The following is a 114,998-nucleotide window of genomic DNA, read 5'->3' as shown; positions in this document are numbered from 1 at the left end:
ACTGGGCCCTGTGGGCTCTGCTGTTTGGCTTGCCGCATATTATCGCCAGCGCGCTGACGTTGTCTGATCGAGATTACCTGCGGCATTACCGGTGGCGACTGTTACCCGCCTCGCTGGTATTTCTGCTGGTATGCCTTGCCGGATGGTATGGGCCGCAGCCGCTGAGCTACCAACTGCTGTTTGTGTTTTTTGCCGGCTTTACCGTATTTCATGTCCTCTCCCAGCAGTTGGGCATTGCACTGGTCCTTAGCGGGCGCAGGCCGGGTCGTCTGTTTCGCCTTTGGAAGTGGGCCGCCATATTCGCGGGCATGGCGATCTATCTGATGGTCTACGGTGGGCAATATCTGGGGCGGGTTCAACTGGCTGGCATCGACGGCTACAGGCTGTTTGCCTTGCTGGCTGGCTGTTTCTGCGCGGCTCTGATCTTGTTGACCTGGCAGCTGGCGCGAGACTGTGAAGAGCGACTGGGGCGCTGGTTCATCTGGGCCAACGGGCTGCTGCTGATCAGCGCGTTTGCGATCAACGAACTGGGATACACCTTGCTGGTCATCCTGATGCCGCGGCTGATTCATGATCTGACGGCGTTCAGCGTGTACATCACTCATGACCGCAACCGGCAAGTGCGAACGTCAGCAGGCTGGCTGTATCGCTGGCTGCCATCTAACGGTATGACGCCGTTCGTGGTGCTGCCAGCAGCGTCGATCCTGATTGCCTGGCTTCTTAACAGCTATCAGCAGCATGCCTTCATCGGGATCGCAATCCTGCTGATCTCGTTCATGCATTATTACTGGGAAGGGTTTGTCTGGCGCGGCGAAAGCCCGTTGCGTCAGCACGTTCGCTTTCGCCGCTGACAGGCCTCAGACCTTTTTGACGAACTCGGACTTGAGGTTCATCGCGCCGATACCGTCGATCTTGCAGGCGATATCGTGATCGCCGTCGACCAGGCGAATGTTCTTGACCTTGGTGCCGACCTTCACTACCAACGACGAGCCCTTGACCTTGAGATCCTTGATGACGGTCACGGTGTCGCCATCCTGCAGCGGGTTGCCGTTTGCATCCTTGATACCGGACTCTTGGGTATCGCCACCCTGGTCAGCTGATGACCATTCGTGGGCGCACTCCGGGCAGATATACATCAGGCCGTCCTGGTAAGTGTAGGGGGACTGACAGGCAGGGCATTGGGGCAGATCACTCATGCGGGTACCTCTGGATAACGGGGGTTGACCCTGCGAAACGCAGGGTCATTGGCGCCGGCATAATGCCCGATAGCAGGCGTGCTGTCCACGCTGGAGCGGGTGTTACTGGGCTTTTGCGACGATCTTGCGGCCATCTGTCGCGATCAGATGCAGCTGTCCCTGGTCGCTGATATCGAACCGCGACAGCTGCTGAAGCACGTTAAACAACGCCTGATCCTGTTCCATCAGGCCGCCTTCGCAGGCGCGTTCGGTGGCTGCAATTGTGTGCGTGCTCAGGCCTTCGCCGGTAAGCTCATAGCCGGTAGAAAACGCATTGCAGGCGCCCTGGCCACCCAGTTGGCCATCGATTGTAAAGCTGATGGTTACCGTTTGTTCTGGATCGGCGGCATCGCCATTGATGGTCTGGACCTGCCAGGTTTTGCCGACAAGCAGTGTTTCAGGCGCGCCCCCGCAACCGGACAGGGCGGTTTCCCCCGTCTGCACCTCGACGCTGTAGGGGTAGGGCATGCCGGTCATGCTGTCGTGGCAGAGCTCGGGTGTGATCTCGACAACCATGTTGTGTTGCGCCGCTGCATCAAAGCGCAGGCTGTTGCCCTGTTGGGTGGCAGTGGGGGTCGGGGTAAGCTGGGTAGCAGTGCTGTTCTGGCGATTCAGCCGCATGCGTTCGCTGTCGATTGCCAGTATCCAGCCCGGCTCATTGCCGCGTGCTTCCAGCGGCAGCATGGTGCTCACGTCGACCACTTGCGAATCCTGGGGAACGCGGCCGCTGACCTTCACCATGTTCAATAATCCCATGTCGTTGACCTCCTGGCTGAGGTCAATCGAGTGGCGAGTGTCGGTGGTCCAGAGCAGTTGCCCCTCCGCGCTGAAGATTTGGCCGGAGACGGCGTAGCTCATGCTTGGCAGGAACATTCTCGGTTCCACGTTCAGCTCGAACGGCACCGGAATCTGCGTACCGATCAGGGTGGTTTTCTGTTCTGCCAGTACGGTAGACGGTGCGTCCGCACGCGAGACGTCCTGCAGCTTCACGTGGGCGACGCTCCCCGAAGGCAGGGCGATGCGCTCGCGGTAGCCGATAGAGCCGGTTACCAGCCGTGTTTTGGGTGGCATCTGCTCTTCAGCCTGAGTGGCGGATGTGGGGGTATCGGCGCCGCCGTTGTGGGCACAGCCAGTCAGCAGGCTGCCAAGTGCGATTGCGAAGAAAAGGCGTGAAGGCGTTTTCAGCATAAGGGGTCCCTCCGACTGAGCCTGCATGGGCTGACGCTGTCCATTGATGGTGAGTTGAGTGTAAACCAAAATCCACCAATGGCCGCCGCCCTTGCCTATCGGGACGGCGGAGTAGAGCGGTTACAGATTCTGGTATCGATTGATGTCGAATAGACCCGCTTGTGTCGGGTCCGTTTCCTCAACGTAATGACGGAAGTCGGCCATCACCTCCCAGAACGCCGGATTGGTGCGACGTACGCCCCATTTTTCCGCTACCTGCGACAGGCCCTCTGAACTGCTTACCGCGCGTAGCGCAGTGATGAAGTCGGGCAGTGCGTCCAGGCTGACATCGAAGCTGAAGTTCGGATAACTGCCCAGCGTGCCGCGCATGACCGTCAGGGTGTCGCGCTCGGGTTGCAGGCGGGTATCTTCGCCGAACATGAAGGCGACGTTGGTGTGCGAGCGGTTGTGGACCAGGCTGTAGACCCAGCGATTTTCGCCGTCAGTAACGCGCAGGAAGCTCACTTCAGGCATCAGCGGTATCACCGGCAGTGTTTTGCCAGTCTCCCTGCTGAATGTGTGCAGGGCTCGGTCTATCTGCACCTCGCTGGCGCTCAGCTCACGGCGCAGGCAGTTGCCCTGCGGGCAACGGTTGAGCGTATCGGGGCCACTGCTGACGCCGGCGGTGCGGGTCATCAGTTGGCTGGCGAATTGGGCCATGATACTGGCGTTGTCCTGATGGTCTGCTGTTCGATAGTCGATCGCTACCGGAACGTCGAGGTTGACGTCGGTATAGGCAATCTTGTCCTTGAGCTGGGCATGCCCCTGGTACCACTGGGCATACAGGGCAGAACGGGTGTCCTGCGGCACAAAGCGTAGGAAGTTAAGCTCCGAGCCGTTGCGAATCAGATCAAAGTACAGCCGGGTCTGGGCCTGATGGGAGAGGCTGCCAAATACGTTGAAGTTGACCACCAGTTCGTAATAGGTGCGTTCCAGCAGGGGATAGTCCATCACCCAGATGGTGTCGGGCACCTGACCCCACAGACCGCGGCGTACCGAGGCGCTGTCATGGTGGCGGAAAATGCTCAGCAGGGCGTCCTGGTTATAACCGTCGCCGTCCCAAATCTCGCTTATGTCGGCGCCGCCGGGTTTGCGTTCGGCGTAATAGTCGTGGCGTAGCTGCAGGTACTGATTGCGCTTGCTGCTGTACTCCAGCCATTCGCTACCAAGAGCAGAGAGGTCGCTATCCTGACCGGGCAAACCGAGCAGCGGTGTGGTAATGCTACGGTAAATGGCATCATTGACGTAGGCTTCCTGTTCCGGGTCTTCGAACACTGCCCAGAACTGGTCGCGGATGACGTCGGTCGCCACCTGACCACGGCAGACCGGGCCACGGATGAAGGTGCGCACGAAATACTCGGCCGAGTCCAGCATGAACTGGTAGCGGGCCTTGGCGGGTATGGCGGTGAAGGTGAGGAACGGGTTGGAGCGCTCGGCGTAGTCGTAGCCGGGTGGGGTGGCAACGGCCCAGTCGTTCTGGAAGAACAGCTGCTGCCAGCGGCGCATCCGCAAGTCGTCCAGGCCGTAAGTGATATGGGTTTTCTCGACCAGTGTTTCGCGCAGTGGGCGCAGACGGTAATAGAACCGTTCGCCCGGATCGTCGTTGGGGCGAACGGTGCGCAGCGGCCTGACCGGCAATCCAGGGGGCGTACTGGAGCGCACCAACTCATAAAAACTGCTCCCCGATATGGTTGGGAAGTGCAGGTGAGCGACGAACAGGTGCTCGAACAGGTAGCGGGAAACCAGTTGCTCGCGCGCTCCGCTCTGGTTGAAGAACGACTCCCAGCGGTCGATGCTTGCCTTTTCGGCGTCAGAGGGCTGCCAGGCTTGCGGCGCGGTGTTGGCACCTTCGCCGATCCAACGGCTCAGAGTGGCAAATTCCTGCTCACTCAGGCCGGTGACGGCATAGGGCATACCGCCATGCGGATTGTCTTTCGCGTAGCCCTTAAAGTCATCGATGGTTGGGCAACTGAAGGCGTGTGCGGTGCCGATCTTGATGTCTTCCGGTAGAACCGCATTGGCTGGCAGCGGGTTGTTTTGCCCCAGCTCGATCATGCGGTAAAGCAGCGAGCCGTCGAGCCGCTGCACCTTGCCCTCATCGGCTGCGTGCAATACAGAGAAAAAGTCCATTTCCCGCCATGCCTCGGTACTGCTGGCATCGATGCCAAGGCGGGTCGGCTCCGCGTCATCTAGGCGGGTGGCATCGTAGACCTGCTGTGCCGATGCGCCGCGCTCTACCCCATCTGCGCTGGTCAGTTTCAGCTGGCAGGGGGCGTCGTAGCAGCCGTGGCAGGCCATGCACTTGTTTTCGAGAATCGGTTTGATGTCGCGCTGGTAGTCGAGTGACCGCTGGGGGGCGGTGGTTATCGGTTCTGCGTGGAGGTTGTTTGACAGGGAACTGAAGGTCATTACCAGCAGGGCAGCGAGCATGGCAATAGAGGTAAGGCGCAGGGGCGCGCGCCATGAGCGTTGGTGCATGGATTCCTTCCTTAAAGACAGACCACAGACTGCGTGGCTCGCGCTCATCATGCCTCAAGCCAGAGCGGATTGGCCAGATATTGCGACTGCCTCGGCCGTGGAAGGTTCAGCCGGTCTTGCGTGGCCGGGTCAGCACCAGCGCTATGCCGCCAAGGATCATCGCAGACGTCAGCGACAGCCTCAGTGTGAGAGGCTCGGCCAGCAGCAAGGCGCCTCCCAGCGTGGTAATCACCGGTACGCTGAGCTGCACGGTGGCCGCCACGCTGGCGCGCAGCAGCGGCAGCGCTGCGTACCAGATGGCGTAGCCAAGCCCAGAGGTAATGGCGCCCGAGGCCAGCGCATAGAGCACGCCCTCGGTGTCCAGGCTTTGGTTCTGCAGCATCACCAAACTGAGGATGATTGCCAGTGGTGCTGTGCGCAGGAAATTGCCGGCGGTCACGGCGGTAGGGTTGGTCGCGCCACGTCCGCGAAGTGAGTAAACGCCCCAGGCAATACCTGCAGCCAACATGCTCAGTGCGGCTGGCAATGGCGGGGCGCTGGTCCCTGGCAGCAGCAGCGCAATAAGCCCAAGTGTTGCCAGCGCCATACCCGCCTGCTGCGGCAGCGTCAGCCGTTCACCGCGAACGATGCCTGTACCGATCATGGTGACCTGTACCGCAGCGAACAACAGCAAGGCGCCCATACCTGCATCGAGGTGGATATACGCCCAGGAAAACCCTGCAGCGTAGGCAAACAGTGCGATTGCCGACGGCCAGCTGCCTTGGCTGGTTACGCTGCCGCCACGCAGGGTAACCAACAACCAGAGCGTCGCTGCACCGGAGATCAGTCGCAGACTGGTAAAACTGGCCGGGTCAATTCCGGTGGTGTCCAGTGCCAGGCGGCAAAGCACGGAATTGCCGGCGAAAGCCAGCATGGCCAATACAGTCAGCAGCATTGCCTTGGGCATGGTTCAACTCCGGCGAAGCAGGGCTGACCATCAAACCCTGAATTGTCGCCAGTCGCAATGCTACTTTCGCGCGCCCTCAGCCTGCTGTCTTGTCCGCAGCGGTATGCCCAGTCGCTGCATGCGATAGAGTAGAGTGCGGCGCGGGAGGCCGAGCACCTGAGCGGTTTGTGTCTGGTTACCGTTGTGCTTCTGCAGGGTTTCGTTCAACAGGTTTCGTTCGACCTTGTCCAGTTGTTCGCGCAGGGTCAGACGGTGTGCGTGGGTTGGTGTATTGGGCAGTTGCAGATGCTCTGGGAGCAGCAGGTTGCCGTCACAGAGCAATAGCGCGCGGGCAATGAGCCCCTTCAGTTCGCGCACGTTGCCGGGAAAGCGGTGGCTTGCCAGGTAGGCCAGCGCGCTGTCTGACCAGCGGCAGTTGGAGCGCTGCAGGAAAGTACAGGTTTCACGGGTGAAGTGCAGCGCCAGTTCGCGGATATCGGCGCCGCGCTCACGCAGCGGTGGTAACGTGATCGGAAAGTGGCTTAGGCGGTAGTACAAGTCTTCACGGAAGCGCCCCTGCTCAACCTGGCCATACAGATTCTGGTGCGTCGCAGCGACGATGCGTACGTCGACACGATGGCTCTGGTTGCTGCCCAGTGGGCGTACTTCGCCTTCCTGCAGCACCCGTAAGAGCTTGGCTTGCAGCGCCAGCGGCATGTCGCCGATTTCGTCCAGAAATAGGGTGCCGCCGTTGGCTGCGTCAAACAGCCCCTCCCGGTCCTGGTTGGCGCCGGTAAATGCCCCCTTGCGATAGCCGAACAATTCGCTTTCGAGCAGGTGCTCGGGCAGAGCGCTGCAGTTCTGGGCGATAAAGGGCTGGGTACGGCGTGACCCGTAGTCATGAATCGCCCGTGCCACCAGCTCTTTGCCGGTACCCGTTTCCCCTCCAAGCAGAACGGTGACCGGGTTGTGCAGCACCTTGCTGACTAATCGATAGACCTGCTGCATGGCAGGGCTCTCGCCAATCAGACCGAAACAGCCGTGCTCACTGTCCGAGGCCGGTTCCGTTAGCGCGGGAGTGGGGGCTTGATGCACCAAGCCTGCCTGCTTCAATGCCTGCAGCTGTGCCAGCGCGATAGTGCCGATCAGTGCCAGTGATGCAGTAAGGTCCTCGTTTATACTGCGGCTTCGGCTGGCCAGCACCAGCAGGCCTGATATCTGCTGTTGGCGGTCGAGCAGCGGCTGGCAAAGCAGGCTACGCCAGGGGGGCTGGCCTGTCGGCAGAAATGGCGTGGCGTGCAGGCTTCGATCCAGTTCGTTCAGCTGCAGCGGGGTGTTCTGACTGAGACTGTATGCGAGCAGTGACTCGCCCAGCCCATCCTGACCAGTGCCGGCTTCCGTGTGGCCGTCCAGCCACTGACAGCACAGCGGCAGCTGGCTGTGGCTGGCATCGAGCAGGTAGAGCTGAACCAATGCACAGTTGCTCAGCTCGGCCAGCCAACTGACCAGTGCTTGCTCCAGCTCAAACGGGCGCTGGCAGCGTGCCAGCGCTGCCAATCCTTCCAGTACCTGAGTAACGTCGGGCGTTGACTCCGCCGGAACCTTTACGGGCAGTACTTCACGCGAGCTCACAGCGAACCATCCTTTCTGTATCGACGCTAACGTACAGCTTCGTCGCTGCTGGGGTTGCCTGGTCCGTTTGTAGCAGCCGGTCGGCGATGCAACTGATCACTTGGTCCTCAATCCAACGTTCAACCCCTCGAGCTCCGCCGTTCTGCATGCACCTCTCAGCGATTAGCGGCGGTAATTGCGAGTCAAACCGGCAGTGAACGGCGCAGTTCTGCAGGCGCTGGATTAGTGCGTCCAGCCGTTGGCTGGCAATAGCTTGCAGGTTGTCTGTGGTTATGGGGTAGTAAGGCAGAACGCGCATTCGGGCGAGCAGAGCGGGCTTGAAATGGGCTTCCAGGCTAGGCCGAATGGCATCGGTTAGTTGGCCGGGAGTGGGCCGCGCGTCGTCCCGGCAGAGGTGGTCTATTTGTTCACTGCCCAGATTGGCTGTGAGCAGAATGACGGTATTGCGAAAGTCGATTTCACGGCCTTCGCCGTCGGTGGCCAGCCCCTTGTCGAATATCTGGTAGAACAGATTGAGCAATTGCGGGTCCGCCTTCTCGACTTCGTCCAGCAGAACGACCGAGTACGGCTTGCGTCGCACGGCTTCGGTCAGCAGGCCGCCCTCACCGTAGCCCACATAGCCGGGTGGAGCACCGATAAGGCGAGCCAGACTATGACGCTCCTGATATTCGCCCATGTTAATGGTTGTAAGGAAGGCCTCGCCGCCGTACAGCAGGTCGGCAATGGCTTCGGCCGTTGCGGTCTTGCCGACACCGCTGGGGCCGGTTAGCAGGAATACTCCGGCCGGGCGGTCCGGCCTCGCCAAACCCAGCGTGCTGGCCCGCAAACAGAGGTCGAGTTGCTTGATAGCTTCTGGTTGACCATGCAGGCGGCCGGTCAGGTTTTCGGCGAAACGGGTGATGCGTTCGTGGTAGTGCGCGCGTAGCTGCGCCAACGGAATGCCGGTCCACTCGCTGACTACCTCAGCGATGGCATTGCGGTCCACCTCCGCCGAGACCAGCGCCTGCTCCTGCTGCAGCTGCCGCAACGCCTGACGGTGTTCGGTGTGAGGGACATCGGTCTGGTGGCGCTGGCTGACTAACTGCAGTGCCAGCTCCCGTTGCGCGCTCCACTGTTGCTGCAGACTGCGTAGCGCGTTGCTGTCTTTCTGGTGTCGGTTGTGCAATTGATCGAGCAGTTCACCGTCAGTGGGCAGGCCAAACTGTTGATCGCGTTCGATGGCCTCTCGCTGGCGCGTGCCGTCAGCCAGTGCTGCGTGTAACTGGTCCAGCGTGGCAGGCGCCGCGGCCAGGTTTACCCGGGCCCGGGCACAGGCTGTGTCGAGCAGGTCGATTGCCTTGTCGGGCAACTGGCGGTCTGGCAGGTAACGGGCTGCCAGCTCGACGGCAGCAACCACGGCGTCGTCGCACACGTGCAGTCCATGGCTGTCGGCGTAGCGGGGGGCCAAGCCGCGAAGTAACGTGATGGCCTGGGAGGAGCTTGGCGCGCGCAGCTGCAATGGCTGAAAGCGACGGGCCAGTGCTGGGTCCTTTTCTATATGACGGCGATACTCGCTCCAGGTGGTCGCGGCGATTGCCTTGAGGGCGCCGCGGGCGAGGGCGGGCTTGAGCAGGTTGGCGGTATCGCTCGTGCCGGCCTCACCGCCGTGCCCGATCAGGGTATGCGCTTCGTCGATAAACAGAATGATGCGGTTGGCCGGATCACTGGCCGCGCTGAGCACGCCCTGCAGGCGACGCTCCAGCTCGCCACGCACGCCCGCGCCAGCTTGCAGGAGCCCGAGGTCGAGGCTCAAAAGGCGCCAGCCGCGCAAACTATCCGGGACGCTGCCGGCGACAAGGCGCTGGGCCAGCCCCTCAACCAGTGCGCTCTTGCCAACCCCTGCGTCGCCGATAATCACCGGGTTGCTTTTGCGGCGGCGGCAAAGGATGTCGACCAACTGGCGGATTTCGCGCTCACGTCCCAGGACCGGATCGAGTTTGCCGTCAGCGGCCTGTCTGGTGAGGTCATGCGTGAACGATTCAAGCAGCGAGGGGGTGTCGTTTTTGCTGGCCGGGCTGCCGTCAGCCAGTTGTTGTATCTGCTCGGCGTTGATGCCGGCCAGCGGATCGGGGTGCAGCAGCGGGTTGCGCAGCCAGCCAAGTAACAGCGCGGGCTGGTCGACCTGCTGCTGTTGCAATTCGGTGCTGGCGATCAACAGCGCCTGTTGTAGCCAGGTGACCAGCGTGACAGACAGGCCGGGGTTGCGACTGGTTGAAGCAGACTCTGTGGCCAGCTGACAGCGTGACAGGATTGCGTCTACTGGTTGGCCGCTGGCAGCCAGTAGCTGAGCGAGCAGGTTGTTTGTCCGCTGCAGCAGTGCCCAGAGCAGGTCCTCCGGTTGCACGCTGGCACCACCGCGTTGCAGGCAGTGCTCTGCTGCTTGTTCCAGATCACTGCGCAGGTCGTCGCTGAGTAGGTTGATGAGCTGGTGAAGATCAATCGGAATCATGCAGGCCATCCTTGGTCCGGTGCATTTAAAAGGATGCTCGGATCGCCGTTGGGGCGGCCGAGCCAGGTTGTCCAGCCGAGCAGACAGGGGTTACGTTTGCCCAACTGCAGGGCACGCACTTCACTGCCTTGCAGCTGCAGGCGAACGTCGTACTGCAGTGGGCTGCGAAGCAGGAAGGCGATTAGTTCGCGCAGGGACCGATGGTCCCGGCCCGGTGGCAAAAACCGATGAAAGTCGTTCCAGTCGAGCTGCAGCAGGTGAACCCGGAAACGGCCACCGACATCTCTGATCTGCCTGCCGAGCACCAGTTCGCTGCCAATCGTGCTATTTGCCAGTCCCAGTGCAGAGCGCTGTTCGCTGGGTATGGACACCCAGCGTGGCAAGCATTGTTCCAGCTCTATTCGCCGGTAACGGAAGTAGTGGCGCAACACCGCGGTGACACTGTCAGCCGACTGGGCGCGGCGGCTGATCAGGCCCAGACTGGGGAGCAGGCGACGGGGTTGCAGCGTTGCTGAGCCGGGTTCCCCGTGCAGGCCGGCGAGGGCCAGTAGGCGGGTGGACAGCACATCGCTGGCGCCGCAGCGAAAGCGGCTGTAGTAGCGGTATTTCTGCCAGATCGGCAGCAGCAGACGCTGCAGACGGTCATTGAACAGGTCAAGCAGGGCGCGCACGCTGTTGCTGGCCTGATCATCTCCCAGTGCCTGCTCTACCTGATGGGCAGGCAGCGGTGAGCTGGCGCCGCTGAGCGCAATCAGGTTCAGCTGCAGGATAAACTGCAACCCACTTTCGTTCTCCTCAATGCGCAGTTGCTCTATATCACGGGCGGCGAATCCCAGCGCGGGATTGGCGCAGAAGCGGATACGGCGATAAAGCGCCTCGGGCGTATCACTCGGGTGCATCTGTTGCAGTTGATCAAGCAGGCACAGCAGCGCCTGATACAGGCTGTAGTGCTGGATGTCCCGTTGTAGTCGAATTAAAACAGGGGCTGTTGACCCATGCGCGGTACCCATTGATAGCGCTCTCCCTGCAGGCTGGTGATGGACAGTTCGTGAAAGGTATTGATGCCCGCGTGCTGGGCCAGAAATTCATTCAATACCGAGCCGAACAGAAACAGGGCGCCCGGGCCATTGCAGCCATCGGCATCGACCTCCAGCTCTGATTGCACACCGCGAACCGGAAGCCCGCGGAACAGACGATCGGTTGGGTGGTGACGCACCGCGCGCAAGGCGGTCAAGCGACGCTGGCTGACCTTGGCCGCGGTCTGATCAAAGTGCCGCGGCAGGTCGTGACAGTTGATAGCTTCGCGCAGGGCATTGATGTCTTCGAGCGTCTGGTAGTTGAGCGCCATGCTGCTGATCAGCTGCCATAGCCCCTGTTTGTGCAGGGCAGGTGCGTAGCTCGGGGTTATGCGACCGATATTGCGAAACTGCACAAACTCGGGTGTGCCTTCACCAGGGTGGCAGATGTCGCCCTGGGCCAGCTTGCTCGGCCATTGCTGATTGGTGCAGGTGAGCTCAATCGACAGTGTTTCCTGCTGGTCCTGTTGTTGATGGCCAAAGCACAGGTGGGTTTCCAGAGCATCACCTTGCAGCGCAGGAATTTGGCGCAGGCTGTAGTGGGGGGGCGCATCCGGACTGCCCAACTGGTGATCATGCTCGAAGGATTCGAATGGAACGTAGTTTCGATAGCCCATCCCGCCCGGCTTCCAGCCGGTTACCCGATCAACCGAGAATACTCCGCATTGGCTGGCCGATAGCCCGGCCGGGCGCAACAGATAGCGATCCTGCCGGCCATCCAGACGGATCGGGCTGGCATCGTGGCTGAACAGGTTAACGGCCGGGGAGCAGTACAGCTGGACCATATTGGCGTCGGGTGTCAGCTGACGGCAGTCCGGGTGACGTAAATCGAACTCGATACGCAGGCCGCGAGCCTGCTGGAGCACCTGATCGCCCAGTTCGCCGAGTTGCTCGAGCCCGGATAGTTCAACAAACAGAAACTTCTCTGCGAAGGCGAAGTAGTCGCGCAGATGATGATACCCGCTGAAACCCTGGTCGCTGTCCGGCAGCAGTACCTCATCGCTGGCAAAGCCGCTCGCCTGCAGCCGGCTGGGCGGCAGGCGACAGACCGCGGTGTCGCCGAGCGCCTGTCCGGCGGCGTCGAGCGGCTGCAAGGTAATGCTGTGCAAGTGGCGACACAGGTGCAGATACAACTGATGACTCGAATATGAGTTGCCTCCCAGATGCAGGCGCAGGCGATGCAGACTTAGATCCGCCAGGCTGCCTTCACAGGCCATCTGCAGCGGTAGAGTCAGTCGGGCGCCAGTCGCGTGGCTATGGTATTGGGACCCGGTCAGCTCAAGGGGGAGCAGAGCGACGTCGCTTGTGGTTCGAAAGCGGCAGCGAATGCCATCAACTGGGCGAGACTCGACCGCGGTGCCACGCGCGACAGTCAGCTCACTCAGTGGGCGCTTGAGAGGCTCGAACTGCAGCATGGCAACCGCCGGCATGGGGCGCAGGCAGTTGGGCCACAGCAGCTGCATTAGCGAGTGGGTCAGCTCGGGGAGTTCATCGTCGAGCTTTTGCCGCAGGCGTCCGGTCAGGAAGGCGACCCCTTCGAGTAGTCGCTCGACATCGGGGTCGGTGCTGGTACCAGCGAGATAGGGAGCCAGCGCCGGGTTGTGTTCGGCAAAACGTCGGCCCTGATCGCGAAGGGCGCTCAGTTCGCTCTGAAAGTAGTGATTGAAAGTCATGGTGGGGTCAGGTGTCGGGGCGCTCGGTTAGCAGGGTCACTGCGGCGTGTCCCCGGCCGTCAAGTTGCACGTTAAAGGTCACCGGCCGCCGCAGTTCAGGAAGGTTGAGCCGGGCGCTGATGGTGAACGCCAGGCGAAGCGGGTCGCTGGCGTCGTGCTGGCTGGCAACCCGTACATCGCACAGCCTGGGTTCATAGCGGTCGATGAAGCGCTCTATCGCTGCTCGCGCCTGTTGCCGGGTGTCGTGTAGCGTAAGGCGCATATCGTTCAGCTCAGGCAACCCGTAGTCGGGCAGCATCTGCACGCTGCCCGCCCGGGTGCTGAGCATGCGCGCCAGCTGCGCGGTCACCGATGCGCTGACGGCATCGGCGGTTGCCATGCCCGCGCGCGACTGGGCAATGCCGCTTAATCGCTCCAGCAGAGAGCCATATCCGGACTTGGCCATCAATCCTTGTCCAGCTTGCCAACCAGCGACAGGGTGAAATCGGCACCCATGTATTTGAAGTGGGGACGCACGCTCAGGCTGACCCGATACCAGCCGGGTTGCCCGGCGACATCCTCAACCCCAATGGCAGCAGCTCGCAGCGGTCGACGACCGCGTACTTCGGCACTCGGGTTATCCTGGTCGGCTACGTACTGGCGAATCCAGCGGTTAAGCTCCAACTCCAGGTCGGTGCGTTCCTTCCAGGCGCCGATCTGCTCGCGCTGCAGTACCTTCAGGTAATGGGCAAGCCGGTTGATAATGAACAGGTAGGGCAGCTGTGTCCCAAGCCTGAAGTTAAGCTCCGCGGCCTTGCCCTCGGCACTGTTGCCGAAAAACTTGGGTTTCTGGGCCGAGTTGGCGGAGAAGAAGGCGGCGTTGTCGCTGCCCTTGCGCATGGTCAGGGCAATAAAGCCCGCCTCGGCCAACTCGTACTCTCGCCGATCCGAGACCAGCACTTCGGTGGGTATCTTGGTTTCGATTTCACCCATACTGGAAAAGTGGTGCAGCGGCAGGTCGTCAACGGCGCCGCCGCTCTGCGGGCCGATGATGTTGGGGCACCAGCGATAGCGGGCGAAACTGTCGGTCAAGCGACTGGCGAACGCGAATGCAGTATTGCCCCAGAGGTAGTCTTCATGACTGTCGCTGACGGTTTCTCGGTAGCTGAAGCTGCGAACCGGATTATCCTCCGGATCATAGGGCGTACGCAGCAGGAAGCGCGGTAATGTCAGGCCCACATAGCGGGCGTCCTCATTTTCCCGAAAGCCTTGCCATTTGCTGAACAGTGGGCCGTCGAAGTGATCCTTCAAGTCCTTCATATCGGGTAGGCCGCTGAAGCTGGATAGTCCAAAGAATGCAGGGCCTGCGGCGGCGATAAAAGGCGCGTGGGCCATGCTCGCAACCCCAGCGACCTGTTGCAGCAGGCGAATATCCTGGGTGCCCGGGCCGAACTGGTAGTTGGCGATCATGGCGCCGACCGGTTGGCCGCCGAACTGACCGTATTCGGCGGTGTATACGTGTTTGTACAGGCCGGACTGCACTAGCTCCGGGCTGTCTTCAAAGTCGTCGAGCAGGTCCTGCTTTGAGACATTGATCAGCTCGATGCGGATGTTCTCTCGGAAGTCAGTGCGTTCGACCAGCAGGTGCAGGCCGCGCCAGGCTGACTCCAGTTGCTGGAAGTCGGGGTGGTGCAAAATGCTGTCGACTTGCTGACTCAGCTTGCTGTCGATCTCGGCGATCATGCGGTCGACCAGAGCTTTTTTTACCGGCTCCTGATCGTTTTGAGGTTTGAGCAGTTCAGCGATAAAGGCACCTACGCCACGGCGGGCGATCGCGTAGGAGTCGTCCTCTGGCGTTAGCTGGGTTTCAGCGATCACGCGATCAAGCAGGCTGCTGGTGGCGACTGGGCTGCTCGCCGTTGCGGCGGGTTGGCTGTTCATAAGGTGGGCTCCTGTTGGCTCATCACGGGGTTGGCGCCAGGCCAAGTTCGGTCAGCACCTGCTCGCGCGACTGGTCATCGCGCAGCAGGGCTTCAATCGCCTGACGAAAAGCCGGGGTGTTGCCGAGCGGGCCTTTGAGTGAAACCAGCGCCTCACGCAGCTCCATGAGTTGGCGCAGTTCTGGAACCTGCTCCACGATGCTGGCCGGGTTAAAATCACGCATTGAGCCGATGTTGAGTTCGACCGCGAGCGCGCTGTCCGAATCGTCATCCTGCAACCGGTTGGCGACGTTGAAGTTAAGGTGCAGGTCTTGTTTCGCCAGCACGTCTTCGAAGCTGGTTTTGTCGATCAAGATGGGTTTGCGTTGCTCAACGCTACGTTCGTCCTGTCGCAGAGTGAAGTCGCCAAGGACCATCAGTTTGAGCGGCAGCTCAACGTCTTCCTGCTGATCCCCGGTATTCGGGGTAAAGGTCACGTTGATGCGTTCGCGGGGGGCCACGGTGCTGTCTTTGGCCATCAGGTTTCTCCGTGCTGGGCAGGCCGGGCGGCCTGGTCAAGGGTGTGTTCAAGGTTCAGCCAGCGCAGTTGCTGTTGCAGCGTGCGGCGCCGCTGCCGACTGCTCTCGTCGCGTTGATCGGCGAGGCTTTGTTGCAAAAGGTCCAGAGTGTCGCTGAGTAGCTGCTGGTCCCACAGGGCCAGCGGCATGCTGTGTTGTAGCTGCGACAGTTGCGGCTCCAGCAGATCGCGGGCCTGGTCGCTCTGACCGTCAGCCAGCAATAGCTTGGCGAGTTGCAAGCGACCTACGGCGCGCTGACGTTCGCCATTTTGCGTCTGCATCCGCTGCGCCAGTGTTTTGGCCGCAACGTCAAAGCCGTCGTTGTGCAGCAGTGTCAACAGGTCCTTGGTGTCAGTGCTCTTTGGCGCTGTGGAGTCGGGGTTGGGTGTCGCTGCGGCAGTCAGCCAACGTCGCGTGGCCTGCGTGGCGAAGGGGGTGCCGTCATCAAAGCAAAGCTGTTCCAGCATGGGCAGCCGTTGCAGCAGCAAACGGGTTTGTCCGCGGATGCTGGCGGCGGCCTGTGAGTCTGCCAGCGCGTCGCAGCAGCGCGCGGCAAGAAAGTGACCATCAAGCCAGAACGGTGCCTTGCGCAGGCTCGTTTCGAGGTCTTGCAACAATGCGGAGTGTGCTGACTGTTGCCACAGGGACTCGCAGTGGCTCAGGCGCTCGGCCGGTGGTGGCCGCAGGTTGGTGTGTTGTTTGTTGTCGTGCTGCGGTACCTGATAAATACCCGCCCAGGTCAGGGACCGGCTCAGCGCTACGGCGCAGGCGCGGCGCTCGGGCTGGGTCAGCCACCAGTCCAGAAGTGGCGCGGCGGCTTCCTGCAGGCGGCGCAGCTGCTGCTGGGCCTGGCGGTCTGTGTCGACCGGCCCGGAGAATGTCGGATCTGAAACTGGTTTACTCGGCGCGCGGACTACCGGCGTTGGATTGGTCGGCGGCTCGCTGGGACCGGCTTGCAGCCTGCTTGCCAGTTGCTTCCAGTCGTGGCTTCGTTCTGCCGAATATGCTTGCAGGGCCGTACTGATCTGGCAGGCAGCCGCTTGCAATGTGGCAAGTTCGTCTGCCATTTGGGGGGAGGCGTCCAGCTCCCGGCTAAGCGCCGAATACAGCCACTGAAGTGCCGCAAACTTGCCTCGTTCACGTGTCGGCAGGCAGTTGTGCCAGGCACTGTTGATGAAGACGGCAAGTTGCCCCATGGCCAGTACCAACGGCTCCGGCCGGCGCAGCCGCAGCAAGGCGAAGGCTCGCCAGCAGGCGACGCGCAGGTCGGTGCTCCGGGTCAGCAGTTGTTCTGCACTGTCGGCCAGTTGTTGCCAGTCTGGCGCGGCTTGTTGCTGGGGGGAGTCCAGCTGCGAGAACACCTGCTCGAGTTGAAAGTAGGTGTCACTATCGCGCAGGTCGGCCGCATTTGCGGCTGAGCTGGTGGTGTCTGCGGTTAACGACATGCGAGCGTCCTTTGCATGGTGCGGGCGGACGTCCTGTCCGCCCCGTCGGCCGACTTGGCCCTGGCTGACGCATGCTAGAGAGTGGACACCTGTGCGACAAATGGCAGGGTTGTGACCAGGTTCGCGTCTACGCTGGACATTGAGCTGTTTGTTCTGGCTGGTTTGTTTTTTTAAAAATATTTAAATCAAGGGGTTATGGGGCTTTCTTGGGCCGTTTTATCGTGTTTTTTTGCAGCCTCTGGTGCAGTGTGAAATCTGTGATCCAGGCAGCATGAGCTGACATAAAGAGAATGTAGTAACCGGCTGTTACCCGTTGTCATCCGCATGGGCGCATGATGAAAGCTCAAACACCCGCAAGGAGGTACCGTGATGTCCACCAAGAAAATTCTGCTGCTGGCTGGCGACTTTACCGAAGACTACGAAACCATGGTGCCGTTTCAGGCGCTGAGCATGCTGGGCTATGAGGTGCATGCGGTGTGTCCGGACAAGACGGCTGGTCAGACCGTGAAGACGGCAATCCATGATTTTGAGGGTGATCAGACCTACACCGAGAAGCCGGGCCACCTGTTTGCCCTGACTCACGACTTCGCTGGCGTAAAGGTCGATGACTATGTGGGGTTAGTGATTCCGGGCGGTCGAGCACCGGAGTATCTGCGGCTGAACGCCGATGTAATTGCGCTGGTGCAGGCGTTCAATGCGGCCAACAAGCCGATTGCTGCGGTGTGTCATGGTGCGCAGCTGCTGGCTGCTGCTGGCGTGCTGGAAGGGCGTGAGTGCAGTGCGTATCCTGCATGCGGGCCGGATGTGCGTCTGGCGGGCGGTACCTATATCGATATCGCTGCCGATCAGGCCTATGTTCAGGGTAATCTGGTGACTGCGCCGGCCTGGCCGTCGCATCCGCGCTGGCTGGCGGCATTCGTCAAGCTGTTGGGTGCCCGAATCGAGCTCTGATTGCTGCCGGGGGCTGGCTGCGGTCAGCCCCTGTACAGGAGATCTGTATGTGTGAACTCTACGTAAAAGCGGACCCGATTCTGTATGAGTCGCGCTCGCGTTCGCTGCGTATTCGCGGTGTGGTTACCACCCTGCGACTGGAGAATCAGTTCTGGGACATCCTGCAGGAGATCGCCGAGGTGGATGACATGACCACCAATCAACTGATCACCAAGTTGTACGACGAGGTGATGGAGCTGCGCGGCGAAGTAGTCAACTTCGCATCCTTTCTGCGGGTGAGTTGTACCCGCTATCTGGCCCAGCGCGAGGCGCGGGTGGTTCCTCTGGCGGTAGTGGGGCGCAGTACAGCGCAGGGCTGAATGCGCTGCCAGCTGTATCGCTCCGGCCGTCGATGGTTTTGCTAGCATTAGTGCTTCCCTGAAATTTTCTGGAGCCGTTCGATGTCGATCGAAACCTGGCTGGCCTTTTTTGTTGCCTGTTGGATCATCAGCCTGTCGCCGGGTGCCGGTGCCATTGCGTCGATGTCCAGCGGCCTGAATTACGGTTTTGCTCGTGGTTACTGGACGGCCTTGGGCCTGCAGCTGGGGCTGGTGATTCAGATTGCGGTGGTCGCGGCAGGTGTCGGCGCGCTGCTGGCAACCTCGGCGCTGGCGTTCAGCCTGATCAAGTGGTTCGGCGTGCTCTATCTGCTGTATCTGGCGTTGCGCCAATGGCGGGCGCCGACCATGCAGGTGGATGAGACACATGCGCCACGTGCACTGGGTCAGCCACTGACGCTGGTGTTTCGTGGTTTGCTGATCAATGCGAGCAACCCCAAGGCGGTGGTGTTCATGCTGGCGGTGCTGCCGCAGTTTCTGGATGTCTCTCAGCCATTGCTGAGCCAGTACCTGATCATGGGGCTGACCATGATTACCGTCGATCTGATCGTTATGGCGGGTTACACCGGGCTGGCAGCGCGGGTGCTTCGCCTGTTGCGCTCGCCACGCCAGCAGCGCCTGCTCAATCGTACTTTTGCCGGGCTGTTCGCCGCTGCGGCGGGGATGTTGACGCTGGTGCGTCGTACGGCCTGATGGTGGCGGGGCTCAGCGTCCCTGCTGCCACCGGTTGCGGTACTGCGACGGGCTGACACCGGTGTGCTGGCGGAAGCGGTTGCTGAAGTGGGCCGCAGAGCTGAAGCCACAGGCGAGCGCGACCTGCAACAGATTGGCGGTGCTGTGGCGCAGCAGCTGTTGGGCTTTCATCAGGCGCTGTTGCTGTACGTAGCGGTGCGGTGGTACGCCAAGACTCTGTTTGAACATCCGTGCGAAGTGGTATTCGCTCAGTTGGCACTGGGCGGCCAGATCGGCCAGTTGCAGCGGCAGGTCCAGATGGCTGTCGATGTAGTCGCGGATATGCCGTATCTGCGCTGGTGCCAGCCCGCCCTTGATCGTCGGGTCCTGCCAGCTGACCTGGGTGTAGTGTTTGAGGACGTGATTGAGCAACAGATTGCTGGCGCTGCTGAGCGTCAGGCTGTCGCTACGGTCGTGCCAGTTGCTGGTCAGCAGAAAATGGCGGTAGAGCAGGGCGATCTGCGGGTCGTCGGCAAACAGCTGTTCGTTGACGCTCAGCGCCAGCGGGCTGCGATCCCAGGTCTGTTCCGCCAGCTGACGCAGATGGGCGTCGGTGAAATACAGGTGAACGAACGACAGCGGGCCGCGGATATTCCAGGTGGAGGCGTACTGCCGGGGCATCAGGCACAGCCGATCCGGGCCGCCGCCGTTGTGCCAACCGTCGGTGCCCTTGAAGTAGGACTGATAGCCATCGGCGATATACAGGCTGAGGGTGTGATGATCGGCGTTCTCCAGGTCGATCAGGTCCTGCTCGTTGTACCAGGAGGCTAGCCCGACGCCGTTGCCAAGCCGGGTGCTGTCCTGCAGTCGGGTGTTGTGCCGACGCAGGCTGTCAAATACCTGAAAGCGTTCGTCTGACATTGTGTCCCCGCATGCTCTGACCTGCCGCCTATGGTATGCGGGCTGCGGTGCTGCGCCAAGCCGGTAACGAGCCACTGGGCAGAAATGCGCAGGATCGTGCAAGCGGGCAGCAAGGCTGTGCAAGCCGTTGTGCCGCACAGGGCGGATACTCGGCTGTCATTACCAGAGACTGCATCATGAACGCATTGCTGTACGCCGCTACCGTCCTGATCTGGGGCACTACCTGGATCGCCATTTCCATGCAGACCGGCGCGGTTGCGCCGCTGGTCTCGGTGTTCTATCGCTTTGCGCTGGCGGCGGCGCTGATGCTGGTGGTGCTGTCGCTGTTGGGCCGATTGCGGCGGATCGGCGGGCGTGATCATCTGTTCTGCATGCTGCAGGGCGTATGCGTGTTCGGGCTGAATTTTTACTGTTTCTATTCAGCCAACGCCTATATCAACAGTGGTCTGGAGTCGGTGCTGTTCTCGCTGGCAACCCTGTTCAACGCGGCCAACAGTGCGCTGTTTTTCGGCTTGCGTCCGGGCCGGCGCCTGCTCTGGGCCAATTTGCTGGGTCTGGTCGGCATCGTTTGCCTGTTCTGGCATGACCTGCAGTCGGCGCACCTCAGCGGTCAAGTGCTGACTGGCATTGGTCTCAGCCTGCTGGGTACCTATGGCTTCTCGCTCGGCAACATGATCAGCGTGCGCCATCAGCGCCGGGGGCTGGACGTGCTTTCGACCAACGCCTACGCGATGGGGTACGGCGCGTTGGCGATGCTGTTGCTGGCGCTGGTGCGAGGTGATGCCTTTGTGGTCGATTGGAGCGTGACCTACGTTGGCTCGTTGCTGTATCTGGCCGTGATTGGTTCGATCATCGGCTTTGCTGCCTATTTTGCGCTGGTCGGGCGGATTGGGGCTGGAGCTGCGGCCTACGCTACCGTGCTGTTTCCGCTGATTGCGCTGGGCCTGTCGACGCTGTACGAGGGCTATGAGTGGCGTGGTATGGCGGTGGTCGGGCTGGTGCTGATTCTGTTCGGCAATCTGGTGATGTTCTACCGCCCGCGACCCAGCGCCGCAGCGGTACCTGTCGGAGAGTGACTGTGCCATGCTTGGCCTGAGCAATAGACAAGAGCAGGATTCATGGATTATCTGATTATTGCGATCGCGACCCTGAGTGGTCTGTATTTTCACTGGTGGTTGTTTGTACGCATTCGCCGCTGGACCGATCGTGATCTCGCGCTGTCGATGGCCGGTGACGACCCAGCCTGGCGCGACTATATGCTGGCCAGCCTGGCCGAGGCGAAGCGGCAAAAGGTTCGTCGCAAGGATCTGGAAGCCTGGCTGCAGGCCGCTGCTGATCGCTATGATCCAGCTCCCCAGCAAGGAACTTGAGCCAAGCGGGCTACTCTGTGTAAACAGGATATGAGTTCAACCCCAGCAGGGAGAAACACGATGGAACTGCACCAGAAAGACCTCGGTACCTTGTTTGAACAGCTTGGTTTGGCGTCGGACGCAGAGAGCATTGATGCCTTTTTTGCCAGCCATTCGCTGGCACACGACACCCGCCTGGTGGATGCACCGTTCTGGACACCATCGCAGTCGGCCTTTCTCAGCGAGCAGATGCGAGAGGATGCCGAGTGGGCGCCTTTGGTTGATGAGCTGAACGCGCGTCTGCACGAGGCCTGAGCGGCGCGCAGCGATTGTCCCAGCGTGACGGGGCAGTCTGTGATAGCGACACAGCAGGGCAGTGGGCGGCATATTCTGGCATGATGAAAGCCTGCTGAATCACGCCGACTGTTTCTGCAACGGCTCGTGCGCGCTGTTGCACGGCAATTGCTATCACGGACACCCGTTACATGCCTTTTTACATTCTGCTCATTCTGGGTGGCTTGAGTGCCTTTGGTCCGCTTGCCATCGACATGTATCTGCCTGCCTTCCCGGCAATCGGGGCGGCGCTTGCGGCGGATACCGATCAGGTCCAGCTGAGCCTGTCTGTTTATTTTCTCGGTCTGGCCAGCGGCCAACTGATATATGGACCTTTGGCTGACCTTTATGGTCGCCGCGGGCCTCTGCTTTTTGGCATTGGTCTGTTTTGCCTCGCTTCGCTGGGTTGCGCGCTGGCGCCGTCTCTGGAGTGGCTGCTGGCTGCTCGCTTTGCCCAAGCGCTGGGTGGCTGTGCGGGCATGGTCGTTAACCGGGCGGTAGTGCGTGACCTGTGCGCGCCGATTGATGCAGCCAAGGCGTTTTCCCAGTTAATGCTGATCATGGGCGTGGCGCCGATTTTGGCGCCGTTGCTGGGTAGTACGTTATTGCTGATTGGCGGCTGGGAAAGCATCTTCCTGTTTCTGGCGCTGTTCTCGGCGATCTTCGCCTTGGCGGTCTATTTCTTCCTGCCGGAAACACTGCCGCAACACTTGACGCCACCGCCGCTGAAAACCTCCATCGGACGCTACCTTGAGTTGATACGGGAGCCACTGTTCATGCTCCATGCGCTGACCGGCGGGGTCGCGATGGCAGGCATGTTTGCCTACATCGCCGGCTCTCCCTATGTCTTCATGGAGTTGTATGAGGTGCCGGCGGATCAATATGCCTGGCTGTTCGGCAGTGTTGCCACCTGTTTTATTCTGACTGCACAGCTCAACAGCCGCCTGCTGCGGCGCTGGACCCAGTTGCAGCTGATCAAACGCATGACCGCCGTTTACTTGCTGGCAACCTGGGCGCTGCTGCTGATTGCCTGGTTACGGCTGGACAGTCTGTGGTTGTTCATGCCGCCGCTGTACGTCAGCGTTGGTGTCATCGCCTTGGTATTACCCAATGCCTCTGCCTGTGCGCTGGCGGGGCATGGTCATCAGGCCGGTGTGGCCTCCGCCCTGATGGGTACCATGCAGTTCATTATCGCCGGGATTACCTCGGCACTGGTTGGCGTGCTGCACAACGACAGCGCTATGCCTATGGCGGGTGTTATGGCCGTATGTGGGGGGCTGACGGTGTTGATGGCGCTACTGGCACGACGGGTTAGCCTGCGTCAGCTCGCCGATACCGTCTGACCATCTCGCTGCTGCCGCGAGGGCGCAGCAAACATCCCCTGCGGTTCCGTGTCTCTTGCTGTATCTCTGCGCGCCGCCGCCCGTTTTCGGTGAGGCTGGTTTCCCCCATTAATCGCTTCTGTCACCTGGCGCTCGCACAGCGCGGTCGAGCCTTGTCGCTGCGCCGTATCCGTTGTCTGCGCCCAGGGTTTTACGGGCGAGCGACGCGCTATCGGAATATCCTTAAACACCTATCTAATTAACAATGCTTATCATTTTGGTTTATATGGCGCCCGAGATTTGCCTGGTCTGCACCTCTGGGCTTGGCAATTCAGCGTTCTCCGGGAGGGGAGAGTCCATTTCTGTAATAGGATCCGCTATGAAAACAACACCGCTCTTTACGCGCCATCTCGTGGCGATTGCCGTAGCTACCGCAGCACTGCCTGCTGCTGCGCTCGCAGACTCTGCAGCTACGCTGACCCTGCCTGCAATTGACGTTGTCGGTTATGGTGACGATGACCGTTCGCGCCAGACCGGTGCTGTCGTGGTTATCACCCGGGAAGAAATCGAGCGCCTGCAACCAAGTTCGACCGAAGATGTGCTGCGCCGTATCCCGGGCATTAACGTCAAGACCGAGGAAGAGTCTGCGGTGGTCAGCAACATTGGCATTCGTGGATTGTCGGCGAGTGAATCCAAGTCATTGGTGCTGGAAGACGGTGTTCCGGTAGCCCCTGGCCTGTTCATCGGAAATGACCGTTACTACAACCCCCGTATCCAGCGGATGGAAGGTATTGAGGTGCTCAAGGGGTCGTCTTCGCTGCGTTATGGCCCCTCGACTATTGGTGGGGTGATCAACTACAAGACCAAGACGCCTGAGGGGGTTGCAGTGTCGACCCGGATTGGCTCGTTCAACACCCGAGAGGCGACGCTTGAAGCCGGTGGCCGCAGCTCCTCCGGTGATGCCTATGCAGGTCTGGTTGCTACCAAGGCGCGCAGCGACGGTTTTCTTGATCGCGACTACGATATGACCGACTTGATGCTGAAGGCGGGCAGCACCATCGGAGAGAACCAGAACCTCGGCGTCAAATTTTCCTGGTACGAGAACGACGCGAATATCTCGTATCGCGGCATGTTTCTGCAGGACTACCGGGATGGTCGTACCTACAATCCCGCGCCCGACGATTACTTCCTGACTGATCGCCGCGCATTTGATATCAATCACGAGTGGTTCCTGTCCGACCAGGCGACTTTGCAGACCTTGGTGTACTGGAGTGAGATGACGCGCGATTATTGGCGTTACTCGGTCGATACGGCCGCGTCCAACGCCGCAGGTCGCTGGGTGTATACAGATGATCTGACCGGTAACAATCGCAGCTTTGAGCGACTGGGGGCGGAAACGCGGTTGATGCTGGACCATAGCCTGTTCGGTTTGACCAACCAGGCCGAGTTTGGTCTGCGCTTCATGCAGGAAGAATCGGACGACAAGCGTATTCGGGCCACGCGCGCCCAGGATCGTACCGGTATCAACGACCGCCATCGTGAGGACAGCGCAGAGAGCGTTGCAGCCTATGTGCAAAATCGCTTCGTGATCAGCGAGCGGCTGGCGATTACCCCCGGCCTGCGTGTTGAGTCCTACGAGCAAAAGCGCAAAGTGCTCACTCAGAATGGGGAGTCTGAAACCACCTCTAATACCGAGTGGCTGCCTGGGATCGGCTTTACCTATCAGCTGATGCCTGCTGCTCAGCTTTATGGTGGTGCGTACAGAGCGTTTTCGCCTGCATCCAACGGCGTTGCGCTGGACGGTCTGGTAGATCAGAAACTCGATGGTGAGCGTTCGGACAACTACGAGTTCGGCCTGCGTGGCAGCAACGGACCCTACACCTACGACGTCACTGCCTTCTACATGAACTTCGATAATCAGGTGGTTACGGGTGACAGTGATCCGAATCTGTCACAGTCCAACGCCGGTAAGACGCTGCACTACGGTCTAGAGGCGGCGTTGAGCGTAGAGCTGGGTGGTGGCTTCAGCATCGATACCAACATGACCTGGGTGTCTGAGTCCGAATTCCGCTCTGGTGACAACAAGGGCAACCGTCTGCCATACGCGCCGGAGTACTTGGCCAACGCAGGGCTGAACTACACAGACGGCCGTTTCAGCAGTGCGCTGAATGTGCACTATCGAGGCGAGCAATTTGGTGACGCGAGTAACCGCAAGGACATCCCGGCTGGTGCCGAAGGTGGTATCTGGGGAGGTCAGATGCGCTCCTACACGCTGTATGATCTGCTGGCCCAGTACCAGGTGAACGATCATCTGCGCGTGCAGGGTGCGGTAAAGAATCTGACTGACAAGCGCTACATTACCGGCTTGCGTCAGGGGATTTATGTCGGCCCAGAGCGCTCGTTTGAAGTGGGTATGAACTACCGCTTCTGAGTGCAGGCCGGGCAGCCTTATTTGGGCTGCCCGGCTATGTCTGATCGGTTTTTACGCCCAGGCCGGATGCGCTCTGGGCGTGCTCACGCTGCCATGCGACTGCTGCGTGTGTCCTTCCTGGAGCAAAGCAGAAAGTCGGATGTCAGCACCCAGGACGTATCGCAGCTGACCGCGTTCATCCAGCACCGGGGCAGATAGGGTGAAGCAGAATCCGTCGGTTGCGGCGGAGCGATAGACATCACTGATGAACGGCGAGAGCGTGTCGCGTACGTTCGAGAACCACGGGCGATTTGACCAGTTTTTGCCTCGCGCACTGCTGCCACTACCATCTTTCAGGTCGGCGCTGAGAATATTCTCGCTGACCTGCACACCGTCGGCACCGACCAGGTAGAGCAGTTCAAAGCGTCCATCCTGCTCGATCCAGCGTTGCATAGCCTGTTCGGCGCTGGCACCACCGCGCGCCAGCTCATCGCTTGCGGCCATCTCGGTTACCCGCTGGCGAATGACTTGATGCACGCCCAACCTGAAGCCACCAAGGCCCTCGAGCAGGCGGTCTCCTTCACTGCGCACCGCCTCGCTGTGTTCCAGCACAGAGGAGGCCTTTTGCATCATTGAGCTCGCCACGCCGGCGACGCTCTGAACGTCCTGGCTAACCGAACGCACCGCAGCACCAATCTGTTCGGCACCGCTGGCGATGCTAGCGATGCGCTGATCCAGCTGGCCCATGGCGGAGGTTGCTTCGCTCAGGCTGCGGTCCATGCTGACGATGCGCTCGCGGCCGGTGGCGACGGCGGCCTGCATCTGTGTACTGGCAGTGTTCAGGCTGTGCATGCCGCTGCGAAAGTTGTCGATGATCTCGGCGACCTTGTCGGTCGCCGCAGTGGTCTTGCCGGCCAGTGTCCGAACCTCATCGGCCACCACAGCAAAACCGCGACCCTGTTCGCCGGCTCGGGCCGCCTCAATGGCGGCATTGAGGGCGAGCAGATTGGTCTGCTGGGAAATGTTGGCAATCATGCCGATGACTTGAGTAATTTCTTCCAGCTGCTTGCCGATTTCGCCAATTTGGGCGGACAGTTCGGTCTCGCAGTTGTTGATGGTGTCGACCTGTCCAAGTACGTTGCTGCTGTCTTGCTCGCACTGGCGTAGCTGGGTGCTGACATCGCTGGATAGCTGGGAAACCGCTGTTGCTCCGGGCACCAGTTCGGAGTCAAGGGTGGTGCTGACCTGTTCGGTGGCGCTGGCAATTTCCTCGGATGACTGGGCCAGTTGCTCGCCGTGTGCGCGACTGTCGGCGGCTATGCGTGCCAGCTCGGGGGCATGCGCGGCAATGCCGACGGCGGCATGCAGGCTCAGGGTAATGCGTTGCTGAAGGGAACGGGCAAACGCATTCAGGTGAGAAAACGCGCCGGAGTGTTGTGGCAAATCCGCCGCCAGATTCAGGTCCTTGAACAGTGCATCGGTGGTGCTGCCCGACTCTCGACTGTAGCGGGCGATATTGAAGATCCCCATATAGGCTCCTTGCAGGCGGTTTGTGTCACTCTGCCATCATTTACAAGGAAGCAATAAGCACGCCATTTCGTGATGCCGGGAGGCTGAGGTATTTGGCGGGGTTGGCTCGGAGGGGGGGATGTTTATGGTGCAAGGGTAGAGGAAATCGCGCCTCTGTGGTGCGCAAAAAAAAGCCGCAGCGTGTCGCTGCGGCTTTTTTCAGCGGATCAGGATCACGCGTCGTTCCAGCGCTTCAGGATCAGGGTGGCGTTGGTGCCACCGAAACCAAAGCTGTTGGACATGATCAGATCGACGGCCTGGTCCAGACGCTCACGCAGAATCGGCAGATCGCCCGCGTTTTCGTCCAGCTCCTCGATGTTAGCCGAGGCGGTCAGGAAGTTGTCACGCAGCATCAGCATGCAGTAGATCGCTTCCTGTACGCCAGCAGCGCCCAGCGAGTGACCTGACAGGCTCTTGGTGGAGCTGATCTTCGGTGCCTGGTCGCCGAACACTTCACGAATCGCCTTCAGCTCAGCAACATCACCTACCGGAGTGGAGGTGCCGTGGGTGTTCAGGTACTCGATGGTGCCGTCGACGGTGGCCAGAGCCTGTTGCATGCAACGGACGGCGCCTTCACCGCTGGGTGCGACCATGTCGTAGCCATCGGAGGTGGCACCGTAGCCGACCACTTCGGCGTAGATCTTGGCGCCGCGGGCCAGCGCGTGCTCCAGCTCTTCAACCACGACCATGCCACCGCCGCCAGCGATGACAAAACCGTCACGCTTGGCATCGTAGGCACGGGAAGCCTTTTCAGGCGTTTCGTTGTATTGGGTAGAGAGGGCGCCCATGGCGTCGAACAGCATGGTCTGCGACCAGTGTTCCTCTTCACCACCGCCAGCGAAGACGATGTCCTGCTTGCCCAGCTGGATCAGTTCGGCAGCGTGGCCGATACAGTGCGCGCTGGTGGCACAGGCAGAGGAGATGGAGTAGTTCACGCCCTTGATCTTGAATGGGGTCGCCAGACAGGCGGACACGGTGCTGCCCATGGTGCGCGGCACGCGGTATGGCCCGATCTTCTTGACACCTTTCTCACGCAGAATGTCGATCGCTTCCATCTGGTTCAGGGTGGACGCGCCGCCACTGCCGGCAACCAGGCCGGTGCGCACGTTGCTGACCTGATCCTCGGCCAGGCCTGCATCGGCGATGGCCTGTTGCATGGATAGGTAAGCGTAGGCCGCTGCATCACCCATGAAGCGCTTGACCTTACGATCAATGGCGGCTTCGAGGTCGATGTCTACGGAGCCGGAAACATGGCTGCGAAGACCCATTTCGGCGTACGAGGGATTGAAGCGGATGCCGGATTTGCCTGCTTTCAGACTGGCAGCAACGGATTCCAGGTCCTGGCCCAGGCAAGAAACAATGCCCATGCCGGTAATCACGACGCGACGCATAGTGATGATCCTCAGAAACTATCGGTAGAAGTGAACAGACCCACACGCAGACCTTCAGCGCTGTAGATCTCGCGACCATCGACAGCCACGCTGCCATCGGCGATGCCGAGGGTCAGGGCGCGGTTCATGGTGCGTTTGATATGGATGGTGTAAGTCACCTTCTTGGCGATCGGCAGAACCTGACCGAAGAACTTGACCTCGCCGGAGCCGAGTGCACGACCGCGACCCTGGTAACCCAGCCAGCCCAAGTGGAAGCCAACCAATTGCCACATGGCGTCCAGGCCCAGACAACCTGGCATGACGGGGTCACCTTCGAAATGGCAGCCGAAGAACCAGAGGTCAGGGGTGATATCCAGCTCGGCAACGATCTCGCCCTTGCCGTACTTGCCGCCGGTCTCGCTGATATGAGTAATACGGTCGATCATCAGCATGTTGGGGGCGGGAAGTTGTGCGTTTCCGGGGCCAAACATTTCGCCACGGCTGCATTTGAGCAGCTCTTCCCGGGTGTACGCATTCTGTTGTGTCATAGAGGCTCCTGCTCGTCCCCATCCTCGGGGCACTATTGATTCGGCTTGTTCTGTGTCAGCAAGCATCCGAAAGGGCGCGCGGCCAGTCATGATAGATGAGCTGGAGGGCGTTGGCTGTGCCATTGGCATGACCTAGGTCAAGCTTGTGCACTGTGTACGCCTGCCTGCACTGCGCTTTCGGTTGGCTGCTGAGCGTTTTTTGCTCGCGTAAGCTCAGACTCAGCGCCTGCCGAGAAAGTCACAACATCCACGTTTTGCGTGCGATGAGGCGTTGAGGATACCCGCGAAGGCGAGTCAGGACAAAGTTTCTGTGTCCTGACTCGCCTTCGCGGGAGGGGGCAGATCAGTCCAGCACGCCGTGCTCGGCGAGGAACTGGTCGCGCAGTTCTCGCTTGAGCACCTTGCCGATGGCGCTGCGCGGCAGCTCGTCGGCTATGATCACGCGGGTCAGACGCTGGGTCTTGCCGACGCGATCGTTAAACCAGGCTTGTACCTGCGCTGTGTCTACGGTGCGACCAGAAGAGGGAACGATATAGGCGACCGGCGTTTCTCCCCAACTGGTGGATGCTACGCCTACCACGGTTACGTCTTGCAGGTCCGGGTGTTGGCGCAGCTCGGCTTCCAGATCACTCGGGTAAATGTTGAAGCCGCCGCTGATGATCATGTCCTTGCGGCGATCCATCAGGGTTAGGAAGCCCTCCTCATCGAAGCGGCCAACGTCGCCGGTGCGAATGAAGCGCTTGCCGGTGCTGTCGTACCACTCGGCTTCAGCGGTTTTTTCCGGCTTGTTCAGGTAACCGGCCATCATGGCGGGGGAGTGGCCGACTACCTCGCCGATCTCGCCGTGTGGCAGTTCGACGCCGTCTTCGTCGATCACGCGCATGTCGTGGCCGTCCAGCGGCATGCCTACGGTAGCCAGCTTGTCCGGATAGGTATGTGCAGCCAGCATGCAGGAGCCACCGCCCTCGGTCATGCCGTAGAACTCGATCAGGCCGCCCGGCCAGCGCTTGAGAATGTCGGCCTTGAGCTCGGCGTGGAAGGGTGCGCTGGTACTGAACTTCATGATGTAGCTGTTCAGGTCATAGCTGTCGAAGTCAGGGCGGGCCATGATGCGCTGATATTGCACCGGTACCAGCATGGTGTGGGTGATGCGGTGTTGCTCGGCCAGCTTCAGGTAGCGCTCGGCATCGAACTTGGCCATCAGCACCACGGTGCCGCCCAGACCGATGCTCGGCAGGAAGGAGACCAGGGTGGTGTTGGAATAGAGCGGGGTGGAGATCAGGGTCCGGCAGTCCGGTCCGTAGCCGAACGGCAGGCCGCGCTGAATGTGCGACCAGCGCATGCCATGGGACTGGACGATGCCTTTCGGTTCGCCGGTGGTGCCCGAGGAGTAGATGACGTTGAAGGTCATCTCCGGGGCAATGTCTACTGGGGCTGGCTTGGCGCCATCTTCGGCCAGCCAGTCGTTGTAATGCCGCTCGACGCCGGTGTTGTCCATGCTGATCAATGGCATGCTCAGACGATCCCGGACACCAGCCATGGCGCTCTGTACGCTGGCGTCGGCAAAATACAGTTTGGCGGCGGAGTCGGCCAGCATGCCGAGCAGGCTTTCCGGTGTGGACGACGGCGCCAGCGGGGCAACCGTCACACCCGCGCGCAGGGCCCCGACAAACAGGACCGCGTAGTTGATCGAGTTGCTGCCACAGATTGCAATAGCGTCGCCTGCCAGCAGCCCATCTCGCTGCAGGGCCGCGGCAACGCGGTTGGCCTCGGCATCCAGCTGTCGGTAAGTCATCCGTTGCTCGCCTTCGATCAGCGCCGGGTGCTCGGCGCGCTCCTTGCCGTGGATGGCAATCAGGGCGGGTAGGGTTGTGTAGGGCGATTCAAGGGTAACGGTCGACATGATCTGGAAGCTCGAGATTATTAGGGTTGTGGGAGCAGGTTGCCTGTGTCGTCATGAGACAACCTTTACGGAGCGCACTAGTCTCCGCATTTGGTCAAGTTGAATCCAGCTCTCCAGAGCGCTTAATTGTTGATGAAATGTTAAGCGATCAGCCTGGTTGATGGTCCGTTGCGTGCATCCAGCGAGCGAGAGCATGTAGCAGGGCCTGGCGGTTTACGGGCTTGCTGAGGAAGTCCTGCATGCCCGCAGCTTCACAGTCTCGGCGGTCAACATCAAACGCGCTGGCCGTCAGTGCGACACAGGGCGTAGCTGTCCAGCTCTGCTCATTGCAATGCGCATGATAGCGGCGACAGGCTTCTAGACCGTCCATATCCGGTAGCTGAATATCCATCAAAATAGCGGCATAGCGATCTGCGCGCTCGCACAGCAGTTGCAGGGCCTGCTCGCCAGTGGCAGCAATGTCCACGCGGATATCCGCCTGTTTGAGCATGCCTTCGATGACCATCTGGTTAACCGGGTTGTCCTCGACCAGCAGCACCGGCTGCGGTGCGCCGTGCGTCTGCACTGGTTGCTCATGCGGCTGGCTGCTGTTTGATGCTGTTTTTGCCCGCAGCGGAATGCTGAACACGAAGGTGGAGCCCTGGCCCTCATGGCTGCGTGCGGTAAGGTCACCACCCATCTTGCGGGCGAAGGTGCGGGCGATGGAGAGGCCAAGCCCGGTGCCACCGAATCGCCGCGAGGTGCTGCTGTCGGCCTGTTGAAATGCGTCGAACATGCTCTCCAGTCGGTCGGGGGCTATCCCGATACCGGTATCGGACACTTCGCACTCAAGACTCAGCTCGTCGGTACTGGTTAGCTGCCAGCTGGCGTTGACCGCAATCTGCCCCTGCTCGGTGAACTTCAGCGCATTGCCGACCAGGTTGACCAGAATCTGGCGAATCCGTGTCGGGTCGCCCACCACTTCCTCGCAGACCTCCCGGCCGGTCAGATTGCAGACCAGTTTCAGGCCTTTCTGCTGGGCGGTATGCTCGAAGACGTTGATCGAGGAACTGATCAGTTGTGGCAGGTTGAACGGGATTTCCTCTATTTCCAGCGCTCCGCGCTCAATGCGCGAGAAGTCGAGAATGTCATTGATGACCTTGAGCAGGTGGTCGGTTGACTCCCCGGCAATATGGACGTACTCACTCTGCTCGTGATTCAGCTCGGTGGTTTCCAGCAGTTGCAGCATGCCTAGCACACCGTTCATCGGGGTTCTCAGCTCATGGCTCATCATGGCAAGAAACTCCGACTTGGCGCGGTTGGCAGACTCCGCACCTTCTCGGGCTGCAACCAGCTCCTGCATGGCACGCTGTTGCTGACTTTCTGCGCGCTCAAGGGTCGTCGCCAGGCTGTTGATGTTGTGCATCAGATGGCCGATCTCGTGCTCGTCCCTGACCTCGAGCCGAGTATCCAGCTGGCCTTGCTGCAACTGCGAAATGGCCTGGCCCATACGCTCCATTGGATCGGCCAGCGCTTTGGCCAGACGGATAGCCAGCACCAGCGTTGCGACCAATACCAGGGCGGCCAGCACCAGCGTCTTCAGCAGAATGCCCTGCTGGCGTTCGATGAAGGCCGCATTGCTTAAGCCAACGTGTACCTGGCCCAGGTATCGCTGTTCATCATCCTGCGCTGCCGTTGGCACATCGAGCAGGAACAGGTCGCTCTGCAAGGGGATACGTTGACGCATGATGTCTGCCATAAATACTAGCAGTTCGTCTTTCTCGTCGTTGCTGCGATCCAGCCGGAGCAGCGGATTGCCCGCCCGGTCGTAGACTTGTACATAACGCACGTGAGGGACATTGAGCGCACCTTTGACGAGATTTTCCAGGGTGCTCAGATTACCGCTGATGACCCCGTATTCGGCCGCGGGTGCCAACTGGTCGGCGATCAACTGGCCGGTTACCTGCAGCTCTCGGTTGACGTCGTCGAGCCGGGCAGTGGTGAAGAAGGTAAACCCGACCACGCCCATCAGCAGGGCAGGTAATGTCGCTATCAGGATCAAGCGACTGTAAATGGTTCCACGTTGCAGAAAGCTCATTGCGCTTGCTCCAGCTCGGCCAGACGGCTGGCGAGGGTGGCCTCATCCGGTAGCGGAATGCCTAGGGATCGTGCGACCTGGGCGTTACTCAGGACGGAAAAATATTGCGGGTAGGTGGTGCCGCTGTCCGGCAGACCCCGGCTCAACAGTGCAGCCGCGCTGCGGGCCATATCGTCGGGGGTGCTGTAGGTTGTGCTGAGACTGCCCGCCTGGATAAACGGCGCGCTCGGACCAATTAGGACCTTGTTGCGCGAATAGCTCGTCAGCAGGATGCTCTTGAGGTTATCGGCGTTGTAAATTTGCGAGTCGTCTGTGCCCAGCAATATATCGCTATCGGTAATGATGTCGACTAACTGACGGGTGAGGTTGTCTTCGGGGGTTACGTCGACACTGACCAGCTTTGCCGCGCTGCGTTCGACTGCCAACTGCCATTCGGGCAACTGGTTACGGGTACCGGCACTGATCAGTATGCCCATCCGGCGCGCACCCGGGACCAGTAGCCGGGCAAGGGCAACCTGGCGAGCGGGCTTAGGGTTGGCCAGCAGGCTGTGAAAACGCCGGCCTGCTTGTGGATAGTCCTGCAGGCTCTCACCAGTGATGTAGGTCGCCAGCGTTGGCAGGGCGTCGGACCGTCTCAACCTGTCATCCAGGCTACTGCGGCCCATAGTGATCACAGCATCGGTGCCGACCGGGATTGCCTCGCCCAGCGACAGGGTCACCAGGGTTGCATTTGGCAGGGCTGTGCCCAAGGTGTCAACGAACCGCTGGGTCAGTGCTGAATTGCCCGGGACAATGACCGCGTACTGGGCTGCACTGGCCATGGGGGCCAGCAACCAGCAGAGCAGCACGACCGGAAGCCGTGCTGTCAGCCAGTGCTTCACGTGCTTGCTCCTGCGTCGGCAAAGGGGCATGTTGACAATCCGTGTCTGTGAAATGCGGGTACGCTCCGAGCGCTCACTCAGAACCTCAGGTCAGCCGTAAAATAGAACTGACTGGGGCTGTCATAGCGATTCTCTGACCAGGTCAAAGGTTCATCATCCAGCCGATATTGCCAGTTTGCTGCCAGCTCCAGGCTGGTATTGCCGCCGATATCAAAACGTTTGCCAATGCGGCCATCAAGACGCTCGAAGCGCCGCTCGTTGAGCAGGTCTGAACCATAGTAGATGAGACTGGTTTCGATGCCGCCCGTCCAGCTGCGCAGCCAAGCTGCGGAGCCACTGTTGCGGGCCGTCAGGCGCTGATCAAGGCTGTTGCTGGCGTAAAAGTCGACGTAAGAGTAGGTAAGGCGCAGGCGGTCGCTGGCGTTGACCCGCCAGTCTGTCTGAGCCTCAATGCCGCTGAATCGGGCGAAGCTGCTGTTATCTGGTTCGAAGTTCACGACTTGCAGCGGCTGGCTGATCATGTTGTCGATTTCGTCGTAGAACGCCTTGATGTCGACGCTCAGGCCAAGCTTGTGGAACGAGCCGTTGTAGCCCAGCTCCCAAGAGTGCATTTCTTCCTGCTTGAGATTGCCCGGACCTTCTGCCAGTGCGTAGTAGGTATTACCCGTGGTTGGAGCACCCGTCAGGTTGCTTGGGCGATAGGTCCAGTGGGCATTGTTTTCATACATGTCTGGCGAGCGGACAGCCTCGGAGTAGACGGCGCGCAGGCTGTGGGTCGGGGCGATAAAGTACTGCGCCGCCAGACGTGGCGAGAAAGAGAACCCGCTTAGCCTGTCCTGCTCCGCCATGGCGCCGGCGTGCAGCAGCCAGCGTTCACCCAGCCGGTATTCCAGATTGCCAAAGAGCTGGCCTACCGAATTTTCCACCTTGCCGCCGAAGTAGGTTTGTGATTTGGCCTGATCGTAGCGCACGTTCAGGCCAAAGACAGTACGCAGCGCGTCGGTGACCTGGAGGGTATTCTGGAGCTCGGCTTCGTAACGGGTTTCACGCAGGTTTTCGTTCAGGTTAAAGCAGGTCGGTGGTCCATTGCGGATGGCATTGTGCTGGGCGACGATGCTATCCACCAGCGGCAGGTAGGCGGGGTCGAGGCCGTCCTGGTTGACCAGCCAGACACTGTAAAACGCCCGATCGCCCCAGTAACCGCGGCGGTTGCGCAAAATGTAGTTCATACGGCGCGTGTACACATTGCCGAGCAGATACAACTCTCGCATCTCGGGCGAAAATACAATGGGTGAATCACAGGCCAGCATCTGGCTCAACCGTTCCATATGCTGGGCGTAGGTTTTGAGCTCGATCTGGTGGTTGGGGCTGATGTCGTTCTTCCAGTTGAGCTGGACGAAATAGTCGCGGGCGGTGATGTCTGAGTCCGAGTTCTGTTGCTGCTCCATCACCCGGTCAAACTCGTAGCTGGTATCGGTCGGCTCCGCCATCACCGAGTAGTCATTGTCCCGTTGCTTGCTGCCTTCCTTGGCACCGAGCTGCCAGGTCACCGTCTGGGTGGCGGTCAGGTCAGTGGTGCCTAACAAATTGAAGGCATCGAGCCGGCGGCCATCGCGGTAGTCCTCGTTGTCGTCATCATGATCAAACCCGTCGTCCTGCTTTCCAAACAGGCTCAGACGCGCTTGTGAACTGCCAAAGCTGAAGCCCTGGCTGGCGTAGATGTCACTGACGCCGCGGTTGCCCCGGGTGATCCTGATGCGGCTACCCTGACTGAACTCCGGACGGGTGGAGACGATGTTGATGACCCCCATCAGCGCGTTGGCACCATAGGCCGCAGTGTTGGGGCCGCGGAAGACTTCAATGCGCTCGATATCTTCAACGGCCAGAGGAATGTCGGTCCAGTCAACGGTCGCCAGACCCGGGCGGTATACCGAGCGGCCATCGACCAGCACCTGCATGCGGCGCGCCTCGGTGATGTTGGTGCCATGGTAGTTGACGTTCACCACGTTGCCCGCGTTGTAGCCGACCATCATGCCTGGAACCAGGCGCATCAGCTCGGGCACGTCGCGCGCACCGGAGGCGCGAATCAGCTGACGGTCGATCACCGTCATACTGCCCGGAACCTCTGCTGGGCTCTGCTTCAAACGTGTCGCGCTAAGTACTGTCGGCAGCTTCATATCCCCCAGCAACAGCTCGTCATCGAACGGTTGGGCCTGAAGCGGAAGGGCAAGCCCTAGCAGGGCGATTGATAGCGTTTGGCGTGAAGCTGGCATAGGTGCTGGCACTTTGGTTTTGTTAGTTAAGCTAGTTCATTATTAACCAGCGAATGGGCTTTTTATACAGCCAAATCGCCCGATCTTGCGCGCTCGGCTTATACTGGCGCCAGATTCATTACTCAAGGATGTTGCATGACCGATCGCAAAGCTCCTGTCTGTGTTCTGGGTGGCGGCAGTTTCGGTACCACGCTTGCTAACCTTATGGCGGCTGAAGGCGTACCGGTGACGCTCTGGCTGCGTGATGCCAAGGTTGCCAGGCAGATTGCCGACAATCACGAGAACCCACGTTATCTTCCGGGTTTCCGGCTGGATGAAAGGCTGCAGGTGACCACCGATATCGAAGCTGCCATTGCCTCCGCAGGGCTGATTTTTCTGGCGATCCCCTCAAGCGCCTTTCGCAGTGTCCTGCAGAGTGTCGGGCCGCTGCTGGCTGGCAAACAGGTCGTCAGCACCACCAAGGGCATTGAACAGCCGGGCTTTCTGATGATGAGTCAGATTGTTGAACAGGAGGCACCGGCCGCCCGGGTTGCCGTGCTGTCGGGGCCGAATCTGGCCAAGGAAATGGCGGCTGGCGAACTCACGGCCACCGTGGTTGCCAGCGAAGACGAGCAACTGTGCCACGCAGTACAGGCCGTTCTGGGCGGCCCCAATCTGCGGGTCTATGCCAGTCAGGATCGCTATGGCGTGGAACTGGGCGGGGCGCTGAAGAACGTCTACGCCATCATTGCCGGCATGGCCTCTGCACTGGGCATGGGCGAAAACACCAAGGCCATGTTGATCACCCGGGCGCTGGCCGAAATGACCCGCTTTGCCGTGCACATGGGGGCTAACCCTCTGACCTTCCTCGGCCTGGCCGGGGTTGGTGATCTGATTGTGACCTGTACCTCTGCGCAATCACGCAACTTCCAGGTCGGCTACGCGCTGGGTAAAGGTGAAACGCTGGAGGAAGGGGTTGCCCGACTCGGGCAGGTCGCTGAAGGGGTCAACACCCTCAAGGTGTTAAAGCAGAAGTCGGAAGAAGAGGGGGTCTATATGCCGCTGGTGACAGGCCTCCATGCCATTGTTTTTGACAAGCAGCCGCTGCCGGTTGTTATCGGCAAGTTGATGTCGGCTGAACAGAAAACGGATGTCGAGTTTGCGGCGGTTATGTCCGCTGGTCCAATCAAGTCCTGAGGTGTTTTTGTGAACGCATTTATCGATAACCTCTGCAGTGCTGATTTCTGGCTGCGCCTGGTATACGTCGTGGTCTTTGCTATCGCCTGGCAAGTGGCCGAAGTCGCCATCGCCGTGATCACGCTGATTCAGATCGGCTATCGCCTGTTTACTGGTGCGCCGGATGCCGACTGCGCCGGTTGGGGTAACAGCTTTTCCCAGTACGCTTGGCAGACCGGCCGCTATCTGACCGGCGTTACCGAGCAGAAGCCTTGGCCGTTCAGTGAATGGCCGGCTCCGACTGCACGTTGGACTTTGCGCTCGGAGGATGAATCGGCGTGAAGATATGGGTTTTGCGCCACGGCCAGGCGGCGGCGCAGGCCGCCACCGATGCGGAGCGGCCGCTGACTGCAGCGGGGCAGCAGGAGGTGCGACTGATGGCCTCCTTGCTGCAGGGACAGCCGTTAGACGCGATCCTCGCCAGCCCGTATCTGCGTGCCCAGCAGACGGCGGCGCTGGTCTGTACCGAGTTGGGTTACGAGCGGGGCGTTGCGACCGCGCCCTGGCTGACCCCCGACGATGATCCGTGCGAGGTGCTGCGTTATCTCGCTGAGCGGCAGGAGCGCAACTTGTTGTTGGTCAGCCATCAGCCGCTGGTCAGCCAGTTGCTCAGCATGCTGTGCGAAGGTCATCGGGGTGCCCACGTGCCGATGCCCACTGCGGCTCTGGCCTGTGTGGATACCGATTTTGTTGCTGCGGGCTTGGGCTCGCTGGTCCTGCACCGGACGCCAGCCGACCTGAGCGCCTGACTCAGGTGCTTGTCGGCCATCCCGGGCTGGGATAGTGTTCAGGTATTCGGGTGACGAGCTGTTACCGGAAACATGACTATCGATAACAATAACAATCCTAAAGGGGCACGGCATGGGCGCATTGACAACGCAACCAGAGACCGCGCTGGAGTCTTTTTTCCGGCAAGAAACCCTGCGCCCGCGCAGTCACTATCTCATTGAGCCAGGGCCGGACGGCAAACTGGTCAAATACAGCTGGGCAGAGGTAGGCAGTCAGGCCCGCCGCGTTGCCCAGTATCTGTTGTCACTTGATCTCCCGACCGGCAGCCATATCGGACTGTTATCGAAAAGCTGCGCACACTGGATTATTGCCGATCTGGCCATCTGGATGGCCGGGCACGTATCGGTGCCGCTGCACCCCAGCCTGACGCCTGACTCGATACACAAGTTGATCGCACATGCCGATATATGCGCGCTGTTGGTCGGGCCGATAGAGTCTTGGCCGAAGGTCGCTGAGGGCATACCGGCCAGTCTGGCCTGTGTGGGTCTGCCGCGGGGCCCTTCAGGCGAACAGGTGGTTGGCTGGGCACAAATACTGGCGGAGCATGAGCCGCTGGCGGAGCCGGTCAGGCCGCAACCGGAGCAATTGGCGACCATCATCTACACTTCCGGCACTACTGGCATGCCCAAAGGCGTGATGCTCAGCTTTGCCAGCATGTTTCTGGCTGCAAGCAACTATCAGCGCCTGTTCAATATCTCTGCCACTGATCGGATGCTGTCGTTTCAGTCGCTCAGTCACATCGCCGAGCGGCAGTTTATCGAGGTCTCTTCGCTGCTTGGCGGGCAGCAGATCTATTTTGTCGAGTCGGGCGATACCTTTATCCGTGATGCTCGTCGCGCCCAGCCGACGCTGATGTTTGGCTCCCCCCATGTTTGGCAGCAATGCGTGCAAGGCTACGAGCAGGCCCGGTCGCCGCGCTGGACGCGTCTTTTGCTTGGTTTGCCCGTGATTGGACCGTGGCAGGCTCGACGTATTCTGGCCAGGCTTGGGCTCGACCAGATTCGCTACGCTGTCAGCGGTGCAGCCAGGCTGGCGCCGGCGGTGCAGCAGTGGTTTGCTCGCCTCGGACTGGTGGTGGTCGAAGGCTATGGTATGACGGAGAACTGCGGCTACTCGCATCTGGGCCGTCCGAGTCGGCCCAAGGAAGGGTACATTGGCTTGCCGAACCCTGGAGTAGAGTGCCGGCTGGGTGAGCACGGTGAGATTCTAGTGCGTAGCAAAGCGGTGATGATGGGGTACTACAAAGACCAGGCCCGCACCGACGAAGTTCTTGATGAAAATGGCTTCTTGCATACAGGTGATGTTGGTGAAATCGATCAGGAAGGGTTTCTACGCCTGACCGGACGGGTCAAGGACATATTCAAAACCTCAAAAGGGCGCTATATCGCGCCTGGGCCCATCGAGCAGTTGTTGATGGACTTGCCTGAGGTTGACGAGGCCTGTGTGGTCGGCCAGGAGCTGCCGCAACCGCTGGCACTGGTTCGCCTGGTTGCCGGTGCCAATGAGCGCTCCGATCTGACGCAGCGGGCGCTTGGCGAGGCCCTTAAGCGCGTGAATGCGACATTGCCCAGTAGCGAGCGGCTGGGCTGCTTGGTGGTGGTCGACACACCATGGGATGTGAGCGGAGGTTTCCGCACGCCAACGCAAAAGCTGCGCCGCAATGTAGTTGAGGCAACCTGGCAGGCGTATTTTCATGACTGGCTGGTGGGTGGGCAGAGCGTCGTCTGGCACCAGTCGACGGAACAACCGCAGGAGAGTGCATGAGCAGTATCTGGAAGACCCCGATAGACCTTGAACGCCTCAACACGCCAACCCCAACTCTCAATAGCCTGCTCGACATCCGCATCGAAGCCGCCGGCGATGATTGGCTCAGCGCAAGCATGCCGGTCGACGAACGTACTCATCAGCCCTACGGTATTCTGCACGGCGGTGCCTCGGTGGTATTGGCTGAAACCGTTGGCAGCATCGCGTCCTATCAGTGCATTGATACCAGCCGCTACTACTGCGTTGGTCTGGACATCAATGCCAACCACCTCCGCGCAGTGCGCGCAGGCCGCGTGACTGCGGTTGCCAAGGCGGTGCATCTGGGCCGCACCACTCACGTCTGGGACATCCGCTTGCACGATGATGCCGGAAATCAGACCTGCATTTCGCGTCTGACTATGGCCATTGTGCCGCTGAAAGCGGAATAAAATAGGGCAAAAGCGCCAAATATAGACACGCATTCACGGATGTAGGGGCGCTTGTCTGGCGCTGGACGGGCCGTTAGATTGCCTGCTGCATTTTTCCGTTACGGTCTCGGAGGCCTCATGCCAATCAGTAGTCACGAAATCCGTTTTTCCCTGCCGCACATCGAAATCGCCGGCAAGGTCTGGGGTGAACCGGGTGGCTTGCCCGTTATCGGGCTGCACGGCTGGCTGGACAATGCGGCGACCTTTGATCGCATCGCGCCAGCGCTGGAGGGCGTGCATCTGGTGGCGCTGGATTTGCCCGGTCACGGCCTGTCCGGCCACATGCCGGCTACCGGTTACAGCCTCTGGCAGCAGGCAGCCACGGTATTGCAGGTGGCCGAAGATCTGGGTTGGGAGCGCTTTGCACTGCTCGGGCATTCGATGGGAGCAATCATCAGTGGGGTATTGGCCGGCAGCTTGCCGGAGCGAATTATTGGTGCAGCGATGATTGACGGGCTAATGCCGTTTACCTCGGAGGCTGATGATGCGCCGCGACAGATGGCGCGTTTTTTCAATTCCACCTTGCAGCTTGGCAGTAAGCGCAAGCCAGTCTATGACAGTGTCGAGAAGGCTGTATCGGCGCGCGTCCTGGGTGGTACCACGCCAATTTCACGTGATGCTGCAGCGGCGTTGGTGGAGCGTGGCCTGATGCCGCACGATGGTGGCTGGACCTGGCGGACTGATCCCCAACTGATGCTGCCGTCACCCTTACGCTTTACTCAGCGGCATGCAACCTCATTTATCGAGAACATTAGTGCGCCGACCTGTGTCGTGCTGGCCAATCAGGGCGTGATGCACAAGCATCCCGAGGTGCTGGCGCGGATAGACGCCTTTGAGCACTTGCAGCGGCACCGGGTGGACGGTGGTCACCATCTGCACTTGGAGGAGTCGGCAGGTGAAGTTGCGGCCATTCTGAAAGACTTCTATACAAGCTTGAGCTGACCGAGAGGTCGCCACGCGCTATTCTCTGGGCAGGTTCATTGCGCTGCCGATGCCTCGGTAGCCAATTCTGTGCGCGCTGACTGTTGCTCGGCGCGCTACTAGGGAGACGCATGGGTTTATCGGTTCGTACTCTGCCGCTGCTGTTAGGTGGCTTCATGCTCGCGGGCGGCACTACCGTTCATGCAGCGCAGGCGCTGGATCAACTGGTGGTCAGCGCTTTTCCCCACTCTCAGGTTACCAGTGAAGAGCTGTCGGCCCAGGTCGACCATCCGGTAGTCATCGGTAGCGTTCGTCGTATCAACAATCAGCTGCGCGCCGAGCGCGAGATTCGGGTAAACGGTGAACTGGCACAGGTGACTTGGGAGATCATCGACGGTTATACGCCCGAAGATGCGTTCCGCCATGTGCTGGCGCAGCTGATCGAACAGCCGCATACGCTACTGTATGCCTGTGATGGCCGTGAATGTGGCAGCAGCAGTCTGTGGGCTAATCAGGTCCTGCACAATGCGCAGCTGTATGGGCCAGAGGAGGGTCAGCGCTATATTGCTTTGCGACTTGACGGCGAGCCCCAGCGCTTTGTCTCACTCTACTCGATTACCCGTGGCAACCGTCGCAGTTATCTGAATATCGAGCAGACCACGCCCGCCGAAACGGTCGAGCAGGCGCTCTATCCTACGCCGTCGACGCTGCTCAAGGTGCTGCGTAGTGAAGAGAAGCTGGCCTTGCCGGCACTCGGTGACGATCCTGCACTCCTCGACAGCTGGAGCCGATTGCTGGTACGCATGATGCGGTTGGACTCGTTGCTGCGGGTGCAGCTTGATGGAGCAGATGCTCCATTGCTGGTAGGGGCACTGAAGGAGGCCGGCGTTGCTGCCCAGCGGCTGACGCTGGGCAGCCCAGAGCCGGCTTTGGGCGTCATTATCCGGCGGATTCGCTGATCGGGTTTAGCGCCGCCTGCTGTCCGGCTGCAGCTCCAGTCGGTCTGGCAGCGCCTGGATCGAGAGCCAGTCAAACAGCTGCGTGCGGTAGCGGCCCTCGTTGAACATTTCTGCCTGGTCGTACGCATGGCCGTCCAGCGGGTTGCCGGACTGCCCCAGCGGGTTGATGCCGAGCGTTGCGTTCAGGTCAGACAGATCTATCAGTCTGCGGGTAGAGGGGCCGGCCTTGATCTTGTATCTCGCTTCCCCTCGATCAAACACCATGTTGTTCAGCGTCTCGTTACCGCCGCTGACGGCGACTGGCTTACTGTTCAGATACTCACCAAAAGGGATGCGTTCAGCCAGCGCGTGAGCATGCTGCAGGCTCGTCAGGCGTGACCACTGCCATTGCGCCGGGTCGTCACCCAGGTCGGCGACCAGCCCGGCAATCGCATTCTGCCAGGCGTGTTGAATTGCTGAATGGCGACCGTCCAGACTCGGCTGCTGACGGTTGTCCCACCAGGGAGAGGTCGGTTTCCAGTAAAGACTGGCGAGGGTCTTTTCGGCCATAAAGGTGTTGCGGAAAAAACTGTAGCGCGGGCCCAGTTCGTCGGCAAACAGGGCCTCTGACAGCGCGTCCTGCCAGCGCTGGAAGATGCTTGCAGCAGCACTGTTCTGATCGTAGCGCCCGTCCCAGCTCGCAAGCAGGCCAGCGGCCCTGGCGGCAGGCTCGCGCAGCTCATCCGGCAACTGCTCAAGGTCAAATAACGGCAATGCGTCGGCAATCATGCTGAGCGCGACCGGACGCTGGTCGTCGAGCTGGAACGCTTTGAAATCGGACAGATCAAATTGCTCCTTGCTCGCCAGCAGCTGTTCCAGCCGCAGAGCACGGTCGGTTGGTGCGTAATAGCCTGGCAGCTTGCGCCGTGGGTTGCGCTCCGGGTAGGGGTTGTTGGTGGAGAACAGGATCCCTTCGCGCGGATTGATGATGCGAGGGTTGCTCTCGAATGGCTGATAGCCGAGGAAGTCGTCGCGCCCTGAGCTGCCGTTGAGCAGTGAAAAACCGTTGCTGCTTTGCGGCCAGCGCTTGAGCTTGCCGATCGCCCACATTGCAATATTGTTGTCGGCGTCAGCGTACAGCAGGTTGAGGCCGGGGGCGCCGTGCAGCGCTGCAGCGGCTTCAAACTCGGCCATGCTGGTGGCGCGGGTGAAGCCGTAAAACGCTTGCGTGGAGTCGCTGTCGGGGTCGAGGAAGCTCCAGAACAGGCTGACCGGTTGGCGCTCCATACTACCCGGCAGATCATTGATGATCGGTCCGTGGCGACTGCTGCGAGTGCGGATCAGGCGGTCTTCCTGGCCGCGAATCTTGATGACCTCCTCGTGCACCTGCAGCGGTTCCCAATGATCGACTGCCCAGACCTGTTCCGGATCGTCCGGGTTGGTGCGCTCGCGGTAAAAGTCGACATCGTCGTTCATCAGCATGGTCAAGCCCCAGGCATGATGTCGAGTCTGGCCGAGCAGCGGGAAGGGGATGCCCGCCAGGAAATGGCCATAGACCTCGCTATCCGGAGTGCGGATATGGGCTTCGTACCAGACTGCTGGAGCGGCAAAACCGATGTGAGGGTCGTTGGCCAACAGCGGTGCACCGCTGGCGCTGTGGTCCGCATTGACGACCCACGCGTTGCTGCCAAGGAATTGGCCGGTGGGGATATTTTTCTCCACCTGGCCTATTTGCTCAAGCATCGGTGTCAGCAGCTCAATGTAAGGCTGGCCGGAGGAACGCAGCGGCGGCAGCTGATCTGGCCAGCTTGGCACCAGATCCCGATAATGCCGCTCGCTCAGGGTGCCTCGGATGCTGTCGACTAGAGCATCCGTCTTGAAGGCTTCGGCAAAGGAATAGGCCATGTAGCCCATGGCGTTGGCAATGTCTTCGCTGGTGAAGTAATCCGGCCGGGTCATCAGTAGCCGGTACTCCAGCGGCATGCCACCGTGATCAATGTACTGGTTGATACCGTCCTGATACGCGTGCATCAGCTTTACATGAGGGCTGTCCGGTTGTGCCTCCAGCCGCTCGGCGTAGGCCCGGGCGTAGCGGCTGATGCCGAGAGTACGGAAAAAACGGTCGGTTGCGAAAGACTCGGCGCCAAACAGCTCCGAAAGTCTGCCGCCACCAATGCGGCGTAACAGGTCCATCTGAAACAGACGATCCTGGGCATGCACATAGCCCAGTGCGCGGTAGGCGTCTTCCTCGTTGCTCGCATCGATATGAGGGACGCCCCAGCCGTCGTAATACACCTCGACAGGTGCCTTAAGGCCCTCTAGCTTCAGTTCTCCTTCACGCCGCGCCTGTGCAGAATGGACTATCCACAGCACGGTCAGTGCGGCTATGGTCAACAGCAAGACAAAACAAAGCAGCAGTTTGAGGGAGCGGTTGATGCGAGCGTTCACGATGAGCCTTGTGCAGCAAAAAAAGGTTTCGGCATCATGAGCACGCCGGTGGGCTGCGTCAATCCGGTTCACCCTGGTTTGTGAAGGAGCAACAGCAAGATGGCACAGAGAGTCGCCCTGGTTTTGGGCAGTGGAGGTGCGCGGGGGTACGCGCATATTGGCGTGATCGAAGAGATCGAACGCCGGGGTTATGAAATTGCCTGTATCGCAGGCTGCTCCATGGGGGCCGTGGTTGGGGGGATTCACGCAGCTGGCCGGTTGGCCGATTACCGCGACTGGGTGTCCGGGCTGGATTATCTGGATGTCATTCGACTGCTGGATATTGGTTTTGGCAATCTTGGTGCCATTCGCGGCGAGCGGGTGTTCGGGCGAATCCGTGAAATGCTGGGCGAGATGGAAATCGAAGACCTGAATATCCCGTTCACGGCCGTTGCCACTGACCTGACCAACCAGCAGGAAGTCTGGTTCCAAAGTGGCTGCCTGCATCAAGCCATGCGCGCGTCGGCGGCAATTCCCAGTCTGTTCTCGCCGGTCAAGCAGGGGCACCGGGTGCTGGTGGATGGCGGCCTGCTCAATCCCTTGCCGATTGTGCCGGTTGTCTCTGCTCACTGTGATCTGATCATGGCGGTAAACCTTAACTCGACCGAAAGCACGCACTACCAGATGCCGGTGATCGAACGGCCGGCACCCATCCGTCAGCAATGGGATCAGTGGTTGGCGGCGATCAAGCCGTCCTGGCTGGGCCGTCGAGTGGATGAGGCTGACGGCGAACAGGATGATCTGGCGCTGATTGCGGCGGAGGCCGACGCCTCGATGGAGGTGATGCGTTCGCGTGATGAGGATCTGCATGCACCGGTTGAGGTGGAGCCCCCACCCGGGCCGGCCAGCATGCTGGAGTTGGTCAACCTGTCGTTTGAGGCCATGCAGTCTTCGCTGACCCAGTACAAGATTGCAGGCTACCCGCCGGACGTTATCTTCAATGTGCCCAAGCGGTTATGCCGGTTCTTTGAGTTTTACCGTGCTCCGGAATTGATCGAGCTGGGGCGCATGGTGGCCAGCGACACGCTGGACCGTTTTGAGCGTCGCAATCACTAGGGCGCTGAAAATAGGCGTCGGGCCGCGTCACTGCTAGAATTCGCCGATTGATTTTGATGTCCAGTCGGTGGAGAGCAGCATGACCCAGAACATTCGTTTGACCGAGTACAGCCACGGCGCGGGTTGTGGCTGCAAAATTTCGCCCAAAGTGCTGGATGAGATGCTCTCGGTCGGGCAGCCCGGCCCTACCTTCGAGGGCCTTTGGGTCGGCAACGACAGTCGCGACGATGCCGCCGTGTTTGGCCTGGATGACCAGCAGGGCATCGTCAGCACTACCGACTTTTTCATGCCGATTGTTGATGATCCCTTCGATTTTGGTCGTATCGCGGCCACCAATGCCATCAGCGATATTTACGCCATGGGCGGCACCCCAATGATGGCCATTGCGATTCTGGGCTGGCCGGTCAACCTGTTGCCGGCTGCGGTTGCTGGCCAAGTGCTGGCTGGTGCGCGCCAGGTATGCGCCGAGGCGGGTATGCCGCTGGCAGGTGGTCACTCCATCGATGCCCCCGAGCCGATCTTTGGTCTTGCCGTCACCGGTCGAGTGTTGCGTAGCCAGCTCAAACGCAACGATCAGGCCAGGGCAGGGGCGCGACTGTTCCTGACCAAGCCGCTGGGTATTGGCATTCTCACCACCGCTGAGAAGCAGAAAAAACTGCGTCCCGAAGACGCGGGCGTAGCCCGTGACCTGATGTGCCGGCTGAACAGTCCGGGCCAGCGTTTTGCCTTGCTTGAAGGTGTGCAGGCCATGACCGACGTTACCGGTTTCGGCTTGCTTGGCCACCTGACCGAAATGGCCGAAGGGGCAAACCTCAAGGCGCGACTGCAGTTTGCGGCTGTACCCAGACTGCCGGCGGTCGACTACTACCTTGAGCAGGGCTGCGTGCCGGGCGGGACACTGCGCAACTTCGACAGCTATGGTCACAAAATCGGCGCGCTCAGCGAGCCCCAGAAGCAACTGCTCTGCGACCCGCAAACCAGTGGTGGGTTGCTGGTGGCCGTTGCGCCGGAGGGTGAAGCCGAGTTTCTCACGCTGGCTGCCGAACTCGGGCTGGAGCTGGGCTGCATCGGCGAGCTGGTCGACTACGATCAGGGTCCGCGTGTCGAGGTGTTCTGATGCGTGACAATACCGATGACTTTCGCTCGCTGTTTCTCAATGATGTGCCGTTGATCGATGTGCGCGCCCCGGTCGAATACAGCAAAGGGGCCTTCCCGCAGTCGGTCAACCTACCGCTCATGCAGGATGTGGAGCGGCAGAAGGTTGGCACCATGTACAAGCAGCAGGGGCAGGAAGCGGCCATTGCGTTAGGCCACAGTCTGGTCGGCGGTAAAGTCAAGGCGGCGCGGGTTGATGCCTGGCTGGAACACGTCAAGGCGCATCCTGATGGCTACCTCTATTGCTTCCGCGGTGGCCTCCGCTCACAGCTGGTGCAGCAGTGGTTGGCCGAGGCGGGCGTGCAGTACCCACGGGTCGTTGGCGGCTACAAGGCCATGCGGCGCTTTCTGATCGACACCCTGGACGCTGCCGCACTGGAGTGCTCGCCGATACTGGTGGCGGGCATGACGGGCACCGGCAAAACTGAAGTGATCACCGCGCTGGAAAACAGTCTGGACCTGGAAGGCCGTGCCAACCATCGTGGCTCCAGCTTTGGCCGGCACGCCACGCCGCAGCCAGCGCAGATCGACTTTGAAAATCGGCTGGCGATTGATGCACTCAAGCTGCGTGCCGCCGGCGTAACACAGATTGTGCTGGAAGACGAAGGCCGCATCGTCGGCAGTTGCTCGTTACCGCTGACGCTTTACCGGCAGATGCAGGAAGCGCCGCTGGTCTGGCTTGAGGATAGCTTCGAGAATCGCGTTACCCGCATTCTTGGCGATTACGTTGTCGACATGCTGGCCGAGTACAGCGCCCAGAACCCGGACGACGCGGAGGCGGCTTTTTCTGCATTTGAAACCTACTTGCTGGGCAGCTTGCAGCGTATTTACAAACGGCTTGGCGGTGATCGTTATAGCGAGCTGAACGCGCTGATGGAAACGGCGCTGGTCGAGCAGAAGCGCACTGGTGACGTGCACGCCCATCGCGGCTGGATCGAAGGACTGCTGACCCATTATTACGATCCGATGTACATCTATCAGCGCGAGAACAAGCGCGCACGTGTGGTGTTCAGCGGCGAACAGGCGGCGATCATCGGCTGGCTGCGTGACCAGCATCAGCGCCAGGCATGATGTGTGAACAACAGACCTGACTTTGGTCGAGCCATGACTCAATGCGTTGCTAATATCCCGATCGTCCGGGCGCCGCAGGCGCTCTTGTAGAGTCAGGAGTTAACGTATGAGCATGGAATTTTCCGGCAAAGTGGTACTTGTCACAGGTGCTGCTGCCGGTATCGGCAAGGCTACCGCTATCGCCTTCGCCGCTGCAGGCGCACGGGTTATCGTCTCCGATATCGATGCCAAACAAGGTGAAGCGACTGCGCAAGGCATTCGCGACGCTGGCGGCGATGCGCGCTTCGCCGCTTGCAATGTCGCTGATGCTGAGCAGGTCAAAGCGTTGATTGCCGGTATTGAAGCCAATTACGGCCGGCTCGACTGTGCGTTCAATAATGCCGGTATCGAGATTGAGCAGGGCAAACTGGCCGATGGCGATGAGGACGTTTTTGATCGCATCATGGACGTCAACGTCAAGGGCGTCTGGCAGTGCATGCGCTTCCAGATTCCGCTGATGCTGAAGAACGGTGGTGGCTCCATCGTCAACACCGCCTCTGTCGCCGCCCTGGGCGCCGCACCGAAGATGAGCATCTACGCTGCCAGCAAGCACGCAGTGCTGGGGCTGACCCGCTCTGTGGCTGTTGAATACGCCAAGCAGGGTATTCGTGTCAACGCGGTCTGCCCCGCGGTAATTGACACCGACATGTTCCGCCGCGCCGCTGCCATTGAACCGCGCAAGGCTGAGTTTGCTGCTGCCATGCACCCGGTTGGTCGCATTGGCCGCGCCGAGGAAATCGCGGCTGCCGTGATGTATCTCTGCGGCGAAAATTCCGGCTTTACCACCGGTATTGCGCTGCCGGTGGATGGCGGTAGTACCTGCATCTGAGCCTTTCCTGCGGGCCTGACGGTAACAGCTTAGGCTGTTGCCGTCGTATGCCTCGCTCGTCACATTCCATATAATTGGTGGCCGCGTTCGCGCAGAGCCCATGATGCTCTGGCGTTCGTGACGTCGTTGTAGTATTTGAAATGGCTCTAATGGGAAAGGTGTAAAGAATATGAAAGGGACTGTACTGGATTTCAATTCCATCAGCGGGGGCGGTGTCATCAGTTGTGAGGCGGGCAATCGCTATACCTTTACGCGGCCGCAGTGGAAGAGCGCAACTGCGCCGGTGGCTGGTGCATCGGTAGATTTCGTCCCGGTCGGCAACGAGGCCACCGACGTTTACGGTGTTGCCAGTGTCACGCCGCAAGCTACTCCCCAGGCTGCTCAGCAACCTCAAGTTGCCACGACGTCTTCGCTGGCGATCATCAGCCTGGTATCGGGTATTGTTGGCTTGTTTATCTTTGGTTCTCTCATCGCAATCGTGTGCGGACACATTGCCAGATCGCAGATCAAGAACAGCGGCGGGACCCAGTCGGGTGACGGCATGGCGCTCACCGGTCTGATCCTTGGTTATATCGGTATTGCATTGTGGCTGCTGTGGTTTGTCGCTGTCGGAATGATCGCCGCTACGTCGTGATGTGCCAGGCGGCGAGGGTGATAGGGCGGCAAACGGCTCAGCACCCGATCAGGAATAAATAACAACAAAGGGACAGGGAAAGGGAATGACCAAGTTTTGCTCTGAGTGCGGCGTGGAAATGGCCGACAAAACCCCTCAATGCCGTAGTTGCGGAGCTATCCAAAGCGATTTTGTCTACAAGAGTCGGGTAGCTGCAGGCGCACTGGCGTTGTTTACCGGCATGTTTGGCATACATCGCTTCTATCTCGGTCAATGGTGGGGCGTGTTTTACCTGCTGTTTTTCTGGACCTACATCCCGTCTTTGGTTGGATTCATAGAGGGTATTGTGTTCCTCGCAACCCCTCAGAAGAGTTGGAACGCAAAATACAATCAGGGGCTCTCGCTCGGTACGGAGAAGGGCGGCGTGGTCATTATTGCGCCGCTTGTTTTTCTGGTTATCGCCGGTATCGGCATACTTGCTGCCATCGCCTTGCCAGCCTATCAGGACTACACCTATCGTACGAAACTGCAAGACTCGCATAGTGTCGCGACGCAGTTGATGCCGATTGTCGAAGAGTACGTTCAGCAACATGATGCCTGGCCGACCAGTCTCAACCAGCTCCCCGTCGCTGATCTTGTCACTTCCGAATCGGTGGGCACCGTTGCGGTAAATTCCGGGGTAATCGTTGTGACGCCAGCCAAGGGTGTTGGTCTTAGCGGTTCCCTTATCTATGTGCCGTCGTTCTCGGGCTCCGGTATCTCCTGGAGTTGTACTGAATCCACGGTAGAAAGCCGTTATCTGCCGGCCAAGTGTCGCTGACATCATTGTTCTTTGCGCTGTGGCTTGTGCGACTTTTCCGCCGCTGAGTCCAAGTGCTTTCATGCTGAAATTTGACAGGTAATTTATGGACGAATTGAAACACTCCGGCATTGGTATCGCCTCATTTGTGCTTAGCATCGTTTCGGCGATTCTGATCTTTTTGCTCATCATTTTTGCCGGTGTGCTGGAGACCACCACGCCCGGCGGAATGGATGAGGAATCCGCGGTAGCAATTGTTGTCGGCCTGCTGTTGTTCCTTTTCATGGGGATGTCGCTGGTCGGCTTTGGCCTGGGTATTGGCGGCCTGGTTCAGAAGGGGCGCAACAAGATATTCGCGATCCTGGGGACCGTGTTCTCCGGGCTCACCATCGTTGGTGCCGTAATGCTGTTGTTGCTTGGCATGTCAATGGCCTAATGGCCATGGCCACTGTGAGCGCGGGCAGGTCAGGGCGGCAGCTGTACCCTCGGCAGGATTGAAAGCAACAACAAGGAAGGAACACCATGAGCGACTACCAATCCCGTGGCGACAAGGCTTATGCCAAGCAACTAATGCAGGCCGCCAACAAGGAAGCGACAGCCTTCCTTAATCTCAAAGCCAGCGCCGAGCGCAAAGACGGTGCCATCCCGGAGAAGTATCGCGAGCTGATGTCCATCGCCGTCGCGCTATCGACGCAGTGTTCCTACTGCATCGATGCTCACGTCGAAAACGCAGTCAAGGCCGGCGCTACCAAGGAAGAACTGGCTGAAACTGTATTTATCGCTTCTGCGCTGCGTGCGGGGGCTGCGGTGGGGCATGGCCTGCTTGCGATGAAACTGTTTGAAGAGCACGCCGGTTGAGAGATGGGTAGCACGCATTACAAAACCACGTTCCTGGAAATGCGCTTACCGAGTGCACAGAAGCCTGTTCCGCTACCCGCTGAATTAACGGTGGTTGAGTGCGAGGAGCCGCAGTATCAGTTCAACAGGTTTCTCTACAACCTCGTTGGCGCTGAGTGGCAGTGGGGCGACCTGGACGACTGGAGCGATGAGCAGTGGCGTGAAGTCGTGGAAAGCAACTCACTGCGGACCTGGGTGGCTTACTACAGGGGAAGTATTGCGGGGTACTATGAGCTGTTCAAGCATGCAGACAACGCCACTGAGATCCGCTACTTCGGGTTGGTGAGAACCTGTATTGGCAAAGGCTTTGGCGGCCCGTTGCTAAGCCATGCCATTCAGTCCGCCTGGGACTGGAACACAACAGAACGTGTCTGGGTGCATACCTGTACGTTTGATCACCCCAACGCGCTGGCCAACTACATCGCGCGTGGGCTGTCGGTCTATCGCGAAGAAACGACGCCGCTATAGGTGCGCTACTAGCCAGGCAATCACCGCCAAATAGACGCCTGCTGCCTACGTCGGAAAATAGTATTGCTTGTGGTCCCGGAGGTTTGCTGTCTGCATGGCTATCGTTGAACTCGAACGTATCGTACACGCTCCGGTTGCCCGCGTTTATGAGGCATCGCAGGATTACGCTATTCGTTATCAATGGGATCCGTTCCCTGAAAAAATCGAATTGCTTGGCAGTGCTGTCGACGTTGCGGTTGGTGTTAGAACGCTGGTGATAGCCCGGTCTGGCCTGCGGATGGAAGTCGAGTTTGTGCAGGTGTCGCCACCACACCGTGCCGCAATCGTGATGGTCAGAGGCCCTCTTTTCCTTAAGACATTTGCCGGAAGTTGGGTGTTCAAGGAGGTGGATCCTGCTACAACACAGGTGACCTTTCGCTATTCCATTCAGATGAAGCCCTGGACTTTACCTAAACTGTCGGAACGGTTGGCGTGCGGCTATTTCCGGCGGGTCGTTAAAGCCCGAGTGGAAGGCCTCAAGGCGTATTGCGAGGGTCTGCAGGGAGGGGAGTAATGCGAAACCGACTATATGCTACGGTGCTGTTTTTTTTCATATTAATAGTTGCGAAACCTGCGAGTGCATGCCGGAGCATGGCTGAGCTTAAGCTCGAAGACATTACGTACGCTAGTGTTGTCGTCGTTGGCAGGATCACGAATTATGAAATCATTTTGGACCAAGAAGCCCGGATGCATAGGGAGCGCACCCTTGCAAATCCCGAGTTGAGCCCGGAATACCGAGAACTCATATCAGGTCAAAAAAAATGGTTGACCGATTACGCACGCTTTAACGTCTTAGTGGATGAGGTTTTGCTCGGACAGGCGCCTGATGTCATTACCGTTACTTGGAATAACTCAACATTCGGCGAGCCGGAGAAAATGGGAGAAGGCCCCATTTTTGATCGCATTGCGTGATCCTCATGCTGAAAGCCCTCCGCTTCGAGGCCCAAGCGCAACTATCGTGCAACCTCAAGAGCAAACATTGACCGTATTGCAGGCTCCCTGCGCAAAGGCTTTCATATTCTATACATTCAGTCCTGAGGCGTTGAAGGCGCGGGAGATTCTCTCCGGTTCCGAGGAGTGAGACTCGCTAAGTTATTATGGGGTAACCCGTATTTTAATTATTAGGAAAAACTAATTTTCTGGTGGAGCATGAAGCGATAGCGCAAATAAATTTGGCACAAATCAGATTTTTATGTCTGCTTCTTTGTGCGTGTATCGAGACGCTGGTGCGCGTGCCGCCCTCTGTTGGAATAATGTTGCTGAGACCTTCTAATAAAGGTATTTTTTTGGGCGTAGTGAGTATATCCAAGTCTGTCACTTTGCTTGATTAAATGAAAAACGCTTTGGGTGTTGAATCGGTTGGTAATGGGGGCAGGTTATGAATGCGATGGTGTTGAATATAACAGGCCGTTTGAGCGGGGCTGCGCTTGTGGTGAGCCTCGCGACAGGTCGATATAAATGAACGACAAAACGCGAGATTTAATTGTACAAAAAAGTGCGTATGGATTCATGGGCTGTGTTTTTTTGCTCCTGGCTGTTTCGATAATATATGGGAAGGGCATGGGGCGGATGGTTCTCTTTGCTATTGTGCCGATGTATTCACTATATTATGTGGTCATGTATAACCTGGTTTGCAGGGGGTATGACAGTGAAGTCAAGCGAATTTCAGCGTTCGGAACCATAGGTAGAGGTAAGTTTTTTGGGGTGATTTATTACCTTTCACTATTCATTGTTTCGGTTTTTTTATTTCTGGCTCTGGATGTTTTTTATAGTCTTCTATGAAATGACTCGCTGGCGCGACAGCAGCGTTACCTTTTGGGTCGCCGAGTTTCGCTACACTAGGTCGATGATTATGGCCTGCATTGGGGCCGTTGCTTCGATACACAGGTGCAGGTTGATTCATTATGCAGCCCCGTTGGCCGCATCCAAAAGATTACTGGATTGAAATAACAGGAACTTTGTCAGTGAAGCTGACTGTGAATGCGAATAATGGGGTGCTGGCGATGCTCGAAAGTCAGTCTCTTTGGGATGAAGACGTTAAGTAAGTCTTCTGGCCGGTATCATTTTTGGTACTGCTTCACACTAAAAAAACGCGCAAGCTGATGCGGTCGGCGCTAGAGTCTAATATCACGGGCTTGGTTGATTGACGCCCTTGCAGTCGCAAGCCAAATATCGATTGCAAACAGGTCGACATGCTCCATAAAAGCCAGCGTTGAGCTTTACGTCTTTCCAAGTAAAAAAATGAGGACTTACCTATGAAGTACCTGCTCTGCATCGTCGCCTTGTGCGCAGTGAGTCAGGCGCATGCTGAGGACGTGATTCGCGTCCTGAACTGGAATGACTACATTGAGCCGACGCTGCTGGAAAAATTTGAGCAGCAGTCAGGGGTTAGGGTCGATTACCAGACGTTTGAAGAGGGGCAGGAGCTCATGGAGGCGATGGGTAGTGGCGATGCTTACGACATCGTTGTGCCCTCTCATTACATGCTGAAGCAGTTGATCGCGGACGAGGCCCTGATGCCTATCGACAGCAGTCAACTGAAAAACCATGACAACCTGGATCTGTGGCTGGTATCTGTCCTCGCCAGTATTCCACGCGCCAGCGAACACGCAATACCCTACCTTTGGGGCTCCAACGGTCTGGCCGTTAACGTGCCCATGGCCGAAGCCGCGTTAGGCGAGAGCGTGCCGCACAGTTGGGGGCTTTTGTTCTCAGAATCCTATGCTTCCCGCCTTGCGTCCTGTGGTCTAGGCATGCTGGCAGCGCCAGAAGAAGTTGCCTCGGTACTCCTCAACTTCCATGGACGGCGTCTATCAGGCAGCACCGGCCGAAGAATTGCTCATGCCTTTGAGTCGATTGACTATCTGCGCAAAGACATGAGTGAGATTAATAACTGGGAACACGTTGAGGCACTGGCTAAGAATGAAATTTGTGTCGCGCTGACCTGGGGGGGCAACGCTCTGTTTGCGATGGAGGAGAACCCGGATGTGCAGTTCTGGATTCCGGAGGCCGGTTCAAGCATTTTCATTGATACTCTGGCGATCCCCAGCAACGCCTCACGCCCAGACCTTGCCTACCAATTCATCGACTTTTTGATGGAGCCGGAAAACGCCATTCTCAATGCAAGCGCGTCTAACTTCTATCCGCCAATATCTGGCGATTCTCCGGAGATGCAGGCGTTCGAAGCAGCCAACCCATATCAGGTTATGACCGTTGAACAACGTCGCCGGAGTTACTTGCTTGAATCGCTGACTGAAGAACAGCAGTCCGCCGTTGAGCAGGCTTGGCAGCGTTTCCTTGAGGTGTCGGAGACGGCAGAGCCTGAAGCCTGAGAGTGGCATCCCACGCTGGCAACTATGGCAACACGCGCCAGCGTTTCTTAATATCGCCAGTTTATCCGCCGGGTTGACCATCGGCTTTAGCTCAGGAGCCTGTTGCATACCGGCGCATCGACGAGATGGGCGCTAAAGGTCTTTTGGGGCAGGCCCTGCTAGATGGCGCAACCAGCGGGGCGGGGCGGTTGCGCTGCAACCTCTCAGCTAATCATGAGTGGTTTCTGTCCTTTACCAAAGCAGCAGGCGACGTTACTTTTTGCTCATGGCATGCCGCTGTGTCGCGACAGCCAAGGGATGACATCAATATCATTCATCTTCCATTGGCATATAGATAACGTCAGCCTTCGTGCTATTTGTACGTCTGGTGAATGCCGTATCAGCGCATACTTCCGTGGCGTGCGAAATTTGCGAGCGCCATTAACACAGCGTTAAGAGACCAATCCATGTTTTCGTTCTTCAAGAAGAAGCCAAAGCCCGTCGACCCAACACCAGTGGTAGTTCCTCGAATTAAGCACAAGAACTTCCTTGTTGCCATTGACAGTATTCCTGGTATGACCGATGAATCTCGACCGGTGACTGAGGCGCTTGTTGGGGACTTGTATCTGTCCTATGCCATTGATATTGGCCCGAGTTACATATCGGTAACCCCCGCCAATCTGAGAGACCATAATCTGGCGCAAGCTGATTTACGCCGACTGGCTGAGACAAATGGGCTTGCGGCTATGCGCAAGATTCACGTCGGGACGGACGGCACCATCCATGAGCTGGCTGCTCCTGAGAACATGGCTGCATGCACCATTCTTTATCCAGCGCTGTGGCAGCAAATCGAAAAGGAGATGGGCTGTCCGGTTGCAGTTGCCTTCCCACATCGAGATATCGTTCTATACGCACCGGCGGACTCCAAAGGTATTACGGCGCTCACTGAGGTGATTGGGCAAATGAATTTTGAAGATACTCATGCATTGTCCCGGTTGCTCTATCGCCCATCTCCGGCTGGCTGGAGTGTGGTTGCAGCCTGACAGTCCGCTCAACTTGACGGTGCCTTGCAGTTGGGCTCTATGCAGCGCCCTGGCTAAATAGGTACCGGAGGTTTCTGATCCTGTAGTGAGCTTCTGGTATCTCGGCGCATGTTGTTCTCTCGTTTTTTCGCCGAACGGCTCGTAGGCGACTATCTCGGCACGTCTGAGTGCATCCGCCTGTCATGCTCTTCTACCTGATACGTCGGTCGCAGGGGCAGCCAACCAGCCGCTGAGGTAGCAGGCGCCTGGGGGGGGGGGCAAATGCGTTCCTGTTTGTTTTTTATTGCTAAGTACTTGACTGATCAATTATATAGGCGTTAAATTTGCGTGCTCAAGCATTTTGCAAGGAATTTGCTGTGTCCGATAAAAAAGAAAGCCGTCTGGTGAGCAGTGTCATTGGCCTCAACAGCAATATCCAGAAGAGGGTGGGCCGTGCGCTCTCCGTGCATGGTATTGGTGTCACCGAGTACCTCGTACTGAATCAACTGTATGTGGCACCAACGCAGACGATGCGCCGTAGCGACCTTGCGGAAGAGGTCGGTTTGAGTCCGTCGGGTATAACCCGCCTGATTAACCCTATGGAAAAAATAGGCCTGGTTAAAAAAGAAGAAAGCCCCCGCGATGCGAGGGTCAGCTTGGTGCGGTTATCAGCTGCGGGAAAGCAAGTCTACGAAGATGCCCAGGTTTCATTTGAGCAAGCCTCAGTCGCTCTGTTTGAGCCGTTGGACGATAAACAGATAGATGCGTTTATTGAACTGCTGAGTACGGTATCGAAAGGGTCTTGATAAACATGCGCAAGCTGGATTACAGGCAAGCTCTGATCGACCGTATTGGTGCTTCAGTTACTCAGGCAAACGTGATGGCCGGCTCGGTGAACACTGCCTATTTATCTGCTGGTGCTGGATTTCCGGTTATCTGCCTGCACGGCGGTGGGGCAGGGGCTGTTACCTGGTATCCATCCATTGGCCCACTGGCACAACATTTTCGTGTTGTTACACCGGACATTGTAGGTTACGGGGAGTCTGACAAGCCCGATGCGAGCTATGACAGAGCCTACTTCGCTAGTTGGTTGAAGCAGTTTCTGGATGCCCTTGGCATCACTAGGGCTCATATCGTCGGGTTATCTCAAGGTGGCGCCATTGCCCTGCAATTTACCCTCGACAACCCGGAAATGGTGGACAAGCTTGTTCTCATCGATTCTGGTGGGCTAGGGGCAAAGTCGCCCTTGATGTCTATTGTCGGCATGCTGTGGCTGAATACCTTGCCATCGTCATGGGCAAATCGCTTTTATTCCCGTTATATCCTGTTTAACCCCGATAACCGTGATCCGAATCACGGACGCTATTCGGTTGAGGTGCTCAAGGCTGCGGGCGGCAAAAAGGCTTTTTCCCAAGGGCGAGGTGCAGCGGTCTCGGCCCTTACAGAAGAAGCACTACGCAAAATACAAAACAAGACTTTAATGATCTGGGGCGAAAATGACCGATTATTCCCCATTGAGTTTGCTGCCAAAGCCGTCGCGATAATGCCTGATGCTGAGCTGTATAGCATTAAAGATGCCGGGCACTTGCCTATGATGGATCAACCCGCGGTTTTCAATCGAGCTGTTGCGAAATTCTTGTTGGACAAAGCAGGCGTTTGATCCCGTTTCTATAAATTAATCGGTACGTGGCGGCAAGGAGCTAGCGTAATGCGACTTAAAGGAAAAAGAGTATTGGTAACCGGGGCTGCCAGAGGGATCGGTGAGTCGATCGCTGAGCTTTTTGCAGCAGAAGGTGCGATGGTTATTGTTTCAGACATCCAGGATGAACTGGGCCAGAAAGTCGCCGCCAAGCTCGGAGAATGTGCCAGATATATCCATCTTGATGTAAGCAAGGAAGATGACTGGATTGAAGCAAGTCGACAGATCAGCGCCGAGTATGGCGGTCTGGACGTCTTGGTGAATAATGCGGGCATCGCCGGAATCCTGGAAACGTCTGGTCCACACGACCCGGAAAACTTGGATATTGATAGCTGGCACGCAGTCCATCAGGTCAATTTGGACGGTGTAGCACTTGGCTGCAAATACGGCATTCGGCTTATGAAGGCCTCGTTATCTGCAAGCATTGTTAATATCTCTTCAAGGTCAGGGATAATCGGCATCCCCTTTGCGACGGCCTATGCATCGAGCAAGGCCGCTGTCCGTAACCACACAAAATCTGTTGCGCTTTATTGTGCTGAAAAGCACTACCCTATCCGGTGTAACTCTATCCACCCCGGCGCCATTTATACGCCAATATGGGATGCTATGTTGGGCGAAGGTGAGCAGCGAGAGCGGGCAATAGAGGTTATCGCTTCTGAGATCCCTCTCGGCACCATGGGAGAGCCAAAGGATGTTGCCTATGCGGCGCTATACCTGGCATCGGACGAAGCAAAATATGTCACTGGGATTGAAATGAATATCGATGGTGGAATACTGGCAGGCAGCTCTGCTTCTCCGCCCAGTGATGATGTCTGACAACTCGTTTCGGTCTATTACAGGCCTGCGGCACGACGCCGGGGATAGCAATTCGCGGCTTTTATCCTAGTGTTATGAATTCAGTTGAGGGCAATGTGCTTTCTCAAGGTTTTGCGCATGATTACCGGCGTCAATCACATCACCTTCGCGGTTCGGGATCTGCAATCGTCGATCGCGTTCTACCGTGACCTATTGGGGATGAAGCTGCATGTTGTCTGGGACGCAGGCGCTTACCTAACGGCTGGCGATACGTGGCTATGTTTGAGCTTAGGTCAACCTCATCCGGCGAAGGACTACACGCATGTTGCCTTCAGCGTTAACGGGGAAGAACTCCGAAGGTTGCGCACAGCACTGAAGCAGGCCGGTGTCGTGGAGTGGAGTGGAAGGAGAATGCCAGCGAGGGTGAGTCTATCTATGTACTCGACCCGAACGGCCATCGCCTCGAACTGCATTGCGGCACACTGGCGACGCGTTTGGCTGAGCTGCAGAGCGTGCCTTACAACGGGTTGGTCTGGTTCTGAGGTGTGCAAGTCTACCCGACAACAGGGTATGAGCTAATCAGGGAGGAAATATGCGAATTGATGAATTACTTAAATGGCAGTGGGATGGGTATTCAAAATTTCACCAATCAAGGAGCAATTTATTGATTCATATTATATTTGTTCCTTTGTTTGTGATTGGCTTCATTCTGTTCTTGGTCTCGCTGGTTTTTTTAAAATGGCCACTAATGCTGTCGGCACTGCTATTGATGGTTGTGTCATTTGCTTTGCAAGGTGTGGGCCATGGCAAGGAGCAGTATTCTGCGGTGCCATTCTCCGGTTTCAAAAATGCAGTTTTGCGGATAATTTTTGAGCAATTATATACCTTCCCGAAATTTGTTCTTACCGGTGAGTGGTATAAGGCGTTTGTTAAGTCGAGTGCCTAGCGGTGCGCTTGATTTGGATGGCTAGATAAATCGGATTGGTTTTTGTGAGTTTGGGAAGGTTGGCTGTTATGTTGTGTCAATTTTTCGATTCTGTAGTTATGTGTGCAGTGTCTATTAGGTGAAAAATGGACTATTTGAGTTTGAACAAAAGTGCGTGGGATAAACGCACGAAAGTTCATGTTAAATCGGCGTTTTATGATGTCGACGCTTTTAAAAAAGGCAAGTGTTCGCTCAATCCCGTAGAGCTGGAGCAAGTAGGGGATGTTGAGGGCAAAACGCTGTTGCATCTGCAGTGCCACTTTGGTCAGGATACCTTGTCCTGGGCTCGGCTGGGTGCTGATGTTACTGGTGTTGATTTGTCGGCTGATGCGATAGCCGAAGCAAATTTGCTGAAACAATCGTTAGGCCTGCGCGCCACCTTTATTGAAGGTGATGTTGTGCGATTTGGTGCGGAAAATAGGCAGCAGTTTGACATCGTGTTTACGTCATATGGTGTGCTGTCATGGTTGCCGGATCTGGCCGGGTGGGCGGCGACCATTTCTGCTGCGTTGAAACACGGTGGTGAGTTTCATCTTGTTGAGTTCCACCCATTTAATGAGTTGCTGTCTGGGTACTCGTATTTCTCGACAGGCGAGCCCGATATCGAAGAAGAGGGCACATACACAGAAAACTGTGATGGAGCGACGTCTACAACGGTGACCTGGTCTCATTCAATCAGTGATGTTCTAAGTGCTCTAATCGATGCGGGCTTGAGTGTTGAGTCCTTTACCGAATATCCATATAGCCCCTATAACTGCTTTGAGGGGCTGGATTTTGTTCCGGGCCAGGGGTGCCAGATGTTGCATAAGGGTAATCAGGTCCCATTGTTATATGCGATTAAAGCGCGGAAAACTGCTTGATTATGTTGGTTTTTCGGCATGGGTATCTTATCTGCAGGCCAAACAAGGAGGCGGGGCATGGCTGATTATTTAGGTTCTTGTCTGTGTGGCGCGGTGACGTTTGAGATGACCGGCGCGTTTGAAAGCTTTTATCTGTGTCATTGCCAGCATTGTCAAAAAGATACCGGGTCGGCCCACGCAGCCAATCTATTTTCAACATCCGCTAGCTTATCTTGGCTGTCTGGTGCAGATGCTGTCGTGTCCTTTACCCTTGCTGGTACTCAGCATCACAAGAGTTTTTGCTCGTTGTGTGGTTCAGCATTGCCAAACACTCAGATTGCAGGGCTGCTCGTTGTTCCTGCCGGGTGTTTGGACACGGAGATTACTATGCTGCCGACGGCGCATATCTTTTGTTCCAGTAAGGCAGAGTGGGATGACGCTTTAGAAGCGGTGCCAGCCTTTGCGCGGTTACCAGGCTGAACCACGATCCTGGGACAGGCAATTGGTGGGGCTGTATGTCGATCCTGCCGGACGCTCGGCGGCAGAGTGGCTTGGTGGCCTTTGTCGCTAACTCAGTGCGGCACCGGACTGGTCGCCGCGTTGGGCGGTAGCAAGCGCATCATCTAATGCGCCCACTGACCTAGGCTCAGTTGCTGCTGGTACGCGATAAGGCCAGCGGGCATCCAGCGAAAGGCAATTGGATCTCCATGATTAGCTAAATCGATTAGACGCAGGCGCTGATATGACTGCCGCCAACCGGTATGATTAGGTGTAATGAGCCGCTCTAGGACGGGTGTTTCTTGTAACGACCTCAATTGCCGAGACGTTGTAGTCTGACCTCACCAGATACAAGGGAAGTCGGATCACTCAGGCTTTTTTGCTCATTCATATTTTGCCCTTGGCCGAGATCGTTCGATGCGAAATGCTCTGCGGCCTATCGCTCTGCTCCTTCGTGTTGGCATCCGCGACCTGCGTGTACGGATGCCTTTCCGCTAGATATCAGGTACTCAATCATGAAAAGCGTTAAAACATTTTCAATACTTGCGTTATGGCTGGCCTCAGGTGCGGCGTTGGCTGCCTGTGACGAAACTGACAGTGATCGTAGGCCATCGTCGCGGTTTGTCCTCAATGGCGGCGAAGCCTATGACCAGCAGACCGGATTAACGTGGAGCCGCTGCACTGCAGGTAGCACCTGGTCGAGTGATGCTGGCTGTACCGGTGACGCGAAGCTCATGCGATTGGATGAAGCGAAACAGTTTGCGCAGGAGATGGGCGGCGGCTGGAGACTTCCAACGATTGCTGAGCTTCATAGCATCTCGAACCGCAATGTGCCAATCCTGCGATCAACTCCACCGTGTTTCCAGCGGTGACCGATTTCGGAGAGGGGGCACCCTACTGGAGTGAAACCCACTTTGAGGAAATGCCCCAACTCATTTACTTCATCGATTTTCTTGATGGTGCGGTAGATGCGCACAGTGAAGGGTTTGCACTGGCTGTGCGTCTGGTACGTAGTGAATGACGGGTTTTGGATCTGACGCAGGTCTATCGGCCGTTGGGCAGGCCTGTGTATATAGTAGACAAAGGCAAGGATGGGTTACGGAGAGCCGGTGTGGTGATGGCGATCGCCAATAGGCGCTGTGAGATGGAGAGCGTGATGGACGTCAGGAAGTGCGCACGATTACTGATCGTAAATGAACTGGATCAGTTGCTTTTATTTGAATACAAAGATGAGCATTGCGCAGAGCCTTTCTGGGCGACTGCAGGTGGAGAGCTCAAAGAGGGCGAAACGTACCTGGACGCAGCCAAGAGAGAGCTTTACGAGGAAACGGGGCTTGAGTGCGCGATAGGGGAATTGGTACTGGAGCGTGAGGATGTTTTTGCTGTGGCATTGTCGGTTCCCGCTATATGGCAAGAGCAGTATTTTCTTGTTCAGTGCGAGTCGGATAATGAGGTTTTCGCGGCCTCGTGGACCGAAGAAGAGAAGGCCACCATACAACGATGGGCCTGGTGGTCCCTTGAAGATATGCGCAGAAATAGGGCGCTTTTCAAGCCGCTTATATTGACTGAATTGCTGGAAACCGTTTTAGCAAGCAGGGGTAGTGCGTAACAACCTTCTGTGTATGTCTACTTGGGTTGGCTGCTTTTTTCTGGAGAGGCGATAGATGTGTCACAAGACGCCCGGTGACGTACTGAGTTCTGCACCGGGCGCAAAGACGCCAGGCTCTGCTTATCGTGGCGAGCGTAATGTTATACAAATAAAAGATTATTCCTCAGATAAGGCAAGGGATATAGCGGACTTATTTTACCAGTCTGTTCATGCGATTGACTCGTCGTTGTATTCGTCTGCGCAAAAAGCGGCCTGGGCTCCTGCGCCTGTTGACTATGAAATGTGGCTTGAGCGGCTGAATATAAAAAAGCCCTTTTTCGCGCTAATTGAAGGTCGCGTTGCTGGCTTTATCGAATTGGATGCTGATGGTCATATCGACTGTACCTATACTCATCCGGATTTTCAGGGGCGAGGTGTTGCCTCCGCGCTGTATGAGCATCTGCTTGCGCGTGCAAAGGCTAACAATATGGAACGCTTATACGTTGAAGCTTCGCTCATTGCCAAGCCTTTCTTCGAGCGCCGTGGGTTTTCGGTGATCAAGGAAAATGAAGTTAAGCGAAATGAGATATCACTGGTAAATTTTTCAATGGAAAGGCTGCTGTAAAGAATATTGGGTTGAGTGTTAACACATTTTTTCAGATATCAAATGGCAAGGTTATGAAAGAAATAGCTCTATTTTCTGTTGCGTTGCTGCTGGGTGGTTGTGCATACGGCATTGTCGACCGCAGCAATGAGGTGCGTAATGCTGAGACGCTGGCAACCTGTTATGTCACAGTAAAGCCCGCCTTTCTGTATGAGGCTCGATGCGCAGATTTGGACGCGAGTGGTTTTGGAGACAGCACGTTTTGTACTGGCATCCAGGGGTTTGATCCGGCGCCCTACGAGGTTGACAACCACACCTATCATTATGAGTATCCCAAGTCGTGGGCGGCGTACCTTGATGCAAAAAACACATGGGACGAAACGTTATTTAAAAAGCTCTTATTTGAAAAGCAACGAAGTATTATTGCCCCGGTTAACGTCGGTACAACATTAGAAATTACCGGTGTCTATGAGTACCCGCGTGGCGAAACCGGACGGGTTCTTATCCTGAAGACCAGATTGACTAGCGGTGAGTTCAACGGTACTGAAGTTGAGCTTCCATCGCGTGGTGGCTTTTCTGATGCAGGGCCGGATTGGGTGCGGCAATGGACTTATCGGCCAGATCAAGGCATCGAGCTCTCTTCTGAGTATCTTGAGCCGTGTGACAATCAATCTGTCGTCAATCGCGTCAAGTAACAGGCTGCAGCCAGTCTGGTTACAGCGCGGATGTCAGATACTAAGAGGTAGGTGATGAAATCAGGGGTATTAATATTTTTCTGCGGCAAAATGGGGGCAGGGAAGTCCACACGATCGCGCGAACTCTCCCGGGAACGAAATGCGGTACTGCTGTCGGAAGACGAGTGGCTTGCAGCCATTTACCCGGATCGCATTAAAACCTTGAACGATTACATAACGTATTCCGAGCTGCTAAAGCCCCAAATTAAGAAGTTGGTTCAGTCGATCCTGTCAACCGGAACTAACGTGGTGATGGACTTCCCGGCAAATACGGTTTCACAGCGGGCGTGGTTTAAGAGCATTTTTTCTGAAATTCAGGCTGCACATGAATTGATTTACATTGATCAGTCTGATGAGACCTGCTTGAAGCAAATCGCCAAACGGCGAATGGAGCAGCCTCAGCGGGCGGCAACGGACACTGAGGAAATGTTTGAGGTGGTTACCAGGCACTTTGTGGCACCCGCGCCAGAGGAAGGCTTCAACACCATCGTAGTTGCAGCCGAGCGCTAAGGAGCGTAGACCGTGCGCGAACAGGCACGTTTGTCTGATCTCGCGCTGAGACTGAAAGGGGCGGGGCTGCTGAGTTGTGCGCAAAGCCTTTTAGACGATCGGCCTGAAAATTCGCCGGTTGGACATCACAAGAAATACAAGTTTAAAGGAGGTACGTGGCATTTTTCTTGCTTTCTGGTTTAACCTCCGGGTTCGCAGGACGAGCTCAGTTTCTTCCTCTGGTTTGGCAATCAGTATAAAAGGGGCTGTTGATGAAAGGAGCATGTCTCTGTGGCAGTGTAACGTTCAAAATTGAAGAGCCAATACGAAACCTCTATCAATGTCACTGCTCGTTGTGCCGTAAAGCGACTGGAGCAGCGGCCAACGCTGCCACCTTTGTGCAACGTGCCGCTTTTCATTGGCTTTCAGGTGAAGGGCTTATAACGTCCTATAAAAGAAAAAGCGGTTTCCGAAGTGACTTTTGCTCTATCTGCGGAAGTCCGGTTCCCAATAATGTGTCGAATAGCTCAATGGTCTGGATCCCGGCAGGTTTGCTCGAAGAGCCTGTCGCGTCGCAGGTTTCTGTTCACCTGCATACTCGTTCTGCTGCGCCTTGGGAGCGGGAGTCTGCCGAGTGCATTCGGCTTGAAGGTGGTGCTAACAGCCTGGCGTCACTTAATAACTTGTTGTAGCCATTCTGGCGGCCGCCCAAGGCAGTGGCAGCGCCATAATTTTGCTGCCGGATTATGGTATGGATCGCATGGAAAATTATTTTGATAGCCCATTCAAAGGGAAATTACTCACGGAGCAGGTCAAGAACCCTAATATCCAGGTAGGTCGTTATAGTTATTATTCAGGCTACTACCATGGACACTCATTTGATGATTGCGCCCGCTATCTTCTGCCGGATCGTGATGATGTCGATAAATTGATTATTGGCAGTTTCTGCTCCATCGGAACTGGCGCCGCCTTTATCATGGCGGGCAATCAAGGCCACCGATACGACTGGGTTACGTCGTTTCCTTTTTTTTATATGAGTGAGGAGCCTGCTTTTTCTGAAGCCGTTGATGCCTTCCAGCCTGCGGGTGATACCGTCATAGGAAGCGATGTGTGGATTGGCTCTGAGGCAATGATCATGCCTGGCGTTAAGGTCGGGCATGGCTCAGTCATTGGCAGCCGCTCTCTGGTGGCTAGGGATGTTGAACCTTATACGATCGTGGGAGGGAACCCGGCCAAAGCCATAAGAAAACGTTTTTCAGAGCAGGAGATTGCCCTGTTGCTGGAAATGCAGTGGTGGGATTGGCCGCTGGACGACATCAAAGGGGCGATGCCTTTTTTGTGTTCATCGGACATTGCAGGCCTTTATCGGGCCTGGAAAAACTCAAGTGCTTGACAAGCGGCTGCTGGCGTTCGCTCTAGGTTTGGTCGATATTTTCGGCGCCTAGCGATTAAAAGTCCGTCCCCCAACTGGGCGTCAGACCTGGAAAGAGACATCGATGTGGACACCTTAACGAATCATCAGTTACAGGCAAGTATTGTTGAGCTTGATCATGCCATTTATCTTCACGATCAGTGGTACAGGAATTTGTTGAGAACATTGGTTTCTCGCGTGCCACCAGATCAAGCAGATTTGCGTCTTGATGCGCACCTGCAGTGCCCTTTTGGAAAATGGCTTGAAGACCGTTCAGCTATCGTTTTTGACGAGGGCTTTGACTGTACGTCACTAAAAGGTGCGCACGAGACGGTACATAGCGTTGCGCGCGAATTCCTCCGATTGATTTCAGCTGGTTCGGTCATTCCGGTTGAAGAGTGGGATTACTTTGAGCGCTGTCGGGAAAAAATGCGGCTGGACATAATGGCAGCACGGCACAAGTTTGCCGAGGCTGTTAAAAATCGAGACCCACTTACTGAAATTGAAACCAGAGCTGGCCTGCTTGCAGAGCTTCGAAAACAGCAGGCTTTGGTGCAAAGGGGGGAGCAAGCCTGCGCCCTGGCTATGCTCGATGTTGACCATTTCAAGAAAATAAACGACTCGTATGGTCATGCTGCTGGCGACCTGGTACTCGTTTCAATCGTGCAGTGTGTAAAGTCCTGTTTGCGCCCCTACGACCTGATCTACCGGTATGGCGGAGAAGAGTTCATCATTTGCATGCCGGGCACAACCATTACTCAGGCAGGGGAGGTAATGGAGCGCTTGCGTTCAGCCATCTCCAAGTTGCGTTTTGGTTTTGGTCAGGCTCAAGTGACGGCCTCTTTTGGTGTCACCGTTCTTGGCGCATCTCTATCCGTGGAAGAGTCAATAAGTTGTTCTGATCAGGCGATGTATGAAGCGAAGGCTGCGGGTCGTAACCGTGTGGTGCTGCACCCTGAAGGTTGAGAGGCAAGACCCCGGGGCAGCATGCTTGATGGTGGTTAGATAACCTGGTGGGGCTGCTCAGTCTGCACCGCAGTCGGCAAGGTAGAGGTGTTGCTTCGTCGAAGAGCGTTACCGACCGCAGCGGCCAGAGGGAGAATGGCCGCTGCGGGTCGGGCGTTTAAAGCCCCAGATATTCGGCAATCAGAAACGCCTCGCCACGACCTTCGTGCTTGCCAAAGTAGCTGACGGCTTCGCGCACGTCGTCTTCGATATAGCCCACCTCACAGTCGATGTCGTATTGCTGGGCCAGACTGTTGAACAGGTTCACTGGCGGGTTGAGGTGAACTGGCTTCTTGATCGGTTGACTGATGCCCAGTTGCCAGTCTTCACAGTCGTCGCTTTCACAGTCGTTGATCAGGGTTACCGTGGTTGCTACGTTCTCATCGGCATATACCTGCAAGGCGGCTTGCAGCTCGGGCAGATTCTGTTTGAGCTTTTTTTCCTGCTTTTCATCAAGACGGTCGCAGGCGATGAGAATGTACACGAGCATGGTGGTTACCCAGGTTGGAGTCAGGTGGCACTCTAGCACAGGACGATTCAGCCTTTCCCTGCACACCGTCAGATAGTGCCTTATCCGCTGCTGGATGCACCTCTTCGCAGTGTCCGTGCCGGCGTTTCCCCGAAGCGTGCTCGGTAGGCGCGAGAGAAGTTGCTGACGTGGCTGTAGCCAACTCGCTCGGCAACCTCACGCACGGGCAATTCGCCTGTTTCCAGCCAGCGGTTGGCTGTACTCATGCGTTCATTGCGCACGTACTCAGCGCAGCTCAGCTGGAATTTTTGCCGAAACAGTTGATCGAGGCGGTTCTCGGACAGACCTGCCATATCGGCCAGATTGGCCAGAGCCAGGGCGCCATCTAGGTTGTTTTCGATGTGCGCGATGATGTCGCTCAGGGCCTGCTTTTCCCAAACGATAATGCGATCTTCTGTATCGTTTTCCTCGCAGAACAGCTCGATGATTTCGGCAAGGAACAGGTTTGCAATACCTTCGAGCTTCAGTAGTCGGGTGCTGCCTCTGGCGTGGTTGTCGAACAGGTTGCTTGCCAATTGACGCAGGCGCGGGCTGGGCGAGAATGATTGGCCCAGCTGGAAGTCGCCAAACGCGCTGTCATGGAACAGCGACAGACGCTCCGGCAGTTGGCCGTTGAAGCGCGCTTGCAGTGGTGCCAGGGTCGACGCTACGCCCACATGGCGAATGAGCTGCCCCTTGAACAGATGAAAGCGGCTGCCTGATGGGTCAACCCGCATCAACAGTGCCGAATCCGGTGTCAGCGTAAAGGTTTTGCCGTCGGGGTAGGCCAGTTCGGAGCGGCCCTGCAGATGCAGCGCAGAGCCGATCCACGGCTCGCTGAAACTGTTCTGTACCTGCACGGAACAGTCTTCCAGCGCCTCATATTCCATCCGGTAGAGCACTATGCCACTGGCGAATTCCAGACGTTCCATACGACCGCGAATGCCCGGCAGGTCGATTGCCTGACCACCGCTCATGTCTGCCTTAACTAGTGGCACCTCCGTGCCGCTTCCGTGTTTTTTTATCATGGCTGAATACTACCGGAATTCACCGGTTTGGCAGCCAATACGGGGGAAATGATAAGAACTCGGAAAATGATGTATCCGCCAAGTGGTTCCTAACCGCACTGATCTCTACCCTACATCCCAAACGGAAATCATCACGCAGGGGAGCTGTCATTGCCCAATCCGGGCCGGACATCCCCCGGGGAAGGGAGCGCCATGAATCACATCTTCAAAACCGTTTTCAATGCTGCGCTGGGCGTTTGGCAGGCCGTATCCGAGTTGGCTCGTGGCTGCGGCAAGGGGCGAGGTAAGCAGGGCAGCGGCACACTACGCAACGGGCAATGGCGGGGCGCTTCAGGCATGTTGCTGTTGTTGTACGCGGCACCTGGGTCTGTTCTGGCTGCGACCCTGCCGCAAAATGGTCAGGTGATCGCTGGCGATGTATCCATCAGCCAGCCCAGTGACCACACGCTCACCATCGAGCAGGGCTCAAACAAGGCCATTATCGACTGGCAGTCGTTCAGCATCGGTGAAGGCAACACCGTCAACTTCGACCAGAACAGCAGCTCCGCCGTGGCGCTCAATCGCGTTATCGGCAACGATCCCTCGGCGATTTACGGCAACCTCAATGCCACCGGCAAGGTGTTTCTGGTCAACCAGAACGGGGTGCTGTTTGCCGAAGGGGCCAGCGTCAATGTGGGTGGCTTGGTGGCTTCCACGCTGGATATCGACAATCAGGACTTTGTCGACGGCAACTACCGTTTTGAGGGCAGCGGCAATCAGGCGGTGATCAACCGTGGCACCATCCATGCCGATGGTGGCGCTGTGGTGATGCTCGGCGGCCAGGTGAGTAACGAAGGAGTGATCCGCGCAAACCTGGGCAGCGTTGCCATGGCGGCCGGGGAGAAAATCCAGCTGGATTTTGCCGGCGACGGTTTGATCAACCTCACCATTGAGCAGGGCAAACTCAATGCTCTGGTGGAAAACCACGGCGCGATCCAGGCCGATGGCGGCAGTGTTTACCTCACCACCCACGCCGCTGATCAGGTGCTCGATTCGGTGGTCAACAACAGTGGGCAGATTCGTGCGCAGACCGTGGCCGAACGCGACGGCAAAATCGTGCTGCTGGCGGATATGCAAAGCGGCACCGCCACTATCGACGGCACGCTGGACGCCTCAGCGCCCACCAGCGGCGATGGCGGTTTTATTGAAACCAGCGGTGCTCACGTCACGATTGCCGACAGCACACAGATCACCACGCAGGCTGAGCATGGCGAGACCGGCCGCTGGCTGATCGACCCCAACGACTTCACCGTCGCCGCCAGCGGCGGTGACATCACCGGCGCCACGCTGAGCAACCAGCTTGCCAGCACCGACGTCGAGATCCAGAGCGTCAATGGCGCCACCGACGGCAACGGCGATGTTTTCGTTAATGACAGCGTCAGCTGGAACGACAACACCCTCACACTCAGCGCCGAGCGTGATATCCACGTCAATGAGTCCCTTAACGCCAGCGGCACCGCCGGTCTGGCGCTGAAATACGGCCAGGGCAGCAGCGATGGGGTGATTAACGGCACCGAAGCCCAATACCGGGTCACGGCGCCCATCAACCTGGCTTCAACCGGCAGCTTCAGTACCCAGTTGGGTGGTGCTGGCCCTGTCGTCGACTACACCATCATTACCGACGTAGACGCTTTGCAAGGCATCAACAGCGGGCTCACAGGCAACTACGTGCTGGGCGCGGATATTGATGCCAGCGCCACGGCAGGCTGGAACAGCGGTGCGGGGTTTAATCCGATTGGTAGTACTTACAGCAATAGTTTCCAGGGCGTGTTTGATGGGTTGGGGCATGTGATCAGTGATCTGTTTATTGATCGGGAGACCACAGATTGGGTCGGCCTGTTTGGCTACACCGATGGCGCAACGCTGCGTCAGGTGGGTTTGGAAAACATTGATATTACGGGCCGGGATTACGTTGGGGGGCTGGTGGGTGGGCTGCGTGGCAGCAGTGTCAGCCACTCCTATGCCACCGGCGCGGTGACGGGGACGCGTTATGTTGGGGGCCTGGTCGGTGACAGCTTCAATGGCCGCGTCAATAGCAGCATCAGCCAGTCCTATGCCACCGCTGCGGTGACGGGGACGAACCGGGTTGGCGGTCTGGTCGGGTATCAGTACGGCAGCATCAGCCAGTCCTATGCCACCGGTGCGGTGACGGGGAGTAATCAGTACGTTGGTGGTCTGGTCGGGTATCAGAACGGCAGCATCAGCCAGTCCTATGCCACCGGTACGGTAACAGGGGGGATTGATGTTGGCGGTCTGGTCGGGGGTCAGGATAGTGGCAGCACCACCAATAGCTACTGGAACACCGAAACAACCGGCCAGGCAACGAGCGCCGGCGGCACGGGCCTGACCACCGCCCAAATGTTCTCCGCCGACAGCTTCACCGGTTTCGAGTTTGGCGAGGTGTGGGGCAATGCTGGTGATCAGACCACGCCTTATCTACTGGGGCTGTCGGGCAATCAGGTCTTTAACCGCCATGACCTTCCCAGCGGCACCATCACCGCAAGCAATCGCCCCGACGCCTATAACGTCATCCTCACTCTGCAACAGCTGCAAGCTATCAACAGCGGTCTGACCAGCAACTATGTGCTGGCGGCGGATATTGATGCCAGCGCGACGGCAGGCTGGAACGGCGGTGCGGGGTTTGTGCCGATTGGGGATGACGCCAATCGATTTAGTGGCGTGTTCGATGGGCTGGGGCATGTGATCAGTGGTTTGTTTATTGATCGGAATGCGTCCGACCACACAGGTCTGTTTGGCTTCACCAACGGCGCAACCCTGCGCCAGGTGGGGTTGGACGGTGTTGATGTTAGGGGGGGTAGCTTTGTTGGCGGCCTGGTTGGGTATAGCAGGTACAGCAACATCACCCAATCCTATGTCAGCGGCGTGGTTCAGGGCCTGGACAATGTCGGCGGTCTGATTGGTTATCAGGAGAATGGCGATACGAGCCAATCCTATGCCGCCAGTAGCGTGCAAGGAAGTAGATACGTTGGCGGTCTGCTGGGCTGGTCGGAACGTGCCCTCATCCGCGAGTCATATGCTGTTGGCTCAGTTGCTGGCGATGATTGGATTGGCGGTCTGGTCGGTTTAAACCGTGGCGGCATACGGAATTCCTACGCGACAGGCGCAGTGGCAGGGGGCACTTACGTAGGTGGGCTGGTTGGCCAAACCTTCTTCGCGATTGTTGACAGCCACTGGGATAGCGCCTCCACCGGGCAGATTGGGAGTGGGGCATCTGGCGGCGTGGCTGAGGTGACAGCCTCTAACCGCTACAACCACAGCGCCTATCAAAATCTCGGCACCTGGGAGCAGCTATACGGCGACGTGTATATAGCCAAAGACGGCAGCGGCAATCCCACCTGGGCCATGATCGAAGGCTCCACCCGGCCGTTTTTGTACAGCGAATACAGCACCACCATCCGCAACGCGCACCAGCTGCAACTGGCCGCGCTGGATCTGACCGCAGACTACACCCTTGCAGCTGATATTGATGCCGGCATTGCCAATGGCAGCAATGACTCGGGCATGTGGAGCACTGCGGGGTTTGATCCCATTGGTGATTTAGCCAATCGATTCGGCGGCGGCCTAGATGGTCTTGGGCATGTGATTGGTGATCTGTTTATTGATCGGCGAGCCACAGACTATGTTGGATTGTTTGGCTACACCGATGGCGCAACGCTCCGCCATGTAGGGCTGGAAAATATCGATATTACCGGGCGGAGCTATGTTGCGGGTTTGGTTGGTAATAAATTTGATGGTGATGTCAGCAATGCCTATGTGACAGGGAGGGTGACTGGCGCGGAGAAACTTGTGGGCGGCCTGGTCGGTATGCAGTGGGGCAGCAACGCCAGCATCAGCGATGCCTATGCGACAAGCACGGTGACTGGTGGGGGAGATTTTGTTGGCGGCCTGATAGGTTTTCAGGAGGTAGGCAGCCATGTCAGCCACTCCTATGCGACAGGCGCGGTGACTGGGGGTAGAGCGGTTGGTGGCCTGATTGGAGCCCAAAGGAACAGCAGCGTCAGCCAGTCCTATGCCACGGGCGCGGTGACAGGCGCTGATAGGGTCGGCGGCCTAGTCGGTTTTCAGGCGAGTAGCACCATCAGTAACAGCCACTACCTGCTCACGGATGACCGCACCATCGAAGCGACGGCGGGGTTGGTCAATACCCTGGGTGGCGTCAAGGTGGCAGATAACGTTTCGGGAGCCACCCTGAGCCTGAAGGCCAGCGGCGATGTTAACGTCAGCGACAGTGTTGCACTGGAAGACAATGCACTGCTGGTCGAGGCCGAAGGCGATGTTCACCTCGCGGCGGGCGCTGTGCTTTCCTCTGATGCGGCGGGCGATGCTCTGGTGCTGAGCAGTAGCGCGTTTATTAACGAGGCCGGGAGTGCTGCTGTACAGACCAGCCATGCAGATGGTCGCTGGCTGATCTACAGCGATAACCCCGATGACAACACCTTTGGTGGTCTGGCCAGCGGTAATCAGGCGCTCTGGAATACCAGCTGGAGTGGCTCGCCAGCTGTCACGGCACCGGGCAACCGCTATGTGTTTGCCATGCAGCCCACCCTCACGGTCACCGACAATGTTAACTACACCAAAACCTACGGTGACATATTCCCCACGCCGGTTGCCGGCACCGATTACACGCTGAGCGGGTTTGTGGACGCTGCCGCTTACGGCAATGTGTTCACTCAGGACGACGCCAGCAACATCGGTGCACCCACACTTGTCTCGGCAGGCACTGCTGCAAGCGCGAATGCGGGTAGCTACGGGCTGACCTGGCAGGTCGGCGATCTGGACGCCACGGGTTATAACGTCGACCTGACCGCTACCGGTGGTACGCTCACGGTGACACCGAAAATCATTGATCTGATTAACGCCATTGCGCAGAACAAAGTTTACGACGGCGCCACCGATGCGGATGTGACTGCCGATCTTAGTGGTGTCATCAGCGGCGATGATCTGCAACTGGCCCTCACCGGGGCGTTTGATAACAAAAACGCTGGTACCGGCAAAACCGTGACCGTCAGCGGCTTGCTGTCGGGCGCGGATGCCGGTAACTACGCCCTGTCGGCGAACAGCGTCACGACCACCGCCAGCATCAGCGCCAAGGTGATCGATCTGATCAATGTACTGGTGCAACACAAAGTCTACGACGGCACGAGCGATGCGGACGTGACGGCGGCTCTGGACGGGGTGGTCAGTGGGGATGACCTGCGGGTGAATCTGAGCGCCTGGTTTGCTGATGCCGAGATTGGCCAGGGCAAGACCGTGACCGTCAGCGGGGTGCTGGATGGCGCTGATAGCCATAACTATCAGCTCAATAGTCCAATTCAGATTCTGGCCAGCATCTTGGCTTATCTGCCGCCGCAGGGATACCAGGAGGCGATCAACTATCACCCCCCGCAACAGGGCGGAGGGCAATCGTTGCCGACGCCGGAGCAACAGGCGCTGCAGCTTGAGGTGCAGGGCGATGGTCTCAATCTGTCAGGGTTGGGCGGGGCGGTAACGTTGACTGTTCCAGCTGCTCCGGAGCGTCCGCTCGCGTTGCGGCTTAACGCGTTGCAACTGCAAGCGGCGGGCCTTTCAGGTCGCGAGCTCGGCAGGACGGATGCCGCCACTCAGGGCCTGCTGGGGGCGCTGGCGGCGTTCCTGAAAGCCAACCCCGAGGCGCGGGTTCAGTTGATGGAACAGGCCGGCGAGGCGGGGGCGAGGGCAATCGATCCGCCGCGTTTTATCGCCCATGCGCAGTCTGTTGCCAAGCTGCTGCAGCGCTTTGGGGTGTCGGCCGAGCAGCTGCAGGCCGGCGCAGCGGATAAGCCGCAGCCGTTCGGCACTGACACTCTGCAGTTGGCCATGGCGGTTAATCGCCGCGCTGACGCTCAAGCCGAATAGATCAGACCGATCAGAGGGATAACGCCAGGTCCAGTGTGGCCTGGCGGTTGTTGTCATGGAATAAATCGAGGGAATCGCAGTGAGTACAAAAGGGTTGGGGTTGTTGGCTGTCTGCTGTTGGCTGCCGTCCACTGCCGCGATGGCGCAACAGCCGCCGCAGGCTGGCGACAGTTTACGCATACTTGAGGATCATGCCCCGGCGTTGCCTGCCCCGGCGGACCCTGTATTACAGGCACCCACAGAGGTGCCTGCAACGGCGCCGCAATCCGATGTTCGAATTCCGGTGCAGCAGTTCCGGATTGAAGGCAATCGCACACTGCCGACGGATGCGCTGCTGGCGCAGTTGGCCGATCTGGAGGGGCAGACGCTGACGTTGGCCGAGCTGTATCAGGCTGCGGAGCGCCTTACGCTTTACTACCGTCAACAAGGCTATCTGGTGAGTCGCGCCTATGTGCCTGCACAGGAAATAGGTGAAGACGGTGTGATTACGCTGGCGATAGCTGAAGGGGAGTATGGCCGGGTAACGCTGGACAACGCGAGTCGCCTGCGCGACGCGCTGCCTGCCGCGACGCTGAGCGGGCTCGAGGCCGGCGATGCGGTAAAGCTCAAACCGTTGGAGCGGCGTCTGCTGTTGCTCAATGACGTGCCGGGTGTACGCGCGACATCATCGCTCGCTGCAGGAGCCAAGCCGGGGCAGTCTGATCTGGTGGTGGCGCTGGAAGATGAGCCGCTGGTCAGTGGTGCGGTGACGCTCGACAACTACGGCAATCGCCACACCGGGGCGTATCGTCTGGGCGGAGAGCTGTACTTGGCCAACCCGTTGGGGTTTGGTGATGCTTTCGCGCTGTCTCTGTTGGGCTCCGATGAACAGCAACTGTACTATCAGGCACGCTACGATGTGCCGGTCAGCCCGTGGGGGACGCGGGCGGGTATTGTGGCCTCAAAAATGGATTACGAACTGGGTGGCGATTTTGACGACCTGGACGCGACCGGGACCGCGGACACCGTGGGTGTGTTTGTCAGTCACCCTTGGGTTCGCAGTCGTACGCTGAACTTGCGCAGCACCTTGCAGGTGGACCGCAAGGACCTGACTGACGAACTGTTCGATGGCTTGATCGTTACCGACAAGACGTCTGAAAGTGTCTCGCTGGGATTGTCCGGTGATTGGCGCGACAGTCTCGGTGGCGGTGGGGTAAATGCGTTCAGCCTGAACTGGGTGCATGGGCATCTGCGTGGCGACAGTTCCGACCTTGGCAGCTATGACAAGCTGCAGTACTCGCTGCTGCGCCTGCAGCGGCTCGCGGGGCCATTCAGTCTGTACACGGCGATTCAGGGGCAGGTGACCGATGGCAACCTTGATAGCTCAGAGCATTTGTCGCTTGGCGGGCCCTATGCCGTTCGCGGTTATCCCGCGGGTGAGGCCAGCGCGGATGAGGGGGTTATCGGTACTGTTGAGCTGCGTTATCAGTGGCGGCCGCAGTGGCAGTTCACGGCGTTTGTGGATGGCGGCTATGCTCGCCTGGAACGTCACCCTCAGCAAGACGGCGACTACCATCGCAATCTGAGCAGTGTGGGGGTGGGGGCGCAGTGGCAACCTCACCCGCAACTGACGCTCAGTGCTACCAGCGCATGGCGCAGCGGCGAGCATCCCACCAGTGACACGGAGCGAACACCACAGGTGTGGGGGCGTATGCAGTGGTCGTTCTGACCTGATACGTGACCAGCTGATTGGGGAGTTCTGTTGTTACTGCAGAACTTTCCTCTCGTCGGCGCAAGAGCAGAAGGCGTCATTTGGTCGATCCTCAACGTTCTAAGTAGTCAACTTAGCAATCCGATGAAAAGCGCCAGCCTTTTACGGCTTGTGCTCATGACATGTTCACCGAATGCCAGGCTGGTTTGTGAGTCTTCAAACTTCCCGATTGATGGCTGTTGACGGAGTGGGGAGGCTATATGAGTACTGCGACTCAATTGGCTGCGTGCGTGGTTACTCCCTTTGTTCGCTCTGCGGTGTGTGCTTGTAGCGGCTCGCCTTACGTTATCCATCTATTTGATATTCATCCATTTCAACTGGCTGACCCGCGCCAGCTGCATGCTGTGCTGTGCTAACGTCCGCTGCCAATGGCCCCGACGCATGCACGTCGGGCGGGACCTGTCGTGGGAGAACAACAATGAATTACGATGATGTGGTGCTGGGTCGGCGCAGTATCCGGGCGTTTAAATCCGAGCCGGTTCCGCGCAAGGTGCTGGAAGAGGTGATTGGCTTGGCGACACGGGCGCCATCATCGATGAACTCCCAGCCCTGGCATCTGCATGTGCTGACCGGTGAGCCACTTGATTGCATTCGGGCCGAGAATACCGAACGGATGATTACCGGCGTGAAGCCCTCAAAGGAAACCCGCGATTCGGGTAGCTATGAAGGCCAGCACCGTCACCGTCAGGTCGAGATTGCCGTGCAGTTGTTCGAAGCCATGGGGATCGCTCGCGATGACAAGGAGAAGCGTCAGGACTGGGTGCTGCGTGGCTTTCGCCAGTTTGATGCGCCGGTATCCATCGTCGTGACCTACGACCGTCAACTGCGCGAGGGTGATATCGCTCAGTTTGATTGCGGCGCGCTGGTGAACGGCCTGGTCAACGCGGCCTGGTCGCGTGGTCTTGGATGTGTGGTGAACAGTCAGGGCATCATGCACTCGCCGGTGGTGCGCGAGCATGCAGGCATTCCGGATGATCAGGTGATCATCATCTGTGTGGCGATGGGTTATCCGGATGAGAGTTTTCCGGCCAATGCAGTGGTGTCGCGTCGGCGCGAAGTGACGGATGTAGCGCGTTTTGTCGGCTTTGTAGAGTAGTCTTGGTGTGAACGATGACGGTGGACACCTTCTGAGGGCGTGTCCACCCTGCAACGCGGTCAGCTGCCAAGGAAACGCTTGCCAGGCTAAACCCCACCGCACCTTTGCTTGCAGCTTGCAGCTGCTTGTCAGTCGTCCCTTCCTTCAAGCATGGTTCGGCGCAGCAATACATAGACCGAGCCTGTGCCGCCGTGGCGTGGGATGCACGAGGTGAATGCGAGGACGCTGTCGTGCTGGCGTAGCCAGGTGTTCACGTGGCTTTTCATCATGGGCTTGCGCCCGTCCAGGCGGCGGGCCTTGCCGTGGGTCACGCGTACACAACGAATTTCATGTTTAACCGCTTCGGCGAGAAACGCCCAAAGCTGTTCGCGTGCGCGCTCGATGGTCAGGCCGTGTAGATCGATTGAGCCATCGAAAGGGATATGCGCCTGTTTCAGCTTGCGCAGCTGGGATTCCTGAACACCGTTTGCAGCCCAGGCCAGTTCCTGTTCGGGGTCCACGTCGATGACAAACTGATCGGACAAGCCGTCGACCACCACCTCGTTCTGCTTGACGGTAGCGCGCTGGCGACTGGCGGCGATGTTTGCTCGGTCACGACGCGCCTTGCCGACATCGGCCTGCTGATGCTTGATGGGCCTGGCGCCCTTGACGGCCTGACGGAACAGGTCGAGATCGTCGTCGGAGAAAGAGTCCTGTGTCATGCTGCTATTCGTTAGGCAAAGAACGGAGTTTAACAGCAGCTGACCGGTGAAATACCAACTGCGTTGTGATCCCGGCAAAAAACGACGCCAGTGCGGCGCCGATCATCCATCTCTGCTGTATTTGGCGCGGTGTCATCCTCCTGCGTTTTTCGCTGGTAGGTTAAGGTTTTTTTATAGCCTGCTGGTCGCTGGCGCAGGGCAGGGTAGAATGGCGGCTTGAACAGAACAAGGATTGACCCATGAGCGAACACGCTGCGTTGCAGAGCATTCAGGATCTCGTCCGCTGGGGCGTGAGCCGCTTCCATCAGGCTGAGCTGTTTTTTGGCCACGGCACCGACAACGCCTGGGATGAGTCGCGGCTGCTGGTCTTGCACGCACTCTACCTGCCCTGGGAAACCCCGCTGGATTACATGCAGTGCCGGGTGACTCATGAGGAGCGCGATGCCGTAGTTGCGTTGCTTGAGGAGCGTATCCGTCTGCGAATGCCGGCGGCCTATCTGACAGGCCATGCACGCTTTGCCGGGCTCGACTTTGTGGTAGATGATCGAGTGCTGGTGCCACGCTCGCCGATCGCGGAGCTGATTGAAGGGCGCTTTGAACCCTGGCTGGAGCGCGATCCGGAGCGCATTCTTGACCTGTGTACCGGCAGCGGATGTATTGGCATTGCCTGTGCTTACACCTTCCCGGAGGCTGAGGTAGTGCTGGCGGACCTGTCGTCTGATGCGCTGGCGGTAGCTGAGCAGAATATCGAGATGCACGACTTGGGCGAGCGGGTAGAAGCGCGCTGGTCTGACGGCTTTGATGGGTTGGCTGGTGAGCGCTTTGATCTGATCGTCAGCAATCCGCCCTATGTGGATGCCGAGGATATGGACTCGCTGCCGGACGAATACCGCCACGAGCCGGAAATGGGCTTGGCCGCCGGTGAAGACGGGCTGGACCTGGTGCGCAGGATGCTGGCGGAAGCGGCGGACTACCTGACTGAGGACGGTGTGCTGGTTATTGAGGTTGGTAACAGCATGGTGCACGTGATGGCCGAGTGGCCCGAGGTGGACTTTGAGTGGGTCAAGTTCCGTCACGGAGGGCACGGTGTGTTTGTGCTGAGTGCGGAACAGTGCCGCCACTTTCAGTCACTGTTTGCCGAGAGTCTCTAAGGTTTTGGCTATCTCTGCGCGGCGCTCGCTGCGCAGATCTTCATCTGCGTTTCCGCTCAGCGCAGGACCACCCACAGCAGCATCAGCGCCTGAAAAATCGAAAAGGCAATCAGGCAGCCGATGGCAAAACGGTTGCCCAGGTCCGAACGCTTGTAGCTGGCGATGGCCGCTTGTAGCTGATTGATGCGGGTTTCCTGCTTCTGGTTCAGGGTTTCGTTTTCGCGTAGCTGAGCCAGTAGGGTGTTGATTTGCAGCGGCTGAATGCGCTCAGTATTCCAGCTGCCGATCAGGTCGTTTACCCGATTGGCCTGGGCCAGGGCAGCACCCGCCTCGCCGTCAATGGGAGTGATGTTGAAGCCGGCACGGTTGAGAATGGCATCGCGTGCGGTACGGGCGTCCTCAGTTGGGGAGGCGCTGCTGTGCAGGGTGATGGGCGTGACGGCATAGTCTCCGCAGTAGCGCTGACACCAGTGAATTAGCTGGGCCAGCATGAAGGTGCCAAGGCCACGCTGGGCAGGCACGATCTGCACGCCATCCACCGGGCCGAAGCGCACACGCTTGCGCTTGTGATCGACCAGTACTTCCACGCGGTTGCCTGCCTCCGGCAGTGGCTCACCCTCAAAACGCACTTGCAGGCGCAGCAATTCCAGTGAAGCGATGCTTTCCTGGGTTACGGCGATCTGGGCAAGGCGCTCGGGATGCACCAGCACGCGGGCCTTGAAGATCGGTTTCAACTGGACCCAGTAAGAGTCCGATGGCTTGGCGCGGGCGAACGGATCCTTCGGGGCGGTCTGCTCCGTCTCTGGGATGTCGTCCAGCGTGTCGGTCGGGCTCATTCGATGGTCCTGGATACTGCGGATACAAGGTGATGCATGACTCCTCTGTTTTATCGGCTATTTGCGTTTTTTCTGCAATGCAATCGCGCTTTTCGTTTGGTCATGCTAGCCAGTTGCGCACGGCCTCCCAGGCCAGTCGAGCGGCGAGCAGTGTAAGCACGATGTTAAAAAGGCGGCTGAAGTGGTGATCGCTCATGCGCTTGAGCAGGTGCAGGCCGAGCCAGGTGCCTACTGCTCCGGCGGCAATCATTGCTGCAATCAGGGCTAGCCATTCACGAAAGATGAACCCAGCAGCGCTGAAGGCGAATGCCTTGGGCAAGTGCTGCAAGGTCATTGCGGCGGCAAAGTTGGCAACGGTCTGTAGCCGCTGGTGCGCCTGTTGCTGCTTGATAAAGGCTGCTACCAGCGGACCGGTTGCGCCAACAAACAGGCTGAGAAAACTGGTGGCAGTTGAGGCTAGCAGGGTGCCAATCGGGCCGGTGGCGACCTTTGGGATCGCTGGGCCCCAGCACAGAACAATGATGAATAGCGCAATGCTGAGCTGCACCACGGCCAGTGGCAAACGTACCAGCAGCAGGCTGGCAGCAAAGGCGCCGAGAATGACGCCGGGAGCGAACCAGGCGATTACCCGCCAGTTGATGTGGCGCCAGGTCATCAGGGCGCGGTTCGCGTTGGAGCCTAGCTGGACCATACCGTGCACCGGAATAATCGCGGCTGCCGGCATGACCAGCGCCATGATTGCCAGCAACATCACGCCACCACCGGCGCCCATTGCCGCAGTGATGGCTGAGGTGAGGGCGGCTGCCAGAATCAGCAGCAACGCCCAGTGCGGGGCAAGGTTCTCGGGCAGCAGCAGCGGCAACAGCTCGCTCATCGGGTGGCTCCGGTGAAAAATGGGAGGATGTCGCTCATCTGGAATGACCACGTTTCTCCCTCCGTGATTGGCGGCTTTACAGCAGCAACAGGCGGGCGAACCAGACGGCAACAGGCCCTAAGCCTAACGGGCAGACTTCAGACTGTCACCGCTATCGGCCAGCGGGTATACTGCCGCACTGCCCATGTTCAGCTCAGGTTCTTGGTATGTCTGGAAACACGCTTGGTACTCTTTTCACTGTTACCACGGCTGGCGAAAGCCACGGTCCGGCGCTGGTCGCCATTGTGGATGGTTGCCCTCCAGGCCTGCCATTGTCGAGCGAAGACCTGCAGCGCGATCTGGACCGCCGCAAGCCTGGCACCAGTCGTCACACCACCCAGCGTCAGGAGCCCGATGAGGTCGAGATCCTGTCCGGTGTGTTTGAGGGCGTGACCACCGGCTGCCCGATTGGTCTGTTGATTCGCAACACCGATCAGAAGTCCAAGGACTACTCGGCGATTAAGGACCTGTTCCGTCCGGCCCACGCTGATTACACCTATCACCACAAATACGGTCTGCGCGATTACCGTGGCGGTGGCCGTTCTTCCGCCCGCGAAACGGCGATGCGTGTCGCCGCCGGTGCGATTGCCAAGAAGTATCTGGCGACTCTGGGGATTCAGATTCGCGGTTACATGAGCCAGTTGGGCCCGATCGAGATTCCATTCAAGAGCTGGGACGGCGTTAACGACAACGCATTCTTCAGCGCTGACCCGGACAAGATTCCCGAACTGGAAGCCTACATGGATCAGTTGCGCCGTGATCAGGATTCGGTCGGTGCCAAGATTACTGTCGTAGCCGAAGGCGTGCCGCCGGGGCTGGGCGAGCCGATCTTCGACCGTCTGGACGCGGAGCTGGCCTATGCGTTGATGAGCATCAATGCGGTCAAGGGCGTCGAAATTGGCGCCGGTTTTGCCTCGGTGGCCCAGCGCGGCACCGAGCACCGCGATGAGCTGACCCCGGAAGGCTTCCTCAGCAATCAGGCGGGCGGCGTGCTCGGCGGTATCTCTTCCGGTCAGCCGATTGTCGCGAGCCTGGCACTGAAACCGACCTCCAGCATCACCACGCCTGGCCGCTCGATCGACGTAAATGGTCAGCCGGTGGACGTGATTACCAAGGGCCGTCATGACCCCTGCGTTGGCATCCGCGCGACTCCCATCGCCGAGGCGATGATGGCGCTGGTGCTGATGGATCACCTGCTGCGCCACCGAGCTCAGAACGCCGATGTGAAGGTGACGACCCCGGTACTGGGTCAGCTTTGAGTCGGCACGGTCAGCCGTGAGCGCGGTTGCAGGTTCACCTCTGCCGTACTGGCGGCTGTCCGGCTTCTACTTCGCCTATTTCGCCCTGCTGGGCGGAGTAGCGCCCTTTCTCTCGCTGTATTTCGAATCCCTAGGCTTTGAACCCGCGCGTATTGGCGAGCTGGTCGCGATCCCGATGCTGATGCGCTGCGTTGCACCCAACCTCTGGGGTTGGCTGGGCGATGCGACCGGCCAGCGATTGCTGATTGTGCGGGTGGGCGCGCTGCTCACTGCGCTGACCTTTGCCGGTATCTTCTGGCGCCAGGACTACTGGTGGCTGGCGGCGATCATGGCACTGCACAGTTTCTTCTGGCATGCCGTGCTGCCGCAGTTCGAAGCCATTACGCTGGCCCACCTGGGCAGCCAATCTTCCCGCTACAGCCAGCTTCGTCTTTGGGGGTCGGTTGGCTTCATTCTCACCGTGGTGCTGCTGGGCTTGCTGCTGCAGCGCGAGGGGATGGGTGTTTACCCGATGGCCATGCTCGGCATCATGTTGCTGATCAGTCTGTGCAGCGCCTTGGTGCCGTCGCCACCGCAGCACGTCGCTGCCACGCAGGAGCACGCCGACGGTTTCCTGCAACGGCTGTGGCGGCCGGGCGTGCCGGCGTTCTTCCTTTGTGTGGCGCTGATGCAGCTGTCGCATGGGCCGTACTACACCTTCCTGAGTATTCATCTGGAAGCGCTGGGTTATGGGCGCGGGCTCATCGGTGCGCTCTGGGCGCTTGGGGTGGTGGCAGAGATAGTGCTGTTTCTGGTCATGCGCAGGGTGCTAGCCGTATTCAGTTTGCGCAGGCTACTGGTTGCGAGTTTTCTGATTGCGTCGTTGCGCTGGCTGCTGCTCGGCACGTTGGCTGATTATTTGTCTGTGCTGATATTTGCGCAGGTGCTGCACGCGGCTACCTTTGGCGCCTTCCATGTGGCCGCCATTCACTTTGTTCAGCAGCGATTTGGCGAAAAGTATCAGGGACAGGGGCAGGCGCTTTATGCGACGCTTGCCGGGGTTGGCGGTGCTCTAGGTGCGCTCTATTCCGGCTATGTCTGGCAGGAGCTCGGACCGGCGCTGACCTTCGCTGTGGCGGCAGCGTCGGCATTTTCCGCTGCGCTGATTCTTGCTTTGCGACTGCGCGAAGACGACTGAACACGGGGGATTGATGAGCATACTGGCGGTCTATGAGAGCAGCGATCTGCGTTGCCCGCGACGGGTCCTGACCCATGTCGAGGACATTCGGCGCGCGTTGGACGCGCTGGGGTTATCGTTAGCCACAGATGCTGTCGAGGCCTCCGCTGCCGTTGCCAGTCGTACTCATGACGCGCACGGATTGCCTGCCTATCAGCAGGTCGAAGAGCAACTGACTGAAGACAATATTTTCAGTTGTGGTGCTGTTGAACGGCAGGTGCTGGCCGGGCAGCTGCGGCTATGTCTTGGCAGAGCTGACTGGGCGCTGGTGGTTGCGTTGCGCGCAGGCGATTGCATCCGGCTACCCCACGGACTGGAACAGTGCATTTTGCCTGCTGCTGGAGTTGCCTGCTGCTGGAAAGACAGCGCCGCCGATGAGTCTGCCCTGATCTATCATCCACTGGAGGCGCCAGCGCTGGCTGGTTTGCTACCGTTGGATATCTGATTTTCCTGTATGTTCTATAGTGTGTTGGACACACCAACGCCAAGGGGGAAGGCAATGAATATGGGAACAGGTGGCGGTCTGCTGGGGCTGCTGATTTTGATTGGGGATATCTGGGCCATCATCAATATTTTGCAGAGTCGGTCCGAGATGGGGATGAAGCTGTTGTGGGTATTGCTGGTGGTGTTCCTGCCGTTGCTCGGGTTGATTATCTGGTTCTTTGCCGGCCCGCGCGGTAGCAGGGCTTAGACAAAGGCCCCGATGCGCAAGCATCGGGGCCTTTTGGTTACGCCAGTCCGTTTTATTTCTCGACGAAGGCGCGCTCAATAACGTAGTGCCCTTGGTCGCCGTGGCGTGCTTCCTTGAAACCGTTGGCGTCGAGAATCTCGCAGCAGTCCTTGAGCATGCTCGGGCTGCCGCACAGCATGAAGCGGTCCTGTTCCAGATCAAACTGTGGCAGGCCGATGTCGGAGAACAGCTTACCGTTGCTCATTAGGTCGGTCAGGCGACCCTGATTGCGGAAGGGCTCGCGGGTCACCGTCGGGTAGTAGATCAGCTTCTCGCGTACCAGATCACCGAAGTATTCATTGTTCGGCAGGATGTCGTTGATCAGCTCCTGATAGGCCAGATCGCTGACGTTACGGCAGCCGTGGGTCAGGATCACCTTGTCATACTGCTCGTAGGTTTCCGGATCCTGGATGATGCTGATAAACGGCGCGAGGCCAGTGCCGGTGCTGAGCAAATACAGGTTACGGCCGGGGATCAGATGATCCAGTACCAACGTGCCGGTCGGCTTGCGGCTGATCATGATTTGATCGCCTTCGTTAATGTTCTGCAGGCGCGAGGTCAGTGGGCCGTCGGGCACTTTGATGCTGAAAAACTCCAGCGTGTCTTCGTGGTTCGGGCTGGCGATGCTGTAGGCGCGCATCAGCGGGCGACCTTCGACTTCCAGACCGATCATGATGAAGTGCCCGTTCTTGAAACGGAAACCAGGATCACGGGTGGTCTTGAAGCTGAACAGGGTATCTGTCCAGTGGTGCACGCTGAGTACTTTTTCGGTGTTGAAGCCTGACATGACGCCTCCAGAAGTGAATATCTCTTGGCCGGCGAGTCTACGCAGGGTTAATCTATCGGTGAAACGAATAATTCATATATGGCTATTCGGAAAAATCGATTATGAAGTACACCCTGCGCCAGCTTGAAGTCTTTCTCGCCACTGCCTTCCATGAAAATCTCACCCGCGCGGCGGCCAGTCTGTCGATGTCGCAGTCGGCGGCGAGCAGCGCGTTGAAGGATTTGGAGAGCCAGTTTGATGTACAGCTGTTTGACCGGGTGGGCAAGCGCCTGCAGCTGAACGAGTTGGGCGAGAGCATTCGACCCCGAGCCGAGGCGCTATTGGAGCAGGCACGTGGCCTGGAGAGCGCGCTGGCGCGGCATCAGGAGCTTGGCCATTTGCGGGTTGGTGCGACGCTCAGTATCGGTAACTATCTGGCGGTTGAAATCATGGCTCGTTACATGGGCGAGCAGGCGGGTGCGCGGGTCGAACTGGAGGTCGCCAACACCGAAGCGATTGTGCGCAAGGTGGCAAACTTCGAGCTGGATCTCGGGCTGATCGAAGGGGAGAGTCGTCATCCGGATCTGGAGATGATTCACTGGCGGGATGACGAACTGGTGGTGTTCTGCGCGCCGGATCACCCGCTGGCCGGCAAGCCCTGGCTGACCGACGACGATTTGCTGAGCGTTGCCTGGATTGTCCGTGAACAGGGCTCTGGCACCCGGCAGCACTTCGAGTGGGCGATGCACGGTCTGTTGCCCGAGTTGAACATCAAGCTGGAGTTGCAGCACACAGAGGCGATCAAGCGGGCGGTCGAAGCAGGGCTGGGTGTGGGCTGCCTGTCAGAGATTACCCTGGTCGATGCGTTTGAACGCGGCCGGCTGGTGCCGCTGCCCGTTCCCCATCGCGACTTTCATCGGCGTTTTTACTTCGCCCTGCACCGGCAGAAGTTCCGCAGTGCAGGGGTAGAGCGCTGGCTGGAGTTGTGTCGTGAGAGTACAGAGGGGTTGGCGTAGGGCCGCGGCATGCCGTGGCCGGTCTTTCTGGTGTGCGTTGGGGCGGCGGGCGCGACATGTCGCGCCCCTAAAGCTTTCGTGGAAGGCAGAAAAAAGCCGCAACGCTTGCGCGCTACGGCTTCGTTTACCGCCAGCAATGATCAGTTGCTGCTCAGCACCAACTCTCCGTCTTTCAGCGGAATGGTGTCACCGGGCTTGTGGTCCATACGAACGGTACCGGTTTCGTCGCCGATGCGGTATTTGACGTTGTAGCCCACCACTTCATCGTGGCTGTCGTAGACTGTTTCACAGCGGCGCTCTGTGGTGGTGTACGTGCTGTTGTTCTGCATGTTTTCCTGGATGCGGTTACCGGCGTAACCACCAGCGGCAGCGCCAGCGACCGTGGCGATTTTCTTGCCGTTACCGCCGCCGACCTGATTACCGAGGGCACCGCCGACGACCGCGCCGGCTAGGGTGCCGAGAATGCGGTTTTGGTCCTGTACCGGCTTTTGCCGGGTGACAGCGACATCGTTGCAGACTTCACGAGGGGTGCGCTGGGTCTGAGTGATCTCGGCAACATCGAGAACGTCAGCCTCGGTGGGTGTTCTGTCTGCGAACGCGGTATAGCCTGCAATAGCGCCGCCGGCAGTTGCCACTGCAGCGCCGACCAGAATGCCCGTCAACATAGACTTGTTCATCGTAAATACTCCTTGTTGCCTATGATTGTTACTCCGCAAACGCACGCGGTTCATGCAGATATCGACTGCTCACCATGAGGCCGGGTTCCCTGTGACCCCCGCCATGCGTCGGGTTTGTGACGGAATTGGCGCTTCAGTGTTGTTGTTCGAAGCCGCCAGTTAAAAGCAGGGTGCGAAAGCTGTGTTCGTCGATCGGGGGGCTGAACAGGTAGCCCTGGAACTGATTGCAGCCCTGGGCGTGGAGGAAGTTGAGCTGTTCACGGGTTTCTACACCTTCGGCAATCAGGTCCATGTGCAGGCTGGATGCAATGGCGATGATGGCTCGAATGATCTCGGCGTCGTTGACGTTGTTGGTGGAGTCGCGCACGAAGGACTGGTCGATCTTCAGCAGATCAACCGGCAGTCGCTTGAGGTAGCTGAGTGACGAGTAGCCGGTGCCGAAGTCATCGATCGAGAAGTGCACGCCGTGGCTGCGTAGCTCGTTCATCTTGTCGATCGTATCGCTGATGTTCTCGATGACGATACCTTCGGTGATTTCCAGGCTCAGGCAGCGAGTCGGGATGGCATGCTGGTGTATGGCGCCCATGACGTCATCAACGAAGGTGGAGTGACGGAACTGGCGAGGGCTGATGTTGACGCTGAGACAGAACGTCTCCGGGTCGATCAGTTGATCAGCCAGTAGTCCGGCGATGCATTGGCAGGCCTTGTTAAGAATCCAGCGTCCAGCATCAAAGATCAGGCTGCTCTGTTCCAATACGTCGATAAAGGTCGCCGGTGCGATGACGCCGCGCCGTGGGTGGTGCCAGCGCAACAGTGCTTCGGCGCCAAGGATCTTTTGGCTGCCGTAGATCACCTGTGGCTGGTAGTACAGCCTGAACTGGTCGGTGCCAAAGGCCTTGCGCAGTTCCGACTCGATAGCCAGGCGCTCGCTGGCGACGGTCTGCATGGACTGCTCAAAAAAGGCAATACCATCACGGCCATCTTCCTTGACCCGGTACAAGGCAATGTCGGCGCGTTTGAGCAGGTCTTCTGCGCTGTCGCCGTGCTCGGGGATCAGGGCAATACCGATACTGGCACTCAGCTGCAGTGCGTGGCCTTCGACCTGCATTGGCTCGGAGATGGCATCCAGCAGCTCCCGTGCAGTCTGCTGTACTTCCTGGCGCAAGAGGGTTCCCGTGCTGTTGAGCCCGCTGAGCAGGACAACAAACTCATCCCCACCGAGTCGCGCTACGGTGTCCTCGGCGCGCACTCGGCCGAGCAGTCTGTGGGTGACTTCCTGCAGAACGGCATCGCCGCAGGAGTGTCCGAGCGAGTCGTTGATATGCTTGAAGTGATCCAGGTCGAAGAACAGCAGGGCGCCGCGCAGGGCATGGCGCTGGTACAGTGCGTTCAGCTGGCTAAGGCGATCACTGAGCAATAATCGGTTGGGCAGATTGGTAAGGGCGTCGTGGTAGGCCAGGTGCTTTACCTTGGCTTCAATGCGTTTTTGCTCGGTGACATCGCGGGCCGTCAGTAGTACGCAGTCCTGTCCCTCGACCTTCAGTGGCTGGGCGGAAACAGCTACCGTCCGTTCGGCGGCGTCCCGGGTGCGCAGCCCCAACTCCTGGTGGTAGACACCGCCGTGCAGCTCCATCTGGAGTATCAGCTCGTCAAGTTGGTCCGGTTCTACCCACAGGCCCAGTTCAGCGGCACTGCGTCCAACGGCATCCTGTTCATGGTAGCCGGTCAGGCGGCAGAAGCCTTCATTGACTTCCAGGTAGCGGCCGGACATTCGCTCGCTGATGGTGATGGCATCAGGGCTGCCTTTGAAAGCCCGGGCGAACTTGTCTTCAGAGGCGCGCAAGGCCGCTTCCGCTTGGGTGCGTGCGGTAATGTCGCGGAAGCTGAACAGCACGCATCTCTGGCGGTTGATACGCAGGCGGGTGGTGGAGGTTTCGCAGAGCAGTACGTGCCCGTCGCGGGTGGCGAAGGTGCAAACCCTTTCCGATAAGTCCTCGCTGCCTCGGGCCGCTTCGTTCAGCCCGGCGTCGGCTGGCTGATTGCTCCACAGGCCAGCCTGTTGGGGGGTATTTCCGACCAGATCGAGCAAGGGATAACCGAAGGTACGGGAAAAGCTCTGGTTGACCTCGATAATGCGCTGACTGTCGCAGTGGATCAGGCAGTAGGCGTCAGGCGCGCTTTGAAACAGCATAGAGAACTTGGCTTCGCTTTCGACCAGCGCAGTCTGGCTTTTGCGCTGATCGGTGATATCCATCACTGTGCCGATGATACGGGCAGGTTGTCCGAGCGAGTCCAGATGCAGAGTGGCTGTTGCCTGCAGCCAGCGCACGCTCTTGCCGTGCGGCACTCGGTAGGTCAGGCGGTAATGGGTTTGATGGCCCCGACAGATGGTGACCAGTGCGCGCCGGATAGCTCGTTTGTCCTCACTGATGATTTGTCGCATAAACGCACGCGCAGAGCCCTGCCAATCGTTTGCCGCGAGACCGTGCAGTTCGGCTGCGCGGGCGGAGCAGTGGAGGGTGTCGCTGCCCAGCTTCCAGTCCCAGATACCCATCTGCGCAGCGTCGAGCGCCAGGCGCAGGCGTTCCTGGCTGTCTCGGAGCGCTCGATCCCTACTTTGCTGTTGGCCAGAAAGGAGGATGGTCACAATCAGGTTGTGTCTATTTCGCAGCAGCACGGTTTCGGCGTGCAGAAACACGTCAGCGCTCTGGCCACCGGGCAGACGGATTCTCAGTTCCTCTTCCTGCAGAATGTCGCCATTGGCGAGCCTGGTGTGCAGGCGGTCGCTGACCGATTGCGGCAGTAATCCGAGTTCTGCAACGGTACGTCCCTGACATGCGCTATTACTCATGCCGCTGAGACGTTCGAAGGGCGGGTTGACCTGGAGAATGCGGCGGCTGGACAGGTCGATCATCATCTGTGCGGCGCTGTTGTCGGAGAATTCACTGCTATAAGTCGGGTCGCTGGGGACAAGGGGTAACAAGCTGATCAGCAATTGCTGTCCGCCGTTGTAGTCGACCCTGTCCATGCTCAGGCGGCAGCGCTGTAACCCGCCGTTGCGGCCGAGCAGGCTGACAGAGCGGTTGCGCAGGCAGTTGTTGCGGTCAAGCTCGCTGAGCAGGGCGCGCCATTGTGCCGGGCGGCCCCAGAGCGGAAAGCTGGCAGCGTCCTGGCCGAGAATGTGATCGCTATGCCACTGGAACTGCTGAACGAAGGCGTTGTTGAGGTCGATGATTCGATTGGTTCGCTGCTCGATCATCAGGGCAGGACAGGGCATGCCATGGAACAGCACGTTAAAGGGAAGCCCTGATGCGAAAAGTGCATCCGGTGGGGAAGTGCCTGTGTTGCCTGGCATGGTTTTCTGATCCATTCAGTGGGGCCTGCTTGCCCCGATGCCGCTGCAGGCCCGCGTGTTGCTGAGCTGTTCGGCTAATTCCTTCTTGCTTGAAGATAGTCCTGCTCCTGCGGTTGGACAAGTAACCGAAAGTCGGAATCAGCTTGATTGCCGACGGGCGTCGCGCAGCAGGTCGATCAGCGCGCGGGCAGCGTTGGACTGGGTGCGTCCGCTGTGCCAGATGCAACCGAGTTCGCGTTGCAGGTGCACGCCCGGCAGTGGCAACACACTGACTTGGCTGTCGAGCATGCTGCGCGGTAACACGCTCCAGGCCAGGCCGATGGAGACCATCATCTTGATGGTCTCCATGTAGTTGGTGCTCATGCTGATCTGCGGCTGCACGTGATGGCGCTCGAACAGGTCGCTGACGACCTTGTGGGTGAAGGTGTTGGTGCCGGGAAAGACCGCCGGGTAGTCGGCCAGTTGTGCCAGGTCGAGCGATTTCTGGCGCGCCAACGGGTGCTCGGGGGCGATGACAAAGTCGAGCGGATCATGCCAGATCAGCTCGCTCATCACCGGCGGCTCGATCTCGGGGGCCAGGGTGATCACAGCCAGCTCGATCTCGCCGTGTAAAACCTTGTCGTAGGCGACCTCGGAGTCAAGAAACTGAATGTCGAAGGAGACTTGCGGATGGCGTCGGGTGAACTCGCGCAGCACCGGCGGCAGGCGATGCAGGCCGATGTGGTGGCTGGTGGCGATGCTCAGACGGCCGGAGACTTCGCTCGATAGATTGCTCAGCGCACGGCGCGTATCATTTAGCAGGCTGAGCACCTGTTCGGCGCGTGGCTTGAGGGCCAGTCCTGCCTCGGTCAGCGATACATGACGGGCAATGCGATCAAACAATCGTGCATCGAGTTGCTGCTCAAGAATGGCTATGCGTTTGCTGACCGCAGGTTGGGTCAGATGTAGCTGCTCGGCAGCGCGAGAGAACGAGCCAGTCTCGGCGACGGCAAGAAAGGCCTGCAGGTTCGCGGTGTCCATGTCGTATTCCAGTTGGCTATCCGTTTTATAAATAATATTCCTTTGTTTTATCTCTGGGTAAAATTTATTCTGTACCCAGTGAAAGAGTCGCCGCAGGGCCTGCAGTTGCAGGGGACGGTGGCCACAGTCTGATGCCCAGGAGTAACCCATGTCTGCGAAAACGCTTTACGACAAGTTGTGGGATAACCATCTTGTCAAACAACGGGATGATGGTTCTGCATTGATCTATATCGATCGTCACATTCTCCACGAAGTGACCTCGCCACAGGCGTTTGAAGGGCTGCGACTGGCTGGCCGCAAACCCTGGCGCATCGACGCCAACATCGCCACCCCGGATCACAACGTGCCGACCACCAAGGCTGAGCGTCAGGGTGGTCTGGAAGCCATCGCGGATGAAGTCTCGCGCATCCAGGTCAAAACCCTGGACGAGAACTGCGACGACTTCGGTATCCTCGAATTCAAGATGAACGACGTGCGCCAGGGCATCGTCCACGTGGTTGGTCCGGAGCAGGGCGCAACCCTGCCGGGCATGACGGTGGTCTGTGGTGACTCGCACACCTCTACCCACGGCGCCTTTGGTGCGTTGGCACACGGTATTGGCACCTCCGAGGTCGAGCACGTGCTGGCAACCCAGTGTCTGGTCGCCAAGAAAATGAAGAACATGCAGGTACGCGTTGAAGGACAGTTGCCCTTTGGCGTGACCGCCAAGGACATCGTGCTGGCTGTGATCGGCAAGATAGGTACCGCGGGTGGCAACGGTCACGCGCTGGAGTTTGCCGGCAGTGCGATTCGCGATCTGTCGGTCGAAGGCCGTATGACCCTGTGCAACATGGCCATCGAAGCCGGTGCCCGTGTAGGCATGGTGGCGGTTGATGAAAAAACTATCGAATACGTCAAGGGTCGTCCGTTTGCGCCGCAGGGTGCCGAGTGGGATCGTGCGGTCGAGGCCTGGAAAGATCTGGTCTCTGACGCTGATGCGCACTTCGACACCATCATTGAACTGCGCGCTGAAGACATTAAGCCTCAGGTCAGTTGGGGTACCTCGCCGGAAATGGTGCTGGCGGTTGATCAGAACGTGCCGGACCCGGCCGCCGAGAGTGATGCCGTCAAGCGTGACTCCATCGTGCGTGCGCTCAAGTACATGGGCCTGACTGCCAGCCAGCCGATCACCGACATCAAGCTGGATCGCGTGTTTATCGGCTCCTGCACCAACTCGCGGATCGAAGACCTGCGCGCAGCAGCGGCCGTGGCCAAGGGTCGTAAGGTGGCAGCCACCGTCAAGCAGGCGCTGGTCGTTCCGGGTTCTGGCCTGGTCAAGGCGCAGGCCGAGAAGGAAGGGCTGGATAAGATCTTTATCGAAGCCGGTTTTGAATGGCGTGAGCCCGGTTGCTCCATGTGCCTGGCGATGAACCCGGATCGGCTGGAAAGTGGCGAGCATTGTGCGTCCACCTCCAATCGCAACTTCGAGGGACGTCAGGGCAACGGTGGGCGTACCCACCTGGTGAGCCCGGCAATGGCTGCGGCCGCTGCGGTGACCGGTCGTTTTATTGATGTTCGCGAATTGATGCAGGCCTGAGGAGTGCCCCGATGAGAGCTTTTACCCAACATACCGGCCTGGTCTGTCCGCTTGATCGTGCCAACGTCGATACCGATCAGATCATTCCGAAGCAGTTTTTGAAGTCGATCAAACGCACTGGGTTCGGTCCGAACCTGTTTGACGAGTGGCGCTACCTGGATGTCGGTCAGCCGAATCAGGACAACTCCAAGCGCCCGATCAACGAAGATTTCGTGCTGAACTTTCCGCGTTACAAGGGCGCCAGTGTGCTGCTGGCGCGTGAGAACTTCGGCTGTGGTTCGTCTCGTGAGCATGCGCCCTGGGCGCTGGACGAGTACGGTTTCCGCACGGTCATCGCACCGAGCTTCGCCGATATTTTCTACAACAACAGCTTCAAGAACGGCCTGTTGCCGATCATTCTGCCGGATGAGGTGCTTGATGAGCTGTTCGAGCAGTGTGAAGCCACTGAAGGCTATCAACTGACGGTGGATCTGGAAGCGCAGACGGTGACCCGTCCTGACGGAAAACAGTACGCCTTCGAAGTCGATGCCTTTCGTAAGCATTGTCTGCTCAACGGCCTGGATGATATCGGCCTGACCCTGCGCGATGCCCATGCGATCAGCGCCTTTGAAGCCGGTCACAAACAGCGTCAACCCTGGCTGTTTCGCAACGGCTGACAGGTTCCGCACCTGAACAACGGGTGCACAGCGGGCTGCGCTGTGCACCATGAATGATTATGAGGATACACATGAGCAAACAGATTCTGATCCTGCCGGGCGATGGTATTGGTCCGGAGATCATGGCCGAAGCGGTCAAGGTGCTGGAAGTGGCCAACAGCAAGTTCAATCTCGGCTTCGAGCTGAGTTTCGACGACCTGGGTGGGGCCGCCTACGACCGCTATGGTGTGCCGTTGGCCGACGAAACCCTCGACCGCGCTCGCGCCGCTGACGCGGTGTTGCTGGGTGCCGTTGGCGGCCCGAAGTGGGACACTATTGATCCGGCGCTGCGCCCTGAACGCGGTCTGCTGAAGATCCGTTCTGAACTGGGGCTGTTCGGCAATCTGCGTCCGGCCATCCTGTATCCGCAACTGGCGCAAGCCTCGACCCTGAAGCCTGAAGTGGTTTCCGGCCTGGATATTCTGATCGTGCGCGAGCTGACCGGCGGTATCTACTTCGGCAAGCCACGGGAGCGCACCACGCTGGAAAATGGCGAGCGTATGGCCTACGACACGCTGCCTTACAGCGAAAGCGAAGTGCGCCGCATTGCCAAGGTCGGTTTCGATATGGCAATGGTGCGTAACAAGAAGCTCTGCTCGGTCGACAAGGCCAACGTACTGGCGTCCAGTCAGCTGTGGCGTGAGGTAGTCGAAGAAGTGGCGAAGGATTACCCGGAAGTCGAGCTGTCGCACATGTACGTCGACAACGCGGCGATGCAGCTGGTCCGTGCGCCCAAGCAGTTTGACGTAATCGTTACCGACAACATGTTTGGCGACATCCTCTCCGATCAGGCGTCCATGCTCACCGGCTCCATTGGCATGCTGCCGTCGGCGTCGCTGGATGTGAACAACAAGGGCATGTACGAGCCGTGTCACGGCAGTGCGCCGGATATCGCCGGCCAAGGCATTGCCAACCCGTTGGCGACCATCCTGTCGGTCTCCATGATGCTGCGTTACAGCTTTGCGCAGGTAGCGGCAGCTGATGCCATTGAGCAGGCGGTCAGCCAGGTGCTTGATCAGGGCCTGCGCACCGGTGACATTCAGTCCGAAGGCTGCCGCAAGGTCGGCACCGTGGAAATGGGTGATGCCGTAGTAGCAGCACTGAAAAACCTGTAATCTGTTTGACTATCCATTTACGCCCGGCTTCGGCCGGGCGTATGTGTCTTTGAATCTGTTACCCCACGGGGGTTGTTGTTATGAAACAAGTTGGTTTGGTTGGTTGGCGTGGCATGGTCGGCTCTGTGCTGATGCAACGCATGCGCGACGAGAATGATTTTGCTGACATTGATCCGGTGTTTTTCACCACGTCCAACGTGGGCGGTAAGGGCCCGGATATTGGTAAAGACATTCCCGCGCTCAAGGACGCTTTTGACCTTGAAGCACTCAAGCCGATGGACGTCATCATTACCTGCCAGGGCGGTGACTACACCAGTGAGGTGTATCCCAAGCTGCGTGCTGAGGGCTGGAAAGGTTACTGGATCGACGCTGCGTCCACTCTGCGCATGGAGGACGAGGCGGTTATCGTGCTGGATCCGGTCAACCGTCGTAACATCGATCAGGCGCTGCGTGACGGGGCCAAGACGTTCGTTGGTGGCAATTGCACCGTCAGTCTGATGCTGATGGGGCTCGGCGGCCTGTTCGATCAGGGACTGGTCGAGTGGATGAGCGCGATGACCTATCAGGCCGCCAGTGGTGCTGGCGCACAGAACATGCGTGAGCTGATCAGCCAGATGGGCGCGATCAACGCGTCGGTTGCCGATCAGTTGGCTGACCCGGCCAGTGCGATTCTGGAAATCGACCGTACTGTTGCCTCGACCCTGCGCAGTGAGTCCTTTCCCGCTGACAACTTTGGCGTGCCGCTGGCTGGCAGCCTGATCCCGTGGATCGACAAGCAACTGCCCAACGGCCAGAGCCGTGAAGAGTGGAAGGCGCAGGCTGAGACCAACAAGATCATCGGTCGCAGCGGTCGCCCGATCCCGGTTGATGGCATCTGCGTGCGTATCGGCGCCATGCGTTGCCACAGCCAGGCGCTGACTATCAAGCTGAACAAAGATGTGCCGCTGGCGGACATCGAGTCCATGCTGGCTGAGCACAACCCGTGGTCCAAGGTGATTCCCAATACCAAGGAAGATACTCTGGTTGGCCTGACCCCGACTGCTGTTACCGGCACGTTGAGTGTACCGGTTGGCCGTCTGCGCAAGCTGAACATGGGCTCGCAGTATCTGTCGGCCTTTACTGTAGGTGACCAGCTGCTGTGGGGCGCCGCCGAGCCGCTGCGCCGCATGCTGCGAATTCTGCAGGAAGGTTGATCGCGGCGCGTCTGGCGCGTTTGCGGTAACGATCAGGGCATCCCGTTTCGTCGGGATGCCCTTTGTGTTTATGTAATGCATGAAATAGATGAAGGGCAGGGTATGAGCAAAGCATCAGGTGTGGCGATTGTCGGTGTCAGCAGTCTAGCGGGTGACATGCTGGTCAACATGCTGGACGAGCATGAGTACACGTTCTCCTCCGTCGCGCTGGTCGATGTTGACGACGAGGCGGGTGAGCGCCGCATGATCAAGGGCCAGAGCGTCCGGGTCGAAGCGCTCTCAAGCTTTGATTTCTCATCGGTTGCGGTTGCCATTGTGGCAGGTGACCGCGAATTCGGTCTGCAATGCATCGGCAATATCCGTGATGCCGGAGCGCTGGTTGTGGATACGACCGGACTGCTGGCCGGGCAGGGTGCCAGCGTTGTCGCCGGGGTCAATACGGCTGCTCTGGCCGATGCGGTCGGCCGCCGAGCGGTGTCCTGTCCTGATGCCCAGGTCGTGCAGAGCGCGCTGGTGCTGCAAGCGCTGGCGGGGATGTCGACGCTGCAGCGCGTGAGTGTTTCTACCTACCAATCGATGTCCACCCACAGCAAAGCGGCGGTGGAAGCACTGGCCATGCAGACCGGTCGACTGCTCAATGGTCAGCCGATTGAGAAGGGTGGTGCGCTCGACAAGCAGGCGGCGTTCAATTTGCTGCCGTGCACCAGCGATATTGACGCATCCGGTGCCAGCCGCGAGGAGCGTGATCTGGTAAATGGTGTTGTTGACGTCCTCGGGCTGAAGGATGTGCCAGTGCTGGCAAGCTGCGTCATGGTGCCGCTATTTTACGGTACCGCCCAGATGATGCAGGTCACCACGGCTGAGCCGCTGGACAGTAAAAAGGTGGGTAACATCCTGCGGCGGGTCAAGGGAATCAAGGTATTGGACAAGGAAGGGGCAGGTGGTTTTCCAACGCCGATAACGGACGCGACCGGGTCTGACGAAGTCTGGGTGGGACGTATTCGTCAGGATGCGGCCGAGCCGAACACTACTCATTTGTGGATTGTGTCTGATAATCTGCGAAAAGGTGTCGCACTTAACAGTCTGGCGATAGCCGACTTATTGATAAAAGACTATTTGTAATCGATACTTGCTAGTGTTTTTGTATCAAGCAGGTTAGGTTTTGCAGGACAAAGACCGTTTGGGCGTTACGTTGCAGCTGCAACATGCTCGGGCCGGGTGGGGAGCCTTTGGCGTAGGCCAGTCTGAGCAACAGGGTGCGTTGAGACGTGAAAAAACGATAAGAGCAAAGGATTTTCGCTATGGTTCGTAAATTGGTTATCGCTGTCGCCGCAGCAAGTGCCGTGATGTCATCCGGAATGGTTCACGCGTTGGGGGTAGGCGATATCCATCTGAACTCCGCGCTGAATCAGCCGCTGGATGCCGAGATTGATCTTACGCAGGTTCGTGACCTGTCCGGTGATGAAATCCGGACGATGCTGGCATCGCCTGATGACTTCGGGCGGGCTGGCATTGACCGAACTTTTTTCCTGACCGACCTGAAGTTCCAGCCAGTCGTAAAGCCTAATGGGCGCTCGGTCATTCGCGTCACATCAAATCGCCCCGTCAATGAGCCGTTCCTCAACTTCTTGATGGAAGTGCGCTGGCCCTCCGGGCGCGTGCTGCGTGAGTTCACCATCCTGCTTGATCCACCGATGTATCAGCCTGCGCCGGTTGTCAGCAGCTCCAGCGTCAGCGCACCAGTCTCTTCTTCTATCGCGCCTCAGGTGGCACCGGCCCGTCCGAGCCCGGAAGGACTTGCTTCTGCCGCTGCGGTATCGGCGCCGGCCTCGGCAGCGCCTTCATCGTCTTCTTCCACGCGCCCAGCCGCAGCGGCTCGCGATGGACAGTTGACAACTACGCGTTCTGACACGCTGTGGGAGCTTGCGCTACGTAACCGTCCGCAGGGTGCAAGCGTTCACCAGACCATGCTGGCGATTCAGGATCTGAATCCGAGCGCCTTCGTTAACGGTAATATCAACCAGTTAAAGGCCGGGCAGACGTTGACGCTGCCGAGCGCTGAACAGGCGACTGGTCGTACTAACGCCGAAGCCATTGCCGAGGTCGCTGCACAGAATAGCGCCTGGCGTGATCGGCGCCGTGCGCCAACGGCTGCCCAGGCGCAGGCACCGCAGCTGGATGCCCGCGAGCGTCAGTCAGCTGGTGCTGCTCCCGAGGCGGTAGACGGACAGGATTCGTTGCGTCTCGTGTCGGGCACCGAAGGTGCAGCCGCTGAAGCGGCTGGCGACCAGAGTGCGGAGGAAGGCGGTCAGCAACTGCGTGACGCACTGGACCGGACCAAGGAACAGTTGGATGCTGCTGAGCGCGAAAAGGCAGAGATGACCGATCGCCTGGGCGACGTACAAGGCCAGCTCGAAAAACTGCAGCGTCTGCTGGAACTGAAAGATGCGCAGTTGGCCGCGTTGCAGCAACAGGTTGCTGAAGCCGGTGGCGATGCGGCTGTGACTGCTGACGCTGGTGAGCCGGAGGTCGTCGCTGAGGCCGAGCAGGAAGTGGCGACAGAGGGTGATGCTGCGACTGAGGCGGACGTTGCGACCGAGGCAGAGCCGGTCGACGAAACCGTCGCCGTTGAGCCTGCTGCAGAAGAAATGGATGCGGCTGAAGAGCCAGCGAGCGAAGAGTCCACTGAGCCAGCTGTCGAGCCAGCGCCGGTTGAAGCTGCTGCTGAGGCGGAGCCGACCCCAGAGCCGGCGCCTGTTGCGCCGGTTGAGCCAGCCCCGGCCGCGGAGCCGGCGAGTGATCCGATGTCGGTCATCAAGGGCCTGATGCAGAATCAGATGTTGATGATCGGTGGTGGTGTTGTCGCTGTCCTGCTGTTGTTGCTGGTGCTGATGTCGATATCGCGCCGTAACGCCCGTCGTGAAGAAGCTATGGCTGATAACTTTATTGCCGATGCCGCTGGACAGGATGCGGACCTCAACGAGGATAGTGACGATTTCAATGTGGCCTTGGCCGACGCGGAAGGTCTGGATGCTGGTGATGAGCTGGATTTGGCTGCTGATCCGTTGGTCGAGGCCGATGCGCTGCTCGCGTACGGCAAGCCCCAGGAAGCACGAGACGTGTTGGTGGCGGCTGTTGCAGCCGATCCTCAGCGGGAAGAGTTGCGCCTGAAGTTGATGGAGGTCGAGGGGCTGCTGGATCACAGCGAAGGCTACCTTGAGCAGCGTGCTGTCGTTGTTGCCGCTGATCCCCAGTCAGCCCGGGTTGCTGAGCTTGATGCACGTTTCCCCTTGATGGCTGCCGCAGCGGCCGGTGCTGCGGCTGCTGCCGCGCAGTGGGATGAAGGTGGTTTGTCAGAGCCCGATTCGCTGACTGCAGGTGCCGATGGTGAGGCAAGCGAAGCGGATGACGACATGGACTTCGATTTCAGTGAGTTTGATCTCGGTGGTGACTCTGCTGCGCCTGCGGCCGATATTCCATTCGAAGCGGTTGCTGAAGAGCCGGCTGCCGAAGCCGAGGCCGATGGCTTTGATCTCGACTTCGACCTGGAAGACAGCACGCTCGAAGCCGCGGCTGAGAATGGCGAGCCGGCCAGTCCTCCAGCCTTTGAGCCCGAGCTGCCGAGTGACGAAGTAAAGAGCATTGAGTTGGACGATTTTGAGCTCGATGTTGATGGATTGGAACTGCCGGACGAGGAAGGTCAGTCGGCACAGGATTCAGCCGCACCGTCGCTGGAACCTGATTTTGACTTGGCGATGACAGATGAGCTGCAAGCAGATGACCTGATGGCTGACTTCGCTGCGCTGAGTGATGAAGCGCCTGAGGCCGGTGACGCTGAGCTTGGTGAGGTCTCGCTTGAGTTGTCTGACGAGGCGAGTGCACTGTCGGATGAGAGCGCTACCGAGTTCGACCTGCCTGAGGATCTTGTGTTGCCTGAAGATGTTGAGTTGCCAGCTGAGGCAGAGTTGCCGCTTGAGGATTTTGAATTGCCGGAGCTGGATGAAGGTACGCTGACTGGTGATGACGCTTCGCCAAACCCGCCGGCTGTTGATGCGCTCGACGACGAAGATGACGAGTTTGACTTCCTGTCTGGTACTGATGAGTGCGCGACTAAGCTGGACCTGGCCCGCGCCTATATTGATATGGGCGATCAGGAAGGGGCTCGGGATATCCTCAACGAGGTGATCGAAGAGGGCAATGACCAGCAGAAGCAGGAAGCTCAGAGCATGATGGAGCGTCTGGCTGATTGATGAGTGAAAACGAAGTAGCAACTGCGGCCGCCCCTGAGGCGGCCGCAGTTGTTTCAAGGGTGGCGGCCTGTGTTGAATACAAGGGCACGGCTTATCGTGGATGGCAGCGTCAGCAGCCGGGTGTTCCGAGCGTCCAGGAAGCTGTTGAGAAGGCGCTTAGCCGTGTAGCCAATCATCCGGTACAGATATTCTGCGCCGGGCGCACTGATGCGGGCGTCCATGCGTCTTGTCAGGTCATTCATTTTGACAGCGACGCGGTCCGTTCGCCGCGAAACTGGATTCACGGTGCCAATGCCAATTTGCCGGCGGATATTTCACTTAGTTGGGTAACGCCGATTGGCCTGGACTTTCATGCGCGTTTCTCTGCTGTTGCCCGGCGTTATCGCTATGTGATCTATAACGATCCGATTCGCCCGGCTCACCTTGCTCACGAAGTAACCTGGAATTATCGCCCGCTGGATGTCGCGCGTATGCGCGCTGCCGCCACGGCGCTGGTAGGCACTCATGATTTTACGTCGTATCGCGCGGTGGGCTGTCAGGCCAAATCGCCGATCAAGACTATCCACCACCTCGAATTGCTGGAGTTCGGCCGTTTTATCGTGCTGGATATTCGTGCGAATGCATTCCTGCATCACATGGTGCGCAATATTGCCGGGGTCTTGATGCAGATTGGCTGCGGTGAGCAACCGGTGGAGTGGGCACAGCAGGTGCTCGACGTGCGTGATCGGGCGCAGGGTGGTCTGACTGCGCCAGCCTACGGCTTATATCTGGTCGATGTGACCTACCCTGATTCCTTTGCTTTGCCGGGGCGTTATCTCGGGCCGCATTTCCTGTCAGCACTGCCTGATGTGGCGAACTGACGCCCATGCCTCGATCTGCTAACATCGAGCCCCTTATCGGCAGAGCTTAGGTCCATGGCACGCATAAAAATTTGCGGAATTACCCGGGTCGAGGACGCACTGGCGGCGGCTGAGGCCGGTGCTGATGCGATCGGGCTGGTGTTTTACGCGCCTAGTCCTCGAGCCGTTGATGCCCGTCAGGCTGCTCACATTGTGGCCGCGTTGCCACCGTTTGTGACGACTGTCGGGCTGTTTGTGGATGCTGAACCGGATGCTGTGCGTGAAGTGCTCTCTCAGGTTCCACTCGATGTGCTGCAGTTTCATGGCGACGAAACTGACGAGTATTGCCGCCAGTTTGGGAGACCGTTCCTGAAAGCCGTCCGGGTGCAGAATGCCGAGCAACTGACCGACGTTGCGGCCCGTTGGCCCGGTGCCAGCGGCATCTTGCTTGACAGCTACAAGCCGGGCGTACCGGGTGGTACCGGCGAGGTATTTGACTGGCGCCTGGTGCCGGTCAAGCGTGACTGGAACCTGGTATTGGCCGGGGGCCTAACAGCAGACAATGTGCATCAGGCGATCCGTGAAATGTGCCCTTGGGCCGTTGACGTCAGTGGTGGCGTTGAGGCGAGCAAGGGCATCAAGGATGTGGCAAAAATTAACGCGTTTGTACAAGAGGTGAAGCGTGTCTGACTCCAACCCCATCGATTATTCCGCGGTCCCTGACGCGCGCGGCCACTTTGGCCCCTATGGCGGTCGTTTTGTCTCCGAGACGTTGATGGAGGCGCTGGACGAGCTGGAAAATGTGTACCGCAAGCTGTCTGCCGATCCCGAGTTTCAGGCCGAATTTGATCGTGATCTGGCCCACTACGTTGGTCGCCCGTCGCCGCTGTACTTTGCTGAGCATCTGACCGAGAAGGTTGGCGGAGCAAAGATCTATTTGAAGCGCGAGGACCTTAATCACACCGGCGCGCACAAGGTGAATAACACCATTGGTCAGGCACTGCTGGCCAAGTTTATGGGCAAGCCACGAGTGATTGCCGAAACCGGTGCCGGTCAGCACGGCGTCGCTACTGCCACCGTCGCGGCGCGTCTGGGCCTGAAGTGTCAGGTTTATATGGGCGCCGAGGATGTGCGTCGCCAGGCGCTGAACGTTTACCGTATGAAACTGCTTGGAGCGGAAGTCATCCCCGTCACCTCCGGCTCCCGCACGCTGAAAGACGCGATGAACGAAGCTATGCGTGATTGGGTGACCAATATCGACGACACCTTCTACATTATCGGCACGGTTGCCGGGCCGCATCCGTATCCGGAACTGGTGCGTGATTTTCAGTGCGTGATTGGTCGCGAAGCGCGTCAGCAGTGCCTGGAGCAGGCCGGCCGCTTGCCCGATGCACTGGTCGCCTGTGTTGGCGGTGGCTCCAACGCTATTGGCCTGTTTCATCCGTTCCTTAACGATGAGAGTGTCCGTATGTACGGCGTCGAGGCGGGTGGTCACGGTATCGAAACCGGAGAACACGCAGCGCCACTGAGCGCCGGCAAGCCCGGTGTTCTGCACGGCAATCGGACGTACCTGATGTCCGACGAGGCGGGGCAGATCATCGAGACGCATTCCGTGTCCGCGGGCCTGGACTACCCGGGTGTTGGTCCCGAGCACAGCTGGCTGAAGGATATCGGCCGGGTTGATTATGTCGATGCAACTGATGGTGAGGCGCTGCACGCTTTCCGTGAGTTGACCCGCGTCGAAGGTATCATGCCGGCGCTGGAGTCCAGTCATGCAGTTGCTTACGGTATGAAGCTGGCGGCAACCATGAGCCCGGACCAGATCATCGTGATCAACCTGTCCGGTCGTGGTGACAAGGATATTCACACCGTCGCCAGTATTGACGGCATCAGCATTTAAAAGAGACGTTCATGAGCCGAATTGAAGCCCGTTTTTCCGCTTTGCAGGCTGCTGGTCGCAAGGCGCTTATCCCTTACATTACTGCTGGTGATCCGACGCCGGAGGTGACGCTGCCGCTGATGCACGACCTGGTCGCGGCGGGTGCCGATGTTATCGAGCTGGGCATTCCGTTTTCCGATCCGATGGCCGATGGTCCGGTTATCCAACTGGCGATGGAGCGTGCTCTGGCGCATCACGTTAGCCTGAGCCAGGTACTCGAGATGGTGCGCCAGTTCCGCAGTCGCGATGCTGAAACGCCGGTCGTGTTGATGGGCTATCTGAACCCGATCGAGAAAATGGGTTACGAACAGTTTGCCAAGGCTGCAGCCGATGCCGGGGTTGACGGCGTGTTGACCGTTGACCTGCCGCCGGAAGAGGCGACTGACGTTGTTCCTCTGTTCAAGGGCCAGGGGCTGGACACTATCTTTCTGCTTGCGCCGACTACAACGGCTGAGCGTGCGCGCAGGATTTGTGAGCAGGCAAGCGGTTATGTCTATTATGTTTCTCTGAAAGGTGTGACCGGGTCCAGTGCTTTGGACGTCACCGATGTAGCTAAGAAACTGGACATGCTGCGCACGGTGACCGATCTGCCGATTGGTGTTGGCTTTGGTATTCGTGATGGCGCCACGGCAGCAGCGGTGGCCGAGGTCGCGGATGGTGTGGTGGTGGGCTCGGTGCTGGTCAGTCAGATTGCCGCCAATGCGGAGAATCCGGACCAGGCACGAGCGGCTATCGCCGCGATCGTGGCTGAAATGCGCAGTTCAATGGACCGCTGAACAATGCTCTGTGCCTTCGTTTGACGAAGGGCAGGCTGACAAGACAATTTCAGAGAAGGAAAGGCGATGAGCAACTGGTTGGTGGACAAACTGATTCCCTCCATCGTGCGCTCCGAAGCACAGAAAAGCAGCGTACCCGAGGGGCTCTGGCGTAAATGCCCGTCCTGTGATGCGGTGCTGTACCGGCCCGAGCTGGAGAAAAATCTGGATGTCTGCCCAAAGTGCAGCCACCACCTGCGCATTGGTGCACGTCGTCGTCTGGATATCTTTCTCGATCCGGAAGATCGCACTGAGTTGGGAGCAGAGCTGGAGCCGGTAGACCGTCTCAAGTTCCGCGACAGCAAGAAGTACAAGGATCGTCTTGCCGCAGCCCAGAAGGCAACCGGAGAGAAAGATGCGCTGGTCGTCATGCAGGGTAAGCTCAAAGGCGCGCCTATTGTAGCCAGCGCGTTCGAGTTCAACTTTATGGGTGGCTCGATGGGCAGTGTGGTCGGGGCACGTTTCGTGCGTGGCGCTGAGGCTGCACTGCGTGATCGCGTGCCTTATGTCTGCTTCTCTGCCTCCGGTGGTGCGCGCATGCAGGAAGCGCTGTTCTCACTGATGCAGATGGCAAAGACCAGTGCCGCGCTGGCGCGCCTGCGTGAAGAAGGCATCCCGTTCGTCTCGGTTATGACCGATCCGGTTTATGGCGGTGTGTCGGCAAGTCTGGCGATGCTGGGCGACCTGAATGTGGCTGAGCCCAATGCGTTGATCGGTTTTGCCGGCCCGCGTGTTATCGAGCAAACCGTGCGTGAGAAGCTGCCTGCCGGATTCCAGCGCAGTGAGTTTCTGCTGGAGCACGGGGCACTGGATATGATCGTGTCCCGCATGGAGATGCGCGACCGACTGGCCAGCCTGCTGGCCATGATGACTGGCGCACCGGCACCCGCTCCGGCACCTGAGGCAGAGGTTGCCGACGAGGCCTGATGTCGCAACGTAGTCTTGCCGAATGGCTGGCCGTGCTGGAGGCCTTGCATTCCAGCGAAATCGACATGGGGCTGGATCGAGTACGTGCGGTCGCGGAGCGACTGGACGTGCTCCGTCCGGCCCCGCGTGTTTTTACCGTCACCGGTACCAATGGCAAGGGGTCGACCTGTGCCGCACTGGAGTCGTTGCTGCGAGCCAGTGGTATGCGCACCGGATGCTACACCTCTCCGCATCTGCTCCAATACAATGAGCGCATCCGTCTAAATGGGGACTTGGCAGACGATCAGTCGATCTGTGCCGCCTTTGCTGCCATTGACCAGGCGCGCGGTGATATTTCCCTGACTTACTTTGAGTTCGGCACGCTGGCCGCGTTCTGGTTGTTCCAGCGTGCCGAGCTGGATGCTGTCGTGCTGGAGGTTGGTCTGGGCGGGCGCCTGGATGCGGTCAACGTGGTGGATGCGGATGTGGCGGTAGTCACCAGCATCGGCCTGGATCATCAGGAATACCTGGGCTCGACCCGTGAGTCGGTCGCGTTCGAGAAGGCTGGCATCATGCGCGCAGGGCATCCGGTTGTCAGTGGCGAGCGAGACCTGCCTGCGACCTTCACCGATGCGGTTACCCGGCTTAACTGTCAGCTGTATGTGCGTGATCGCGATTTTGCGGTTCAGGCAGTCGGTGATGGTAACTGGGTCGTCGAAGGCGTTGACGGGGCTGGCAGGGCGCGGCGACTCCAGCTGCCTGCAGTCGGCCTGCCGCGGGATAATCTGGCTGTGGCGCTACAGGCGTTTTGGGCAGCCGGTCTTGACCTTGCTGATGCGCAAATCGGCCTGGCCTTGCAGTCTGCCAGCGCTACTGGGAGGCTGGAAGCGCGGCAGGTAATGTGGCATGGCAGCTGTCGTGATCTGCGACTGGATGTCGGTCATAACCCGCATGCTGCACGGTTTCTGGCAGAAAGTCTGCGTGCCGATGCGACGCGTCACCGGGTAGCGGTGTTTGGCTTGCTGGCTGACAAGGACCTTGATGGCGTGGTGGCTGAACTGCACGGGATGTTTACGAAGTGGTTCACCGCACCCTTGCCAAGCCCTCGGAGCAGACCGGCTCAGGTGTTGAGTGCGGGACTGACTGCGGCTGGCGAGTGTGCTCTGAGCTGTCATTCTATTGCGCAGGCGATCGAGCAGGCCCTGGATAGCACCGATGCCGGTACGGAAGTTGTGATATTCGGGTCGTTTTTCTCCGTCGCCGAAGCCATACTCTGGCTATCTGAACATGCCGGAGTATCTGAGGATGGATGAAGGTCTGAAGCAACGCATCATTGGCGCAGTTGTGCTGATCATTGCCGCGGTGGTGTTTTTGCCGATGTTGCTGTCGGGGCAGGACGAGACCGTGCAGGTTGAAGTCGAAGTGCCTGAGGCGCCGGTTCTGGATTCGCAACTGATGGAGCCTGTTGCACCGGCCGCATTGCCGGAACCGGCGGCTGTACCGGAGATGCCTGCTTCTCTGTCAGAAGCTCCACCAGACGTGCCTGCTCCTGCTGTTGCCGAGTCTGCTCCGGCCCCGGCTGTGGAGCCGGAGCCCGAGGCTGAGCAACCGGCGCCTGCTGCTGTAACCGCTACGGGCGATTGGGTAATTCAGTTGGGCAGCTTTTCGAGCGCAGCGAATGCTGAAGGCCTCAGCAAGGACCTGCGTACCCAGGGGTACAACGCTTATACCCACAGCGCAACGGTGCAGGGCAAGCCCATCACCCGGGTCTACGTCGGCCCGCTGGCCAGCCGCGAGGCGGCGAATCGGCTGCGTGACGAGCTGGAGCGCAAGCGCGGTAGTAAAGGGTTTGTTGTCGCTTTTGATGCGGACAGCGGTCGAGACTGATTCTGCTGTTTCGATGGGCGGTGCAGCTCTGCTAGAATGGCGGCCTTTGTAGAACAGGGTACTTAATCGTGTCTTTGACCTGGGTTGACTGGGCTATCGTTGCCATCATTGCAGTCTCGGCCCTGATCAGCCTGACCAGAGGCTTCGTCAAGGAAGCACTGTCCCTGCTGACGTGGATTATTGCAGGACTGGTTGCCTGGCTGTTCGGTGGCGCACTTGCTGAGCTGCTGGTGCCCTACATCGAAACTCCTTCCCTGCGGGTTATCGCCGCGTGCTCCATTCTATTTGTCATGACGCTGTTGCTGGGCGGGCTGGTTAACTATCTGATCAGTCAGTTGGTCAAGGCAACCGGTCTCAGCGGTACTGACCGCTTTCTTGGCATGGTTTTCGGCGCAGCGCGTGGTGCGCTGCTGGTGGTAGTCGCAGTCGGTTTATTGAGCCTGGCCCCCGTTGAGGCGGATGCCTGGTGGCGTGAATCGGTGGTGATTCCCCATTTTCTGCTGGTCGCTGACTGGTCGAAAAATCTCATTCTGCAAATGGCGGGTCGCTGATCCGGCACTCCCGGACAGAGCCGCCCTTAATCGAGAAGGTACTCAGGCATGTGTGGCATTGTTGGCATAGTGGGCAAATCGAACGTCAATCAGGCGCTCTATGATGCCTTGACCGTCCTGCAGCATCGCGGCCAGGACGCCGCCGGCATTGTAACCAGCGATCAGGGGCGGCTGTTCCTGCGCAAGGATAACGGGCTGGTACGTGATGTGTTTCATCAGCGCCACATGCAACGTCTGATCGGCCAGATGGGCATCGGTCACGTCCGTTATCCGACTGCAGGCAGCTCCAGTTCTGCCGAGGCGCAGCCGTTTTACGTGAACTCCCCCTATGGTATTACCTTGGCGCACAACGGGAACCTGACCAACGTTGAGCAGCTGTCGCGTGAAATCTACGAGTCTGACCTGCGTCACGTGAATACCACCTCCGACTCCGAAGTGCTGCTGAACGTATTTGCCCATGAGCTGGCCGTGCGTAACAAGCTGCAGCCCACTGAGGAGGACGTATTCGCTGCCGTCAGTCAGGTGCATAAGCGTTGCCGCGGTGGTTATGCGGTGGTGGCGATGATCACTGGATACGGCATCGTCGGCTTCCGAGACCCCAACGCAATTCGGCCGATTGTCTTTGGCCAGCGTCATACCGACGAAGGTGTCGAGTATATGATTGCATCCGAGAGCGTGGCGTTGGACGTGCTTGGCTTCACCCTGATTCGCGATCTGGCACCGGGTGAGGCTGTTTACATTACTGAGGATGGCCGCCTGTATACCCGCCAATGCGCGGAAAGTTCACAGTACTCGCCGTGTATTTTTGAGCACGTTTATCTGGCGCGGCCTGACTCGTTGATGGACGGTGTGTCGGTCTACAAGGCGCGTCTGCGCATGGGTGAGAAGCTGGCAGACAAGATCCAGCGCGAGCGCCCCGACCACGGCATCGATGTAGTCATTCCGATTCCCGATACCAGCCGCACCTCGGCACTTGAGCTGGCCAACCAGTTGGGCGTCAAGTTCCGTGAAGGGTTCGTCAAGAACCGATACATCGGTCGTACCTTTATCATGCCAGGCCAGGCTGCGCGCAAGAAGTCGGTGCGCCAGAAGCTGAACGCTATCGATCTCGAGTTCCGCGGCAAGAACGTGTTGCTGGTCGATGACTCGATCGTGCGCGGCACCACCTGCAAGCAGATCATTCAGATGGCCCGTGAAGCGGGCGCGAAGAAGGTGTTTTTCTGTTCCGCTGCACCGGCAGTGCGCTACCCGAATGTGTACGGCATCGATATGCCGAGTGCTCACGAATTGATTGCTCATGGCCGTACCACAGACGAGGTTGCCGAGCTGATCGGCGCAGACTGGCTGATCTATCAGGATCTTGATGACCTGAAAGATGCTGTTGGTGGTGGCAAGGTCAAGATCGAGCACTTCGATTGCGCGGTCTTCGATGGCGAATACGTGACTGGCGACGTCAATGAACAGTATCTGGACCGTATCGAGCAAGCGCGCAACGACGCTGCCAAGTCGACTGGCCAGCGAGTCAGCGCGATCATCGATCTGCATAACAACTGATGCTGAGTGGCGGCGCGGGCTGCCACTGGATGAATGAGGTTCTCGAATGACCGAAGAATGGCAGGCCGGCCGACTGGACAGCGATCTGGACGGCGTTGGCTTTGATACCCTGGCGGTGCGCGCCGGTCAGCGTCGTACACCGGAGGCAGAGCACGGCGAGGCGCTGTTCCTGACTTCCAGCTACGTGTTTCGTAGTGCTGCTGACGCCGCAGCGTGTTTTGCCGGTGAGACCAGCGGCAATGTTTACTCACGCTATATGAATCCGACCGTACGGACCTTCGAAGAGCGTATTGCGCTCATGGAAGGCGGCGAGCAGGCGGTTGCTACCGCCTCCGGTATGGCGGCCATTCTGACAACAGTGATGAGCCTGTGCTCGGTCGGCGACCATATTCTGGTATCTCGCAGCGTATTCGGTGCCACCGTCACCCTGTTTGAAAAGTACTTCAAGCGCTTTGGCATTGAAGTGGATTACGTGCCGTTGACGGATACGGCGGCCTGGCGCGTGGCCTGCAAACCAAACACCCGGATGTTCTTCATGGAGTCTCCGTCCAATCCGCTGGCTGAGCTGGGTGACATCGGCGCGTTGGGCGCGATTGCCCGTGAGCAGGGGGCTTTGCTGGTGGTCGACAACTGCTTCTGTACGCCGGCGCTGCAGAAGCCGCTGGCATTGGGCGCGGATATCGTCGTGCATTCTGCCACCAAGTACATTGATGGTCAGGGCCGCAGCATGGGCGGGGTGGCGGTCGGCCGTCGTGAGCACATGCAGGAGCTGGTGGGCTTTTTGCGGACGGCTGGACCGACCCTCAGCCCGTTCAATGCCTGGGTATTCCTCAAGGGGCTGGAAACGCTGCGCCTTCGTATGCGTGCCCATTGCGAGTCGGCGCAGCAGATTGCCGAGTGGCTTGAGCAGCGCCCGGAAGTTGAATGTGTTTACTACGCGGGTTTGCCGTCACATCCGCAGCACGCACTGGCCAAGGCACAGCAGAGTGCTTTTGGTGCGGTGGTGAGCTTCGAGTTGAGGGGTGGGCGAGAGGCTGCCTGGCGTTTCATCGATGCGACCCGGCTGGTTTCCATTACTGCCAACCTGGGCGACGCAAAGACCACTATCACTCACCCGGCGACCACCACCCATGGCCGTCTGAGTGTCGAGGCCCGCGAAGCGGCGGGTATCCGTGAGGGCCTTATTCGTCTGGCTATCGGGCTGGAGGAGCTCACAGATATCAAGGCTGATCTACAGCGCGGTTTCGACGCCCAGAGCTGAGTTGTTTGCGCGGTTGCGTGTTTGGTCACATCAAGGCCGGAGAGTGATTCGCTCTTCGGCCTTTTTGGTTTAGCGTCCTTCGTGCCGCAGGGATACCGCTGGAGTGATGTTCCTTCAGTGCGGCGTTTATTAATTACACGGAGGAAGATATATGCGTCGTCTTGTTGCTGCATTGGGCCTGGCCCTGAGTGTACTGCTGGTATCGCCGAGCTGGGCGCAGGAAGCGTCCGGGCCTACGGTCAATATCAACACCGCAGGGGCTGCCGAAATTGCCGAGGTATTGCAGGGTGTGGGACAGGCCAAGGCTGATGCCATCGTCGCCTATCGCACCGAGCATGGCGCCTTTGCCTCGGTAGAGTCTCTGGCGGAGGTGAAGGGTATCGGGGCCAGCACGCTGGCAAACAACCAAGGGCGGATTGTCCTGGAGTAGCGGTTGTGACGGCGCCTTCGGGCGCCGTCTGTTGTTTCAGGTTCGCAGACGGCTGACGGCTTCAGTCAGTTGATGTGCCAGCTTGGCCAGTTGGTCACTGGTATCAGCGCTTTGTGCGGTTTGCTCTACGGTGCGCTCGGTGACGTCGCGAATCTCCACTACGCTCTGGGTGATGGCATCGGCAGCCATACTTTGTTGCTCTACCGCCGAGGCTATTTCGCTATTGCCCTCGCTGATCTGACTCACGGCGTCAGCGATCTCCTGCAATGATTCACCTGCGTCTGCAACTTGCTGCACCGAGTCGTGGGTCAGGCTGGCACTGGCCTGCATGTCTTCAACGGCAACCTCGGTTCCACCCTGCAGCGCCTCGATCATGCGCTGAATATCATCCGTCGAATTTTGCACTCGCTGGGCCAGCGCGCGCACCTCATCTGCCACGACAGCGAAACCGCGGCCAGATTCGCCAGCGCGTGCTGCTTCAATGGCGGCGTTCAAAGCCAGCAAATTGGTTTGTTCGGCAATCTCGCGAATGACACGCACCACGCCACTGATCTCCTGACTGTGGGTCGACAGCTGGTGCATGTGCTCGGTGCAACGGTCAATACTGGTGACCAGCCCAGTGATGGTCTTGCGAACCTGATAGACCTGATCACGACCACGGGTTGCGAGGGTATTGGCTTGATTCGACTGGTCGCGGGAAAGTGAGGTGCTGCCCGCAATGTCCTGCACGGTAGCGCTCATTTCATTTACTGCGGCGGCGACCTGGTCGGTTTCCCCCTGCTGGACGATCATTCCGTCTCGCATGCGGATCATGGTGTCGGCCAGCCCGCGGGAGCGTTGATCGAGCTCCAATGCTGCCTGGCGAACCGCGCCGACGACTTTCTGTTGTGCTTCCTGCATTGCATTGAATGCGCGCGCCATGGAGCCGACCTCGTCATGTGCACTGCAGGGCGCGCGGAGGGTCAGGTCGCCGCTGTTCTCGACGGCCAGCATGACGTCGCGCAGGGTGATGATGTGGCGAGTAATGAACAGAATGAGTAATTGGGAGAAAAACAGCACCATCAGCATAAGGACTGTCACTACCCCTGCGTAGAGAGGCGCGCGCTCTATCAATAGAGCGATGAAGCCCAGGTGCTCGACGGCCAGCGCTCGGCCATCACTGGCGGTCCAGGCACCGGTGTATCGTTGTTGATCGGAGCCTAACTGGCTTGCTTCCAGCCATCGCCCCGGCGCCGGTTGTGCGCCATTTGGCAGTGTAATCCAGTTTAGTCCGTGAACCTTGCCGTTGGCTGGTTGCTCGCTGGCGAGTACCTGAGCCAGTTCCTGTCGCGTTTGCTCAATACTGTGTTGCTCAACCCAGATGGCGACCAGTACGAGCATCAGAGTCGCAGCGAAGGCGACGCCGTTTAATGCCCAGAACTTGAATTTTAGCGGCAGGTTCTTGAAGGATTGCATGCATACTCCAAAGCATGTTTGAACAGTTGACCGTCCAGGCACGCGGAAAAAGGGCGCCAGTATCTGTCGTCACTCTGATATATCGGTTGATCCCGGTCAAACTTGAAGCTTTCCCGCGGGGTAGACGCTACGGCAGGGCGCGAGCGCATCGGTTATACTGCGTGCAACTTCAGGGCCTTTCCTTTGACGTGTGCGAAAAATCGCCACGCAGCGTTACCGGATCTGCCCAGGGAATCACCATTGCCTGTGCCCCATCGCCCGACTTGGCGAGGTTTTTCGTTTCTTGACGAAGCGGAGCAGGCCCCAGGAAAGACTGCACATGACCCCTGCGCTGACGCAACCTGTGATGATTGACGACGATGCCGAGCTGGCTCGTAGCTGTACCCAATGGCGAAAGCTGCCCTTTGTTGCGGTGGATACCGAGTTCGTTCGCACTGAGACCTTTTACCCTATTGCGGGGCTCATTCAGATCGGTGACGGCGAACGCGCGACCTTGATTGATCCTTTGAAGATTACTGATTGGTCGCCTTTTGTTGCCCTGTTACAGGACCTGTCGGTGGTAAAGGTATTGCACGCTTGCAGCGAAGACCTGGAGGTCTTCTCCCGCCTGTGTGGTGCGATGCCGGTTCCGCTATTCGATACTCAGCTTGCGGCAGCCTTTCTCGGGATGGATTTCTCGATGGGGTACTCGCGTCTGGTCAGTGCGCTGCTGGATATAGACCTGCCGAAGGATGAGACGCGTTCAGACTGGTTGCAGCGGCCGTTGAGTGAGGCGCAGATTGAGTATGCTGCGCGTGATGCCCAACACTTGGCCGAGATTTACCATATTCTTGGGCCCCGTATTGCGGATGCAGGGGTTGCTGACTGGCTGTTTGCGGACACCGCAGAGCAGGTTGCTGCTTCCGGCCAGAGCATTGATCCCGATCTCGCCTACACCCAGGTCAAGCAGGCGTGGCGGTTAAAACCCGCTGAGCTAGCAGTCCTGCGCGTGCTTGCGGCCTGGCGTGAGCGCGAGTCCAAGGCGCGGAACGTGGCCCGTAACCGATTGCTGCGCGAGCGCACTCTGTGTCCTTTGGCCCAGCGTCAGCCCGACACCCTTCAGGCCCTTTCGCGTATTGAGGACATGCATCCGCGCACGGTGCGCCATGAAGGTGAGACGTTGCTCCAACTGATCCGCCAGGGCCGTGCTGTTGCACCTGCTGAGTATCCGCAGACCCTGCCGGAACCGCTGCCGTCTGCTGCAAACCGCCTGCTGAAGGTGTTGCGCAAGGTTGGGCAACAGGAAGCAGAGAAGCGGGGGATTGCCGCCGAAATCATGCTGCGCAAGAAGGTGCTGGAGGCCATGGTGCGCACCGGTTTCCCCAATGGCCCTTATCGGCTGCCCGATGAGCTGTTTGGCTGGCGTCGTGAGCTGATGGGCGAGGCATTGCTCAAGGCCGCCAACAGTGCGGTGGAGGTAGTTGAATGAAGGTTTTGTGTTCCATTTTTCGCAGCACCAAGAAACAGGGTATGTACCTGTACGTGCCGCGTGAAAAAGGGCTGAGTGATCTGCCAGACGCCTTGCTACAGCTCTTTGGCAAAGGCGAGCACGCTATGGATCTGGTGCTGCACGAAGAGCGCAAGCTGGCACAGGAGGATATCCTGACGGTACTGGATAACCTCAGGGAGCAGGGCTTTCACCTGCAGATGCCGCCGCAGGAGGACGACTACATTCAGCATCTGCCGCCGGAGTTGCTTAATCGCAATGACCCGGTCTAGCGTCTGAACCGCGTCCTTTCAAAAAGCCGTCGCCATCGCGACGGCTTTTTTGTTTGTGCGCCCGACGTCTGGTTGTTGACACATTTTGTAACCAAGTCATATTGTGTGCATTGCTTACTATAAGTGGTGCTTTCATATGCTTGCCAAGCCCCGATTCGGCTTTCTGATCGCCGATGTCTATCGCCTGCTCAGGCGCACTTTTCAGTCAGAGCGCGGTGACCACTCCCTCACTCAGGCGCAGTCGCGTGTGCTGGTTTACATCGCCCGCAGTCAAGGTATCCGCCAGGTTGAGCTGGCGGAGGTTCTGGAAATCAAACCAATTACGTTGACCCGTCTGCTTGATCAACTGGAAGCGCTGGGGCTGATTGAGCGGCGCAAGTCCCCCATCGACCGTCGCGCGTTCCAGCTATACCTGCGCCCCGCAGCAGAGCCTTATATCGCGATGTTCGAACAGCTAAGCGAGTCGATCACGGCAAGGGTGCTTGATGGCCTGAGTGATGACGAGATCGCCGTACTGATGAAGGCGCTCACCCATATCCGCGAACGCCTGCTCGTCTGAGCAGGACTCTGATCGTGACCTACGGAAGTTCATTGCATGACTGACAATACCGATAACCCGAAAACTCCTCGAACCGCTTCATCCGGCAGGCGGCGTTTCTTGCTGATGTTCATGCTGCCGGGCTTGCTGCTGACGGGAGGTGCGCTTTTTTACCTCAATGGCGGACGCTACGTCGAAACTGAGAATGCCTACGTGCGCGCCGACAAGGTGCCGGTGAGCGCAGAAGTTTCCGGCATGGTCACCGACGTGCTGGTAAAGGAAAACCAACTGGTCGAGACCGGGCAGCCGCTGTTCCGTATCGATGCCGCCCCGTTTGAGATCGCCGTCAGTAAGGCTGAAGCGCAGCTCGCCCAGGTGCGTACTGATTTGGCTGCGCTCAAGGCCAACTACCGGGAGACCCAGGCACAACTGGTGCTCAAGCGCACTCGCGCCAATTTCGCCGGCAGGGAAGAGCAGCGGCAGTCGAGCCTGTTGAGCAAACAGTACATTTCTGCTGCTGCTTTTGATGATGCGCAGCAGGCCAACGATTTGGCGCGTCAGGAAGTGACTGTGCTGCAACAGGAGCTGGAGCGCCTCGCACAAATGCTGGGCGGCAGTGTCGACACGCCGGTCGAGGAGCACCCGCGTTATCTTGCTGCGCAGGCAGAACTGGACGAAGCAAAGTTGAATCTGCGCCGTACCACGGTCTTGGCATCGTTGCCGGGGATTGTCAGCAATCTACCGAAGCTAGGCCAATATCTGCATGCGGGCAGCATCGCTGCGTCACTGGTCGGTTCGGAGAATCCTTGGGTGGAAGCGAATTTTCCGGAAACCGATCTGACCTACGTTCGCCCCGGGCAGGATGTTGAAGTGCATATTGATGTCTATCCCGACGTGGTCTGGCATGGGGTGGTTGAAAGTCTCAGTCCTGCTACGGGTTCCGAGTTCTCGGTTATCCCGGCGCAGAATGCCACTGGTAACTGGGTCAAGATCGTGCAACGGGTACCCGTTCGCATCCGCCTGCAGCCCGAGGAAGGCAGCCCGGCGCTGCTGGCAGGGCTGAGTAGCCTGGTTGAGGTGGATACCGGTCATCGCCGCAGCCTGCTTGGCTGGTCGTTGTGAGGCTACCGGCATGAACGCGGAAGCGGTGCAGGGTGATAACGTGGCGATGAGACGTGGCTTGATTACGTTATCGGTGATGCTGGCGACCATCATGCAGGCGCTGGATACCACGATTGCCAACGTCGCGTTGCCCCATATGCAGGGCAGTATGGGGGCCACCCAGGACCAGATTTCCTGGGTTCTGACCTCGTACATCGTGGCCGCAGCCATCTGTATGCCGCTGACCGGCATTCTCAGCAGTCACTTCGGACGCAAGCGGGTGCTGCTCAGTGCGGTGGTAGGGTTCACCCTGGCTTCGATGCTGTGCGGTGCAGCCCAGAGTCTTGATCAGATTGTATTGTTTCGTTTGCTGCAAGGTGTTTTCGGCGCTTCTCTGGTGCCGCTATCGCAATCGGTCATGCTTGATACCTACCCGCCAGAGAAACACGGCTCGGCGATGGCTGTGTGGGGTGTTGGGGTGATGGTTGGTCCCATTCTCGGGCCATCGCTGGGCGGCTGGTTGACGGAGTACTACAACTGGCGCTGGGTGTTCTACATCAATGTGCCATTTGGCATTCTGGCCTGGCTGGGGCTGGTTGCCTTTCTGCCGGAAACCGAGACCAACCGTGGTCGGCGTTTTGATCTGACGGGTTTTTTGCTTCTGGCGCTGGGTATCGGTGCGCTACAGATGATGCTGGACCGGGGAGAGACTCTGGACTGGTTTGCCAGCTCTGAAGTCTGGATCGAGGCGGTTCTGGCCGTACTCGGTATGTACCTGTTTGTGGTGCATATCATGACCCGCCGCGAGCACCCCTTTCTTGAGCCGCAGATGTTCAGGGACCGCAATCTCTCGGTCGGGCTGATGATGATTTTTGTTGTCGGTATCATCCTGCTTGCGACCATGGCGCTGTTGCCACCTTTTCTGCAGAACCTGAAGCATTATCCGGTGATCGATGTGGGGCTGGTACTGGCGCCCCGTGGCGTCGGCACCATGGTTGCGATGATGATCGTCGGCCGGTTGTCGGGACGGGTGGATGCGCG

106 protein-coding genes and 3 pseudogenes (1 of these 109 running past the window's edge) are annotated in these 114,998 nt (G+C 58.5%); 78 read left to right on the top strand and 31 right to left on the bottom strand.

Features of this window, described 5'->3' with window-relative positions; translation table 11 throughout:
* A protein-coding gene (locus C1949_RS06135; protein ID WP_146040297.1) for a hypothetical protein crosses the window boundary here: on the top strand, window positions 1-851 show its 3' portion. The gene continues 46 nt to the left of window position 1, outside the view; only the last 851 of its 897 coding nucleotides appear in the window; the start codon falls outside the window, past its left edge; its stop codon occupies window positions 849-851.
* A 6-nt stretch (window positions 852-857) separates the two neighbouring features.
* On the opposite strand, the gene C1949_RS06130 is transcribed toward C1949_RS06135, so the two are convergent.
* From C1949_RS06130 to tssA, 12 genes are all read right to left on the bottom strand, one after another.
* Window positions 858-1,196, bottom strand: a complete 339-nt coding sequence (locus C1949_RS06130; protein WP_104737594.1) for a zinc ribbon domain-containing protein YjdM — start codon at window positions 1,194-1,196, stop codon at window positions 858-860.
* A gap of 102 nt (window positions 1,197-1,298) precedes the next feature.
* Complete coding sequence (locus C1949_RS06125) at window positions 1,299-2,423, bottom strand: YbaY family lipoprotein (protein WP_170063012.1); 1,125 nt, start codon at window positions 2,421-2,423, stop codon at window positions 1,299-1,301.
* Window positions 2,424-2,543: 120 nt separating this feature from the next.
* Window positions 2,544-4,871: a fatty acid cis/trans isomerase gene (locus C1949_RS06120; protein WP_373289794.1), complete on the bottom strand. Its 2,328-nt coding sequence runs from the start codon at window positions 4,869-4,871 to the stop codon at window positions 2,544-2,546.
* Between the two features lie 175 nt (window positions 4,872-5,046).
* Complete coding sequence (locus tag C1949_RS06115) at window positions 5,047-5,886, bottom strand: DMT family transporter (RefSeq protein WP_104737592.1); 840 nt, start codon at window positions 5,884-5,886, stop codon at window positions 5,047-5,049.
* A 60-nt stretch (window positions 5,887-5,946) separates the two neighbouring features.
* The gene (locus C1949_RS06110; RefSeq protein ID WP_373289795.1) at window positions 5,947-7,479 is read right to left on the bottom strand and encodes a sigma-54 interaction domain-containing protein; all 1,533 of its coding nucleotides are present in this window, start codon (window positions 7,477-7,479) and stop codon (window positions 5,947-5,949) included.
* Between the two features lie 4 nt (window positions 7,480-7,483).
* Window positions 7,484-9,985, bottom strand: coding sequence for a type VI secretion system ATPase TssH (gene tssH / locus C1949_RS06105; RefSeq protein WP_104737591.1), 2,502 nt, complete (start codon window positions 9,983-9,985; stop codon window positions 7,484-7,486).
* Window positions 9,982-10,995: a type VI secretion system baseplate subunit TssG gene (gene tssG, locus C1949_RS06100; RefSeq protein ID WP_104737590.1), complete on the bottom strand. Its 1,014-nt coding sequence runs from the start codon at window positions 10,993-10,995 to the stop codon at window positions 9,982-9,984. Before tssG ends, tssH begins: the two co-directional genes overlap by 4 nt.
* Entirely contained in the window at window positions 10,959-12,734 is a 1,776-nt protein-coding gene (tssF, locus tag C1949_RS06095) for a type VI secretion system baseplate subunit TssF (protein ID WP_104737589.1), read from the bottom strand. Before tssF ends, tssG begins: the two co-directional genes overlap by 37 nt.
* A gap of 7 nt (window positions 12,735-12,741) precedes the next feature.
* Window positions 12,742-13,179 (bottom strand): type VI secretion system baseplate subunit TssE, encoded by a 438-nt coding sequence (gene tssE / locus C1949_RS06090; RefSeq protein WP_104737588.1) that lies wholly within the window; start codon window positions 13,177-13,179, stop codon window positions 12,742-12,744.
* A complete protein-coding gene (tssC, locus tag C1949_RS06085; RefSeq protein WP_104737587.1) occupies window positions 13,179-14,654 on the bottom strand; it encodes a type VI secretion system contractile sheath large subunit in 1,476 nt (491 codons plus the stop codon). Before tssC ends, tssE begins: the two co-directional genes overlap by 1 nt.
* Before the next feature lie 22 nt (window positions 14,655-14,676).
* Entirely contained in the window at window positions 14,677-15,171 is a 495-nt protein-coding gene (gene tssB / locus C1949_RS06080; protein WP_104737586.1) for a type VI secretion system contractile sheath small subunit, read from the bottom strand.
* On the bottom strand, window positions 15,171-16,655 hold the full coding sequence (tssA, locus tag C1949_RS06075) for a type VI secretion system protein TssA (protein WP_104737585.1): 1,485 nt from the start codon (window positions 16,653-16,655) through the stop codon (window positions 15,171-15,173). The genes tssB and tssA overlap by 1 nt, the downstream gene beginning before the upstream one ends.
* Before the next feature lie 369 nt (window positions 16,656-17,024).
* On the opposite strand from tssA, the gene C1949_RS06070 reads away from it, so the two are divergent.
* The 3 genes from C1949_RS06070 to C1949_RS06060 all read left to right on the top strand — a co-directional run bounded on the left by C1949_RS06070 (window position 17,025) and on the right by C1949_RS06060 (window position 18,676).
* Complete coding sequence (locus C1949_RS06070; RefSeq protein WP_104737584.1) at window positions 17,025-17,606, top strand: DJ-1/PfpI family protein; 582 nt, start codon at window positions 17,025-17,027, stop codon at window positions 17,604-17,606.
* Between the two features lie 47 nt (window positions 17,607-17,653).
* On the top strand, window positions 17,654-17,965 hold the full coding sequence (locus C1949_RS06065) for a ribbon-helix-helix domain-containing protein (RefSeq protein WP_088275291.1): 312 nt from the start codon (window positions 17,654-17,656) through the stop codon (window positions 17,963-17,965).
* 81 nt (window positions 17,966-18,046) lie between these two features.
* Window positions 18,047-18,676: a LysE family transporter gene (locus C1949_RS06060; protein WP_104737583.1), complete on the top strand. Its 630-nt coding sequence runs from the start codon at window positions 18,047-18,049 to the stop codon at window positions 18,674-18,676.
* Between the two features lie 12 nt (window positions 18,677-18,688).
* Here C1949_RS06060 and C1949_RS06055 read toward each other — a convergent pair whose 3' ends face one another.
* Window positions 18,689-19,576 carry a helix-turn-helix domain-containing protein gene (locus C1949_RS06055; protein ID WP_104737582.1) on the bottom strand — a complete coding sequence of 296 codons (888 nt, stop codon included), beginning with the start codon at window positions 19,574-19,576 and terminating at the stop codon, window positions 18,689-18,691.
* A 176-nt stretch (window positions 19,577-19,752) separates the two neighbouring features.
* Here C1949_RS06055 and C1949_RS06050 point away from each other — a divergent pair, with 176 nt between their 5' ends.
* The 5 genes from C1949_RS06050 to C1949_RS06030 all read left to right on the top strand — a co-directional run bounded on the left by C1949_RS06050 (window position 19,753) and on the right by C1949_RS06030 (window position 25,011).
* Window positions 19,753-20,652 (top strand): DMT family transporter, encoded by a 900-nt coding sequence (locus C1949_RS06050; RefSeq protein ID WP_104737776.1) that lies wholly within the window; start codon window positions 19,753-19,755, stop codon window positions 20,650-20,652.
* 42 nt (window positions 20,653-20,694) lie between these two features.
* Complete coding sequence (locus C1949_RS06045) at window positions 20,695-20,946, top strand: hypothetical protein (protein WP_104737581.1); 252 nt, start codon at window positions 20,695-20,697, stop codon at window positions 20,944-20,946.
* Between the two features lie 60 nt (window positions 20,947-21,006).
* Window positions 21,007-21,240 carry a DUF2789 domain-containing protein gene (locus tag C1949_RS06040; protein ID WP_104737580.1) on the top strand — a complete coding sequence of 78 codons (234 nt, stop codon included), beginning with the start codon at window positions 21,007-21,009 and terminating at the stop codon, window positions 21,238-21,240.
* 170 nt (window positions 21,241-21,410) lie between these two features.
* A complete protein-coding gene (locus C1949_RS06035) occupies window positions 21,411-22,601 on the top strand; it encodes a multidrug effflux MFS transporter (protein ID WP_104737579.1) in 1,191 nt (396 codons plus the stop codon).
* Window positions 22,602-22,959: 358 nt separating this feature from the next.
* The gene (locus C1949_RS06030; protein WP_104737578.1) at window positions 22,960-25,011 is read left to right on the top strand and encodes a TonB-dependent receptor family protein; all 2,052 of its coding nucleotides are present in this window, start codon (window positions 22,960-22,962) and stop codon (window positions 25,009-25,011) included.
* Between the two features lie 51 nt (window positions 25,012-25,062).
* Here the strand turns inward: C1949_RS06030 and C1949_RS06025 are convergent, their stop codons facing one another.
* From C1949_RS06025 to C1949_RS05995, 7 genes are all read right to left on the bottom strand, one after another.
* Window positions 25,063-26,520, bottom strand: coding sequence for a methyl-accepting chemotaxis protein (locus C1949_RS06025; protein ID WP_104737577.1), 1,458 nt, complete (start codon window positions 26,518-26,520; stop codon window positions 25,063-25,065).
* A gap of 212 nt (window positions 26,521-26,732) precedes the next feature.
* On the bottom strand, window positions 26,733-27,950 hold the full coding sequence (gene fabB / locus C1949_RS06020) for a beta-ketoacyl-ACP synthase I (RefSeq protein WP_104737576.1): 1,218 nt from the start codon (window positions 27,948-27,950) through the stop codon (window positions 26,733-26,735).
* 11 nt (window positions 27,951-27,961) lie between these two features.
* Window positions 27,962-28,477 (bottom strand): 3-hydroxyacyl-[acyl-carrier-protein] dehydratase FabA, encoded by a 516-nt coding sequence (fabA, locus tag C1949_RS06015; RefSeq protein WP_104737575.1) that lies wholly within the window; start codon window positions 28,475-28,477, stop codon window positions 27,962-27,964.
* A 343-nt stretch (window positions 28,478-28,820) separates the two neighbouring features.
* Window positions 28,821-30,380 (bottom strand): class I adenylate-forming enzyme family protein, encoded by a 1,560-nt coding sequence (locus C1949_RS06010; protein ID WP_104737574.1) that lies wholly within the window; start codon window positions 30,378-30,380, stop codon window positions 28,821-28,823.
* Window positions 30,381-30,528: 148 nt separating this feature from the next.
* Complete coding sequence (locus C1949_RS06005; RefSeq protein WP_104737573.1) at window positions 30,529-32,457, bottom strand: ATP-binding protein; 1,929 nt, start codon at window positions 32,455-32,457, stop codon at window positions 30,529-30,531.
* Window positions 32,454-33,338 (bottom strand): hypothetical protein, encoded by an 885-nt coding sequence (locus C1949_RS06000; protein ID WP_104737572.1) that lies wholly within the window; start codon window positions 33,336-33,338, stop codon window positions 32,454-32,456. Before C1949_RS06000 ends, C1949_RS06005 begins: the two co-directional genes overlap by 4 nt.
* Window positions 33,339-33,415: 77 nt before the next feature.
* Window positions 33,416-35,611 carry a TonB-dependent receptor plug domain-containing protein gene (locus C1949_RS05995; RefSeq protein ID WP_104737571.1) on the bottom strand — a complete coding sequence of 732 codons (2,196 nt, stop codon included), beginning with the start codon at window positions 35,609-35,611 and terminating at the stop codon, window positions 33,416-33,418.
* A gap of 135 nt (window positions 35,612-35,746) precedes the next feature.
* On the opposite strand from C1949_RS05995, the gene C1949_RS05990 reads away from it, so the two are divergent.
* The 7 genes from C1949_RS05990 to C1949_RS05960 all read left to right on the top strand — a co-directional run bounded on the left by C1949_RS05990 (window position 35,747) and on the right by C1949_RS05960 (window position 41,726).
* On the top strand, window positions 35,747-36,787 hold the full coding sequence (locus C1949_RS05990) for an NAD(P)H-dependent glycerol-3-phosphate dehydrogenase (protein ID WP_104737570.1): 1,041 nt from the start codon (window positions 35,747-35,749) through the stop codon (window positions 36,785-36,787).
* A 9-nt stretch (window positions 36,788-36,796) separates the two neighbouring features.
* Window positions 36,797-37,108, top strand: coding sequence for a DUF4389 domain-containing protein (locus tag C1949_RS05985; RefSeq protein ID WP_104737569.1), 312 nt, complete (start codon window positions 36,797-36,799; stop codon window positions 37,106-37,108).
* Complete coding sequence (gene sixA, locus C1949_RS05980; RefSeq protein WP_104737568.1) at window positions 37,105-37,575, top strand: phosphohistidine phosphatase SixA; 471 nt, start codon at window positions 37,105-37,107, stop codon at window positions 37,573-37,575. Before C1949_RS05985 ends, sixA begins: the two co-directional genes overlap by 4 nt.
* A gap of 112 nt (window positions 37,576-37,687) precedes the next feature.
* Window positions 37,688-39,379, top strand: coding sequence for an AMP-binding protein (locus C1949_RS05975; RefSeq protein ID WP_104737567.1), 1,692 nt, complete (start codon window positions 37,688-37,690; stop codon window positions 39,377-39,379).
* A complete protein-coding gene (locus C1949_RS05970; protein ID WP_104737566.1) occupies window positions 39,376-39,807 on the top strand; it encodes a hotdog fold thioesterase in 432 nt (143 codons plus the stop codon). The genes C1949_RS05975 and C1949_RS05970 overlap by 4 nt, the downstream gene beginning before the upstream one ends.
* 117 nt (window positions 39,808-39,924) lie before the next feature.
* Window positions 39,925-40,788, top strand: coding sequence for an alpha/beta fold hydrolase (locus C1949_RS05965; protein ID WP_104737565.1), 864 nt, complete (start codon window positions 39,925-39,927; stop codon window positions 40,786-40,788).
* Between the two features lie 110 nt (window positions 40,789-40,898).
* On the top strand, window positions 40,899-41,726 hold the full coding sequence (locus C1949_RS05960; protein ID WP_104737564.1) for a DUF4892 domain-containing protein: 828 nt from the start codon (window positions 40,899-40,901) through the stop codon (window positions 41,724-41,726).
* A gap of 6 nt (window positions 41,727-41,732) precedes the next feature.
* On the opposite strand, the gene C1949_RS05955 is transcribed toward C1949_RS05960, so the two are convergent.
* Window positions 41,733-44,153, bottom strand: a complete 2,421-nt coding sequence (locus C1949_RS05955) for a penicillin acylase family protein (protein WP_170063011.1) — start codon at window positions 44,151-44,153, stop codon at window positions 41,733-41,735.
* A gap of 99 nt (window positions 44,154-44,252) precedes the next feature.
* Between C1949_RS05955 and C1949_RS19835 the strand changes: the two are divergent.
* From C1949_RS19835 to C1949_RS05805, 31 genes and pseudogenes are all read left to right on the top strand, one after another.
* Window positions 44,253-44,844, top strand: a pseudogene (locus C1949_RS19835) (patatin-like phospholipase family protein); the annotation flags it as partial.
* A gap of 185 nt (window positions 44,845-45,029) precedes the next feature.
* A pseudogene (locus tag C1949_RS19830) lies at window positions 45,030-45,248 on the top strand (patatin-like phospholipase family protein); the annotation flags it as partial.
* A gap of 79 nt (window positions 45,249-45,327) precedes the next feature.
* A complete protein-coding gene (gene selD / locus C1949_RS05945) occupies window positions 45,328-46,365 on the top strand; it encodes a selenide, water dikinase SelD (RefSeq protein WP_104737561.1) in 1,038 nt (345 codons plus the stop codon).
* Window positions 46,365-47,474: a tRNA 2-selenouridine(34) synthase MnmH gene (gene mnmH, locus C1949_RS05940; RefSeq protein WP_104737560.1), complete on the top strand. Its 1,110-nt coding sequence runs from the start codon at window positions 46,365-46,367 to the stop codon at window positions 47,472-47,474. The genes selD and mnmH overlap by 1 nt, the downstream gene beginning before the upstream one ends.
* 106 nt (window positions 47,475-47,580) lie before the next feature.
* Window positions 47,581-48,342: an SDR family oxidoreductase gene (locus C1949_RS05935; RefSeq protein WP_104737559.1), complete on the top strand. Its 762-nt coding sequence runs from the start codon at window positions 47,581-47,583 to the stop codon at window positions 48,340-48,342.
* Window positions 48,343-48,511: 169 nt separating this feature from the next.
* The gene (locus tag C1949_RS05930; RefSeq protein WP_104737558.1) at window positions 48,512-48,976 is read left to right on the top strand and encodes a DUF4190 domain-containing protein; all 465 of its coding nucleotides are present in this window, start codon (window positions 48,512-48,514) and stop codon (window positions 48,974-48,976) included.
* 85 nt (window positions 48,977-49,061) lie between these two features.
* A complete protein-coding gene (locus C1949_RS05925; protein WP_104737557.1) occupies window positions 49,062-49,775 on the top strand; it encodes an NINE protein in 714 nt (237 codons plus the stop codon).
* 85 nt (window positions 49,776-49,860) lie between these two features.
* Window positions 49,861-50,190, top strand: coding sequence for a hypothetical protein (locus C1949_RS05920; RefSeq protein ID WP_104737556.1), 330 nt, complete (start codon window positions 49,861-49,863; stop codon window positions 50,188-50,190).
* A gap of 86 nt (window positions 50,191-50,276) precedes the next feature.
* Complete coding sequence (locus C1949_RS05915) at window positions 50,277-50,612, top strand: carboxymuconolactone decarboxylase family protein (RefSeq protein ID WP_104737555.1); 336 nt, start codon at window positions 50,277-50,279, stop codon at window positions 50,610-50,612.
* A gap of 3 nt (window positions 50,613-50,615) precedes the next feature.
* Entirely contained in the window at window positions 50,616-51,119 is a 504-nt protein-coding gene (locus C1949_RS05910) for a GNAT family N-acetyltransferase (protein WP_104737554.1), read from the top strand.
* A gap of 94 nt (window positions 51,120-51,213) precedes the next feature.
* Window positions 51,214-51,672: a type II toxin-antitoxin system RatA family toxin gene (locus C1949_RS05905; protein ID WP_104737553.1), complete on the top strand. Its 459-nt coding sequence runs from the start codon at window positions 51,214-51,216 to the stop codon at window positions 51,670-51,672.
* A gap of 77 nt (window positions 51,673-51,749) precedes the next feature.
* Window positions 51,750-52,070, top strand: coding sequence for a hypothetical protein (locus C1949_RS19525; protein ID WP_211287089.1), 321 nt, complete (start codon window positions 51,750-51,752; stop codon window positions 52,068-52,070).
* A 546-nt stretch (window positions 52,071-52,616) separates the two neighbouring features.
* Complete coding sequence (locus tag C1949_RS05895) at window positions 52,617-52,940, top strand: hypothetical protein (protein WP_104737552.1); 324 nt, start codon at window positions 52,617-52,619, stop codon at window positions 52,938-52,940.
* A 473-nt stretch (window positions 52,941-53,413) separates the two neighbouring features.
* Window positions 53,414-54,490, top strand: coding sequence for an extracellular solute-binding protein (locus C1949_RS05890; protein ID WP_104737551.1), 1,077 nt, complete (start codon window positions 53,414-53,416; stop codon window positions 54,488-54,490).
* Window positions 54,491-54,936: 446 nt separating this feature from the next.
* Entirely contained in the window at window positions 54,937-55,512 is a 576-nt protein-coding gene (locus tag C1949_RS05885; RefSeq protein WP_104737550.1) for a DUF1444 family protein, read from the top strand.
* A 356-nt stretch (window positions 55,513-55,868) separates the two neighbouring features.
* A complete protein-coding gene (locus C1949_RS05880; protein WP_104737549.1) occupies window positions 55,869-56,297 on the top strand; it encodes a MarR family winged helix-turn-helix transcriptional regulator in 429 nt (142 codons plus the stop codon).
* Between the two features lie 5 nt (window positions 56,298-56,302).
* A complete protein-coding gene (locus C1949_RS05875; protein WP_104737548.1) occupies window positions 56,303-57,151 on the top strand; it encodes an alpha/beta fold hydrolase in 849 nt (282 codons plus the stop codon).
* Window positions 57,152-57,199: 48 nt separating this feature from the next.
* A complete protein-coding gene (locus C1949_RS05870) occupies window positions 57,200-58,006 on the top strand; it encodes a glucose 1-dehydrogenase (protein ID WP_104737547.1) in 807 nt (268 codons plus the stop codon).
* Between the two features lie 117 nt (window positions 58,007-58,123).
* Window positions 58,124-58,527, top strand: a pseudogene (fos, locus tag C1949_RS05865) (fosfomycin resistance glutathione transferase).
* A 50-nt stretch (window positions 58,528-58,577) separates the two neighbouring features.
* Window positions 58,578-58,931 (top strand): Mpo1-like protein, encoded by a 354-nt coding sequence (locus C1949_RS05860; RefSeq protein WP_104737546.1) that lies wholly within the window; start codon window positions 58,578-58,580, stop codon window positions 58,929-58,931.
* Window positions 58,932-59,056: 125 nt separating this feature from the next.
* A complete protein-coding gene (locus tag C1949_RS05855; protein WP_104737545.1) occupies window positions 59,057-59,830 on the top strand; it encodes a class I SAM-dependent methyltransferase in 774 nt (257 codons plus the stop codon).
* A 57-nt stretch (window positions 59,831-59,887) separates the two neighbouring features.
* Window positions 59,888-60,289 carry a GFA family protein gene (locus C1949_RS05850; RefSeq protein ID WP_104737544.1) on the top strand — a complete coding sequence of 134 codons (402 nt, stop codon included), beginning with the start codon at window positions 59,888-59,890 and terminating at the stop codon, window positions 60,287-60,289.
* A 533-nt stretch (window positions 60,290-60,822) separates the two neighbouring features.
* A complete protein-coding gene (locus tag C1949_RS05845; RefSeq protein WP_104737543.1) occupies window positions 60,823-61,179 on the top strand; it encodes an Lcl domain-containing protein in 357 nt (118 codons plus the stop codon).
* A complete protein-coding gene (locus C1949_RS05840; RefSeq protein WP_170063010.1) occupies window positions 61,176-61,328 on the top strand; it encodes an Lcl C-terminal domain-containing protein in 153 nt (50 codons plus the stop codon). Before C1949_RS05845 ends, C1949_RS05840 begins: the two co-directional genes overlap by 4 nt.
* A 96-nt stretch (window positions 61,329-61,424) precedes the next feature.
* Entirely contained in the window at window positions 61,425-61,916 is a 492-nt protein-coding gene (locus tag C1949_RS05835) for an NUDIX hydrolase (RefSeq protein WP_229744358.1), read from the top strand.
* Window positions 61,917-61,971: 55 nt separating this feature from the next.
* Complete coding sequence (locus C1949_RS05830) at window positions 61,972-62,520, top strand: GNAT family N-acetyltransferase (protein ID WP_211287087.1); 549 nt, start codon at window positions 61,972-61,974, stop codon at window positions 62,518-62,520.
* 53 nt (window positions 62,521-62,573) lie between these two features.
* The gene (locus C1949_RS05825) at window positions 62,574-63,194 is read left to right on the top strand and encodes a hypothetical protein (protein ID WP_104737541.1); all 621 of its coding nucleotides are present in this window, start codon (window positions 62,574-62,576) and stop codon (window positions 63,192-63,194) included.
* A gap of 54 nt (window positions 63,195-63,248) precedes the next feature.
* On the top strand, window positions 63,249-63,743 hold the full coding sequence (locus C1949_RS05820; RefSeq protein ID WP_188656498.1) for a P-loop nucleotide/nucleoside kinase family protein: 495 nt from the start codon (window positions 63,249-63,251) through the stop codon (window positions 63,741-63,743).
* 251 nt (window positions 63,744-63,994) lie between these two features.
* On the top strand, window positions 63,995-64,414 hold the full coding sequence (locus C1949_RS19825) for a GFA family protein (RefSeq protein ID WP_104737539.1): 420 nt from the start codon (window positions 63,995-63,997) through the stop codon (window positions 64,412-64,414).
* 68 nt (window positions 64,415-64,482) lie between these two features.
* Window positions 64,483-65,115, top strand: coding sequence for a type B chloramphenicol O-acetyltransferase (gene catB, locus C1949_RS05810; RefSeq protein ID WP_104737773.1), 633 nt, complete (start codon window positions 64,483-64,485; stop codon window positions 65,113-65,115).
* Window positions 65,116-65,220: 105 nt separating this feature from the next.
* Window positions 65,221-66,099, top strand: coding sequence for a diguanylate cyclase (locus C1949_RS05805; protein ID WP_104737538.1), 879 nt, complete (start codon window positions 65,221-65,223; stop codon window positions 66,097-66,099).
* A 157-nt stretch (window positions 66,100-66,256) separates the two neighbouring features.
* On the opposite strand, the gene C1949_RS05800 is transcribed toward C1949_RS05805, so the two are convergent.
* Window positions 66,257-66,628, bottom strand: a complete 372-nt coding sequence (locus C1949_RS05800; RefSeq protein WP_104737537.1) for a hypothetical protein — start codon at window positions 66,626-66,628, stop codon at window positions 66,257-66,259.
* A gap of 80 nt (window positions 66,629-66,708) precedes the next feature.
* Entirely contained in the window at window positions 66,709-67,644 is a 936-nt protein-coding gene (locus tag C1949_RS05795) for a helix-turn-helix transcriptional regulator (protein ID WP_211287085.1), read from the bottom strand.
* A gap of 222 nt (window positions 67,645-67,866) precedes the next feature.
* Between C1949_RS05795 and C1949_RS05790 the strand changes: the two genes are divergently transcribed.
* The 3 genes from C1949_RS05790 to C1949_RS05780 all read left to right on the top strand — a co-directional run bounded on the left by C1949_RS05790 (window position 67,867) and on the right by C1949_RS05780 (window position 76,454).
* On the top strand, window positions 67,867-73,608 hold the full coding sequence (locus C1949_RS05790; RefSeq protein ID WP_104737535.1) for a GLUG motif-containing protein: 5,742 nt from the start codon (window positions 67,867-67,869) through the stop codon (window positions 73,606-73,608).
* A 79-nt stretch (window positions 73,609-73,687) separates the two neighbouring features.
* Window positions 73,688-75,316 (top strand): ShlB/FhaC/HecB family hemolysin secretion/activation protein, encoded by a 1,629-nt coding sequence (locus C1949_RS05785; protein ID WP_146040295.1) that lies wholly within the window; start codon window positions 73,688-73,690, stop codon window positions 75,314-75,316.
* Window positions 75,317-75,776: 460 nt separating this feature from the next.
* Window positions 75,777-76,454, top strand: a complete 678-nt coding sequence (locus tag C1949_RS05780) for a nitroreductase (RefSeq protein WP_104737533.1) — start codon at window positions 75,777-75,779, stop codon at window positions 76,452-76,454.
* 128 nt (window positions 76,455-76,582) lie between these two features.
* On the opposite strand, the gene C1949_RS05775 is transcribed toward C1949_RS05780, so the two are convergent.
* Window positions 76,583-77,155: a Smr/MutS family protein gene (locus C1949_RS05775; protein ID WP_104737532.1), complete on the bottom strand. Its 573-nt coding sequence runs from the start codon at window positions 77,153-77,155 to the stop codon at window positions 76,583-76,585.
* Between the two features lie 239 nt (window positions 77,156-77,394).
* On the opposite strand from C1949_RS05775, the gene prmB reads away from it, so the two are divergent.
* On the top strand, window positions 77,395-78,306 hold the full coding sequence (gene prmB, locus C1949_RS05770; protein ID WP_104737531.1) for a 50S ribosomal protein L3 N(5)-glutamine methyltransferase: 912 nt from the start codon (window positions 77,395-77,397) through the stop codon (window positions 78,304-78,306).
* Between the two features lie 56 nt (window positions 78,307-78,362).
* Here prmB and C1949_RS05765 read toward each other — a convergent pair whose 3' ends face one another.
* Together C1949_RS05765 and C1949_RS05760 are read right to left on the bottom strand one after the other, a co-directional pair.
* Entirely contained in the window at window positions 78,363-79,142 is a 780-nt protein-coding gene (locus C1949_RS05765; protein WP_104737530.1) for a hypothetical protein, read from the bottom strand.
* 100 nt (window positions 79,143-79,242) lie between these two features.
* Complete coding sequence (locus C1949_RS05760) at window positions 79,243-80,016, bottom strand: sulfite exporter TauE/SafE family protein (protein WP_104737529.1); 774 nt, start codon at window positions 80,014-80,016, stop codon at window positions 79,243-79,245.
* A gap of 206 nt (window positions 80,017-80,222) precedes the next feature.
* On the opposite strand from C1949_RS05760, the gene aroC reads away from it, so the two are divergent.
* From aroC to C1949_RS05740, 4 genes are read left to right on the top strand one after another with little or no spacing between them, the layout of a single operon-like run.
* Entirely contained in the window at window positions 80,223-81,314 is a 1,092-nt protein-coding gene (aroC, locus tag C1949_RS05755; RefSeq protein ID WP_104737528.1) for a chorismate synthase, read from the top strand.
* A gap of 16 nt (window positions 81,315-81,330) precedes the next feature.
* The gene (locus tag C1949_RS05750; protein WP_104737527.1) at window positions 81,331-82,491 is read left to right on the top strand and encodes an MFS transporter; all 1,161 of its coding nucleotides are present in this window, start codon (window positions 81,331-81,333) and stop codon (window positions 82,489-82,491) included.
* Window positions 82,492-82,504: 13 nt separating this feature from the next.
* Window positions 82,505-82,975 (top strand): hypothetical protein, encoded by a 471-nt coding sequence (locus C1949_RS05745; protein ID WP_104737526.1) that lies wholly within the window; start codon window positions 82,505-82,507, stop codon window positions 82,973-82,975.
* A 60-nt stretch (window positions 82,976-83,035) separates the two neighbouring features.
* Window positions 83,036-83,221 carry a PLDc N-terminal domain-containing protein gene (locus C1949_RS05740; protein WP_104737525.1) on the top strand — a complete coding sequence of 62 codons (186 nt, stop codon included), beginning with the start codon at window positions 83,036-83,038 and terminating at the stop codon, window positions 83,219-83,221.
* Window positions 83,222-83,273: 52 nt separating this feature from the next.
* Here C1949_RS05740 and C1949_RS05735 read toward each other — a convergent pair whose 3' ends face one another.
* Entirely contained in the window at window positions 83,274-84,047 is a 774-nt protein-coding gene (locus C1949_RS05735) for a ferredoxin--NADP reductase (protein ID WP_104737524.1), read from the bottom strand.
* 101 nt (window positions 84,048-84,148) lie between these two features.
* Between C1949_RS05735 and C1949_RS05730 the strand changes: the two genes are divergently transcribed.
* A complete protein-coding gene (locus C1949_RS05730) occupies window positions 84,149-85,042 on the top strand; it encodes a LysR family transcriptional regulator (protein ID WP_104737523.1) in 894 nt (297 codons plus the stop codon).
* A 140-nt stretch (window positions 85,043-85,182) separates the two neighbouring features.
* On the opposite strand, the gene C1949_RS05725 is transcribed toward C1949_RS05730, so the two are convergent.
* From C1949_RS05725 to C1949_RS05715, 3 genes are all read right to left on the bottom strand, one after another.
* A complete protein-coding gene (locus tag C1949_RS05725; RefSeq protein WP_104737522.1) occupies window positions 85,183-85,719 on the bottom strand; it encodes a glycine zipper 2TM domain-containing protein in 537 nt (178 codons plus the stop codon).
* A 133-nt stretch (window positions 85,720-85,852) separates the two neighbouring features.
* A complete protein-coding gene (locus C1949_RS05720; RefSeq protein ID WP_170063009.1) occupies window positions 85,853-89,074 on the bottom strand; it encodes a bifunctional diguanylate cyclase/phosphodiesterase in 3,222 nt (1,073 codons plus the stop codon).
* A 138-nt stretch (window positions 89,075-89,212) separates the two neighbouring features.
* Complete coding sequence (locus tag C1949_RS05715; RefSeq protein WP_104737520.1) at window positions 89,213-90,094, bottom strand: LysR family transcriptional regulator; 882 nt, start codon at window positions 90,092-90,094, stop codon at window positions 89,213-89,215.
* Between the two features lie 148 nt (window positions 90,095-90,242).
* Here C1949_RS05715 and leuC point away from each other — a divergent pair, with 148 nt between their 5' ends.
* The 17 genes from leuC (at window position 90,243) to C1949_RS05630 (ending at window position 109,105) form a co-directional block, all read left to right on the top strand.
* Window positions 90,243-91,670, top strand: coding sequence for a 3-isopropylmalate dehydratase large subunit (gene leuC, locus C1949_RS05710; protein WP_104737519.1), 1,428 nt, complete (start codon window positions 90,243-90,245; stop codon window positions 91,668-91,670).
* 11 nt (window positions 91,671-91,681) lie between these two features.
* The gene (gene leuD, locus C1949_RS05705) at window positions 91,682-92,326 is read left to right on the top strand and encodes a 3-isopropylmalate dehydratase small subunit (protein ID WP_104737518.1); all 645 of its coding nucleotides are present in this window, start codon (window positions 91,682-91,684) and stop codon (window positions 92,324-92,326) included.
* Between the two features lie 71 nt (window positions 92,327-92,397).
* Window positions 92,398-93,480 carry a 3-isopropylmalate dehydrogenase gene (gene leuB, locus C1949_RS05700; RefSeq protein ID WP_104737517.1) on the top strand — a complete coding sequence of 361 codons (1,083 nt, stop codon included), beginning with the start codon at window positions 92,398-92,400 and terminating at the stop codon, window positions 93,478-93,480.
* Between the two features lie 80 nt (window positions 93,481-93,560).
* Window positions 93,561-94,673: an aspartate-semialdehyde dehydrogenase gene (asd, locus tag C1949_RS05695; RefSeq protein WP_104737516.1), complete on the top strand. Its 1,113-nt coding sequence runs from the start codon at window positions 93,561-93,563 to the stop codon at window positions 94,671-94,673.
* A 102-nt stretch (window positions 94,674-94,775) separates the two neighbouring features.
* Entirely contained in the window at window positions 94,776-95,795 is a 1,020-nt protein-coding gene (locus C1949_RS05690) for an aspartate-semialdehyde dehydrogenase (RefSeq protein ID WP_170063008.1), read from the top strand.
* Window positions 95,796-95,974: 179 nt separating this feature from the next.
* Window positions 95,975-98,923, top strand: coding sequence for a FimV/HubP family polar landmark protein (locus C1949_RS05685; protein WP_104737514.1), 2,949 nt, complete (start codon window positions 95,975-95,977; stop codon window positions 98,921-98,923).
* Window positions 98,923-99,783 (top strand): tRNA pseudouridine(38-40) synthase TruA, encoded by an 861-nt coding sequence (truA, locus tag C1949_RS05680; RefSeq protein ID WP_104737513.1) that lies wholly within the window; start codon window positions 98,923-98,925, stop codon window positions 99,781-99,783. Before C1949_RS05685 ends, truA begins: the two co-directional genes overlap by 1 nt.
* A 15-nt stretch (window positions 99,784-99,798) precedes the next feature.
* Entirely contained in the window at window positions 99,799-100,452 is a 654-nt protein-coding gene (locus C1949_RS05675; protein ID WP_268236180.1) for a phosphoribosylanthranilate isomerase, read from the top strand.
* Entirely contained in the window at window positions 100,445-101,662 is a 1,218-nt protein-coding gene (trpB, locus tag C1949_RS05670) for a tryptophan synthase subunit beta (protein ID WP_104737511.1), read from the top strand. The genes C1949_RS05675 and trpB overlap by 8 nt, the downstream gene beginning before the upstream one ends.
* A gap of 11 nt (window positions 101,663-101,673) precedes the next feature.
* On the top strand, window positions 101,674-102,477 hold the full coding sequence (gene trpA / locus C1949_RS05665) for a tryptophan synthase subunit alpha (protein ID WP_104737510.1): 804 nt from the start codon (window positions 101,674-101,676) through the stop codon (window positions 102,475-102,477).
* Between the two features lie 66 nt (window positions 102,478-102,543).
* Window positions 102,544-103,443 carry an acetyl-CoA carboxylase, carboxyltransferase subunit beta gene (gene accD, locus C1949_RS05660; RefSeq protein WP_104737509.1) on the top strand — a complete coding sequence of 300 codons (900 nt, stop codon included), beginning with the start codon at window positions 102,544-102,546 and terminating at the stop codon, window positions 103,441-103,443.
* Window positions 103,443-104,735 (top strand): bifunctional tetrahydrofolate synthase/dihydrofolate synthase, encoded by a 1,293-nt coding sequence (gene folC / locus C1949_RS05655; RefSeq protein WP_104737508.1) that lies wholly within the window; start codon window positions 103,443-103,445, stop codon window positions 104,733-104,735. Before accD ends, folC begins: the two co-directional genes overlap by 1 nt.
* Window positions 104,728-105,309 (top strand): SPOR domain-containing protein, encoded by a 582-nt coding sequence (locus C1949_RS05650; protein ID WP_104737507.1) that lies wholly within the window; start codon window positions 104,728-104,730, stop codon window positions 105,307-105,309. The genes folC and C1949_RS05650 overlap by 8 nt, the downstream gene beginning before the upstream one ends.
* Window positions 105,310-105,377: 68 nt before the next feature.
* Window positions 105,378-105,860 carry a CvpA family protein gene (locus C1949_RS05645; protein WP_104737506.1) on the top strand — a complete coding sequence of 161 codons (483 nt, stop codon included), beginning with the start codon at window positions 105,378-105,380 and terminating at the stop codon, window positions 105,858-105,860.
* Window positions 105,861-105,908: 48 nt separating this feature from the next.
* Entirely contained in the window at window positions 105,909-107,414 is a 1,506-nt protein-coding gene (gene purF / locus C1949_RS05640; protein WP_104737505.1) for an amidophosphoribosyltransferase, read from the top strand.
* A 46-nt stretch (window positions 107,415-107,460) separates the two neighbouring features.
* The gene (locus C1949_RS05635; RefSeq protein WP_104737504.1) at window positions 107,461-108,675 is read left to right on the top strand and encodes an O-succinylhomoserine sulfhydrylase; all 1,215 of its coding nucleotides are present in this window, start codon (window positions 107,461-107,463) and stop codon (window positions 108,673-108,675) included.
* A 151-nt stretch (window positions 108,676-108,826) separates the two neighbouring features.
* Window positions 108,827-109,105: a ComEA family DNA-binding protein gene (locus tag C1949_RS05630; RefSeq protein ID WP_104737503.1), complete on the top strand. Its 279-nt coding sequence runs from the start codon at window positions 108,827-108,829 to the stop codon at window positions 109,103-109,105.
* A 36-nt stretch (window positions 109,106-109,141) separates the two neighbouring features.
* On the opposite strand, the gene C1949_RS05625 is transcribed toward C1949_RS05630, so the two are convergent.
* On the bottom strand, window positions 109,142-110,560 hold the full coding sequence (locus tag C1949_RS05625) for a methyl-accepting chemotaxis protein (protein WP_104737502.1): 1,419 nt from the start codon (window positions 110,558-110,560) through the stop codon (window positions 109,142-109,144).
* Window positions 110,561-110,879: 319 nt separating this feature from the next.
* On the opposite strand from C1949_RS05625, the gene rnd reads away from it, so the two are divergent.
* The 5 genes from rnd to C1949_RS05600 all read left to right on the top strand — a co-directional run.
* Window positions 110,880-112,028: a ribonuclease D gene (gene rnd, locus C1949_RS05620; protein WP_104737501.1), complete on the top strand. Its 1,149-nt coding sequence runs from the start codon at window positions 110,880-110,882 to the stop codon at window positions 112,026-112,028.
* A complete protein-coding gene (locus tag C1949_RS05615; protein WP_104737500.1) occupies window positions 112,025-112,318 on the top strand; it encodes a YcgL domain-containing protein in 294 nt (97 codons plus the stop codon). Before rnd ends, C1949_RS05615 begins: the two co-directional genes overlap by 4 nt.
* 136 nt (window positions 112,319-112,454) lie before the next feature.
* Entirely contained in the window at window positions 112,455-112,877 is a 423-nt protein-coding gene (locus tag C1949_RS05610; RefSeq protein WP_104737499.1) for a MarR family winged helix-turn-helix transcriptional regulator, read from the top strand.
* Between the two features lie 36 nt (window positions 112,878-112,913).
* A complete protein-coding gene (locus C1949_RS05605; protein WP_104737498.1) occupies window positions 112,914-113,978 on the top strand; it encodes an HlyD family secretion protein in 1,065 nt (354 codons plus the stop codon).
* A 10-nt stretch (window positions 113,979-113,988) separates the two neighbouring features.
* On the top strand, window positions 113,989-114,998 hold a 1,010-nt coding region (locus C1949_RS05600), incomplete at its 3' end, for a DHA2 family efflux MFS transporter permease subunit (protein ID WP_104737497.1).

This window comes from Halopseudomonas oceani (genome assembly GCF_002903165.1).
GTDB classification, from domain to species: Bacteria; Pseudomonadota; Gammaproteobacteria; order Pseudomonadales; family Pseudomonadaceae; genus Halopseudomonas; species Halopseudomonas oceani.
The sequence above is the reverse complement of the archived record's forward strand: the minus strand, read 5'-3'. Positions and strand labels throughout refer to the sequence as shown.

Excerpts from the sequence above, each read along its gene's own strand:
- C1949_RS05730 (WP_104737523.1), top strand. The coding sequence starts at position 84,149 with ATGAAGTACACCCTGCGCCAGCTTGAAGTCTTTCTCGCCACTGCCTTC.
- C1949_RS05780 (WP_104737533.1), top strand. The coding sequence starts at position 75,777 with ATGAATTACGATGATGTGGTGCTGGGTCGGCGCAGTATCCGGGCGTTT.
- trpA (WP_104737510.1), top strand. The coding sequence starts at position 101,674 with ATGAGCCGAATTGAAGCCCGTTTTTCCGCTTTGCAGGCTGCTGGTCGC.
- C1949_RS05820 (WP_188656498.1), top strand. The coding sequence starts at position 63,249 with ATGAAATCAGGGGTATTAATATTTTTCTGCGGCAAAATGGGGGCAGGG.
- C1949_RS05825 (WP_104737541.1), top strand. The coding sequence starts at position 62,574 with ATGAAAGAAATAGCTCTATTTTCTGTTGCGTTGCTGCTGGGTGGTTGT.
- C1949_RS06035 (WP_104737579.1), top strand. The coding sequence starts at position 21,411 with ATGCCTTTTTACATTCTGCTCATTCTGGGTGGCTTGAGTGCCTTTGGT.
- C1949_RS05890 (WP_104737551.1), top strand. The coding sequence starts at position 53,414 with ATGAAGTACCTGCTCTGCATCGTCGCCTTGTGCGCAGTGAGTCAGGCG.
- C1949_RS06115 (WP_104737592.1), bottom strand. The coding sequence starts at position 5,886 with ATGCCCAAGGCAATGCTGCTGACTGTATTGGCCATGCTGGCTTTCGCC.
- C1949_RS05875 (WP_104737548.1), top strand. The coding sequence starts at position 56,303 with ATGCGCAAGCTGGATTACAGGCAAGCTCTGATCGACCGTATTGGTGCT.
- C1949_RS05995 (WP_104737571.1), bottom strand. The coding sequence starts at position 35,611 with ATGCCAGCTTCACGCCAAACGCTATCAATCGCCCTGCTAGGGCTTGCC.
- C1949_RS05915 (WP_104737555.1), top strand. The coding sequence starts at position 50,277 with ATGAGCGACTACCAATCCCGTGGCGACAAGGCTTATGCCAAGCAACTA.
- C1949_RS06005 (WP_104737573.1), bottom strand. The coding sequence starts at position 32,457 with ATGAGCTTTCTGCAACGTGGAACCATTTACAGTCGCTTGATCCTGATA.
- C1949_RS06125 (WP_170063012.1), bottom strand. The coding sequence starts at position 2,423 with ATGCTGAAAACGCCTTCACGCCTTTTCTTCGCAATCGCACTTGGCAGC.
- C1949_RS05725 (WP_104737522.1), bottom strand. The coding sequence starts at position 85,719 with ATGAACAAGTCTATGTTGACGGGCATTCTGGTCGGCGCTGCAGTGGCA.
- C1949_RS05835 (WP_229744358.1), top strand. The coding sequence starts at position 61,425 with ATGGCGATCGCCAATAGGCGCTGTGAGATGGAGAGCGTGATGGACGTC.
- C1949_RS05685 (WP_104737514.1), top strand. The coding sequence starts at position 95,975 with ATGGTTCGTAAATTGGTTATCGCTGTCGCCGCAGCAAGTGCCGTGATG.
- C1949_RS05740 (WP_104737525.1), top strand. The coding sequence starts at position 83,036 with ATGGGAACAGGTGGCGGTCTGCTGGGGCTGCTGATTTTGATTGGGGAT.
- C1949_RS05970 (WP_104737566.1), top strand. The coding sequence starts at position 39,376 with ATGAGCAGTATCTGGAAGACCCCGATAGACCTTGAACGCCTCAACACG.
- C1949_RS05800 (WP_104737537.1), bottom strand. The coding sequence starts at position 66,628 with ATGCTCGTGTACATTCTCATCGCCTGCGACCGTCTTGATGAAAAGCAG.
- C1949_RS05635 (WP_104737504.1), top strand. The coding sequence starts at position 107,461 with ATGACCGAAGAATGGCAGGCCGGCCGACTGGACAGCGATCTGGACGGC.
- C1949_RS05790 (WP_104737535.1), top strand. The coding sequence starts at position 67,867 with ATGAATCACATCTTCAAAACCGTTTTCAATGCTGCGCTGGGCGTTTGG.
- C1949_RS05715 (WP_104737520.1), bottom strand. The coding sequence starts at position 90,094 with ATGGACACCGCGAACCTGCAGGCCTTTCTTGCCGTCGCCGAGACTGGC.
- asd (WP_104737516.1), top strand. The coding sequence starts at position 93,561 with ATGAAACAAGTTGGTTTGGTTGGTTGGCGTGGCATGGTCGGCTCTGTG.
- C1949_RS05690 (WP_170063008.1), top strand. The coding sequence starts at position 94,776 with ATGAGCAAAGCATCAGGTGTGGCGATTGTCGGTGTCAGCAGTCTAGCG.
- C1949_RS06040 (WP_104737580.1), top strand. The coding sequence starts at position 21,007 with ATGGAACTGCACCAGAAAGACCTCGGTACCTTGTTTGAACAGCTTGGT.
- C1949_RS06050 (WP_104737776.1), top strand. The coding sequence starts at position 19,753 with ATGAACGCATTGCTGTACGCCGCTACCGTCCTGATCTGGGGCACTACC.
- C1949_RS05735 (WP_104737524.1), bottom strand. The coding sequence starts at position 84,047 with ATGTCAGGCTTCAACACCGAAAAAGTACTCAGCGTGCACCACTGGACA.
- C1949_RS05910 (WP_104737554.1), top strand. The coding sequence starts at position 50,616 with ATGGGTAGCACGCATTACAAAACCACGTTCCTGGAAATGCGCTTACCG.
- C1949_RS06120 (WP_373289794.1), bottom strand. The coding sequence starts at position 4,871 with ATGACCTTCAGTTCCCTGTCAAACAACCTCCACGCAGAACCGATAACC.
- C1949_RS06055 (WP_104737582.1), bottom strand. The coding sequence starts at position 19,576 with ATGTCAGACGAACGCTTTCAGGTATTTGACAGCCTGCGTCGGCACAAC.
- prmB (WP_104737531.1), top strand. The coding sequence starts at position 77,395 with ATGAGCGAACACGCTGCGTTGCAGAGCATTCAGGATCTCGTCCGCTGG.
- selD (WP_104737561.1), top strand. The coding sequence starts at position 45,328 with ATGACCCAGAACATTCGTTTGACCGAGTACAGCCACGGCGCGGGTTGT.
- fabA (WP_104737575.1), bottom strand. The coding sequence starts at position 28,477 with ATGACACAACAGAATGCGTACACCCGGGAAGAGCTGCTCAAATGCAGC.
- C1949_RS05765 (WP_104737530.1), bottom strand. The coding sequence starts at position 79,142 with ATGAGCCCGACCGACACGCTGGACGACATCCCAGAGACGGAGCAGACC.
- leuD (WP_104737518.1), top strand. The coding sequence starts at position 91,682 with ATGAGAGCTTTTACCCAACATACCGGCCTGGTCTGTCCGCTTGATCGT.
- C1949_RS05830 (WP_211287087.1), top strand. The coding sequence starts at position 61,972 with ATGTGTCACAAGACGCCCGGTGACGTACTGAGTTCTGCACCGGGCGCA.
- tssF (WP_104737589.1), bottom strand. The coding sequence starts at position 12,734 with ATGACTTTCAATCACTACTTTCAGAGCGAACTGAGCGCCCTTCGCGAT.
- C1949_RS19525 (WP_211287089.1), top strand. The coding sequence starts at position 51,750 with ATGGCTGAGCTTAAGCTCGAAGACATTACGTACGCTAGTGTTGTCGTC.
- truA (WP_104737513.1), top strand. The coding sequence starts at position 98,923 with ATGAGTGAAAACGAAGTAGCAACTGCGGCCGCCCCTGAGGCGGCCGCA.
- leuC (WP_104737519.1), top strand. The coding sequence starts at position 90,243 with ATGTCTGCGAAAACGCTTTACGACAAGTTGTGGGATAACCATCTTGTC.
- C1949_RS05965 (WP_104737565.1), top strand. The coding sequence starts at position 39,925 with ATGCCAATCAGTAGTCACGAAATCCGTTTTTCCCTGCCGCACATCGAA.
- C1949_RS05630 (WP_104737503.1), top strand. The coding sequence starts at position 108,827 with ATGCGTCGTCTTGTTGCTGCATTGGGCCTGGCCCTGAGTGTACTGCTG.
- tssA (WP_104737585.1), bottom strand. The coding sequence starts at position 16,655 with ATGTCGTTAACCGCAGACACCACCAGCTCAGCCGCAAATGCGGCCGAC.
- C1949_RS05990 (WP_104737570.1), top strand. The coding sequence starts at position 35,747 with ATGACCGATCGCAAAGCTCCTGTCTGTGTTCTGGGTGGCGGCAGTTTC.
- mnmH (WP_104737560.1), top strand. The coding sequence starts at position 46,365 with ATGCGTGACAATACCGATGACTTTCGCTCGCTGTTTCTCAATGATGTG.
- C1949_RS05925 (WP_104737557.1), top strand. The coding sequence starts at position 49,062 with ATGACCAAGTTTTGCTCTGAGTGCGGCGTGGAAATGGCCGACAAAACC.
- C1949_RS05975 (WP_104737567.1), top strand. The coding sequence starts at position 37,688 with ATGGGCGCATTGACAACGCAACCAGAGACCGCGCTGGAGTCTTTTTTC.
- C1949_RS05855 (WP_104737545.1), top strand. The coding sequence starts at position 59,057 with ATGGACTATTTGAGTTTGAACAAAAGTGCGTGGGATAAACGCACGAAA.
- leuB (WP_104737517.1), top strand. The coding sequence starts at position 92,398 with ATGAGCAAACAGATTCTGATCCTGCCGGGCGATGGTATTGGTCCGGAG.
- C1949_RS05960 (WP_104737564.1), top strand. The coding sequence starts at position 40,899 with ATGGGTTTATCGGTTCGTACTCTGCCGCTGCTGTTAGGTGGCTTCATG.
- C1949_RS05745 (WP_104737526.1), top strand. The coding sequence starts at position 82,505 with ATGAGCATACTGGCGGTCTATGAGAGCAGCGATCTGCGTTGCCCGCGA.
- fabB (WP_104737576.1), bottom strand. The coding sequence starts at position 27,950 with ATGCGTCGCGTCGTGATTACCGGCATGGGCATTGTTTCTTGCCTGGGC.
- C1949_RS05610 (WP_104737499.1), top strand. The coding sequence starts at position 112,455 with ATGCTTGCCAAGCCCCGATTCGGCTTTCTGATCGCCGATGTCTATCGC.
- tssE (WP_104737588.1), bottom strand. The coding sequence starts at position 13,179 with ATGGCCAAGTCCGGATATGGCTCTCTGCTGGAGCGATTAAGCGGCATT.
- rnd (WP_104737501.1), top strand. The coding sequence starts at position 110,880 with ATGACCCCTGCGCTGACGCAACCTGTGATGATTGACGACGATGCCGAG.
- C1949_RS05930 (WP_104737558.1), top strand. The coding sequence starts at position 48,512 with ATGAAAGGGACTGTACTGGATTTCAATTCCATCAGCGGGGGCGGTGTC.
- C1949_RS05650 (WP_104737507.1), top strand. The coding sequence starts at position 104,728 with ATGGATGAAGGTCTGAAGCAACGCATCATTGGCGCAGTTGTGCTGATC.
- C1949_RS05605 (WP_104737498.1), top strand. The coding sequence starts at position 112,914 with ATGACTGACAATACCGATAACCCGAAAACTCCTCGAACCGCTTCATCC.
- purF (WP_104737505.1), top strand. The coding sequence starts at position 105,909 with ATGTGTGGCATTGTTGGCATAGTGGGCAAATCGAACGTCAATCAGGCG.
- aroC (WP_104737528.1), top strand. The coding sequence starts at position 80,223 with ATGTCTGGAAACACGCTTGGTACTCTTTTCACTGTTACCACGGCTGGC.
- C1949_RS06010 (WP_104737574.1), bottom strand. The coding sequence starts at position 30,380 with ATGTCGACCGTTACCCTTGAATCGCCCTACACAACCCTACCCGCCCTG.
- C1949_RS05935 (WP_104737559.1), top strand. The coding sequence starts at position 47,581 with ATGAGCATGGAATTTTCCGGCAAAGTGGTACTTGTCACAGGTGCTGCT.
- folC (WP_104737508.1), top strand. The coding sequence starts at position 103,443 with ATGTCGCAACGTAGTCTTGCCGAATGGCTGGCCGTGCTGGAGGCCTTG.
- catB (WP_104737773.1), top strand. The coding sequence starts at position 64,483 with ATGGAAAATTATTTTGATAGCCCATTCAAAGGGAAATTACTCACGGAG.
- C1949_RS05625 (WP_104737502.1), bottom strand. The coding sequence starts at position 110,560 with ATGCAATCCTTCAAGAACCTGCCGCTAAAATTCAAGTTCTGGGCATTA.
- tssB (WP_104737586.1), bottom strand. The coding sequence starts at position 15,171 with ATGGCCAAAGACAGCACCGTGGCCCCCCGCGAACGCATCAACGTGACC.
- C1949_RS05920 (WP_104737556.1), top strand. The coding sequence starts at position 49,861 with ATGGACGAATTGAAACACTCCGGCATTGGTATCGCCTCATTTGTGCTT.
- C1949_RS05850 (WP_104737544.1), top strand. The coding sequence starts at position 59,888 with ATGGCTGATTATTTAGGTTCTTGTCTGTGTGGCGCGGTGACGTTTGAG.
- C1949_RS05905 (WP_104737553.1), top strand. The coding sequence starts at position 51,214 with ATGGCTATCGTTGAACTCGAACGTATCGTACACGCTCCGGTTGCCCGC.
- tssH (WP_104737591.1), bottom strand. The coding sequence starts at position 9,985 with ATGATTCCGATTGATCTTCACCAGCTCATCAACCTACTCAGCGACGAC.
- C1949_RS05845 (WP_104737543.1), top strand. The coding sequence starts at position 60,823 with ATGAAAAGCGTTAAAACATTTTCAATACTTGCGTTATGGCTGGCCTCA.
- C1949_RS05885 (WP_104737550.1), top strand. The coding sequence starts at position 54,937 with ATGTTTTCGTTCTTCAAGAAGAAGCCAAAGCCCGTCGACCCAACACCA.
- C1949_RS05860 (WP_104737546.1), top strand. The coding sequence starts at position 58,578 with ATGCGAATTGATGAATTACTTAAATGGCAGTGGGATGGGTATTCAAAA.
- C1949_RS05870 (WP_104737547.1), top strand. The coding sequence starts at position 57,200 with ATGCGACTTAAAGGAAAAAGAGTATTGGTAACCGGGGCTGCCAGAGGG.
- accD (WP_104737509.1), top strand. The coding sequence starts at position 102,544 with ATGAGCAACTGGTTGGTGGACAAACTGATTCCCTCCATCGTGCGCTCC.
- C1949_RS06065 (WP_088275291.1), top strand. The coding sequence starts at position 17,654 with ATGTGTGAACTCTACGTAAAAGCGGACCCGATTCTGTATGAGTCGCGC.
- C1949_RS06070 (WP_104737584.1), top strand. The coding sequence starts at position 17,025 with ATGTCCACCAAGAAAATTCTGCTGCTGGCTGGCGACTTTACCGAAGAC.
- C1949_RS06060 (WP_104737583.1), top strand. The coding sequence starts at position 18,047 with ATGTCGATCGAAACCTGGCTGGCCTTTTTTGTTGCCTGTTGGATCATC.
- C1949_RS06025 (WP_104737577.1), bottom strand. The coding sequence starts at position 26,520 with ATGGGGATCTTCAATATCGCCCGCTACAGTCGAGAGTCGGGCAGCACC.
- C1949_RS06030 (WP_104737578.1), top strand. The coding sequence starts at position 22,960 with ATGAAAACAACACCGCTCTTTACGCGCCATCTCGTGGCGATTGCCGTA.
- C1949_RS05720 (WP_170063009.1), bottom strand. The coding sequence starts at position 89,074 with ATGCCAGGCAACACAGGCACTTCCCCACCGGATGCACTTTTCGCATCA.
- C1949_RS06130 (WP_104737594.1), bottom strand. The coding sequence starts at position 1,196 with ATGAGTGATCTGCCCCAATGCCCTGCCTGTCAGTCCCCCTACACTTAC.
- C1949_RS05775 (WP_104737532.1), bottom strand. The coding sequence starts at position 77,155 with ATGACACAGGACTCTTTCTCCGACGACGATCTCGACCTGTTCCGTCAG.
- C1949_RS06045 (WP_104737581.1), top strand. The coding sequence starts at position 20,695 with ATGGATTATCTGATTATTGCGATCGCGACCCTGAGTGGTCTGTATTTT.
- C1949_RS05760 (WP_104737529.1), bottom strand. The coding sequence starts at position 80,016 with ATGAGCGAGCTGTTGCCGCTGCTGCTGCCCGAGAACCTTGCCCCGCAC.
- C1949_RS05615 (WP_104737500.1), top strand. The coding sequence starts at position 112,025 with ATGAAGGTTTTGTGTTCCATTTTTCGCAGCACCAAGAAACAGGGTATG.
- tssG (WP_104737590.1), bottom strand. The coding sequence starts at position 10,995 with ATGGGTACCGCGCATGGGTCAACAGCCCCTGTTTTAATTCGACTACAA.
- C1949_RS05895 (WP_104737552.1), top strand. The coding sequence starts at position 52,617 with ATGAACGACAAAACGCGAGATTTAATTGTACAAAAAAGTGCGTATGGA.
- C1949_RS19825 (WP_104737539.1), top strand. The coding sequence starts at position 63,995 with ATGAAAGGAGCATGTCTCTGTGGCAGTGTAACGTTCAAAATTGAAGAG.
- tssC (WP_104737587.1), bottom strand. The coding sequence starts at position 14,654 with ATGAACAGCCAACCCGCCGCAACGGCGAGCAGCCCAGTCGCCACCAGC.